Source organism: Bradyrhizobium sp. USDA 223 (assembly GCF_044909005.1).
Lineage (GTDB): Bacteria > Pseudomonadota > Alphaproteobacteria > Rhizobiales > Xanthobacteraceae > Bradyrhizobium > Bradyrhizobium yuanmingense.
In genome coordinates, this window is sequence record NZ_JBIYDR010000001.1 from 1,371,569 (window position 1) to 1,481,536 (window position 109,968).

The following is a 109,968-nucleotide window of genomic DNA, read 5'->3' on the forward strand; positions in this document are numbered from 1 at the left end:
GCGGTACAAAACCTCCAGCACTGCGCGGACTTTGGCTCGCGATGCTGTAGTATATCGTTCGGCCGTCCCGCCTCGGTTTGACCAGACTCAATGCGCGCATCATTTCCGAGATGCTGGAATAGTGCCGCCATGGTATTTGCGCCCAACGCAAGGGCGCTCTCGCTCGGGAGAGGTCATGGTCACGACGTCTTTTATGCCGATCGCGTCGCTCGTTGGCGGTGCGATGATTGGCCTCGCGGCCGTTCTGCTGATGTGGGCAACGGGGCGGATTGCCGGCGTCAGCGGCATCGCTGCGCGGCTGTTTCCGCCCTATGAGGATCGCGAATTCGCCGGGCGCCTCGCCTTCGTCGCCGGTCTCGCTGCTGCGCCCGTGCTGGTGCGGCTCGTCACCGGAGGTCTGCCGGAGCAGACGATCGCGGCGGGGCCGGCCCTCCTGATCATCGGCGGAATGCTGACGGGTTTCGGTTCGGTGTGGGGCAGCGGCTGCACCTCGGGCCACGGCGTTTGCGGCCTGTCGCGGCTGTCGGTGCGCTCCCTGGTTGCGACCATCACCTTCATGGCCGCCGGCATGGCGACCGTGTTCTTGATGCGGCACTGGAGCTGACGGCGATGGCAATCCTGGTTCAATTCGCGATCGGGCTGATCTTCGGTCTCGGCCTCATTGTCTCCGGCATGTCGGACCCAGCGAAAGTGCTGAACTTCCTGGACGTCGCCGGCATTCCGGCAGGGACATGGGATGCAAGCCTCGCCTTCGTGATGGCGGGCGCGGTGGCCGTGACCTTCGTCGGCTTCAGCCGCGTTCTCAAGCTTCCGCGTCCATTCTTCGCTGATCGCTTCTATTTGCCGACTCGGCGAGACATCGATCCCAGGATCGTCGCAGGTCCTGCGATCTTCGGTGTCGGCTGGGGCTTGGTGGGCTTTTGCCCGGGGCCGGCGCTGACCGCGCTCGGATTTGGCTCGCTCTCCGCCGTCATCTTCGTCTTGGCGATGTGCGCCGGCATGGTGCTCGCCCGCTTCATCGCTCAGCTGCCGTCATCGACGCGCTACGTCATGCCGGCCGATCCACTCGAAACCTGAAGTCACGGACCGGGCAAATAGTCTCGCCCGGTCCCCGACCATCAAGCCTTCATCGCTTACCAGCGGTCGTCCACACCGACGCCGACGCTGACGCCGGGCGCGCGAATGCCGACGCCGGCGCGCGGGCCGTCGTCGTAGTGGCGATGATAGGTCCGGCGCTCGTAATAGCGATCGCGCGGCATGTAGTTATAGGAATCGCGCACGATCACGCGCGAACCGCCGCGAGTGCGATAGCAGCGGCCGTCCTCGTCGCAGACGAGTCGCACCTGCTGCACGAGATCCGGATTGGTGTATTCGCTGCTCGTATAGATATCGGAAGCCTTGGCCCCCGAGGCGGCGGCCAAGGCACCCACGCCTGCTAACAGCGCAATAGTCAACGTCCTCATCATGTCCTCCTCGAAACTGCCCTCGGCGGTAACAAGAAGGGGAGGCGGTGATCGTTCCCGGTCGCGGTACTGGTTTTTCCCGGAACCCTGTCGTTAAGGCGGGTTCCTAGATCGGCTCGTAAGTCTCGGTGCCGCAGATGTCGTCGGCGTCGGCGCGCCGGCGGTCCACGACCTTGCCGGCGTTGATCGTCACGACGTAGGTCTGGGCGCCGAGCGACGTGCCGGTCGCCGAGGTGAGCTGCGCGCGGACGCACGCCGTCCAGCCCGGTCCTCGCAGCTCACGATGCGGCGGGGCGACGTGAACCTCACGCGGATAGGACGTTGCGAGAAAGACGACGTCGATCTGTTCGCGCAGCACGCGCTTGACGTCGGGCGGCGCTTCCGGCGGCGGCTGCTCGGCCTCCTTCATGCGCATGAACTCCGGCACCGGTGCGCGGCTGTCGGCAAAGCCGCAGGCACCGAGCGCAAGCGCGCCGACGAGCAGCGCCGCATGAGCAATGATCCGCAACATCCGTGAAGGTCCCCTGCGGGCCAACAGATAGGCACGATTGCGATCCGACGAAGTCGCGGCCGATCAAGATTTGCTGAAGTCTTGGAACCTGCGACATTGCTATTCCGCGATTGCGGGCTAGTTTCTACCCCAGAGGCGGGGGATTGCTGTGGTGAGCATATTGGTGATCGCGGGCGCCGTGTTGGTGCTGACGCCGCCGAAATGACGTGAGCGGATGGTGCGGACCTGCCTCTTGGTTTCGGCGAGGCGCCGTCGCTCCTGTCGCACACGATCTGTTGCGGTTTCATCTTCGATCGCGCGCGTGGTCGCTAGGCTCGTGATTGCGAGTCGCGGGCCGGCGCCGCCGCATCTAAGCAATCGTGATCGTGTTGTGCATGCGATGCGAACCTTCGTTCACATCGCGCCCGCTATTGCACGAAAGCGAGGCCGACGCGCTTGTCGCTGCGCCAAACTGTGCGACAATGCCGTACGAAATCGTCGCACGCGATCGAGAGCGTGACCGATGGCGGCAACATGACGGGAGTGTCGAGGTCGATCGCCGCGCCGCCCGCCGACATGTTGCGCACCGTGCAAGCAATGCCGCCGTTTTCAAAGGTGATCTTTCCACCCTTGAAAACACGGTGACGTTGCGATGTGCGCTTCTCAATCATCCGCGTTAGTCCTGCCGATGAGTAGGAAGTAGTGCAGAGAAATTACGTTGAACTAAACTCAATACTGGCGCTACTTGCACGGCGTTTCAGACTTTGTTTACGACGTTGGAGCGGCGAGCCGCTCCCACGAACCTGCCCAAAGAGCCAAGAGCCCACACAAGTGCCTTTCCTTTATGGCGCGACGCGCCGATGGAGATATTGATGAAGACTTCGCTTTCGATTTTGTTCGCCGCAGCGCTCTCGCTGGCCTCGATGCCCGCCCACGCCGTCAAGTGGGACCTCTCGACCATGACCTGCAAGCAGTTCCTCGAGAGCGGCGAGGACAACATCGGCGTCGTGCTAACCTGGATGGAGGGCTGGTACAAGGGCGACGAGGACAACGCGATCATCGACACCGACGTCTTCATCGAGAATGCCAAGAAGTTCGGCGCCTATTGCGGAAAGAATCCGACCGTCAGCGTCGTCACTGCGGCCGACGAGATCCTCGGCAAGTGACATTCCCGGCGCAATGACGGCAAGCGCGATCGCGCTTGCTGTCCCGACACGATTTCCATCGAGAGCCGGGCCAAGCCTTGCGCTTCGCGCGGCTCTCTTGTTTTCAGGGCGCGTTCACCCCGGCAGCATTGCGAACGCGCTCGACACCATCGCGGCCGGCTTGCCGTCGGCGGCCGAGAGCAGCGTGACGCGGCCAAAGCTCATTGTGCGCCCGAGCCGCACCACGCGCGCGTCCGCCAGCACGTCGGACGCGGCGATCGCGCGCATGAAATGCGTGGTCTGATCGACCGTGGTCATGGGACGGTAGCCGCGATTGGCCGCGAGGATCGCGATCACCATCGCGGTATCGGCGAGCGCCATCAGGGCCTGGCCGCAGACCACGCCGCCATTGCGGCACAGCCGCTCCGAAAACGGCATGCGCAGCAGCGCGCCGGGCTGCCAATCGGGGACGTCTGCGGGCGGCACATGCTCGATGCGCTCGACCGCAAGGTTGAGATCCTGGACCCAGGGCGCAAAGACCTCGCCGAGGATGCGACTGGCGTCGGCGGGGCCGAACTCGGCTTCTGGCTGCATTTGCATTGCTGTCGCGCTCTCCTGTGTTGCCGGATGTTTCGCCGCATTGTGCGCATCGCCGAGGCAAAGTCACCCGGTCTCGCGCCGGCCGCCTCGGCTTGAAAATGCCTGACTTGGCCCGATATGATGCCTCGCTTGGGTAGGGGTGGATGATGTTGCGTCGGTGTGTCCTCGTCTTTTGCATGGGCCTGCTCGGTCTCGCGCTGAGCGGGTGCACCAAATGCGGTCCGATCTGGGACGATTGGCTGCAGGCGCCCAAATCATGCCGATCGGATCGGCACTAGCGGCCACCGGGTCGTGACCGGGCTGACGAGGATGACACGGCGCGCAGCGATCCGCGCCTCATGGAAGACTTAAGGAGTGGATGATGAAGCTTTTCCGTTTGGCCGCGGTGCTGGCCGTGCTGGCGGGACCTGCCTACGCGCAAATGCCCAACATCAATTTGATGCAGGATGCCCCGAGCAAGTCGCCGGAGGAGAAGGCCATCGAGGCCGAGCGTGAGAAGGCCTACAAGGAAACGCTGAAGAAGATTCCGGATTCCAAGCCGTCCAGCGATCCCTGGGGCGGCATGCGCGCCGAACAGCCGAAGCAGCCGGCGGCGCCGAAGGCGTCGGCCGCAACCAGTGCGCCGAAGAAGACCAAGAGCGGGACGGCCGCCAACTGATCCGTTCCGGGGAGGCACAACGCTCCTCGGAAGGACTCCTCTTGATCCGGCCGGCGCCCTACATTGTCCGTAGCGTAGTGCGCAGAGGAAGGCAGGACATGGCCGATCGTCCGCAGGATCTCGCCGAGCGGATGGCGCGCCGGCGCAAGGCCGCCGGCAAGTCCGGCCAGTCCGCCGGCGACGGCTATCTGCGCGAGACCTTCACGCTGCCGCGGGCGGCGGCGCGGGAGCGGGCGCAGGCCTTCTTCGCCCGCTACCCCAAGGCCGGCTATATGAGCGAGGTCGAGACCTGGCGCGAATTGCCCGGCGGCGATATCGAGTTCACCATGCGTCGGCTGCCCAGCGCCGACTGACGCGCGCTATGACGCAGAAGGCGAAACGGTTCAGGCCGTCTTTCGCCCGATCGCCTTCAGCTCGCGGTCGATGCGCAGCTGCACGCGCCGGATCGCCAGCAGATCGATCCTGGTCTCGGTCTTGCCGGTCTTGATCCGGTCGCCGATGCGGAACTGCCACTGCCAGATTCCGGGAATCGCCGTCTTGGCGATGGTGAACTCGACGCCCCTGTGATTCATGGTCACCTCCCACGATTCACCCTTGTGCCTGCAAACATGTTGGTCGTCGCAATATTCCGCAGGCAAGAAAAATGTCGCCCGCGGCCTCCGTGGTTCTCCGACCATGAACAAAGTTCCTGGAGCCGGCCGGGGTGCATCCGGCGGTCCCGCAGCGCGGTTCCAATCGAAGCGCCGGATCCGCTCGACGGCATGTGCCTTGCTTGCGTGATCCCCGGGCAAGCAACCATGGGCGCTTCATGCTCGGCATTCCCCGCCGCTACTCGCATTTCGTCTTCGGCATCATCCAATCCGGGCTGACCTCGCTGATCGCGGCGGGAGTGGCCAGCTTTCCCGCAGGCAGCCCGATGCTCTTCGTGCGGCACTGGATGGTGTCCTGGTTGATCGCATGGGCCGCGATGCTGCCGGTCGTGCTGCTGGCGGCGCCCGCGATCCGCGCCTTCTCGCTGCGCCTGACCCAGGAGGAGCGGGAGCCCCGCGCCGGCCGGTAGCCGGGCGAACCATAGCCGGCTGGCTGGCGAAAGCAGGCGCGCGAGCGAAAGGCCGCACACTGGCCCCGTACCGGTCCCAATTTCGACATCCGTCCGCACCACTGCGGACACACCCGTCGGCAAGATTTTATCCGTTCGGCGCAGCCATGGGGGAAACGTGGCGCGCCGGAAACGGGGTGGCATCATATGGATAACGTAGAGCGGTCATTCGCCGCCGCGACGGCGGCTGGCTTCGTCGTGCTGGTGATAGGCCTGGTTCTGCTGGCGGTGCTGTAGCAGGCGCGCTGCTGCGGACGGAATTGACGTGCCGGGCCGTCCCATCGACGGTGCCGGCGCGCCTTGCCTCTCAAAAGTGGCAAAACAACCCCATGCACAGTAGGTCCTGGCGATTTCATCGCTTCGCCAATGGCTCGCTGGTAGTATTTAGCTACCCGGTGCATCTGCGGTCGCGGCGCCCCGACCGGCGATGCCGATCGGAGGTTCCGGCCAAGGACCGGAGCGGAGTGCCGCATCGCGGGCGGGCCAGGCCCGCTCCGGAGGGCGGTCCTGGCAGTGCTTAATGAACCTTGATCTCGTTCAGCGGCAGACGGAGCTCGGCGGCGCGCTCTTCGCGGTCCTTCTTGCGGAACTCGTTTTCCTTGCGCTCGAACTTCACCATCTCCTCGTGCGCCGCGTCCAGCAGCGGCTTTCGCCTGAGCGTATCGTGCTGCGTGTCGTTGTTCGTCATGATCAGAGGTCCCCAAAAGTTGCGGTCCCATCCCCACAGAAGGCCCGAGACCGCCAAAAGGTTCGGTGCCGTAGGATTACGGAAACATGACGGCGGCCCAGTCGCGCGTCGTTGATCCCGGTCATGTTCGCTTCGAGGAACCCGGCGCAGGCCCGGCTATTTCGGCGGCTGCAGCCCTGGCGATTTGACCCAATCGTTCAGATGATTGGCAACGTCGGCCTGGCGCGCCTTCTTGAGCAGCGCGTCCCGCTCCGGCCCCGGAGGTAGCTTGGACGCCTGCTCGCGGAGCTGCTTCACCCATGCCGACAGCCGGTCCTGAAGGGTCAGTTGCTGCTTGAAACGTCGTCGCTTCAACATGGCGCGCTCTTTCCGTGCCAGGAGGCGGGAGCGCGAGGTCAGCGGTCTCATCACCGAAGTGGCCACGGTCCGCGCGGTGATGATGCATTAGGATCCAGAAATGGATCCGCGTCTGTTCAGTTGTGCACTCAGTGCGGACGGCGTGACGATCCAGCATGGCAGGTTCGACCAGCTCCGTTGTCTCCTGGTCCAGTTAGAAAGACAAAATCCGCAAAAGAACATATTGCGAACTGAGAACAAATGAGGTACATTGCTTTTATCGCCGAGCTGCCTCGCAACTGTTTGTCCCTCACGCGAATCCTCGCCATAAGGAGCACGACCCAATGTCCGCAACTGCCCTGCGTATCGTCGAAGGATCCTCCATGGACAAGAGTAAAGCTCTGGCCGCCGCGCTCTCCCAGATCGAGCGGCAGTTCGGCAAGGGCTCGGTGATGAAGCTCGGCAAGAACGACCGCTCCATGGACATCGAGGCGGTGTCCTCCGGCTCGCTCGGGCTCGATATCGCGCTCGGCATCGGCGGTCTGCCCAAGGGACGCATCGTCGAGATCTACGGGCCGGAATCCTCCGGCAAGACCACGCTGGCGCTGCATACGGTGGCGGAAGCGCAGAAGAAGGGCGGCATCTGCGCCTTCATCGACGCCGAGCACGCGCTCGATCCGGTCTATGCCCGCAAGCTCGGCGTCAACATCGACGAGCTCCTGATCTCGCAGCCCGACACCGGCGAGCAGGCGCTGGAGATCTGCGACACCCTGGTGCGCTCGGGCGCGGTCGACGTTCTCGTGGTCGATTCGGTGGCGGCGCTGGTGCCGAAGGCCGAGCTCGAGGGTGAGATGGGCGATGCGCTGCCGGGTCTTCAGGCGCGGTTGATGAGCCAGGCGCTGCGCAAGCTGACGGCCTCCATCAACAAGTCCAACACCATGGTGATCTTCATCAACCAGATCCGCATGAAGATCGGTGTGATGTACGGCTCGCCGGAAACGACCACCGGCGGCAATGCGCTGAAATTCTACGCTTCCGTCCGCCTCGACATCCGCCGCATCGGTGCGATCAAGGAGCGCGACGAGGTGGTCGGCAACACCACGCGCGTCAAGGTGGTCAAGAACAAGCTGGCGCCGCCATTCAAGCAGGTCGAGTTCGACATCATGTACGGCGAGGGCGTCTCCAAGATGGGCGAGATCCTCGATCTCGGCGTCAAGGCCGGCATCGTCGAGAAGTCCGGCGCCTGGTTCTCCTATGACAGCCAGCGCCTCGGCCAGGGCCGCGAGAATGCCAAGGCGTTCCTGAAGGGCAACCCCGACATCACCGCCAAGATCGAGACCGCGATCCGGCAGAATTCCGGCCTGATCGCCGAGCAGATCCTCGCCGGCACGCCGGAGCGCGACGCCGACGGCGAGGAGCCGGCGGACGAGTAAGCCTTAACGCGAAGAGCTTTTCGCGAGGAGCGGGCACTGAGGACGTTGAGTTGCCGACGTCTTCGGTGCCCGTTTCGTTTGTGCGTTGCGTTGATCAGGTGGTGCGATGAAGCGGCTGATCTTGACGACAGATTCATCCGCCGCCGGCGCGATACAGCGGGCGGGCCTCGCCGACCTCGTCATGGCGATCGAGCGCCGGCTTGTTTGGGGATCGCTGCCGTCCACCGCGGAACTCGATGCATTCTGGCGCCTCGAAGGCTCGGGCTCTCACGGGCTGATCGAGCTGTTCTTAGAGTATGACACGGTCGAACTGTGGATGGAGCCAGAGCCAAATGCGCAATTGATCTTGCTCTGGCTGCTCGACCATTGCGGCAGCGATAGAGCGGCAGCCTCCAAACTCGTGATGCGTCCGCTGGACATCGCCGTGAGCGGTCTCGGTCCCGAGGGCCTCGCGAAGCTGAACCCGCCGCTGGTCAGGCTCACGCAAGATCACGTTGGCCTGGCGGGTCGCGCGTGGCGAGCTTATCGTGCGCCGACGCCACAGGCCTGGTTCGGCCTGCTCGAAACGGACTTGCGCCTGCTTCCGAAGCTCGAGCATTGCGTCGTCGCCCTGCTCGAAGAGCTTCCAAACGTGACCAGTGGCCTTGGCGCCACGGAAATGCGGATGCTGGAATCAATCGCGCCGGGTGGGGTGCAGCCCTATGACGTCTTCCCGGGATATCAGAAGCCTAACGAGCGTCGCGTCTTCGACTACTGGGAGGTGGGGGCGTTGCTCGATGGACTTGCGCGCTGCCCGGTGCCGGCCGTATCCGGCCTGGAGGAGGGACCGTTCACGCTCGACATGCATGATGATGCCCTCCGTCATGCACGATACAAGCAATCCCGCTTGTCGCTCACGGATCTCGGCAAGGCGATCCTCGCAGGAGACGAGGACTTCTGCCGCCATAATCCGCTTCGGCGCTGGTGGGGCGGCACCCTTCTCGCCAACGAACGGCTTTGGCGCTGGGATGACGAACGCCGGTTGTTGGTTGCGCCCTAGAGACACATTCACTGTTGTGGGGTAACCGAAGGCGTAATCCGCCACTGTTCATCTCGGTGAAAGCAGACGTGGTGGGTTACGCAGGCGACAGCGCTTCCCGCCGCCGCCCGCGAACCCACCCTACGAAACCTCACTCCGCAGCTTCCGCGTAATCGCTCACCGGCGGGCAGGAGCACACGAGGTTGCGGTCGCCGTAGACGTTGTCGACGCGGCCCACCGGGGACCAATATTTGTCGGTGCGCGAGACGCCGGCGGGAAAGCAACCCTCGGTGCGGGTGTAGGCGCGCTTCCAATCGTCGTCGGCGATGTCGTGCACGGTGTGCGGGGCGTGGCGCAGGGGCGAGGCCTCGATCTTGAAGCGGCCGGCCTCGACCTCTGCGATCTCCTTGCGGATCGCGATCATGGCGTCGCAGAAGCGATCGAGCTCCGCCTTGGATTCGGACTCGGTCGGCTCGATCATCAGCGTGCCCGGCACCGGGAAGCTCATGGTCGGGGCGTGGAAGCCGTAATCGATCAGGCGTTTTGCGATGTCGTCGACGGTGACGCCGCTGGTCGTCTTCAGTTGACGGGGATCGACGATGCACTCATGCGCGACGCGGCCTTTGGCGTTCTTGTAGAGTACCGGGAAGTGCGGATCGAGACGCGCTGCGATGTAATTGGCGTTGAGGATCGCGATCTCGGTGGCGCGCTTCAGGCCTTCGTCGCCCATCATCAGGATGTAGATGTAGGAGATGGTGAGGATCGAAGCCGACCCGAACGGCGCGGCCGAGGCCGGGCCGACCGGCGCTTCAGCATTCGTCATCGGATGACCCGGCAGGAACGGCGCGAGATGCGCCTTGACGCCGATCGGGCCCATGCCGGGGCCGCCGCCGCCATGCGGGATGCAGAAGGTCTTGTGCAGATTGAGATGGCTGACGTCCGCGCCGTAATCGCCGGGCCTCGAGAGGCCAACCTGCGCATTGAGGTTGGCGCCGTCCAGATACACCTGGCCGCCATGGCCGTGCACGATGTCGCAGATCTCGCGGATGTGCTCCTCGAACACGCCGTGGGTCGAGGGATAGGTGATCATGACCGCGGCGAGATTGTTCGCATGCTTCTCCGCCTTGGCGCGAAGATCATTGACGTCGACGTCGCCGTTCTTCTCGCAAGCGACCACCACGACGTCCATGCCGACCATCGCCGCCGAGGCCGGATTGGTGCCGTGGGCGGAGGAGGGGATCAGGCAGATCTTGCGATGGCTTTGTCCGCGCGCGGCATGATAGCCGCGGATCGCGAGCAGCCCGGCATATTCGCCCTGCGCGCCCGAGTTCGGCTGCAGCGAGATCGCGTCATAGCCGGTGATGTCGCACAGCCATTTTTCCAGCCGCGCGAACAGCGCGTGGTAGCCGGCCGCCTGCTCGCGCGGGACGAACGGATGCAGCGAGCCGAATTCCGGCCAGGTCAGCGGCATCATCTCGGTGGTCGCGTTCAGCTTCATGGTGCAGGATCCCAGCGGGATCATGGCGCGGTCGAGCGCGAGGTCGCGGTCGCTGAGCTTGCGCATATAGCGCAGCATCTCGGTCTCCGAGCGATGCGCGTGGAACACGGGGTGGGTCAGGAAAGCGGTGGTGCGCTTCAGATCGTCCGGCAGTGCCTCGCGCGTCTCGGCATCGATCTCGGCATAGGCGAGAGAGCCGCCGAAGGCGCGCCAGACCGCTTCGACCGTCGCAGGCGTCGTGGTCTCGTCGAGCGCGATGCGAAGCGCGGTATCACCGACACCGAGATTGATCTTCTCGCTTGCTGCCCGCGCGACGATCTCGGCGCGCTTGCCGCCGGCATCGACGCTCAGCGTGTCGAAGAAGCTGTCCGATTGCGGCGCGAAGCCGAGCTTGCGCAGGCCGCTCGCCAGTACCGCCGTGCGGCGATGCACGTTGCGCGCGATCTGCGTGAGGCCCTCGGGGCCGTGATAGACCGCATACATCGAAGCGATCACGGCGAGCAGCACCTGTGCGGTGCAGATGTTGGAGGTCGCCTTCTCGCGGCGGATGTGCTGCTCGCGGGTCTGCAGCGCAAGCCGGTAGGCCGGCGCCCCGCGGGAATCGACGGAGAGGCCGACGATGCGGCCGGGCAGCGAACGCTTCAGCGCATCGCGCACCGCCATATAGGCCGCGTGCGGCCCGCCATAGCCCATCGGCACGCCGAAGCGCTGGGCCGAGCCGATCGCGATGTCGGCGCCCAACTCGCCGGGCGAGGCCAGCAGCGTCAGCGCGAGGAGATCGGCGGCCAGAATCGCGAGCGCGCCCTTGGCCTTCAGCGCCGCGATCGCCGGCCTGAGGTCGCGCACCGCACCGGAAGAGCCGGGATATTGCAGCAGCGCGCCGAGCACGTCTGATTTGTCGAGGTCAGTGAGGGGATCGCCGACGACCAGAGTCCAGCCGAGCGGCTCGGCGCGGGTGCGCATCACCGCAAGCGTCTGCGGATGCACGTCCTTGTCGACGAAGAAGGCCTTCGCTTTCACCTGCGAGTGGCGCTCGGCCAGCGCCATGGCTTCGGCCGCGGCGGTGGCTTCATCGAGCAGCGAGGCGTTGGCGACGTCGAGCCCGGTGAGGTCGCAGATCATGGTCTGGAAGTTGAGCAGTGCCTCGAGCCGGCCCTGGCTGATCTCGGGCTGATAGGGCGTATAGGCGGTGTACCAGGCCGGGTTCTCCAGGATGTTGCGCTGGATCACTGCGGGCAGGATGGTGCCTGAATAGCCTTGGCCGATCAGCGAGGTGAAGACCTGGTTCTGGCCTGCGAGCTCGGCCATGTGCGCGATCGCCTCGGTCTCGCTGAGCGGCTTGCCGAGATCGAGCGGAGAGGCCTGCCGGATCGAGGCGGGGAGTGTCTCCGCCATCAGCGCGTCCACGCTTTTGGCGCTGACGGCCTCCAGCATCGCGGTGACGTCTCGCGCGGAGGGGCCGATGTGGCGGCGAACGAAGGAGGCGGTGTCGCCGTTGGATTTGCGGTGCGCGGTCATCATGGGTCCTCGCTAGATTTCGCTGTCATGCCCCGCGGAGGCGGGGCATCCAGTAAACGCAGGCAGTATTGCTAGAGCCGAGAAGCCGCAGCGTACTGGATCACCCGCCTTCGCGGGTGATGACACTGAGTATTGGGCGGCTACACTCGTCATCTCACGCCGTATGCGCCTTGTAGGCGGCTTCATCCATGAGGCCGCCGAGCTCGCTTCTGTCGGCCATCTTGATCTTGAAGAACCAGGCCTTGCCTTGCGCGTCCGAGTTCACCAGCGCCGGCTCGGCCACGAGCTCGGCATTGGTCTCGAGCACTTCGCCGGTCACGGGCGCGTAGACGTCGGAGGCCGCCTTGACGGATTCGACGACCGCGGCGGCTTCGGCCTTCTTCAGCGCGCGGCCGACCTTGGGCAGCTCGATGAACACGACGTCGCCGAGCTGCTGCTGGGCGTAATCGGTGATGCCGACCGTGGCGACGTCGCCGTCGATGGCGAGCCATTCATGGTCGGAAGTGTACAGCGTCGTGGTCATGTCTCGTCCTCAGCGTTTGTAGGTGTTTTTCACGAAGGGCATGGCGGCGACCGCGAGCGGCAGTCGCTGGCCACGCACCTCGGCGAAGAGTTTTGTGCCAAGCGCGCTCAGATTCGTGGGCACGTAGCCCATCGCAACCGGCGCATTCAGGCTCGGGCCGAAACCGCCCGAGGTGACTTGTCCGATCCGCTCGCCGCCCGCAGCGTCGGCAAACAGCAGCGCGCCCTCGCGCACCGGCGCGCGGCCTTCGGCGCGCAAGCCGACGCGGCGGCGTGATGCGCCGCCATCGAAATGAGCGAGGATCTTCGCAGCGCCCGGAAAGCCGCCGGCGCGTGCACCGCCGGTGCGGCGGCTTTTCTGTACCGACCATTCCAGCGCGGCCTCGACCGGCGTGGTCGTGGTGTCGATGTCGTGGCCGTACAGGCAGAGCCCGGCTTCCAGCCGCAGGCTGTCGCGGGCCCCGAGGCCGATCGGCAGCACGTCGGGATCTTCCAGCAGCATCTTTGCGAGGCGTTCGGCATCGCCTGATGGAACCGAGATCTCGAAGCCGTCCTCGCCGGTGTAGCCGGAGCGCGAGACGAAGCACTTGATGCCGGCGACCTCGTGCGGGCCGGCGTCCATGAATGTCATGGCGGGCGCCTCTGCACAGAATTTCGCCAGCACAGCTTCGGCCTTCGGGCCCTGCAGCGCGATCAGCGCGCGGTCGGCAAGCGGCTCGATCACGCAGGCGTCGGACAGGTTGGCGCGCAGGTGCGCCTCGTCCTCAGCCTTGCAGGCGGCGTTGACGACCAGGAACAGGTGATCGCCGAAATTGGCGACCATGAGGTCGTCGAGAATGCCGCCGTCGTCATTGGTGAACTGGGCGTAGCGCTGCCGCCCTGCGGCGATCGCCACGATATCCTGCGGCACCAGCCGCTCCAGCGCGCGGGCGGCGTCCTCCACATTGCCGGATTTCGGCCGGAGCGCGAGCTGGCCCATGTGGGAGACGTCGAACAGGCCCGCTTTGGTGCGGGTATGGACGTGCTCCTTCAAGACGCCCGCGGGGTACTGCACGGGCATGTCATAGCCCGCGAACGGCACCATCTTGCCCCCCAGGGACACATGGAGGTCGTAGAGGGGGGTGCGTTTCAGGGAGTCTTGGTCGTGCGCTAGCATCTTGAGGGCCCTCGGCGGTTCCCCGGAGAGGATTCCCCGATGGACACCAGTCGAAGCCCCATCTGTCGCTGTGCCTGAGAGTATTATCCCGTCGGCGGACGCTGTCCGGGTCTACACCCGTCGGCGCCTCTTTCCAGATGCTGTCAAAGCCACGCGGTCCTTTTGCCTGAGAGTTTCCGGGGCGGTTGCTCCTTCGGCGCCGGCTACCAGGTGCCGGTCTCTCCCGACGTGGCCGTACGATACAGATGGGTAGAGACCACAGCGGAGCCAAGCCTGTCAACGCGTCCGCGCGCCCTATCCAACGAGATTGCGCGCCTGCGGCAACCCTCTGATCTCCTTGCACAGTTTCTGGACAGCGAAGCTGGCCTTGTCTAAAAGCGCTTTGGCCCGCAGATATCAGCCTTAACGGTCCGGTTTGGACGGCAAAAAGCGGGCCCTAAAGCACGATGAGTCATCGCGCTTTAGCTCTTTGTTTGAGCATGATCTTTCCGGAAAACCGCTTCGCACTTTTCCGGATCATGCTCTAGCACACCCGATTGGATGAACATGAGCGGCGTCAACGAGATCAGGTCGACCTTTCTGAACTTCTTTGCCGAGAACGGCCACGAGATCGTGCCGTCCTCGCCGCTCGTGCCGCGCAACGACCCGACGTTGATGTTCACCAATGCCGGCATGGTGCAGTTCAAGAACGTCTTCACCGGCGTCGAGAAGCGGCCCTATCAGCGCGCCACCACCTCGCAGAAGTGTGTGCGCGCCGGCGGCAAGCACAACGACCTCGACAATGTCGGCTACACCGCGCGCCATCTCACCTTCTTCGAGATGCTCGGCAATTTCTCGTTCGGCGATTACTTCAAGGAGCGCGCGATCGAGCTCGCCTGGAAGCTGATCACGACCGAGTTCGGGCTGAAGAAGGACAAGCTGCTCGTCACCGTCTACCACACCGACGACGAGGCGGCAGGGCTGTGGAAGAAGATCGCCGGCTTCTCGGACGACCGCATCATCCGCATTCCGACCTCCGACAATTTCTGGGCGATGGGCGACACCGGGCCGTGCGGCCCTTGCTCGGAGATCTTCATCGACCGCGGTGAGCACATCTGGGGCGGTCCTCCCGGCTCGCCGGAAGAGGACGGCGACCGCTTCCTCGAATTCTGGAATCTCGTGTTCATGCAATACGAGCAGGTGACGAAGGAGGAGCGCGTTAATCTGCCGCGTCCCTCGATCGACACCGGCATGGGCCTGGAGCGCATGGCCTGCATCCTCCAGGGCGTCGAGACCGTGTTCGAGACCGACCTGTTCAAGAACCTGATCGATGCGGCCGCATCCGCGCTCGGCGCCGGGCCGAACCAGCGCACCGCGGCTTCGTTCCGCGTCATTGCCGACCATTTGCGCTCCTCGGCCTTCCTGGTCGCCGACGGCGTGCTGCCCTCCAACGAGGGCCGTGGCTATGTGCTGCGCCGGATCATGCGCCGCGCGATGCGCCATGCGCAGCTCCTGGGCGCCAAGGAGCCCTTGATGCATCGGCTGGTCTGGGCGTTGGTGCGCGAGATGGGCCAGGCCTATCCTGATCTGGTCCGCGCGGAAAAGCTGATCGAGGAAACGCTGCGGCTGGAAGAGACCCGCTTCCGCAAGACTCTTTCGCGCGGCTTGGCGATCCTGGACGAGAAGAGCGCCGGTCTGAAGAAAGGCGACATGTTCGACGGCGACGTCGCCTTCACGCTGTACGACACCTACGGCTTCCCGCTCGACCTGACCCAGGACGCGCTGAAGTTGCGCGGCATCGGCGTCGACCAGGCGGCGTTCACCGACGCGATGGAGCGCCAGAAGGCCAAGGCGCGCGAGTCTTGGAAGGGCTCGGGTGAGGCGGCCTCCGAGGCGATCTGGTTCCCGCTGCGCGAGAAGCTCGGCGCCACCGAATTCCTGGGCTACGAGACCGAGAGCGCCGAAGGCGTGGTCTCGGCGCTGGTCAAGGACGGCGCCGAGGTCGCGAGCCTCAAGGCCGGCGAGACGGGCGCGATCGTGCTGAACCAGACGCCGTTCTATGCGGAGTCCGGCGGCCAGGTCGGCGACACCGGCGTGTTCTCGGGCGAGGGCGGCATCAAGGTCCGCGTCACCGATACGCAGAAGAAGCTCGGCGACCTCTTCGTCCATATCGGCACGGTCGAGAGTGGCGAAGTGAAGCTCGGCACCGCGCTGCAGCTCGAGGTCGATCATTCCAGGCGCTCGACCATCCGCGCCCATCACTCGGCGACCCACATCATCCATGAGGCGCTGCGCCAGGTGCTCGGCGATCACATTGCCCAGCGCGGCTCGATGGTCGCGCCGGATCGGCTGCGCTTCGACTTCGTGCATCCGAAGCCGATCACTCCGGAAGAGCTCGCGCGGGTCGAGGACATCGCCAACGACGTGGTGCTGGAGAACGACGAGGTCACCACGCGCGTCATGGGCGTCGACGAGGCCCGCGAGGCCGGGGCGCGCGCGCTGTTCGGCGAGAAATATGGCGACGAGGTCCGCGTCGTCTCGATGGGCAGGACCGCGCGCGAGCGCGGCGCGAACGCGCTCGGCTGGTCGGTCGAGCTCTGCGGCGGCACGCATGTGAAGCGCACCGGCGATATCGGCCTGATCACGGTCACGAGCGAGAGCGCGGTCGCGTCGGGCGTGCGCCGGATCGAGGCGCTGACGGGCAACTACGCGCGAAAGCATGCCAACGACACCATGGCGCTGGCGAAGGTTGCGGCGAACGAGCTGCGCACCTCGCTCGACGACGTGCCGGCGCGCATCTCGGCGCTGATGGAGGAGCGCAAGAAGCTCGAGCGCGAGCTCTCCGATGCCCGCAAGAAGCTGGCGATGGGCGGCGGCGCTGCCGCCGGCAATAATGGCGCAGCGTCGGGCGTGCGCGAGGCCGGCGGCGTCAAGCTGATGGCGCGTGCGGTCGAAGGCATCGAGATGAAGGATCTCAAGAGTCTCGCCGACGACGGCAAGAAGCAGATTGGCTCGGGCGTCGTCGCCATCGTCGGCGTCACCGGGGACGGCAAGGCCGGAATTGTGGTCGGCGTCACACAGGACCTCACCGCGCGCTTCAATGCCGTGAATCTCGTGCGTATCGCCTCCGAGGCGCTCGGCGGCAAGGGCGGCGGCGGCCGGCCCGACATGGCCCAGGCCGGCGGCCCCGATGGCGCCAAGGCGTCCGAGGCCCTGAGCGCGATCGAAAAAGCGATGGCGGGCGCTTAAGGCGCGCGTCGCGGCTTCAATGGCAACGGCGTGGCGCCTTTCCGCGCCGTTCGGCCCGGAAAGCGGTCAGCCCTTCTTCAGGAAGACGTAGTCAGCCGAGTAGGGCACGCTCCTGAATTCGCCGGCCTTGTCGCAGACACCGTCGAGCTTGCCGCCACTTGTGTTGATGCGCTGGACCGTGGCGACTGATGTGAGCACGCCGTTGCCGCGGTGGGCCGTGACTTCCAGCTTCAGCCAGGGAATATCGGCGGCCAACGCGCCTGGCGCGTTGCCGACGGCCTTGCCGACCACGGCGCTGCCGTCGGCATGCTCCCAGTTCGGGCCGGCATAGTGGCGGCCGATCGTCTTGCCGTCTGAAAGCAGCGTTGCGATCGGCTCGCGGAAGGCCCAGGCGAGCTTGCCCTCGGTGCCCGCCTTGCACTCATAGACCTGCGCGCCCTCGGCGTGGACGCTGAGCACGACGCTCTCGCCCGGTGCGGCGATGGCGTCGGGGAGCGGGTCGGCGGCCGCAGCCGGTCCGGCGAGCAGCAACAGGCACGGCACGGCAAGCTTGATCGACATGGTCGCATCTCCGCGAAAGCTCACAAAAAGAAACGGGCCGCGCTGGTCGCGCGGCCCGTGATGATGTCTGGCCCGGTCGGGCGAAAGTGCGGCCGGTTTTACGCCGCCAGCTCTTTCGTGAGGTTCTCTGCGACCTTGTCGAGGAAGCCGGTGGTCGAGAGCCAGCGCTGGTCGGCGCCGACCAAGAGCGCGAGGTCCTTGGTCATGTAGCCAGCCTCGACGGTGTCGACGCAGACCTTCTCCAGCGTGGCCGCGAACTTGGCGAGCTCGGGGTTGTTGTCGAGCTTGGCGCGGTGCGACAGGCCTCTCGTCCAGGCGAAGATCGAGGCGATCGAGTTGGTCGAGGTCTCCTTGCCCTTCTGGTGCTCGCGGTAATGGCGGGTCACCGTGCCGTGGGCAGCTTCCGCCTCGACGGTCTTGCCGTCGGGGGTGAGCAGCACCGAGGTCATCAGGCCGAGCGAGCCGTAGCCCTGCGCGACCGTGTCGGACTGCACGTCGCCGTCGTAGTTCTTACAGGCCCAGACATAGCCGCCTGACCATTTCAGCGCCGAGGCCACCATGTCGTCGATCAGGCGGTGCTCGTAGGTCAGGCCCTTGGCGTCGAACTCCTTCTTGAACTCGCGGTCGAAGATGTCCTGGAAGATGTCCTTGAAGCGCCCGTCATAGACCTTGAGGATCGTGTTCTTGGTCGACAGGTACACCGGGTAATTGCGCAGCAGGCCGTAATTGAAGGAAGCGCGGGCGAAGTCGATGATGGAATCGTCGAGATTGTACATCTCCATCGCGACGCCGGCGCCGGGCGCCTTAAACACTTCCTTCTCGATCACGGTGCCGTCCTCGCCGACGAACTTCAGCGAGAGGGTGCCCTTGCCCGGGAACTTGATGTCGGTGGCGCGGTACTGGTCACCATAGGCGTGACGGCCGATGATGATCGGCTTGGTCCAGCCCGGAACCAGGCGCGGCACGTTCTTGCAGATGATCGGCTCGCGGAAGATCACGCCGCCGAGGATGTTGCGGATGGTGCCGTTCGGCGACTTCCACATCTGCTTGAGATTGAACTCCTTCACCCGGGCTTCATCGGGGGTGATGGTGGCGCATTTGACGCCGACGCCGACCTTCTTGATCGCCTCGGCCGCGTCGATCGTCACCTGATCGTTGGTGTGGTCGCGGTATTCCATGCCCAGGTCGAAATAGAGCAGCTCGACATCCAGGAACGGGTTGATCAGCTTGTCCTTGATGTACTGCCAGATGATCCGGGTCATCTCGTCGCCATCGAGCTCGACGACGGGATTGGATACCTTGATTTTTGCCATGGCGGATGGGGCCTTACTTTGAGGGTGTCGTAGGGAACAGCGCGTCCCGGTCAGGCCCTATAGCACCGCGGTGAAGAGGGTGGAAGGCGAATGGGCCGGAGGAATTGACTGGCCTTTATGCAAGGCAGAACCGTCGCTCCAGCCACGAACGCGTCTTGCCCTGGGGCATTGCCCGGACCACCCGGGCGGCCCCGTCAGGGCTTTTGCCCTGCTGGCGCTCGGCGACATGGAGGTACAGTCGGGCGGCACGCCAGCTCCGGTCGGGATGACAGAGTGCCAGGATCCTGGTCCAGACCGGCTTGGCCCAGTGGGCGTCGACCGCGAAACAGGCGGTCCACAGCGTCTCCAGCGCATAAGCCTGCGACGCTGCGGGAGTGACCTGGCCTGCGAGCGCCAGACATCGGGGCAACTCGCGTTCGACGAAATCGCGAAAGCCGCGCGCCATCGCCACGCTCAGCGGCCACGACATCACGGCGACCGTGCCATAGGCATCGTGACAGGCGAGAGCCTCGCGCGCCGCCTCCTCGAGAATCGACAAAGCGAGCTTCGGGTCGGCATGCTCGGCGACCGACGCCAGCGCCTGGACGCGATACCAGGCATCTGGGCAGCCGCGCGCTGCCTGGAGCGCCGCCGGAACGTTCGTGGCAGCAAGCTGGTGCGCACGGTGGCGTCCCATAACCGAGGCGCGCGAGGGTGAGGGAGAGCGAGAGCGGGACATTGGCGGCGCTGCGGACATCACGCGCTTGCGTCGCTACAAGCCGCGATCGGGTTCAAGGCAGCTCCGGAGCTGCGCGAAAAGTGGAATTTAACCTCATTATTTTGCTTGAGAATTCTGACAGGACAGGCAAACGCAAGGACACAGAAACGGGCCGGCTCACGGCCCCCTCTCAATCCATTCCTGAACAGCCGGCTCGAGAAAGTTGGTTGGCTAGGCCTTGAGAACCAGCGCGAAAGTGAAACGACATGTCGGGGACTGACAAGAGCAAGGCCGGCCTTTCCCTCGACGGTCCCATCGTGATCCTGGTCGAGCCGCAGCTCGGCGAGAACATCGGCATGGCCGCGCGCGCCATGGGCAATTTTGCCCTGAGCCGATTGCGCATCGTCAACCCGCGCGACGGCTGGCCAAACATCGCCGCCCAGCGAGCGGCCGCCGGCGCGGACCATATCCTGGAGAAGGCGCAGCTGTTCGACACGGTCGAGCAGGCGGTTGCCGATCTCGACCTCCTGTTCGCCACCACCGCACGCCCCCACGACCAAGCCAAGCCCGTGGTCGGGCCGGAGGCCGCAGCGGCCGAGATCGCGGGTCACGTCGCGACCGGCGGCAGGGCCGGCATCCTGTTCGGCCGCGAGCGCTGGGGGCTGACCAACGAGGAGGTCGGGCTCTGCAACCGCATCATCACCTTCCCGGTCAATCCGGGCTTTGCCTCGCTCAACCTCGCCCAGGCCGTGCTCTTGGTCGGCTATGAATGGTTCAAGCGTGCGACGTCGGGCGCGCTGCCGCACGCCATGCCTGAAAGATCCGAGCGCGCCTCGCAGCACCAGATGCAGGCCTTCTTCGACAACCTCGTGCGCGAGCTCGACAAGGTCGAGTTCCTGCGTCCGGCCGAGAAGCGCGACACCATGCTGGTGAACCTGCGCAACATCTTCACCCGGATGGAGCCGACCAAGCAGGACATGCACACCCTGCACGGCGTGATCATGGCAATCGCCGAGGGGCGCAAGGGGCCGGCCAAGGGCGGCGTGCTCGACGGCGAGCAGGCCACGCGCCTGCGCGCGCTGCTGGCCGAGCACGGGCAGGGCGGCGGTGTCCCCGACAGCGGCTCGACCGTGCGGGGCCTTGCTCGCCTGCTCCGCCGCAACCCGACCGACGCCGAACGCCTGCTCTGGCAGGCGCTGACGCGTGATCGCCGCTTCGCAGGTGGGTTCAAGCGCCAGACCCCGGTCGGGCGGCACATCCCGGATTTCGTCTCCTTCCCGCACCGGATCGCGATCGAGCTGGTGAACCCGGGCGAGGGCGAGGCGATCGCGGCAGATCGCGCGGCGCGGCGGACGTGGCTGGAAGCGCGCGACTATCGGGTGCTCGACATTCGGGCAGTGGATGTGGAGCGCGATCTCGAGGCGGAGCTGGTGCGGCTGCAGGGGATGGTGGAGCAGAGCGCGTAGGTGCCGTAGGGTGGGCAAAGGGAAGCGTGCCCACCACATCAATCAACGAAGCTGAGACAGAATGGTGGGCACGGCGCTTTGCGCCTTTGCCCACCCTACGAAATCTTCGTAGCCCGGATGAAGCGGAGCGTAATCCGGGACGGTGTCCCCGCATTCCGCTTCGCTGCATGCGGGCTACGAGACCGGCGCGATCACACCGCCTCCAGCTGATCCGCCGCGCGCTTCTTCTTCGCCTTGGCCTGGCCGAGCAGGGGACCTGCCGTAAGCGCCGCGGTATCCGCGACGCCCGGGTCGCGCGAGATCATCGCGGCGACGATGGCGCCGTCGATGATGAGGCCGAGCTGGTGCGCCAGCACTGCTGGCTCGGCTGAGCCGAGCTCGCCGGCGAGTTTCTCGATGTGGCCGAGCACGATCTTCTTGTGCTTCAGCGCGATGTTGCGGAATTGCTTGGCGTCCTTGTCGTGCTCGCCGACGGCGTTGATGAAGGGGCAGCCGTAGAAGCGCTCTTCGGCGAACCAGCTCTTCAGCGCAGGGAAGATGCGCGTGAGTTTCGCCTGCGCATCGCCGCCGCCTTGCTCCATGGCGCCGATGAACCATTCGCGCCATTGCTTGCCTTCGCTCTCCAGCACCGCGTTGACGAGGTTGGTCTTGGAGCCGAACAATTTGTAGAGCGTGGTCTTGGCGGTGCCGGCTTCCTCGATGATCGCATCGATGCCGGTGGCGTTGATGCCGTTCTTGCAGAACAGATGCGTCGCCGCGTTGAGAAGGCGACCGCGTGCGGATTCGTCGTCGCCAGCAGCGGCGTGGGGCGAATTCTTCTTCGATGACGTCTTTGCCATGGACTCAAACTTACCCGCAGCCGTGCCGCATCAGCAAGCCGCATCTGTTTCGCGCTGAAAAGATTCGCAAAGCCTGGCCGCTCTGCATCGCGTTTGAGCAAGGACCGGCTGTTCAATCCGCAGGCATGAAGGCTTAAGCGGCTCCAAAGCCTCGGCTTTTGTTTTTCGCGGGCTCTGGCACGCTCCATGCAAGGAAACAGACCGTTCGGTATCCTGCCGATTTCCACTTCTGCCAGGGAGAAGATTGATGACTGCCGTCGTTCAGAAGACAGTGCTGACGGGGTGCCTCGCGCCCATCGACAAGAACGGGCTCGAGCAACTGATTGCCAACGGCAAGGCAAACCCGAAGGTCATCAAGACCTTGAAGTGCAAGACGGTCGCGGAGGGCAAATTCCGCCACGCCAACTATATCCGCAACCTGCCGCCCTACATCGTCGACGAGCCGCCGGGGCTTTTGGGTGACGACACCGCGCCCAATCCGTCGGAGGCCTCGCTGGCCGCGCTCGGCTCGTGCCTTGCCGTCGGCCTGCATGCCAACGCCGTGCATCGCGGCTGGATCGTCAACAAGCTCGAGCTGGAGCTGGAAGGGGATCTCAACATCACCGCGGTCTGGGGCACCGGCGACACCTCCGACAAGCCGGTCGGCTTCACCGATGTCCGCGTCAAGGTCGACATGGAATGCGAGGGCATCTCGCCGGACGAGATCAATGCGCTGGTGGCCCATGTGAAGAAATGGTCGCCGGTCGCCAACACCTTCACCCGGCCGGTCAATCTCGAGGTCGGCATCTAGCAGGCGGCAATCAGGACAGGGGGCGGGAGACGATCATGGGTTCACTGGCTTTATCGCGGGCCGACGTTCTGGATCAGCCCGCACCGTCGATTGCGGACGAGGTGGCGCGGATCGCGCGCCAAGAACTCGCGCCGCTGGCCGCCGGCATCGACGACGGTTCGGTCTATCCGGCCGAGGTGCTGCGCAAGTTCGGCGCGGTCGGGGCGTGGGGCAGTCATGTACCGCACGAAGGCCCCGCCGATCTGCGCTGCGCGATCCAGGCGATGGCGGCGATCGGCGAGGTCTGCGGTGCGACGGCCTTCATGGCCTGGTGCCAGAACACGCTGGTCTGGTACGCGGCGAATTCCACCAATGTGAAGCTCGCAAAGCGCTTCGGCGATGCCTTCTCGACCGGTCACGTGCTCGGCGGCACCGGGCTCTCCAATCCCATGAAGAGCTTTTTCGGCATCGAGAAGCTCAAGCTGAAGGGCCGCAAGGTCGAGGGCGGCTACATCGTGCGCGGTGCGTTGCCCTGGGTCTCCAACCTCGGGCCTGATCACTACTTCGGCACCATCTTCGAACGCGAGGATGTTGCGGGCATCGCAAGTGGCGAGCACGGCACTGTCATGTTCCTGGCCGATTGCTCCGACCCCGCGATCACGCTGACGCCGTGCAAGCCGTTCCTCGCGATGGACGGCACCGGCACCTATGGCGTGCAGTTCCGCGACGCTTTCGTGCCCGATGAGCTGATCCTGGCCGATCCCGCCGCGCCCTTCGTCAAGAAGATCCGCGCCGGCTTCATCTTGCTGCAGGCCGGCATGGCGCTGGGGGTGATCAAGGATTGCATCAACATCATGGACGAGGTCGACAATCCCCTCGGCCATATCAACCGCTATTTGCCGCAGCAGCCGGTGCATTTCCGCGAGCTCGCCGCCGAGCTCGAGGCCGAGGCCATGGCGCTGGCGCGCGATCCCTACAACGAGGAGGAGACCTATTGGCGCAAGGTGATTGCGCTGCGGCTGCGCGCCGGCGAAGCCAGTGTCGCGGCGGCGCATGCGGCGATGCTGCATTGTGGTGCCCGCGGCTATCTCAAAAGCCACCGGGCGCAGCGGCGCCTGCGCGAGGCCTATTTCGTCGCGATCGTCACGCCGGCCACCAAGCAGCTGCGCAAGATGCTCGCCGATTTCTGAGTTCTACGAGTCCACCCCACCAACCTCAACGGAGAGGCTGCCATGACTGACGTTCTGATCACTGCCGTCGAACTCGCCGATCTCTTGAAGACCGAGCCGTGTGTCGTCATCGACACCCGCAACCCCGATGCTTACGCCGCCGGGCACCTGCCGGGCGCCGTGGACGTGCACGAGATCTTTACGTTCCTAGCGACCTCGACGCCGGAAGGCGTGGCCGAACTCAAGACGAAATTCGCCGATGCGTTCGGCGCTGCCGGTCTTTCCGGCAAGGAGACGGCGGTGATCTACGAACAGTCGATGAACTCCGGCTTCGGCCAATCCTGCCGCGGCTATTACCTGCTCACCATGCTCGGCTATCCCAAGGTGAAGGTGTTGCATGGCGGCTTCGACGCCTGGTCGGCCGCGGGCTTCCCGGTGACCAAGGATGTGCCCGCGCCTGAGAAGGCCTCGTTCGTGATCGTGCCCGAAGCGGGCGAGATCCTGATCGATGCGAAGACCATGCTCGCCGCGGTCGGCAAGCCCGGCATCGCGATCCTTGACGTGCGCGACGTCGACGAGTGGATCGGCGACAGCTCATCCCCTTACGGCAAGGATTTCTGCCCGCGCAAGGGCCGCATTCCGGGCGCCGTGTGGCTGGAATGGTATCGGATGATGAAGCCGACCGCCGAAGGCCCGCGCTTCAAGTCCAAGGACGAGATTCTGGCGGAATGCGCCACCGTCGGCATCTCGCAGACCACGCCGGTCTATCTTTATTGCTTCAAGGGCGCGCGCGCTTCGAACACGTTCCTGGCGCTGAAGAACGCCGGCGTGAAGGACGTGCGGATGTATTTCGGCTCCTGGAACGAATGGTCGCGTGATCCCTCGCTGCCGATCGAGCAGGGATTGCCGATCGCAACTGACGTGACGACCAAGGCGGCGTGAGCGCCTACGATCACACGGCTCGCGGACGAGGCGTAATTCCCAGCGCCTTGATCCGTGAGGCCAGCGTGGTCGGCTTGATGTCGAGGATCTCGGCGGCGCCGCCGGGGCCGAAGACCTTTCCGGCGCAGGCCTCAAGCGCGGCGAGAATATTGGCGCGCTCGTGGTCGCGCATTTCCGACGACGTCATGATTGCGGGGCGCGCGTCGGCCTTCTGGCGGGCGGCGCCGGCCAGAGCCAGCGCGCCGGAGGCGTCAGGCAGATCGATGCGCAGGCGACCGTTCTGCGACAGGATCGCGGCGCGCTCGATCACGTTCTGCAGTTCGCGGACGTTGCCGGGCCAGTCGTAGCGGGTCAGCCGCCGCGCGTCGCCCTCCGACAGACGCAGGTTCGATTTCAGCGCCTTGCTCTCGCGCGTCAGGAAATGCTGGGCAAGTAGGGGAATGTCCTCGCGCCGCTCGCGCAAGGGGACGGTCTCGATCGGAAACACGTTGAGGCGGAAATAGAGATCCTCGCGGAAACGGCCGCGCTGCACCTCCTGCTTGAGATCGCGATTGGTCGCGGCGATGACACGAACGTCGACGGCGCGGGTGCGCGCCTCGCCGACACGCTCGAAATGGCCTTCCTGCAACACGCGCAGCAGCTTGCCCTGCAGCTCGAGCGGGATCTCGCCGACCTCGTCCAGGAACAGCGTGCCGCCGTCGGCGAGCTCGAAGCGGCCGATGCGGTCGCGCGTCGCGCCGGTGAAGGCGCCGCGGACATGGCCGAAGAACTCGCTTTCGAACAATTCGCGCGGGATCGCGGCGCAGTTGACTCGGATCAGCGGCCGGTCGCTCCGGGTGGAGTCCTCGTGGATGGCACGCGCGATCAGCTCCTTGCCGGTGCCGGATTCGCCCGTGATCATCACCGCCGCGGTGGTCGGCGCCACCAGCTTGACCTGGCGCAGCGTCTTCTGGATCGCCTCGCTGCCGCCGATGATGCCGCGCGGGTTGGTCTCGATGCGGATTTCCTCCTGGAGATAGGCGTTCTCCAGCTCGAGCCGTTCGCGCAGACGGTCGACCTCGGCAAGCGCCGCGTGCAGCTTCTCGTCGGCCTCGCGGCGCTGGCTGACGTCGCGAAACACCACGACGGCGCCGACCACGACGCCGCGATCGCGGATCGGCGTCGAGGTGTATTCGACCCAGGCGGGCGAGCCGTTCTTGCGCCAAAACACCTCGCCATCGACTTGGTGCACGGCGCCGTCGCGGAACGCCGCATAGATCGGGCAGTCGTGGTTGTGATAGTGCCGGCCATCGTGGTGGGTGTGGTGGACGATCGGGTGGATCTCCTTGCCGACCAGCTCCTCGGCGGTCCAGCCCAGCATGCGCTCGGCCGCAGGGTTGACGAAGGTGGTCTTGCCTTCGGCGTTGACGCCATAGATCCCTTCGCCGGCGGCGCGCAGGATCAGCTGGTTCTCGCGCTCGATGTCCTGGAACACGCGCTCGACCCGCTGCCAGGTCGAGATGCCGCCGCGCATATGGTCTTCGGCGGCGGCATCGACATTGCGCCGGCGGCGGGCTTCGAGGTCGGTCAGCGTCAGCAGCAGCAGCGAGCGGCCGTCATGCGGCAGCAGGCAGCCAGCATATTCGAGCTTGAGATCTTGCCCGGTCGCGTGGCGTGGATTGAGCGCCGTGGTCCAGTAGGCGCCCTTGTGCAGCACGGCCTGGGTGAAGACGGTGAGGGCGGCAAGCTCGCCGGCGTGGAGCGTGCTGGCCCTGGTCTGCCGCAGCAAAGCGCGGTCGTAACCGAGCAGGGCGCAGGCGGCGGGATTGGCATCGACGATCTGGTCGCCATAGGGATCGACCAGCAGCATCGCCTCGACCGAGGATTCGAAGGCCGCGATGCGCGGGTCGATCACGGAGGCCATCTCGTCGTGGACGGGCATTGGCGTCGTTGCCATTGCGAAATCTCGTAATTGAACTACGAAATCTCGTTTATCACGAGTTTTCGTAGCGGCCAAGCGCGGGTGAAAATGCTGCGTCATCAAGGCAATGCCCGCTTCTTCGTCGGTGGCATGCTCCTTGCGTAATTGCTCCTCGCATTGACGCGCAGGAGGGCCGATGTCCACGTTCGACAATCCGTTTGATCCCGATCGCAAGCTTCGAGCCGGCTGTGTTTGCGGCCAGCATGGTTCCGACGCAGAGCATGAGCAGGCCACGGCGCTGCATTGCGAGCCGGTCGCAAGCGAAGAGAAGCGCTACGAGGGCGTGGTCGCCTCCGGATTGATGCGCGCGATGTTTCCGCAGGACGTGGCGCGGCGCGCTTTCCTGAAGTCGGTCGGCGCCTCGACCGCGCTCGCGGCGCTGTCGCAATTCTTCCCGATCAAGACGGCGACCGAGGTGTTCGCGCAAGCCGGCGCGCCCGAGAAGAAAGACCTCAAGGTCGGCTTCATCCCGATCACCTGCGCGACGCCGATCATCATGGCAGCGCCAATGGGCTTCTATGCCAAGCACGGCCTCAACGTCGAAGTGGTGAAGACCGCCGGCTGGGCCGTGATCCGCGACAAGACCATCAACAAGGAATACGACGCCGCGCACATGCTGGCGCCGATGCCGATCGCGATCTCGCTCGGCCTTGGCGCCAACGCCATTCCATTCACCGTGCCGGCCATCGAGAACATCAACGGGCAGGGCATCGTGCTGGCGAGCAAGCACAAGGACAAGCGCGATCCGAAGGACTGGAAGGGGCTGAAATTCGCTATCCCCTTCGACTATTCCATGCACAATTACCTCTTGCGCTATTACCTCGCCGAGCACGGTCTCGATCCCGATACCGACGTGCAGCTGCGCTCGGTGCCCCCGCCGGAGATGGTCGCGAATTTGCGTGCCGACAACATCGACGGCTTCCTCGCGCCCGACAACATCTGCCAGCGCGCGATCTATGACGGCGTCGGCTTCATGCATCTGCTCTCCAAGGAGATCTGGGACGGCCATCCCTGCTGCAGCTTTGCCGCCAGCCGCGAGTTCATCACGACGGCGCCGAACAGCTTCGCGGCGCTGACGCGGGCGATCGTCGATGCCACCGCCTACGCCTCGAAGGCGGAGAACCGCAAGCAGATCGCGGAAGCCATCGCGCCTGCGAACTACATCAACGCGCCTGTCACCGTGCTGGAGCAGGTCCTGACCGGCACCTATGCCGACGGCCTCGGCGGGGTGAAGACCGATCCCAAGCGGGTCGATTTCGATCCGTTCCCCTGGCAGTCCTTTGCGGTTTGGATGCTGACGCAGATGAAGCGCTGGGGCCAGATCAAGGGCGACGTCGACTACAAGGCGGTGGCCGAGCAGGTGTATCTGGCAACCGATACCAAGAAGCTGATGACCGAGATGGGCCTCACGCCGCCGGCAAGTGCCTACAAGTCGTTCGCGGTGATGGGCAAGAATTTCGATCCGGCCAAGCCCGAGGACTATCTGGCGAGCTTCAAAATCAAGAAGGCGTCGTGATGAGCTGCACTCTCGTGTCCCGGGCGCGGCGCAGCGCGAAGCGGTGCGACGCAGAACCGGGACCCATGCGGCCCAACTGGGTCCCGGCTCTGCGAAGCAGCACTACGTGCTGCATCGCGTCCGGGACACAACCGGTGAGGTTTGAATGATGACCGCCTCCCTCCGCCTTCGCGCGGGCCTCGTCTCCCTCGTGCTGCTCGCCGCCTTTCTCGGCATCTGGCATCTCGCCACGCGCTCCACCGCACAGGTGACGACGATGAGCCCGGAATACGCCAAGCTGATGGGGCTCACCGCGACGCAGGGCAAATCGGCGATGCCGGGGCCGCTCGATGTCGGCGCAAAGCTCTGGGAGCATCTGAAGCGGCCGTTCTACGACAACGGGCCGAACGACAAGGGGCTCGGCATCCAGCTCGGCTATTCCATTGCGCGCGTCGGCACCGGTTATCTGCTGGCCGTGCTGGTCGCGATCCCGCTCGGCTTTCTGATCGGCATGTCGCCGCTGCTGAGCAAGGCGCTCGATCCGTTCATCCAGGTCTTGAAGCCGATCTCGCCGCTCGCCTGGATGCCGCTCGCGCTCTACACCATCAAGGATTCCTCGGTCTCGGCCATCTTCGTCATCTTCATCTGCTCGATCTGGCCGATGCTGCTCAACACGGTGTTCGGCGTCGCGACCGTGCGCAAGGAATGGATCAACGTTGCGCGGACGCTCGAGGTCGGCACCGTCAGGCGCGCCTTCACAGTGATCCTGCCCGCGGCGGCGCCGACGATCCTGACGGGCATGCGCATCTCGATCGGCATCGCCTGGCTGGTGATCGTCGCCGCCGAGATGCTCGTCGGCGGCACCGGCATCGGTTATTTCGTCTGGAACGAGTGGAATAATTTGTCGATCACCAACGTCATCATCGCGATCCTCCTGATCGGGATCGTCGGCATGCTGCTCGACCAGATCCTCGCGCGCTTCACGCGCATGGTCACGTTTCCGGAGTAGAGGCGATGACCGACAAGTTCATCTCGATCGAAGGCATCGCCAAGCGCTATCCCGGCACGGGCGGCGCGACGACCACCATCTTCGAGAACCTCTGGCTCTCGATGGCGCGCGGCGAGTTCGCTTGCGTGATCGGCCATTCCGGCTGCGGCAAGACCACGGTGCTAAACATCCTCGCCGGGCTCGATGCGCCGAGCGTGGGCGCGGTCATCGTCGACGGTCAGGCGATCTCGGGCACCAGCCTCGACCGCGCCGTGATCTTCCAGAGCCATGCGCTGCTGCCCTGGCGCACGGTGCTCGGCAACGTCGCCTATGCCGTTAGCTCGAAATGGCGCAGCTGGGACCGCGCCAAGGTAAGGGCGCATGCGCAGAAGTTCATCGATCTGGTCGGCCTCTCCGGCGCCGAGCACAAGCGTCCCTCGGAGCTGTCGGGCGGCATGAAGCAGCGCGTTGGCATCGCACGGGCACTGTCGATCACGCCGAAGATGATGCTGATGGACGAGCCGTTCTCGGCGCTGGACGCGCTGACGCGCGGCACGCTGCAGGACGAGGTGCGGCGCATTTGCCTGGAGACCGGGCAGACCGCGTTCATGATCACCCACGACGTCGACGAGGCGATCTATCTCGCCGACAAGATCTTTCTGATGACGAACGGTCCCGGCGCGGTGCTGGCGGAGGTGGTCGAGAACCCGCTGCCGCGGGATCGCGGCCGCACCGATCTGCACCGGCATCCGCTGTACTACGCGCTGCGCAACCACATCATCGATTTCCTGGTGACGCGCAGCAAGACCTTTGCCGCCGAGACGCCCGGCCACGATCCGCGCAACGTGCCGCTGATCCAGATCGGCAAGCCCGGACTGACGATCGCCTCGAACGGCGAGGAGCAAAGACAGACCTGGATACCCGGGCCCAGTCCCGGACTCACCGCCTAACAGGAGACCCTAATGAAACGCGAAGACCTCACCGAGAAGCTGCTCGACATCAAGCGCGAGAAGGGCTGGAGCTGGAAACACATCTGCGAAAAGATCGGCGGCTATTCCGAAGTGCTGATCGTCGGGGCGATCATGGGCCAGATGAAGCTGACGAAGCCCCAGGCTGCCAATGCCGGCGAGCTGTTCGGCCTGTCGAAGGCGGAAGTTGCGATGCTCAACGAGGTGCCGATGCGCGGCACCGGCACGCCGATGCCGCCGACCGACCCGCTGATCTACCGCTTCTACGAGATGGTGATGGTGAACGGTCCGGCCTGGAAGGCGCTGATCGAGGAGGAGTTCGGCGACGGCATCATGTCGGCGATCGACTTCGACATGGGAATCGAACGCGTCGCCAACCCCAAAGGCGACCGCGTCAAGATCACCATGAGCGGCAAGTTCCTGCCGTATAAATATTACGGCGCCAGCGGCAACGTGCCGGAGTACGGCTTCAAGGAGGAGTGACCGCGGCGAAGGCGGCGCGCAGCTCGCCGACCGACGCCATCTCGCGGATGTAGGTGAAGGACCCCTTGTCCTTCATCTCGCGCGCGCAGTTCAGGAACGCTGCGAGCGCGTAGCGCGACATGGCTCCGCCGACGCTGATGCGCTTGACGCCGGCGGCGGACAATTGCTCGACGGTTAGCGTCGGGTCGGCAAAGCCCATCACGTGGTTGAACGGCTTGCCCAGCGAGGACGCCACCGTCCTGATCGTGGCGAGATCGTACAGGCCCGGCGCATAGAGGACGTCGGCGCCAGCGGCCTCGAAGGCCTGCAGGCGGCGGATCGTATCGTCGATGTCCTTGCGGCCGTGCAGGAAGTTCTCGGCCCGCGCCGTCAGCGTGAACGGAATGGGCAGCGCGCGTGCCACCTCTACCGCGGCCTGGACGCGCTCGACGGCGTGGGCGAAGTCGTAGATCGGGCGATCGCGATCGCCGCTGAAATCCTCGATCGAGCCGCCCACCGCGCCGGTGTCTGCGGCACGCCGAATAGCTTCGGCGGCGCCTCTCGGCTCATGTGCGCCGCAATTCTCGAGGTCGACGCTGACGGGCAGGTCGGTGGCTTCGACGATCGCGCGCGCGTTGGCGAGGATGAAGTCGAGGCTGACGCCGCTGCTGCCGAACATATTGGCGACCCCGAGGCTCGTCGTGGCCAGGGCTTCGAAGCCCATCGCCGCGAGCAGCTTGGCGGTGCCGGCATCCCAAGGATTAGGAATGATGAAGGCACTGGGCCGCTCGTGCAACGCGCGAAACGCTCTCGCCTTGTCCAACTGGCTCGTCATGGCTCGTCTCCATTGTCCGTCCCAACGAGCTTTAGGCGCACTTCCGTCATCCGCCAAATTTGTTATTCTGTCAGATATCATCAGCTTTTTGCATGAGGTCGCGATGGACAGTGACGCCCTCAACACCTTCCTGGCGGTTCATCGCAGAGGTGGGATTTCGCATGCCGCGAAATTCCTGCACCGCTCGCAGCCGGCGATTTCGCGCCGTATCGCTCTCTTGGAGCAGGAACTCGGCGTTCCCCTGTTCGAGCGGGTGGCAGGCCGCACGCGACTCAGCGATGCCGGGCGCGTGCTGATCCCCTATGCCGAGCGCGCAGTGGCCGCGGCGCAGGATGCCGAACAGGCGATCCGCGCACTGACCAAGCAGAATGCAGGGCCGGTTTCGCTGGCCGTGACCGGGACGCTCGCTGACAGCCGCCTCTCGACCATCATGAAGCGGTTTGCCAAGGAGCATCCCGCCGTCGTGCTGAGCTTGCGGACGGCGACCAGCGCGGAGGTCAGCGATCTCATCCGGCGCGGCGAGGCCACGATAGGCCTGCGCTACAACGCCGACGGCTCCGGCGATCTCGCCTGCGAGCAGGTCCTGCGCGAATCGTTGCAAGTGGTCTGTGCGCCAGACCATCCTCGCGCCGGACAGCGTGTGAAACGCCTCGCCGAGCTTGGTGGGGAGCGCTGGATCGCATTCCCCGAGATTCGCGGACGCCGCGAGATTGCCGCGGCTCACGTGTTCGCGCTGTTTCTGACGCGGGGACTTGGCGAGGTGGAATGGACGGCCGTGGACAGCCTCACTGCGCAGAAGCGGCTGGTGGAATCGGGCTTCGGTCTTGCACTGCTGGCAAAAAGCCATGTGGCGGAGGAGCTGCGTGCGGGCTCGATCGCGACGGTCGCCGTGGGCGACCTTGATGCGCACCAGGATATCATCCTCGTCACGCGTCGTGGCGGGTTTTTGAGCGCCGCCGCAGAGCGCCTGCTCGAAACCATCCGCCGCAACTATGCCGGGCCGAATGTCTCGACCACGCGGGAAGGCAGAAGAAGAACGCCGGCGCGCAAGGCTATTGCGCGCCGGCGGGTCGGTTGACTCGATTATTTCCCCGCCTTCACCTCGGCGGCGGCGACCGCGAGCAACTCGCTCATCTTGGCGCGAATCGTCTGCTCGGTGACGACAACGTTCTTGGCGGCGAAATCGGCCGTCAGCTTGCGTAGGACGTCGGCATCGCCGGCCTCCTCGAAATCGGCCGCGACGACCTCCTTGGCATAGGCGGTGGCGGCATCACCCGTGATTCCGAGCTTCTCGGCTGCCCACAGGCCGAGCAGCCGGTTGCGGCGGGCCTCCGCCTTGAACTTCTGCTCCTCGTCGAGGGCGTACTTCTTCTCGAAGCCTTCCTGGCGTTTGTCGAACTCGCTCATGCCTGTTCCAAATCCTCGCTGAATGGAGCGGGAGCCTTCCGTTGCGGCGACCCGGCTGCATGCCTACATAGATAGCACGAATCGGCAAAACAACGGGCCGTTAAGCCGCAGGCAAGACGGTATAAGTTGGTGCCGGACGGCCGGATCGATTGTGCTCGGACAGCCAATCGGATAGGTTGCCTAAGGCTTGGTTCCCGTTCTGTTTCCAACGGGTTATAGGTGGGTTCCTGGCCGTTCACGGCAGCTCCGCTGTGGGTCGTAATCCTAGTCAACCGGAGCACACCAAATTCATGGATTTCAACAAAACACGGTACATCCCCATGAGCCGTCGGCGTCGCATTTATGAAGGCAAGGCAAAGGTTCTTTACGAAGGCCCCGAGCCCGGTACCCTGATCCAGCACTTCAAGGACGACGCCACCGCGTTCAATGCGAAAAAGCATCAGGTGATCGAGGGCAAGGGCGTCCTCAACAACCGGATCTCGGAGTACCTGTTTCAGCACCTCAACGACATCGGGGTGCCGACCCATTTCATCCGCCGCCTCAACATGCGCGAGCAGTTGATTCGCGAGGTCGAGATCGTGCCGCTGGAGGTTGTGGTGCGAAACGTCGCCGCCGGCTCGCTGTCGCAGCGCCTCGGCATAGAGGAGGGCACGCAGCTGCCGCGCTCGATCATCGAGTTCTATTACAAGAACGACCAGCTCAACGACCCCATGGTGTCGGAAGAGCACATCACCGCCTTCGGCTGGGCGACGCCGCAGGAGATCGACGACATCATGGCGCTCGCCATCCGCGTCAACGACTTCCTCACCGGCCTCTTCCTCGGCATCGGCATCCGCCTCGTCGACTTCAAGATGGAGTGCGGGCGCCTGTTCGAGAACGAGATGATGCGCATCATCGTCGCCGACGAGATCTCGCCGGACAGCTGCCGGCTGTGGGACATCAAGTCGAACGAGAAGCTCGACAAGGATCGTTTCCGCAGGGATCTCGGCGGCCTGCTCGAGGCCTACACGGAAGTTGCAAAGCGTCTCGGCATCCTCATGGAAAACGAGCGTCCCCAGGGCACCGGCCCGGTGCTGGTGAAGAGCTGAAGAGGACTTTTGACGTGAAGGCACGTGTCACCGTTACCCTGAAGACGGGCATCCTCGATCCGCAGGGCAAGGCCATCGAAGGCGCGCTGAAGTCGCTCGGCGTCGACGGCGTCGCCAGCGTCCGCCAGGGCAAGGTGTTCGACATCGAGCTCGCCGGCGCCGACAAGGCCAAGGCGGAGGCGGCGCTGAAGGAGGCCGCCGACAAGCTCTTGGCGAACACCGTGATCGAGAATTACCGGGTCGAGCTGCTCAGCTAGACCCGCGCCTGTAGCCCGGATGGAGCGAAGCGGAATCCGGGTCTATCCGCGGTGGCACTGCCCCGGATTGCGCTTCGCTTCATCCGGGCTACAAGGCAACATACTCACAGCCATCCCGCCCGCCGAAAACGCCAGTACAGCGAGCCGCACGCGGTCAGCATCACGCCGAGCAGCATGAAGTAGCCGTACTCCCACTCCAGCTCCGGCATGTGCTTGAAGTTCATGCCGTAGATGCCGGCGAGCGCGGTCGGGACCGCGATGATGGCGAGCCAGGATGCGAGCTTCTTGGACACCGCCGTCTCCTGGGCCTGGCCGACGAGCAGGCTCGCCTCGAAAGCAAAGGCCAGCACCTCGCGCATAGAATCGATGCGCTCCTGGATGTTGCGGACGTGGTCGGTGACGTCGCGGAATAGCGGCTGCATGGCCTTGCGCACCATCGACAACTCGTCGTGCTCCAGCCGGCGGCAGACCTCCACCAGCGGTCCGATTGCGGTCCTGAGCCGCAAGAGGTCGCGTCGCAGCATGTAGAGCCGCTCGATCTGCGCCTTGCTGATCTGCTTGGAGAGCACGTCGTCCTCGATGCCTTCGATCTCGTCGTGGATGCTCTCCAGCACGGGCGAGTAATTGTCGACGATGAAATCGAGGATGGCGTAGAGGATGTAGTCCTCGCCGCGCGCGAGCGCCCGCGGGCAGCTTTCGCAGCGTTCGCGCACCGGCGTGTAGGAGGTCGAAGCGCCGTGGCGAACCGAGACCAGATAACCTTCGCCGACGAAGATGTGGGTCTCGCCGAAGGCGATGCGGCCCTCGATCAGCTGCGCGGTGCGCGCGACGATGAACAGGGCCTCGCCATATTGCTCGATCTTGGGCCGCTGATGGGCGTGGTTGGCGTCCTCGATGGCGAGATCGTGCAGGTCGAACTGCTTCTGCACCGCGCCGAGCAGCGCCATGTCGGGCTCGTGCAGTCCGATCCACACGACATGGCCGGGCTTGGCTCGCCAGCTCGAGGCCTCGCTGATGGCGATATTGGCGACTCTGCGGCCGTCGACATAAGCGCCGGCGGCGACGACGCCCTCGGCGGATACCGGTTCGGAGAGGGACGCGGGCAGCGACGGGACGTTCATGGCTTCAATCCCGGGCAAATCGAGCGGCCAAAGGCGCGTGGCTATGGCCTGTGTACAAGGGCGCTCCGCAACGCTAGCACTGGTAAAATCCCCGTCAAATGGTTATGTCTGTTCGCGAATTGGCCCGTTGGCCAGCTTCGATTCCCAGCCGCGTCGGAACCCCTGCCATGAAAGCCGCCATCCTCGTCTTTCCCGGAATCAACCGCGAGCGCGACATGGCGCGCGCGTTGAGGCTGATCTCCGGCAGCGAGCCCGCGATGGTCTGGCACGCCGAGACCTCGCTGCCATCAGGCACCGATCTCGTCGTCGTGCCCGGCGGTTTCTCCTACGGCGATTATCTGCGCTGTGGCGCGATCGCGGCGCGTGCGCCGGTGATGGATGCGGTGCGCGACTATGCGGCCAAGGGCGGCCTCGTGCTCGGCGTCTGCAATGGTTTCCAGATCCTCTGCGAGTCCGGCCTCTTGCCGGGCGTGTTGATGCGCAATGCGCGGCTGAAATTCATCTGCCGCGACGTGCATCTGCGCGTCGAGCGCTCCGACACGCCGTTCACCCGCGGCTACAATGCCGGCCAGGTGATCCGCGTGCCGGTTGCCCATGGCGAGGGCAATTACGAGGCGGACGAAGAGACCATCAAGCGGCTCGAAGGCGAGGGGCGGGTGCTCTATCGCTACTGCTCCGCTGCCGGCGAAGTCGACGATTTCAACAACATCAACGGCGCGGCGCATTCGATCGCCGGCATCGTCAACGACCGGGGCAACGTGCTCGGCATGATGCCGCATCCGGAAAACCACGTCGAAGATATCATGGGCTGCACCGACGGCCGTGGCCTGTTCGCCGGTCTCGCCCAGCATCTGGAAAAAGCCGCGTGATCTCGTTCGTGGTGAAGCGTGCGCTCGCCGCGATCGCGGCGCTGGCGTTCGCGACATTTTCGGTAGCGACTTGCGCATCCGCGCAGGATTATCCCAAGCGTCCCATCACCATGATCGTGCCGTTCGCGGCCGGCGGCACCTCGGACGTGATCGCGCGCGCGGTGGCCGAGCAGATGGGCATCGCGCTCGGCCAGACCATCGTCATCGAGAATGTTGCCGGTGCCGGCGGCTCGACCGCGCTGGCGCGGGCCTCCCGCGCCGAGCCGGATGGGTATACGATTGCGATCGGCAATGCCGGCACCAATGCCGCGACCTACACGATCTATCCAAAACTGCCGTTCACGCCTGATTCCTTCGTGCCGATCGCGATGGTGGCGAAGACGTTCGGCATCATCGCGCTGCGCAAGGACTTTCCTGCGAAGGACCTGAAAGAGTTCATTGCCTATGCCAAGGCCAATCCGGGCAAGATCAATCTCGGCCATGCCGGCGTCGGCTCCTCGAACTATCTGATCTGCAAAAGCTTCGTCACAGCAGCCGGGATCGACGCGACGCTGATCGGCTATCGCGGCGCCGCGCCGGCGCTGACCGACGCGGTCGGCGGCCAGATCGACGGCGTCTGCGACGCGGCCGCCTCGGTGTCGCAGTCGATCAACGACAAGCTGGTGAAGGGCCTCGTGGTCGGCTCGACCGTTCGGCTCGCCACGCTGCCGGATCTGCCGACCTCGGCGGAAGCCGGCCTGCCCGAGTTCGAGGCACAAGGCTGGAACGGCCTGTTCGCGCCCAAGGGCACGTCGCCGGCCGTGATCGCCAAGCTGAATGCCGCGGCGCGCACGGCCGTCGAGACCGAAGCGGTGAAGAAGCGCTTCGCGGATCTGTCGACCGTCGCGCCCGATGCCGACGAGCACGCGCCCGATGTGCTGCAAAAGCTCGTGACGCGCGACGTCGAGAAATACCGGAAGATGCTCGCGGACGACGCCAACAAGTAGCCTGCTCAACCCTGGTGGCGGCCGGCGTATGGCCGCCCGGAAGGCTTACTGGAGCACAGGAATGCGGGCGATGACCTTGATCTCGAAGTCGAAGCCGGCAAGCCAGTTCACGCCGACGGCCGTCCAGTTCGGATAGGGCGGTCCGCCGATCTCCTCGGCGCGAACGGCCATCACCGTCTCGATCTGGCTCGCCGGATCGGTGTGGAACGTGGTGACATCGACAACATCGTCCAACGTGCATCCACCAGCGGCGAGCACGGCACGCAAATTGGCGAATGCGCGCCGGACCTGGTCCTCGAATACCGGCTCGGGTGAGCCGTCCTCGCGGCTGCCGACCTGCCCCGACACGAACAGCAGGTCACCGGAGCGGATCGCTGCGGAGTAGCGATGCTGTTGATAGAGCGCGTGGCGGTTCGCGGGGAAGATTGCCTCTCGCTGGGCCATGTCAGGAACCTTTCATCGGATCGGGAGCGGGTGGAACGGGGCGTTCCACGGGTGGCGTTTCAAGCCCATTTCATATACGGTTCGTATGTGATAATTTACATACGAGGCGTATGTCAAGAGGGGCCAGGGAGCATGGCAAAGGGAAAGCGCGCAGCGGCCATGGCGGAAAATCGGGCCAGGCTCATCCGCGCCGCACGCGCGGCATTTGCCACGCAGGGCTATGCAGACGCGTCGATGGACGAACTCACTGCGGCCGTCGGTCTGACGCGGGGCGCGCTGTATCACAACTTCGAAGACAAGAAGGGGCTGCTCTGGGCCGTTGTCGAGCAGATCGACGGTGAAATGGCGGAGCGGCTCCGCATCGTCCGGGAGCAAGCGCCCAGCCCGTGGCTGGGCCTGCTCGCGGAGGGAAGCGCCTATATCGAGATGGCGCTCGAACCCGAGATTCAGCGCATCATGCTTCTGGATGGACCTGCGGTGCTCGGCGATCCCTCCAAATGGCCCGGCGAGAACGCCTGTCTCGATATCACCATGCGAACGATCCGTGCGCTGATCGAGGAGGGAATCGTGAAGCCGGTCGATGTCGAAGCGGCGGGGCGGTTGCTGAACGGGGCTGCGCTCAGCGCCGCCTTGTGGGTCGCGGCAGCCGACGATCCCAAGAATGTGCTGAGCAAGGCCGTCGACGCGTTTCGAGCGCTGGCGAGTGGATTGCTACGCGAGGCGCGTGAACCTGCATAGGTTTTGCGGCGACTGACTCCTCGTCACCATTACGGCGCGCGTCCGGGTTCGCTGATTTTTGCCGGTCGAGGCAACTCAAAGTTGTTTTATTGGTTCGATTGCGATATCAGGAGGCCGGCTGTCCGGATGTCACATGCCTGTTGCTTTGGTCGTTCTGCTGCTCGACATCACGTTGATCTATCACGCCTCGCGAACCGGACGGTTGCGGCCCTGGGCCTTCATCATCCTGCTGGTGCCGATGATGGGCGCGATCGCCTATATCGCGGTCGAGCTCATTCCCGAATGGTTTTCCAGCCCCGGTGCCCGGCAGGCGCGCCAGCGTGTCGCCAATCGCCTCGATCCCGAGAAGCGCTATCGCGAGCTGTCCGACCAACTCGCCGGCACCGACACCATCGCCAACCGCGCGGCGCTGGCGGAAGAGTGCGCGAATATCGGCCGGTTCGGCGAAGCTGAAGCGCACTATGATCACATCCTGAAGCTGCCGATGGGCCACGATCCTGCCTACGCGCTGCGCAGGGCGCAGGCGCAATTTGCCGCCAGCCGCCCAGCCGATGCGCTGGCGACGCTGGACGATCTGCAGAAGCAATGGCCCGATTTCGATTCCGCCGACGCGCATCTGCTCTATGCCCGCGCGCTCGCCGAGGTCGGACGTGTCGACGAGGCGCTGGAGGAATATCACGCGCTCGCCGGTTACTTCCCCGGCGCCGAGGCGCGGGTGCGCTACGGCATGCTGCTGCAAACGGTCGGCCGCACCGCAGAGGCGCGCATGGTCTTCAACGAGCTCCTGATCCAGATGCGGCGCGCGCCGAAATATCTACGCAAGGCGCAGGCGGAGTGGCTCAACATCGCCGAGAAGCAATTGTCGGCGTCACGCTGATCGCTACCTCAACGCCAAACTCCAGAGAAGGCGATCAGGTCAACCAGGTAGTGCACGAGCATAACCGGCCAAAGCGCGCCTGAGCGCCGGTACATCACCATGAAAAGGATGCCGATTGTTGCAGAGAGCAGGATGTTTCCGATCCCGGCCCACCAATGATAGGCGCCGAAGACGAGCGACGTGATGAGGATGGCGACGACTCCATCACCCACGTAAGGCTGCGATGCGTTCCGAAGCAATCGCCTGAAGATGATCTCTTCGCTGGCCGCGACCAGCGCGAGGCCAACGACGAGATCGAAGACATTAAGCCAGCCGGTCGGCTGCGGATACTTGCCAATGACGGTAGCCGGAAGTGCTGCATTGATGAGATGCTGCGGCCACTGACCGAAGCGGTCCAGCAGCGCAATTCCTGCGATCCAGACGCCGATCTCGAGAAAGGAAATTCGGCGTTGCTCGCGTCGATAGGCAACGGTCCGTGCTGCTGGAATCACCGCAAGAATGGCCAGAGCGGCGATCCGGCCGGCGTAGTCCCAGACAAGCCAACCCGCTGCAGTGTGCTGATGCAGTCGCATGAGCTGGGATGCAAAGTGCGGGACAAGCGCGAGTGCGAACCACCAGACGCTGGGCACGCGATCGGTTTTTGAATCACCAATGGCGGCCGGAGAACGACTTTCCATGCTGGGCCTTGAGGGAGGGATGCGTCACGACAGGCTTGCGCGCGACTACCTCACATTCGTCCAACATGTGTCAATCAGGTTGTGACTGTGCCTCCGTGCGCCTCGTTGCGTTAGCGCTCAGAGCCCGCGCACCCGCCCCGACCACCGCTTATACACCTCCGCCGGCACCGTCATCGCCGCAACACCGGCCATCACCAGCAATAACCCCAGTGCGAGGTTCGACGGCACGCTCTCGCCGAGCAGCAGCACCGAGAGGCCGACGCCGATCGGGATGCGCAAATAGCCTTGGGCGTTCGTCGTCAGCGTGCCGAGGCGGCCGAGGCAGACATAGAACAACATCAGGCCGAGCGCGCTCGAAACGATGCCCATGACGATGGTGGCGATGATCGCGGTCGGCGTGGGCTGCAGTGTCCAGGGCTGGTCGATCAGTAGTGAGGGCGGCAGCAGCACGAGGCCGCCGAACAGCAGCGAGCCGGCTGCCACCACCATCGGATCGTATTCGGACAGGCGGAGGCCGAAGATCGTCGCGCAGGCAAAGGAGATGGTGGCGAGCAGGATCGCGATCTCCGCCACGATCTCGCTACCGAAGCCGCGCAGCGCATCGAGCCCGACGATAGCGACGGTGCCGGCGAGTCCCAAAATCGCACCAGTGAGCTTGAGCAGTGTCGCTGGCTCGTGCCGCGTGATCAGCGAGGTGATCAGGAAGGCGAAGATCGGCGTGGTCGAGGCCAGCACAACCGTGTTCGAGGCCGGCACATATTGCTGCGACCAGGTGATGATCAGGAACGGGAAGGTCGAGTTGATCAGTTGCTGGGTCGCGAACAGCTTCCAGGCTTTTGCGTCGGTGGGGATCCTGGTGCCGCGCATCCACAGGATCGCGAACAGGAAGGCGGCGGCGATCAGCGAGCGCGCCGAGATGAAGGTGATGGGTGGGATCGTGGGAAGCGCCAGCTTGGTCAGCGGATAGGTGGAGCTCCAGCAGCAGGCGAGCGCCAGCAGCAGCGCATAATCGCGCCAGTTGCGTGCGCCGGTGGCGATGGACGGCAACGGCGATGATGCGGCCGGCCTCGCGCGACCCGCCTCGGATGTGCTCTGCGGCACCTTGTTCTTGCTCCCCGGCGCGAAAGCGCTTGGTGGGAAGTCTGGGCGAGGGGGCGCGAAAAGGGAAGGCGTCGAGCTATGCGTTTGGCTGAGGGAGTGCCTTCCGCTTCATCCGCTTGATCGTGCCGGAAAAGGTGAGCAGCAGGCGCTCGCCGGACATCATCTTGCCGCGCAGGAAGATCAGCGAGCCGCCGGCGCGGGTCACCTCGCCGGTGCATTCGATCAGCTCGCCCTCGCGTGCCGCATCGAGGAATTCACAGGCGAAATTGGTCGTCACCGCCCGGCTGTCCAGGACATGGGTGGCGATCGCAAACAGCGAATAGTCGGCAAAGGCCATGTAGCAGCCGCCATGGACGTTGCCGGAGCCGTTGAGGTGCTTCTTCTCGACGCGGAAGGCGCTGCGGACGCTGCCGTCCGCCTCGATCCGGTGCCAGAAGGGGCCGACATGGGACTCAAAACTGTCGCGAATCCAGGTCCGCCAGCCCACAAATTCGCCCTCGGTGGCGACATGGAGGTCGGGGCGGCGCGGCGGGGGCGCTTTGGTCAATTCGTGCAAGGAAATAGGCCTTCAATTGCGGGTCTTTAGACCTTAAATCCGATCCGACCGCGCCGCGCAATTCCCGTTCCCGCCGGCCCTGCCGGCGCAAAACGTGGGACAGCGGGAAAATGCGCCATAAAGGGCTTTTCGAAGCCGTCCGATGTTCCTAAGAACGGCCAAACCGCCGCCGAAAGCCTCGAATCCATGAAGAATGAACCCAAGATCACCCCCGAACTGGTTGCCGCCCACGGGCTCAAGCCCGACGAGTATGAGCGCATCCTGAAGCTGATCGGGCGGGAGCCGACCTTCACCGAGCTCGGCATCTTCTCGGCGATGTGGAACGAGCATTGCTCGTACAAATCCTCGCGCATCCATCTGCGCGGCCTGCCGACCAAGGCGCCCTGGGTGATCCAGGGCCCCGGCGAGAACGCCGGCGTGATCGACATCGGCGACGGCCAGGCTGTGGTCTTCAAGATGGAGAGCCACAACCATCCGAGCTATATCGAGCCGTATCAGGGCGCGACCACCGGCGTCGGCGGCATCCTGCGCGACGTCTTCACCATGGGCGCGCGCCCGATCGCCTGCCTCAATGCGCTGAGCTTCGGTGCGCCCGAGCACCCGAAGACGCGGCATCTCGTCTCCGGCGTGGTGGCGGGCGTCGGCGGCTACGGCAATTCCTTCGGCGTTCCGACGGTGGGCGGCCAGGTACGCTTCCACACCCGCTACGACGGCAACATCCTCGTCAATGCCATGGCGGTGGGCCTCGCCGATTCTGACAAGATCTTCTATGCGGCGGCCTCCGGCGTGAACATGCCGATCGTCTATCTCGGCTCCAAGACCGGCCGCGACGGCATCCACGGCGCCTCGATGGCTTCGGCCGAGTTCGACGACAAGTCCGAGGAGAAGCGCCCGACCGTGCAGGTCGGCGATCCCTTCGCCGAGAAGCTGCTGTTAGAGGCCTGCCTCGAGATCATGGAAAAGGGCTGCGTCATCGCGATCCAGGACATGGGCGCGGCGGGCCTGACCTGCTCGGCGGTGGAGATGGGCGCCAAGGGCGATCTCGGCGTCGACCTCGACCTCGATGCGGTGCCGACCCGCGAGACCGGCATGAGCGCCTACGAGATGATGCTCTCGGAGAGCCAGGAGCGCATGCTCATGGTGCTCAAGCCCGAGAAGGAGAAGGAAGCCGAGGCGATCTTCAAGAAGTGGGGCCTCGACTTCGCCGTGGTCGGCTACACCACGCCGAGCAAGCGCTTCGTGGTCAAGCATGGCGGCGATGTCATGGCCGATTTGCCGATCAAGGAGCTTGGCGACGAGGCGCCGGTCTATGACCGCCCGCACGTCCCGTCCACAGCGCTGCCGGTCGTGCATGCCCGCGACGTGCCGGCACCCATGGGCCTTGGAGCTGCGCTGGAGAAGCTGATCGGCACGCCTGATATGTGCTCGAAGCGCTGGGTCTGGGAGCAATACGACCACGTCATCCTCGGCAACACCATGCAGCGTCCCGGCGGCGATGCGGCCGTGGTGCGCGTGCAGGATGGGCCGAAGGGCCTCGCGCTCACTGTCGACGTCACGCCGCGCTATTGCGAGGCCGATCCTTATCAAGGCGGGATGCAGGCCGTCGCCGAAGCCTGGCGCAACATCACCGCCGTCGGCGGCAAGCCGCTCGCGATCACCGACAATCTCAACTTCGGCAACCCTGAGCGGCCCGAGATCATGGGCCAGTTCGTCGGCTGCCTGAAGGGCATTTCGGAAGCCTGCCGCACGCTGGACTTCCCGGTCGTGTCCGGCAACGTCTCGCTCTACAACGAGACCAACGGCCGCGCGATCCTGCCGACGCCCTCGATCGGCGGTGTCGGCCTGCTCGACGATTTCACCAAGTCGGCGTCGCTCGCCTTCAAGGCCGAGGGCGAGGCGATCCTCTTGATCGGCGAGACCCATGGCTGGCTCGGCCAGTCGGTCTATCTGCGCGACATCTGCGGCCGCGAGGAGGGGGCGCCGCCACCGGTCGATCTTGCGGCCGAGAAGCGCAACGGCGATTGCGTGCGCGGCATGATCCATGCGGGCACCGCGACTGCGGTGCATGATTTGTCGGACGGCGGCCTTCTGATCGCGCTGGCCGAGATGGCGATGGCGGGCGGCATCGGCGCCAAGCTGCTGGCGGCGCCGACTGCGCTGGTGCCGCAGGCCTATTGGTTCGGCGAGGACCAGGCGCGCTATCTCGTCACCGTGCCGGAAACCGAAGCCGGCCGCGTGCTCGCCAAGATGCGCGGCTGCGAGGTGCCTTGCGTGCGCATCGGCACCACCGGCGGCGATGCCATCGCGATCGCCGGCGAAGCGCCGGTTGCGATCGACACGCTGCGGACCTCGTTCGAGCGCTGGCTGCCGGAATATATGGGCGGGAAGGCGGCGTAAGGCGCTGCCGCAAATCAGATCTGTAGCCCGGATGGAGCGCAGCGTAATCCGGGACCCTATCACTTGTGGCAAGGTCCCGAATTGCGCTGCGCTACATCAGGGCTACGGACCGAGAGACCGCGCCTCACAACACGCGTGACGCGCCCGGGATCTGCCGCAACGCGCGCGTCAGCGCCCAGCTCGCCGCGACAGTCAGCACAAACCCGATCGTGGCCTTGACGATCGCCGGCAGGTCATAGTCGAACAGCCAGTATTGCAGCCACAATGCGATCGGATAATGCACCAGGAACATGCCGAATGCGTCGCCCTGCATTGGATCAAGCAGCCTGGCTGAGCCTGATTGCTTGAACCTCTGGAAAAGGGCCAGGATCAGAAACATGATGGCCACGCTGAAGACGGTGAAGCAGATGGCATAGAGCGCTTCATACCAGTCCGGCAGCGGCGACGGGTTGCCCAATATTTCGCGCTTGATGAAGATCAGCCCCCACAACAGGCAATACGGAACGATCGCGAGGACCATCCAGTCCCAGCTGACCTTTGCCATGCGGCCGTCGACAGAGAGCAGCCCACGATCCATTTGCGCAACGCCGATGCCGGCACCGAAAAAGAAATAGGTCGCGTACAGCATCACGCGCCCGTGCTGGACCGAGAACGGCCCGAACTCGAACCAGCTGCTGTGTCCGTAGTGAACCAGCCCAGGAATGTAGAACGCGGCGGTGACGGCCAGCATGACCGCGAAGAACACGGCGGGCCGGCGGCGACCATGCAGCGAGAGGCGATTGATCGGATCGAGCAGATTGGGTGACAGCCGGTACAAAAGGCAGGCAACCAGGTCGAAGGCGAACAAGACCCACAGGAACCAAATCGGCCCGCTCGGCCACGGACCCTTCGTGACCATATTCCACCAGAATTCCGCAAAACCGATCTCGGGATGGTGCCGCAGGGAGATCGCGTAGTAGGCGAGTGGAATGACCGTAAAGGCGCAGATCGCGAAGGGTAGGCCAAGCCGAAGCAGGCGATCTGCCAAATAGCTCCGCACTCCCTTCCGGGCGATGCCGGACCAGGCGAACAGTCCCGACAGGAAGAAGAACATCGCCATGAAGAAACTGTCGGTGGCGAGCACGATCATGTCGAAGCCGAAGAAATAACTCGGATCGGTATGACCGAAATAGGTATACGGGATCACCGCGTGATGCAGCAGCACCACCAGAGTGAGGAAGGTGCGGGCGCGATCGATCGCCAAGTTGCGCACCTTGCTCTGGGGCGCGGCATGCACCTCCGCGCCGATCGTCGCTGAATGTGACATCGTCATCGTGGCCGCCCCGATCCTAACCTCGGCTGGACTCTGCCGCCGGGAACTCGATTCAGCAAGGGCAGTTTGTTCGGTAGGTCGCCCCCGACCACCTCTAGGAACCAGTTCCTCGCAGCGATGTTAGCGTTGGCCGAAAACAGCGTAGGCCGTGAGACGCGGCAGTTCGGAGCTGGCGATGTCGATCCTGAAATGGGCGCTGATCTTCCTCCTTGTCTCGATCGTGGCCGGCGTGCTCGGCTTCACCGGCATCTCGGCCGCCTCGGCCGACATCGCCCGCTTCCTGTTCTACGTCTTCGTCGTGATCTTCCTGGTGCTGCTGATATTGGGACTCACGATCTTCAGGGCGTAGCTGATTGAGCCCTCTTCGCCGTCATGGCCGCGCTCGACCCGGCCATCCACGCCTACCGCGGACAGATGGTGGCTGCCCGGGCATGACGATTGGGGGTGCGGCGCTTATCCCACTTCCTCGATCTTCACCTTGTCCGGATAGAACGCGAGATGGCCTGAAATCTCCGTCATCGCTGGGAAGGGTGTCTCGTAGGTCCAGATCGCGTTGTCCAGCGTCTTGCCGTCGGCCTTCACGCTGTAATAGTTCGCGTCCCCCTTGTAGGGGCAATGGGTGACACGGTCGGTACGCTCCAACAGGGCCATGTTGGCGTCCTCCCGCGGTACATATTGCACTGCCGGATATCTGGCCTCCTTCAAGGTCAGCGCCTTGCTGGTCTCGGCGATCACGATGTCGCCCGCCGTGACGCGGACGCGCCGGGGATTTGGGGTGATCGTGATCGGGTGGTCGGGCCCTGGAAGCTTCATGATTTCACGCCTTTTCGATCAATCTGCCGCGCGCGGCACTTTGTCGTGCCTATGTCCTGATGGGATCAGGGATATAGTGCCGGAAAGCGTGACGTAGAAGGCCGTTCACGCTAAGTTTGACCTTGCCGGTGAGGGGACCCCCGGCAGCGATTCGATGATGAGGCTGCTTTGCAGCCGAGATAGGAGCAAGACCCGAATGCCCATGGACGCCCACGATATCGAGGCGATGATCAAGGCAGCGATCCCCGATGCCGAGGTGACCATCCGTGACCTCGCCGGCGACGGCGACCACTATGCCGCGACCGTGATCTCGGAATCCTTCCGTGGCAAATCGCGCGTCCAGCAGCACCAGATCGTCTACCAGTCCCTGCGCGGCCAGATGGGCGGCGTGCTGCACGCGCTGGCGCTGCAAACCGGCGTGCCAGGTAACTGACGAAGCTGCACCTGACCTGACCAGCGCCACGGGGGACGATGATGGCTGCGGACAATCCGCACGGCGCGATGTTCCGCGTCATCACGCCGAACCGGCACAGCCGCGTGACCTATGCCGAGCTGTTCTTCGATCTCGTCTTCGTCTTTGCCGTCACGCAAGTCTCGCACGCCCTGCTGCATCATTTCACGCTGATCGGCGCGGTGCATGTCGCGGTGCTGTTCCTGGCAGTGTGGTGGGTTTGGGTCTTCACCGCGTGGGTCACCAACTGGCTCAATCCCGAGCTGACGCCGGTCCGCCTGCTGCTGTTTTCAATGATGCTCGGCGGCCTCGTGCTGTCGACCACGATCCCGACCGCCTTCGAGGGGCGTGGCCTGTGGTTCGCTCTTGCCTACGCAGCCATGCAGGTCGGACGCACCGCATTCTGGCTGTTCGCAACGCCACCGCACCGGACCGCGGTGCGGCACAACGCGATTCGAATTCTGGTCTGGCTCTCCGTCTCCGCCGTCTTCTGGATCCTCGGTGGCCTCGCCCATCACGAAGCCCGGCTGTGGTTCTGGATCGCCGCGCTTGCGATCGAATACATCTCGCCCGCGGCCCGCTTCTGGGTGCCCGGGCTCGGCTTCTCCTCTGTCGAGGCCTGGGCCGTCGAGGGCGGCCACATGGCCGAGCGCTGCGCTCTCTTCGTCATCATTGCGCTCGGCGAGGCCGTCATCGTCAACGGCGCGACCTTCGCCGCGCTGGAATGGACCGCGGCCAACATCCTGGCCTTCGTCTCGGCCCTGGTCGGTGCCATCGCAATGTGGTGGGTCTATTTCCACAAGGGCGCGGAAGCCGGCGCCGAGTGGATCTCGAAGTCGGCCGAATCCGGGCGCCTGGCAAGGCTCGCCTACACCTATCTGCACCTGCCGATCGTTGCCGGCATCATCCTGACCGCGGTGTCGGACGAATTGGTGCTGAAGCATCCGACCGGCCATTCCGACATGCGCACGATCGTGAGCACGATCGGTGGGCCCTTGATTTTTCTGATCGGCACAATCCTGTTCAAGCTTGCGATCCGCGGCTTCCTCCAGCTCTCGCACGGCATCGGCATCTTGCTGCTGCTGGCGCTGAGCTGGTTCGCCTCGGACGTGTCGCCGCTCTGGCTCTCGGTCGCGACGACGATGATCCTGATCCTGGTGGCGGTGTGGGAATCGGTGTCGCTGGGGACCGAGCAATAGGCGGGTATGAGACACCTCCTCATCGTCGGCGCGGCCCTGGCTGCGATACTTGTCGTCGAGGAAGCGACGCAGGGCTGGGCGCTTGGCCAAATCCCGTCCACCTGCCGTGCCATGGGAGGAAAGCCTGCTCCAGCCGCCGGACGCTGCATCATGCCGGCGTGCTACTGGCAAGGCGATTGCGGGCATTGGGCCTATCCGCCGCAGTGGCTCGATCGTGTCAAGCCAGGCGACCACGTCTCAAAGGTGGTTTTCTGGCTCGGCGAGCCACTCCAGCGAGATGGTGAGAATTTCTCCTGGTCGTGCGGCAAGGCTAGCACCCACAGCTTCCGTGCCGTGATCCGGCACCAACGGCTTGTGTCGGTAGAATCGTGTCCGCTCGAATGAGACCGGCCAAACGACGGCTGCCGGTCTACTCCGCGACCTCCAGCGCGTGCACCGAGAACATCTTCGCCGCATCCGTCCAGCTCTCGCGCACGCGCCAGCCTGCGCTCTGGGCCAGCGCGGCAAAACGCGCGATGCTGTATTTGTAGCTGTTCTCGGTGTGGATGCTCTCGCCCGGGCGGAACGAGAAGCTGGTGCCGAGCAAGCGCACGGTCTGGCTCTTCCTGCTGATCAGGTGCATCTCGATGCGGTGCCGCTCGCGGTTGTAGATCGCGCGATGGGTGAAGGCGGACAGGTCGAAATTGCCGCCGAGCTCGCGGTTGATGCGCACCAGCACATTGAGGTTGAAGCGCGCGGTGACGCCTGCTGCATCGTTATAGGCGTCGAAGAGGATCCGCTCGTCCTTCTCGAGATCGGCGCCGATGATCATCTGCGCGCCCTTGCCGAGGATCTTGCGCGCGCTTTTCAGGAAGGCCTGCGCTTCCTGCGGCTCGAAATTGCCAATGGTCGAGCCGGGGAAGAAGCCGACCTTCGGCATGGAGGCGACCGCCGTCGGCAGCTCGAACGGCGTGGTGAAGTCGGCCGCGACCGGATAGATGCCGAGCGCCGGGAAATCCCGCTTCAGGCCGCTCGCCTGTGCCTTCAGGAAGTCGCCGGAGATATCGACGGGCACATAGGCCGCGAATTTGCAATGATCGAGCAGCAGGCGCACCTTCGTGGTCGCGCCGGCGCCGAACTCGACCAGCGCGGCGTGCTCCGGGATGATCTTCGCGATCTCGCTGCCGCGCTGCTTCAGGATCGATAGCTCGGTGCGCGTCGGATAATATTCCGGCAGCTTCGTGATCGCCTCGAACAGCTCCGATCCGGTCGCGTCATAGAAATATTTCGGCGACAGCTTTTTCGGGTGCTGCGAGAGGTCCTCGATGGCCTCACGGGCGAAAGCGGTGGTCTGCTCGTCGGGAAGATGGGCCTCGGCCAAAGCGCTGGCGTGCACATTCATGATACTCTCCTGAACGCGCTGTCCGGCGCGCATCTGTCGTCGGAATACTTAGTCGTAATCGGCAAGCCGCAGCCCGGTGAACTGCCAGCGGTGGTGCGGATAGAAGAAGTTGCGATAGGTGGTACGGCTGTGGCCTTGCGGAGTTGCAAGCGAGGAGCCGCGCAGCACCAGCTGGTTGACCATGAACTTGCCGTTGTACTCGCCGAGCGCGCCCTCGACGGCGCGATAGCCGGGGTAGGGCGCGTAGGAGCTGCGGGTCCATTGCCAGACGAGGCCGAAGGCGTCGTTGAGCTGGCCGGCGCGCGCCGCGACCTCCCATTCCATCTCGGTCGGCAGGTGTTTGCCGGACCAGCGCGCGAACGCATCCGCCTCGTAATAGCTGACGTGACATACCGGCGCGTCCGGATCGACCGGCTTGAGGCCGGCCAGCGTCATGACCTGCCATGCGCCGTCGACCTCGCGCCAATAGCCGGGGGCTTGCCAATCTTCCTTGCTCGCTGCGGCAAAGCCGTCCATCAGCCACAGGGTCGCGGTCCGGTAGCCGCCGTCCTGCATGAAGGCGAGCCATTCGGCATTGGTGACCAGATTGCGGGCGATCCTGACCGGACCGACCAGGGCGCGGTGCGCCGGCTTCTCGTTGTCGAAATGAAAGCCGTCGTCGACATGGCCGACGGTGTGGATGCCTTCGTTCAGTGCGAGCCAGTCATCACCGCCGCGCGTCGCGGCCGGGAAGCGCCAGGCCGGGTCATACGCCGGATAGATCGGGTTCTGCGCAAAGGCATGCAGGATGTCGGTGAACATCAGCTCCTGATGCTGCTGCTCGTGATTGAGCCCGACTTCGACCAGCGGGGCGATTGCGCGGAGCTTGTCCGCGCCGGCCTCGCGGAAGAATTTGCCGACGGCCGCATCGACGTATTTGCGATAGGCGCCAACCTCGTCGGCGCTGGGGCGGGTGATGTCGCCGCGATGATTGCGGGCATGTCGCGGGCCAGCGCTGACGTAATAGGAATTGAACAGGAATGCGAAATCGGGGTGGAAGGGCCGGTAGCCCGCAGCATGCTCGCCGAGCAGGAATTGCTCCCAGAACCAGGTCGTATGGGCCCGGTGCCATTTGGTCGGGCTGGCATCGGGCATGGACTGGATCTGCTGGTCCTCGGGCGACAGCGGTGCGGCCCGGCGTTCGGTCTCATTGCGGACAGTCGAGAACGCCGCTTCCAGCCGCTGGGCGAGGTCGTCCTCGCGGGAGGACGGTGACGAACGCAGGGAGGCCGTGGCTGAGGCTTGTTTCGTCACGTTTTTCTCCAGACAGGACAAGAGAACGTTGTTCGCACGACCCGGTTCCATGAACAGGGTTCGTCCTAGATAGGGGCTCCGTTACGGTATGAAAGTCCTCTGCGGCGATGATATTGATGTCATCAGCCTATGGACCCGGCTGGGGTCAATCCGGCCGCCGGAGACCCGTCGCCGCCATTTTACTTTGGATGCACAACGGTTTGGGCTACATATATGGGCAGGTATCGGGTTAAATCGGCTGAGCCGGCCCGAAGCAATTGGTGAGGGCTCTGCCCCAGAAGGACACGGAAATGAGCATCGCGGAATTCATCGACAATGAAGTGAAGTCGAACGACGTGGTTCTGTTCATGAAGGGGACGCCGCAATTTCCGCAGTGCGGTTTCTCCGGCCAGGTGGTCCAGATCCTCGACCATATCGGTGTCGGCTATAAGGGCCTCAACGTTCTCGAATCCGCCGAGCTGCGCAACGGCATCAAGGAATATTCGAACTGGCCGACCATCCCCCAGCTCTACGTGAAGGGCGAATTCATCGGCGGCTGCGACATCGTCCGTGAGATGTTCCAGGCCGGCGAATTGCAGCAGCTCTTCTCCGAGAAGGGCGTCGTCGTCGCGGCCTGACACGTGACCCTGCTGACGCGCCGGATTGGCGGCGCGGAGCTCGATGTCATCGTCGCCGATATCACCACGCTCGGCGTTGACGCCATCGTCAACGCCGCGAACACGTCGCTCCTTGGTGGGGGCGGCGTGGATGGCGCGATCCACCGGGCAGCCGGGCCCGAGCTCGTCGCCGAATGCCGCATGCTCCACGGTTGCAAGACGGGCGACGCGAAGATCACCAGGGGCTATCGCCTCAAGGCCACGCATGTCATCCACACCGTCGGTCCGGTCTGGAATGGCGGCACGCTCGGCGAGGACGATCTGCTCGCCTCCTGCTATCGGCGGTGCATGGAGCTTTGCGGGAAGCACAAGCTGACCTCGGTGGCATTTCCCGCGATTTCGACCGGCATCTACCATTTTCCTGCCGACCGGGCGGCCGATATCGCCGTGCGCACGACGATCGAAGGGCTGGCTTTGGCGCCTACCGTCGCTCGCGTCGTGTTCTGCTGCTTCTCTGAACCGGGCGCAAAGCTCCATGCCGAGGCGCTTGCGCGACAGGGCGGCCCTTGTGCCGATTGAGCTGGTCGGTACACTCCGAGGCGCCATGTTCCGGGGAGGGGATATGATTTCACAATTTGGACTGCGTGCGCTCGCCTGCGGCGCGTTGGTGTCGCTTGCCGCGATGTCGCCGGCGCACGCGGAGGGCACTTACGAGATTCCGGCCGGCGCGCATTTCAATCAGGAGAAGCTCGGCAGGATCACCGACTTCTTCAAGAACGAGGTCGCGACCGGCAAGATCGCCGGTGCAAACGTGCTGATCCAGCAGCATGGCAAGCCGGTCTATCACGAAGTCTTCGGCGTGCAGGACGTGGTCAGCAAGGCTCCGATCACGGACAAGACCATCTTCCGCCTATTCTCGATGACCAAGGCGATCACTGCGGTGGTCGCGATGCAATTGGTCGAGGAAGGCAAGATCAAGCTGGACGATCCCGTCTCGAAATACATTCCCTCCTTCGCCAATGTGAAGGTCGGTGTCGAGAAGAAGGCCGAGGACGGCACGAAGGCGCTCGAGCTGGTGCCGCCGAAGCGGGCAATGACCGTGCACGATCTGATGACGCACACCTCGGGCATCACCTACGGCTTCTATGGCGACAGCCTGGTCCGCAAAGCCTATCGCGAGGCCAACATCTATGCCGGCGATTTCGATCTGGCCGAGTTCGCCGAACGCATCGCCAAGCTGCCGTTGCACAACCAGCCGGGCGCGCTCTGGCAATACGGCCACTCGACCGACGTGCTGGCGCGTGTGATGGAGATCGCCGCCGGCAAGCCGCTGATCGACATCATGCGCGAGAAGCTGCTCGATCCTCTCGGCATGGTCGATACCGGCTTCTTGGTCACGGACCCCGCGAAGCAGAAGCTCCTGGCCCAGCCCGTGCCGAACGATGCCGATTTCCGCGTCGGCCGCATCAATGATCCGACGGTCGTCAAGAAGATCCAGTTCGCCAGCGGCGGCATGGTCACGACCATGGCGGATTACAGGCGCTTTTCGCAGATGCTGCTCAATGGCGGCAGTCTCGACGGCAAGACCATCCTCAAGCCCGAGACGTTCAAGCTGATGACCACTGATCAGGTCGGCCCCGGCTCCGGGGTCGAGCGCGACTATTTCTATTTCCCCGGCGACGGCTTTGGCTTCGGCCTTGGGCTTGCGGTCCGTACCGAGCCCGGCAACGCCAAGCCGCCGCCGCCCGGCAACCTCGGCGAACTCAAGTGGGATGGCGCCTCCGGCTGCTATTTCGTGATCGACCCCAAGCAGGACATGTTCTTCGTGCTGCTGGAGCAGACCCCGAGCGAGCGCCAGCGCGTGCAGCGGACGTTGAAGCAGCTGGTCTATGAAGCTATGGAGAAGTGACATGAACGGGCGCCGCGCGCTGTTCGCGGCGCTCGTTCTTTTGTTTGGCGCGGTAAGTGCGCGGGCGAGCTCAGAGGGCCGTGCGCACGGCTTCACGCCCGAAGGCCTGGCAAAGGTCTCCGACTACATCAGGAACGAAATCGCGACCGGAAAATTTCCGGGGGCGATTCTGCTGCTCCAGCAACACGGTAAGCCGGTCTATTACGAGAGTTTCGGCGTCCGCGACGTCGCGACACAACTTTCGATGAGCGCGGATACGATCTTCCGCCTTTATTCGATGACCAAGCCGATCACCTCGGTCCTGGCGATGATGCTGGTCGAGGAGGGTAAGCTTGCGCTCGGCGATCCCGTCTCGAAATACATTCCGGCCTTCGCCGGCATGCAGGTCGGAGTCGAGAAGAAGGCCGAGGACAACAAGGTCTCGCTGGAGCTGGAGCCGCTCAAACGCCCGGTGACGATCGAGGATTTGATGCGGCATACCGCCGGGATCCCTTACGGCTATTATGGCGGGGACCTGGTGAACAAGCTCTACGCCGACGCCGGTCTGTTCGACAGGAATTCGACCAATGCCGAATTCGTCGCGAAGATCACCGCGCTGCCGCTCGCCGAACAGCCCGGCACGATCTGGGATTACGGCCACTCCACCGACGTGCTGGGGCGCATCATCGAGGTGATCTCGGGGACATCGCTGCTCGAGTTCGCGAAGACGCGGCTGCTCGACCCGCTCGGGATGAAGGACACGGCGTTTTACGTCGCCGATCCCGCCAAATGGCCGCGCATCGCCGAGCCGATGCCGCACGATCGGGCGATCAGCCCGATCACGCAGGTTCGCGATATCAGGAAACCGCTGCGATGGGAGTCGGGCGGCGGCGGCCTCGTCGGCACGGTCGGCGATTATGCCCGCTTCTCGCAAATGCTGCTCAACGGCGGCACGCTTGAAGGTCGACGTTACCTGAAGCGGGAAACCATCGCCTTGATGGCGAGGGATCATATCGGTCCCGAAACCCGCGTCGCGCGCGACAAGCACTACTATCCGGGTGAGACCAGCGGCTACGGCCTCGGCTTCGCCGTACGTACCGCGGTGCGGCCGGGCACGAACTGGCCGCTTGGCGAATATCGTTGGGACGGCGTTGGCGGCACCTTCTTCTTCATCGATCCCGAAGACGACCTGTTCGGAATCTTCATGGTGCAGACCCCCTCGCAGCGCGGCCGGATCCAGCTCGAGCTGAAGACGCTGATCTATCAGGCGATGGGGCGGTGAGACCTCTCCCCCTTTGCGTAGCCGGATGGAGCAAAGCGCAATCCGGGACGTCCTCACCGCGTGGATAGATCCCGGATTTCGCTGCGCTCCATCCGGGCTACGGGGCTGAGCTTTACGCCCCGCGCACGATCTCGCGCACGTACCCGATCGTCTCCTCGATCTGGCTCGCATTGACATCCAGATGGGTGCAGGCGCGGATGCGGCCGTCCATCATCGCGAGTGTCACGCCGCGCTGACGGAGGGCCGGGACCATCTTGTCGCCGGGAATGCCGGCGCCGTCGGGCTTGAAGAACACGAGATTAGTCTCGGGCTCCTGCACCTCGATGCCCGAGATCTGCGACAGTCCGCGGGCGAGCGCGCGCGCGTTGGCGTGGTCGTCGGCCAGGCGCTCGACGTGGTGGTCGAGCGCGTAGATGCAGGCTGCCGCGCAGATGCCGGCCTGCCGCATCGAGCCGCCGAGCCGCTGCTTCCACTGCCAGACCGCGTCGATGAAGGCGCGCGAGCCTGCGAGCACGCCGCCGATCGGTGCGCCCAGGCCCTTGGAGAAGTCGATCCAGGCCGAGTCCCAGCCCGCGGTCATGTCGCGTGGCGAGATGCCGCTCGCGACCGTGGCGTTGAGCAGGCGCGCGCCGTCCATATGGGTGACGAGGCCGTGCTGTCTGGCGATCGCGACGATCTCGTCGAGCACCGCCTTCTTCCAGATCGTGCCGCCGCCGATATTGGCGGTCTGCTCGACGCTGACGACGGTCTGCGGCGGCTGGTAGCGCGTGCGCGGATGCAGCGCCTTGCGAAGAGTCTCCGGCGTGAACTGGCCATCGGGGCCCTTGAGCTGGGTGACCTGGAAACCGCCGATCGCGGCATGCGCGCCGCCTTCGCGCGCGATGATATGCGCGGTCTCATGGGCGAGGATCTCGTCGCCGGGGCGGCAATGCACCAGCGTCGCGGTGACGTTGCACATCGTGCCGGAGGGCATGTAGACCGCCGCTTCCTTGCCGAGCAGGTCGGCAACGCGTTCGCACAGCGCGTTCACGGTCGGATCATCGCCGACCTGCTCGTCACCGACCTCCGCCCGCGCCATCGCCTCGCGCATGCCTGCCGTCGGCTTGGTCTGCGTGTCCGAGAGCAGATTGATGCGCACCGGCGGCGCCTTGGGATCGACGGGGGGAGGGGTGTAGAGCATGCGACGGCTCCTAAGCAGTGCGGCCACTGAAGTGTGGCTCTTAAGCAAAAAGGCCCCGGCGAACCGGGGCCTTTCGATATTCAGATCTTAGCGCGAATAGAATTCGACGACCAGGTGCGGCTCCATCTGTACCGGGAACGGCACGTCGGAGAGGCCGGGGATGCGGGCGTATTTCGCGGTCATCTTGCCGTGGTCGACTTCGAGATAGTCGGGGACCTCGCGCTCGGGAAGCTGGCTGGCTTCGAGCACGTGGGCGAGCTGCTTGGAGGCTTCCTTGACCTCGACCACGTCGCCGACCTTGAGCTGATAGCTCGAAATGTTGACCTTGCGACCGTTCACCTTGATGTGGCCGTGGTTGATGAACTGGCGTGCGGCGAAGATCGTGGAGACGAACTTGGCGCGGTACACGACCGCGTCGAGACGACGCTCCAGCAGGCCGATCAGGTTCTCGCCGGTGTCACCCTTGAGGCGGCTGGCCTCGACATAGATGCCGTGGAACTGACGCTCGGAGATGTTGGCGTAATAGCCCTTCAGCTTCTGCTTGGCGCGCAGCTGCACGCCGAAGTCGGAGAGCTTTCCCTTGCGGCGCTGGCCATGCTGGCCGGGGCCGTATTCACGGCGGTTGACGGGGCTCTTCGGGCGGCCCCAGATGTTCTGGCCCATACGGCGATCGATCTTGTACTTCGCCTCACTGCGCTTAGTCATCGCGTCCTCTTCAGGTCATGGTTTGAGGAAACGCGCCCTCCTGTGTGACGGGATGGTCCCGGCACCGACAGGTCCGATCCCCAAAGCTTAAGGGAAGAGGACCACGGGTCGCGAAACGCTTCGCGGGCCGAAACCGGCCCGCGAGCAGGCGGCTTTTAGGGGACTTTGGGGTTGGCTGTCAATTCTTTAGCCTGTCATTCCGGGACCTGCGACGACGGTATTCTTATGTCCTGACCGCCCGGACCGGCTTTGACCCCGCCGCCCGCAATTCGGCAGCAATTTCAGTGTTCAGGACCTGTTCCAGCCGGGTCAGGACTCTCGCGATCGGGGCGGCGTCAGTGACGCGGTGGTCCCAGCGGATCACGACATGGATGGTCTGATCCGGCTCGACCAGCCCATAGCTCAAGACGTAGGGGCCCGGCGTGATCGGGTGGAGCTCGCCGCCGCCATAGGCAGCCACCGAGCTTACCCCGAAGCTGCCGAACCAATTGCCGCGCTGACGGCCGAAATTCAGGCCGGCGGCCCAGGACAGGCGCCGCAATGGCAGCGGCAGGCGCGTCGCCCGCATGATCTTTCGGAACATCGGGACGTCCTCGATCGGGGCCATCTTGCCGCGTCGGATCTCCGCATCGACGGCTGCCAGCGAAAGGTCCTCGGGACCTGCGATCCGCTGCGGCAGAACGCATTCTTCGCCATCATCGACGCGCGCGATCGCGACCGTCGCCACGCTCCTCGGCAGCTCATAGAGGGCCGGCCAAGGCCATTTGGTGTAAACCGTGCGCAGAATCGGCTCGTCCTTTGCAACCAGGGCGAAAGCCTTGACGAACATCGCGGCCCAGCCAGCGGGTGCGGCTGCGTCCGCACGGGCCTCCAGCAGGGGGCGGATATTGAGCGAACGGGCCAGCGAAACGAAAGGTACGCCCATCGAGGCGTGCATGAGGTCGCAGATCAGACGGCGCCGCAGCGAAATGGTCTTGGGCGTCCCGCGCATAGGCCTCCGGTTCCAAATCAAAAGATCAAAATATGTGCAGCGAGCGGGGCCCGCCCGCTCGCTCTAGCACGAACCAACCCGCTTGGGACCAGTCGGTTCGCCGCAGAAGGGATCGCCAATGAGGAGCCTCCTTTAGACCAAAAAATACTCTATTTTCAATTATTTACATCTTGAGCGGGCGGTCCTGGCGGCGCCGGTCGTCACGCGTCAATCGGCTTGTTCAGCGCCTGACTCCCTCGCAGGCCGCCATGATGCCGCGCTGGAACAGCGACCAGTCGAAGCCCAGCGCGATCGCACGGTAGCCACGGTCGATCAACGCGTTGGCCTGGTCGGCGGTGCGCGCCACGCCGCCGATCGGCACGCCGCTTTTGAGGATGCCGGCCTCGGCGCGCGCGATCAGGTCCAGCAATTGCGGATCATCCATCTGGCCGCGCTTGTTGATGGAGGTGGCGAGATCGCCGGGACCGATCACCGCGACGTCGATACCGGGTGTTGCCATGATCTCGTCGATGCGATCGACCGCGTCGACGTGCTCGATCGTGATCATGCAGATCATCTCGTCGTCGGCAGAGGCCATGTAATCAGGCATCGACTGGCCCCAGCGGAACGGCGCGTGGAAGGGGCCCCAGAGCCGATCGCCGCGCGGCGGGTAGCGCACGCTGCGCACCGCTTTCTCGGCATCCGCGCGGCTCGTGATCATCGGGAAGTTGATGCCGAAGGCACCGATGTCCATCGGCGCTTTCGCCAGCCACGGCTCGTTGGCGGCGATCCGCACCAGAGGCGTGCACGGCGTGCCCGTGGTCGCGGCGATCATCGCGTGGGCTTCGGTCAATCCGATCGGGCCGTGCTCGAGATCGACGATGATCCAGTCGAGCGAGCGCGCCATGATCTGCACCATCTGCACGCTCGGGATGGTCGCGATCGCACCGAAGGCGGGGCGACCCTCGCGCCAGAGCTGACGGAGACGGTTGAGCGGCGGAGTCGGGACCGACATGGAAAACCTGCGGGACGATGGCGACGGCAAAGCCTAGCAGCGCGCCGCCAGTGCGCAAGCTCAGGCCACCGCGCGTCCGCCGAAGAACGGCGTCAGCGTGGCGCTGAGACCATGCACGCGGTTCGATGTAAAAAACATCTCGGCGCCGGACTGCGCGATGCCGCCGGTCGGCGGGCCGAGCAGGTCGGAGACGCGGCGGGCGATCGCGGGCGCCGGATCGATCCAGTCGACCGGCCAGGGCGCGAGCTTCTTCATCCGGTCGAGCAGAAGCGGGTAGTGCGTGCAGGCGAGCACCACAGTGTCGGTGCGCGCGCTCGCATCCGAGGCGTCGCCCACGAAGCAAGGAGCGAGCTCGGCGAGGATGGCTTCGTCGCTGATCGGGATGCCGCCGAGCGCGGCTTCGGCCAGCGAAGCGAGCTCGGGCGAGCCGACCAGCGTCACCTCGCATCCTTGCGCGAAATCGCGGATCAGCGCCTTGGTGTACTCGCGCTTCACCGTGCCCTTGGTGCCGAGCACCGAAACGCGGCGGGTCCTGGACTGCGCACAGGCCGGCTTGATCGCCGGCACCGTGCCGACGAAGGCTACGGAATAGGCGGCGCGCAAGCGAGACAGGACCAGGGTGGACGCCGTGTTGCAGGCGATGACGACGAGGTCTGGACTATGCCGGCCGATCAGCTCCCCCATCAGCGGCACGACTCGGGCGATGATCTCGTCCTCGCTGTGGTGGCCATAGGGGAAGAAGGCGTCGTCGGCGACGTAGACGTAATGCGCGTCGGGCCGCCCCGCCACGACCTCGCGGAGCACCGTGAGCCCGCCAAGGCCGGAATCGAACACCAGGATCGTCGGAGAATTGGTCACGTCGCCACCCTAGCCCGGCATGGTTACCATTCGGTTTTTAGGGCGATTTTGCGGCGATCCCGCAAAGACCCGGGGGGCGTCTCGTGTCACGGACGCGCTGCGTCGTCATCCCCGGCGTCACATCGGCCGCGCGGCGCTCACGCGATCCTGTTGGTGGTGGTCCCGCGCTCGGTTGCCAGCTGCTTCTGCAGGCGGTCGATGTTTTGCAACAGGCGCTGGCTGGTCAGCACCAGGAAGTAATAGCCGAATTGCGGATCCTGGAAGTAGATCTCGAGCAGCCGGTCATAGGTGATGGTCAGCACCTGGCCGTCCTCGATGCATTCGACCGTCCCCGTGCGCCGGTTGTCCGGCGTGAGGAAGCCGAGTTCGCCCATCAGCGCTCCGGGCCCGATCTCGACGTTGATCTCCTTGACCAGGAACTTGCCGGTGACGGTGAGGAACATTTCGTTGGCTGGGTCACGCATCTTGAAGAGGATGTCGCCGCGCCGGTATCTGCGCTCGGTCATGAATGGCTTGAGCCATTCGATCGACATGTCGCCTTCGGTCGCATGCCGCGCCTTCTTGACCAGCTTGAGCATCTGCCGCAGGCGCAGGGCGTTGATCGGAAGCATCAGGAGATAGAGCAGGAACGTCGCGACGTTGGCGGAGAGCGCGCCGAAGAGAGCAAAGAACGCGCAGCCGATCATGTTGGCCACGCGCAGAGGGACCATCGTCCGCATCAGGAGTGTGGCGACGAAGAAGACCGCCCCGACCACGGCGAACAGATTGGCGAGTGTGATGTTGTGGACGAAGATCTCCAGGAGCCGGTTGAAGATCGCCTCGTAGGTGACGCTGTCGGGATCGAGGCCCATCTGGACCAGGATTTTCGCGATCCTGAGGTTGTCCGTGGCCGCTTCGAGGATGCGGTCGAGGATCGACGAAACGTCTGCGCTGCCGGACGGCATGGTACTAACCCCACGTAAGGCATTCAGTCCTGGTCGGCACCCGTATAGCCGAATTCGAATGACGACCGCTTGAATGACGCTTCCGGCCATCGTGCCGCAAGGGGCAAATTTTAGCCTGATCGGGCGTTTCGGCAATTGCCCGTTGGTTGCGCGTCCGGCCGCGGGCAGCCGTGATTCGGGCCATCCCTGCGGGCTTGAGCGTCGCGGACGGGCCGAAGCGACCTTCGCTTACGGCTTGGTGGCGGGCTGCACGACCTGCTGTTCGACCAGGCCGAGCCGCCCCGGCAGCGAGCCGGCGCGCAGCAGCATGGCGACGCTGTTGGCCTCTTCCAGGGTGAAATTGCCGGAAATCTGGCCGGAGCCGCCGGTGATCGGCTCGCGGATCACGGGCGCTGAGATCACCTTGTCGTCGAGCACGATGGCAAAGGGCTTTCCGACGTTCTCTGCCGTGATATGGGCAAAGCGCCGCGTGCCGCGGCCGTTGAAGCGGAACGATGCGATCGGCTCCTTGCTCTCGCCGGTCAATCCCGGCCCGGCATAGCTGATATCGCCGCCCTCGAGCGCGCTGTCCTTGGCGACGAGATAAGGAAGCTTGTCCTTGAAGCCGAGCAGGACTTCCGTGCCCGCCGGTGGCGTGCCCGATTGCGCCTGCTGCGCGGACATCGAGAGGTCGATCAGGCGAAAGCCGACCTTGACCTTCCGGGCGAAGATCGCGGTGATTTGCTCGGGCTCCATCACGCCGGGCAGGAAGATGCGGATACGGTCTATCCCCTCGGGCTGGACGCTGGCGAGCTTGACGCCGGCGTCCTTGAGGCGCTGCTCGATCATGGCGATGGAATCTTCGACGAGATCGCGCAGCCGCGCGGCTGATGCGGCATCGGTCGGCGCGAGCTTGAGCAGCCCGTCGCCGGCGTCGGTGACGTTGAGCGCTTGTGTGGGCAGCCCCTCCGCCGCCGCGACGAGCTTGCGCGTGAGCTGTTCGCGGCCTTTGCCGTCAGCGATCTTCACGTCGACGCCGCCGTCGCGGATCGCAAGTCCGGAGAACGCGATGCGGCCCTCGCGCAGGATCTTGTAGACGTCGTCGCGCAAATCCGTGACGACCGCCTCCCGCAAGGCATCGGTGTCCACCCTGTAGACGATCCGCGATCCGCCCAGCTTCTCCATCTTGTCGGCGATGAAGGCCGCGACCTTGACCCGCACCTTGTCGAGCTGGCCGTCGGCAAGCGAGGCACCGGGCAGGGCGATCGCGGATACCATTGTGAACGCAGCGACCAGCCGTGTGATCCGGTTCCGCAGGGGCGTCGTCATGATGACCTCAAGTCTTGCGGCAGGGCGCTGGCGAGCGAATTCAGTGCCAGTACTTGGTCCCCCGATCAGCCGCACAGGTTCAAGCGGCGCAGCCGGTAAGCAATGGACGAACGGCAAATCATCCATCATTCTGGTCCGGCTCGGCCGAACACGGCCGAGGCCTCGCCGAACCAAACTGTCAAAAGATACGGCGGCGGGGACATGCATCTGAGGGAGGACGGAATTCATGGCGGGCATCCACGCGCTCGATCGGTTGATCGGCAACGACTATCCGGAACTGTTGACGGACGAGGAGGTCCGGGCATTCGAGCAGGTCCCCTACGCCGACCGCGTCGCGGCCAAGAGCACCTATGACGCCATCAGGCTTGGTGCCGAGCGCAATCCCGACGGGGCGGCGATCCAGTTCCTGCAAAATGCCGATCCTGCCGACACGCCGCTGGTGGTCACGCACCGCGATTTCATCGCGCGCGTCACCCAGGCCGCCAACATGTTTCACGCGCTCGGCGCCGAGAAGGGCGACGTTATCAGCTTCATGCTGCCCTTGGTGCCGGATGCGTTCGTCACTCTGTTCGGCGCCGAGGCCGCCGGCATCGCCAATCCCCTCAATCCGCTGCTCGAGCCGCACCAGCTCGCCGAAATCTTGGAAGCCGCGAACACCAAGATCCTGGTGGCGCTCGGGCCGATGCCGGGCACCGACATCTGGCAGAAGGTCGAGCAGATCCGCCCGCAGCTGAAGCATCTGAAAGCCATCGTGCAGGTGTTCGGCGGCGGCGATCCGGCCAATGGCATCTTCGCCTTCAACGACCTGATCAAGCAGCAGCCGTCGGATCGGCTGGTCAGCGGGCGCAAGATTGGCGGCAGCGACATCGCCGCCTATTTCCACACCGGCGGCACCACGGGTACGCCCAAGCTGGTGCGGCATACCCATGCCAATCAGGTCTATCAGGCCTGGGCACTCAATCTGCTGCTGAAGGGCAAGCCCGGCGCCAACCTGCTGTTCGGCATGCCGCTGTTTCACGTCGGCGGATCGCTGACACAGGTGCTGACGACTTTGTCGGGCGGGGGCTCGTTGGTCGTGCTGTCGCCGAGCGGCTGGCGCAACCCGAACGCGGTGAAGAACATCTGGCAGCTCGTCGCGCGCTTCAAGCCTGAAGCTCTGTCGAGCGTGCCGACCGTGCTCGCCGCGACGCTCGCGGTGCCGCCGGGGAATGCGGATATCTCGAGCCTGAAATATGCGGCCGGCGGCGGATCGGCGATTCCGGTCGCGGTCGGTTCGGCGATTCAGGAGAAGCTAAAGCTGCCGGTGGTCGAGGTCTACGGCATGACCGAGACCTCGAGCGTGCACACGCTCGCTTATCCGGGCCGGCCGATCCGGCTCGGCTCGGTAGGCCTTCCCATGCCCTATGCGCGGGTGCGCATCGTGCAGCTCGACGCCGATGGCCGCCTGATCCGCGACTGCAAGCCGGACGAGATCGGCGTCGTCATCATGGCCGGACCCGGCGTGTTCGGCGGCTATCTCAACGACGAGCACAACAAGAATGCCTTCATCGACGGGGTCTGGGTCAATTCCGGCGATCTCGGCCGGCTCGATGCCGACGGCTATCTGTGGATCACCGGCCGGGCCAAAGATCTCGTGATCCGCGGCGGCCACAACATCGATCCGGCGCCGATCGAGGAGATCATGTTCCGCCATCCCGCCGTCGGCTTCGCCGCGGTGGTCGGCCAGCCCGACGCTTACGCCGGCGAACTGCCGGTGGGCTACGTGCAGTTGAAGCCCGGCGCAAAGGTCGAGCCGGGTGAGCTGGAAGCCTGGGTGCGCGAGCGCACGCCGGAGCGCGCCGCCGTCCCGGTGCAGGTCATCCCGATCGACCCGATGCCGGTGACGGGCGTCGGCAAGGTGTTCAAGCCGCAGCTGCGCTGGGACGCGGCCGAGCGGGTGTTCACAAAGGTGCTGGCGCCGCTGGTCGAGCGCGGCATTGATTGCAAGGTGAAGGTCGGTCCGCACGGCAGCCACGGCTCGATCGCGACCGTAACGCTGACGGGCCTGCCGGCAGGCCAGCGCGAAGCGGTGAAGGGGGAGGTGCACGCACTGCTCGCACCCTTCGTGATGCGCCACGAGGTGGTGCAGGGATAGGTATGATGGCACGTCGGATCGACCAGGCTCGCGCCGCGCGTGCACGGCGAGGGTCGACTGCATTAGCTATAAGTCGCGATCGAGGAGCTTGTGTGATAGACCTCACATAGAAAAATTTGGCTTTCGTCGACGCTCCGAATAGTCTCAGGAAATTGCATCCGAGGGGGCTGCAGTGATTCCGTTGCGGCTGTTTGGTTTATTGATTTTTGCGACCTTACTGGCCTGCGGATCGGCACACGCCGATCGGCGGGTTGCGCTCGTCATCGGCAATTCAGCCTACAAGAGCGCGCCCAAGCTCACCAATCCCGCGAACGACGCCACGCTGATTGGCGGCATGTTCAAGAAGGCGGGCTTCGATTCCGTCGACGTCAGGCTGGATCTCAGTGCGAGCGAGATGCGGCGCATGTTGCGCGAGTTCGCCGGCAGGTCACGCGATGCGGACATGGCGGTGATCTACTATGCCGGCCACGGCATCGAGCTCGACGGCAACAACTATCTCATTCCGACTGACGCGACGTTGGAGACGGATGGCGACGTCCTCGACGAGACCATCCCTGTCGAGCGCGCATTGTTCGCAGTCGAGCCCGCCAAGCAGCTGCGCCTGATCATTCTCGATGCCTGCCGCGATAACCCGTTTGCGAAGACGATGAAGCGCACGCTGGCCTCGCGAGCGATCGGACGGGGCCTCGCCAAGGTCGAGCCAACCAGCCCGAATACGATGATTGCCTTCGCTGCGAAGGCCGGTTCGACCGCATCCGACGGCGATTCTCGCAACAGTCCGTTCGCTGCCGCGCTGGTCGAGCACCTGCCGAAGCCGGGCCTCGATCTGCGCAAGGCGTTCGGCTTCGTCCGCGACGACGTGCTCAAAACAACCGGCTACAAGCAGGAGCCTTACGTCTACGGCTCGCTCGGCGGCGACGACGTGCCGCTCGTGGTGAAGCCGGCCGCAACCGGACCGCAGGCCAACCCGCAGGACGCGGTTCGCAGGGACTACGAGCTCGCGCTCCAGCTTGCGACGCGCGATGCCTGGGAGGCGTTTCTGGCGGCCTATCCGGACGGCTTCTATGCCAACCTCGCCAAGGGACAGTTGAACAAGATCGGCGCCGAAGAGACACGCGTGGCTGCCGAGCAAAAGGCCAAGGCGGCCGAGCAGGAAAAGGCAAGGCTTATCGCCGAGCGCGCTCAGAAAGCCGAGCAGGAGAAGGCGGCTGCTGCAGCCAAGGCCGCCGAAGAGGCGCGCATCGCCGCGGAGAAGCAAAAGCAGATCGAACAGGCCAGGGCGGAAGCGGCCGAGCAGCAGCGCAAGGCCGCCGAGGCGGCGGCCGCGAAAGCGCTGGCCGAGAAACAGGCGGCAGAGAAGGCCAAGGCCGAGCTGGCCGCCAAGCAGGCCGCCGAGAAAGCGGAGCAGGCCGCCAAACCGGCCGCCGATCGGCAGATGCCCGAAGTCGAGAACCAGAAAGTGGCTGCGCTCGCGCCCGGACCCACATCCACATTATCGGCAGCCGAGCTTTCCAAATCGGTACAAAGCGAATTGCGCCGCGTCGGCTGCCTGACCTCGTTTGCGGAGAGCGAGTGGAGTTCGGCCGCTCAGCGTTCGCTGACGCTGTTCAACAAATATGCCGGCACCAAGTTCGACGTGAAGCTGGCCAGCGTCGACGCACTCGACGCGCTGAAGGCCAAGCCGGGACGGGTCTGTCCGCTGGTGTGCAATTTCGGATTCAAGGCCGACGGCGATCAATGCGTCAAGATCACCTGCCGGGCCGGTTATCGTGTCAATGACGATAACGAATGCGAAAAGGTGCAGGAGAAGAAGCCTGTTGCGACGCGCGAGAACTCCAGACCGCGAGACGATGAGCGGAAGGCAAGCGAGTCCGCGCCGTCAAAGCCGCAGGCGACCGGTCAGGTCTTTTGCAACAGTGCAGGGTGCCGGCCGGTCCGGCAAGGTTGTCGGCTCGAGACGTGGGGCGCCAACAGGGCTGCTGGCTTGATGGCCGGCGGCGGCACCAGCATGATCGAAGTCTGCAACTGAACCGGCGAGTGCCCGCCCGCTAGCCCGCCGGCATTCGTGTTTCCACCAGGCGCGCCCAGAACGAGGCGCCGTGACCCAGAATGTTGTCGTTGAAGACGTAGGCTGGGTGGTGGCACTCGTTGCCGTCGCCCATGCCGACCAGCACCATCGCGCCGGGGCGTGCTTCCAGCATGAACGAAAAGTCCTCGGCGCCCATCATCGGGACGAACTTGTCGTTGACCCGATCGGCGCCGACGATGTCGCGGGCGACGTCGGCGGCAAGGCCGGCCTCGCGGGCATGGTTCATCGTCACCGGATACATCCGCGTGTACTTCGTCTCGGCCGAGCCGCCATAGGCGCGGGCGATGCTGTCGGCGACTTCGCCGATGCGGCGTTCGACGAGATCGCGCACTTCGGGGTCGAGCGTGCGCACCGTGCCGGCGAGCTCGGCGACCTCCGGGATGATGTTGAAGGCGGTGCCGGAGTGGAATTGCGTGATCGAGATCACCGCCGATTTCAGCGGATCGACGTTGCGCGCCACGATCGATTGCAGCGCGTTGACGATCTGCGAGCCGATCAGCACGCTGTCGACCGACTTATGCGGGCCGGCGCCGGCGTGGCCACCCTTGCCGCGGACGGTGATCTGGATGTTGTCGGAGGAGGCGAGCATCGCACCCGACGTGGTGGCGAAATGGCCCTCGGGCAGGTTCGGCATGTTGTGCATGCCGTAAACCTCCTGGATATTCCAGCGCGTCATCAGCCCGTCCTCGACCATGGCCTTGCCGCCGCCACCGCCTTCCTCGGCCGGCTGGAAGATCATCACGGCCGTGCCGTCGAAATTGCGCGTCTCGGCGAGATATTTGGCCGCGCCCAGCAGCATCGCGGTGTGGCCGTCATGGCCGCAGGCGTGCATCTTGCCCGGGACCTTCGAGGCATAAGGCACGCCCGACGTCTCCATGATCGGCAGCGCGTCCATGTCGGCGCGCAGGCCGATTGTCTTGCCGGAGGCCGACTTGCGGCCGCGGATCACGCCGACCACGCCGGTGCGGCCGATGCCCGTCACCACCTCGTCGCAGCCGAATTCGCGCAAGCGATCGGCGACGATGCCGGCGGTGCGGTGGACTTCGTAGAGCAGCTCGGGATTCTCGTGGAAGTCATGGCGCCAGGCGGCCATTTCGTCGGAGAGGGCGGCGACGCGATTGACGATGGGCATGAGGGAATCCGTTTTCTGGTTGTAGTTTGTAGGGTGGGTTAGCCCCGTGGATGCGCAAGCGCATCCACGGGCGTAACCCACCACGGTTTCCGTGGGAGCGAAAGAGGTTGGTTACGCCCAGCGGACTGCGCTTCGCGCAGGCCGCAAGGCTAACCCACCCTACGATCCTACGCTTCCCCGAACACGCGCCTGAAGATCGTGTCGACGTGCTTGAGGTGATAGCCGAGGTCGAACTGCTCCTCGATCTCGGCGTCGGTGAGATATGTCTTCACCTCACGGTCCTTCTTCAGCAGCTGAAGGAAGTCGCCTTCGCCGCGCCAGACCGGCATGGCGTTGCGCTGCACGAGCTTGTAGGCGTCCTCGCGGCTTGCGCCCTTCTGGGTCAGTGCCAGCAGCACGCGCTGCGAGTGCACGAGGCCGCCGAGGCGGTCGAGGTTCTTCTGCATGTTGGCGGGATAGACCAGCAGCTTGTCGATCAGGCCGGCGAGGCGCACCAGCGCGAAGTCGAGCGTCACGGTGGCGTCCGGGCCCATCATGCGTTCGGCCGAGGAGTGCGAGATGTCGCGCTCGTGCCAGAGCACGACGTTCTCCAGCGCCGGCGTCACATAGGCGCGCACCATGCGGGAGAGGCCGGAGAGGTTCTCCGACAGCACCGGATTGCGCTTGTGCGGCATGGCGGAGGAGCCCTTTTGTCCCTCAGAGAAGAACTCTTCGGCCTCGAGCACCTCGGTGCGCTGCATGTGGCGGATCTCCACGGCAATGCGCTCGATCGAGGAGGCGATCACGCCGAGGGTCGAGAAATACATCGCGTGACGGTCGCGCGGGATCACCTGGGTCGAGATCGGCTCCGGCACGAGTCCCATGGCCTTGGCGACGTGCTCTTCGACGCGCGGATCGATCTGCGCGAAGGTGCCGACGGCGCCGGAGATCGCGCAGGTCGCGACCTCCTTGCGCGCCGCGATCAGACGTTCCTTGGCACGCGTGAATTCGGCATAGGCATAAGCGAGCTTGAGGCCGAAGGTCACGGGCTCGGCATGGATGCCGTGGCTGCGGCCGATAGTCGGCGTCATCTTGTGCTCGAAGGCGCGCTTCTTGAGCGCGGCCAGCACCTTGTCGAGGTCTGCGAGCAGGAGGTCGGCGGCGCGGGTGAGCTGGACGTTGAGGCAGGTATCGAGCACGTCGGAGGAGGTCATGCCCTGGTGCACGAAGCGCGCCTCGGGACCGACGATCTCGGCGAGGTGGGTGAGGAAGGCGATGACATCGTGCTTGGTCTCGCGCTCGATCTCGTCGATGCGGGCGACGTCGAAGATGGCGTCCTTGGCCTTGGCCCAGACCGTCCGGGCGGCCTCCTTGGGGATGGTCCCGAGCTCGGCGAGGGCGTCCGCCGCATGCGCCTCGATCTCGAACCAGATCTTGAACCGGGTCTGCGGCTCCCAGATCGAGGCCATTTCCGGGCGGGTGTAGCGGGGGATCATTGGGCGCTCCAGGAAGGTGGGCGGGCGGTCCCGAGAACGGCGGCGCCGGCCAAAATGCTTTTTACGCCGTGATGTAACAGAGCAGGCAGGGCGAAACAAACGGTCTGGGCCCCGGAAGAAGGGCATCGCCGACCTTTCCACCGGACCGGCCGGCCGGGATGGCGGCGCCTGGCCGCAGATATTAACTGTCAATCACGGATCATTGACTGACAGATATTGAAATCTGTCAGCGAGACGTGTATATCCGTTCTCGGACGCTCCGATTGGGCGTCCCGCGACAAGCCCCGGGGAGCCCGACATCCGAGCCACGCTCGGATCGGAGGGCGGATTGAAGAGCGGGGACCGCGGACGAATGGAGACTTAGACAATGACGACCGAAATCCTCAATTTCACCGGCGTGATTGGGCATTGGCTCAATTTGCTGGTGGCGCGCCAGATCGCGGCGCAGGCTGCAAAACTGCCGCATTAAGGCATAGGCTTTCCGAACAGACCGGCCAGGGCGCTTCGGAAGCAGCCCTAGTGCCGGAGTAAACTGAGCCCTGAATGGGAACATGGTGCTGGCATGAATGAAGCCGTTGTCTTGACGCCGGAGCGGATCCTCGAAGTCACCGAGGACGTGCTCAGGCGTTACGGGCTTGCCAAGGCCACCGTGGTCGACGTTGCCCGTGCGCTCGACGTGAGCCACGGCAGCGTCTACCGCCATTTTCCCAGCAAGGCTTCGCTACGCGAGGCCGTTGCCAAGCGCTGGCTGGACCGCATCGACGCCCCGCTGCTGGCGATCGCCAGGGAGCAGGGGTCGGCGCCCGACAGGCTCGACCGCTGGCTGCGCACGCTGTTCGCGGCCAAGCGTTCGCGTGTGCTCGATGATCCTGAAATGTTCGAGACTTATCTGACTCTGGCGCGTGAGGCCTGCGCGGCCGTCAAGTGCCACAAGGACGCGATGATCGACCAGATCGCCGCGATCCTGACCGACGGCGTGAAGCGGGGCGAGTTTGCCGTGGGCGACGTCAAGGTGACCGCGCGCGCGATCTTCGATGCGACCGTCCGCTTCCACCATCCGGCCCATGCCGAGGAATGGAAGGACGCCGATCTCCCCGCACGCCTCGATGCGACGCTGGCGCTGCTGCTGCGTGGGCTGAAGGCGGCCTAAGGCTGCAGAACCCGTTCAGCCCTGGGTGCTGTCAATCAACCTCGCGTTTTCTGGAGAGCGGCGCCGTCGCGGGGCAAGGGTGCGGATGCCGAATGTCTTCGCGTGTGGAAGGCAGGATCTGACGATGGCACGACCGGCGGACTATCCGGATAAGCGTTGACCGCGATTTCGACGGCGTCCTTCGACCGCCTTCGAAGCCGGTAGAATGTCAGCTCCTGATCGAACATCGGACAGCGAAAGTGGACGATGGCGGTGTCCGGCAGGCGGCAAAGTTCGTCGATGAGCTCGCCTACTGTGATGATGGGGGGATGGTCGACTGCTTTGGGGTGACCCTTACTCATGACCCTTTACTCCTTGTCTGCCGTACTAACCGGAGCCGGGTCGGAACCGTTCCAATTTCGTTCAGCAGATTGAGGATTGCGAGGGATGAGGCTGTGCGGCAGCTTTGCTGCTAGATCCTCGTCAGCCCGCAGGTCGCGGCGAGCCGCACCAGCTGCGCATCGGTGCGCGCGCCGGTCTTCGACTTGATCAGGTAGTGATAATTCTGCACGGTCTTGACGCTGAGATTGAGATGCGCCGCGATCTCTTCGGTGGTGGCGCCGCCGGCAAACTGACGCAAAATCTCGATCTCGCGCTCGCCCAGCTGGTCCAGCACCGAGCCGGTCGGAGACAGGCTGTCCTCCGCCAGCACATGTGCGATGTCGTCGCTCATGGCGCGCTCGCCGCGCGCGACGCTGCGGATGGCGTTCACGACCGCGGACGGCTCGCTGCTCTTGGTGACGAAGCCGGAGGCGCCAGCGCCGAAGGCCGATTTCACCAGCACGGCCTCGTTGTGCATGGTGAAGACGAGAATCCGCGCCCGTGGGCTGCGGGCGCGGATGTTGCGGATCGCCTCCAGCCCGCTCGCGCCGGGCATCGAAATGTCGAGCACCACCACGTCGGGGTCATGCGCCTTGAACGCGCCGTACGCGTCGGCGGCGTTGTCGGCTTCCGCCACGACATGCAGATCGCCCTGGCTCTCCAGCACGCGCCGATAGCCTTGCCGCACGATCGGATGGTCGTCGACCAGCAGCACGGTGATGCCTGTTGCCGCCACCTCGTTCATCCCGGCCTCACGCAGCGAGCGGGATGGTCGCGGCAACGCTGAGGCCGCCGCGGGCGGGCAGGATCGACAGCGATCCGCCGGCCGCCGTGACGCGCTCGCGGATTCCGGTGAGGCCGAAGCCGGCCGATTGCGCGACGCGCTCCGCATCGCCGCCGCCGTCGTCCTCGACGCGGATCAGCAGCGCATCGTCCTCGCCTGCGCGCCGCTCGACGCGGAGCGAGATCTCGCGCGCCGCACTGTGGCGCAGCGCGTTGGTCAGGCATTCCTGTGCGACCCGATAGGCCGTGGTGGCGGCCGGGCCGCTGATATCGGTGAGGTCGCCCCTGAGATCGAGTTGGATCGCCGGCCGCGCCGCGCTGTGCGAGCGCCAGCTGTCGACGAGATTGACGAGGCTCGCCTCGAGCCCGAGCTCCTCCGGCAGCGGATTGCGCAGCCGGTTCAGCGCGTCGCGCAGCGAGGCCATCAGATGGTGCGTCGCCTGCGAGATCATGCGCGCGTCCTGCGCGATCCCATCATCCTTGTGCTGCTTCGTACTCGCCGTCTCGATCGTGTTGGCGAAGGCGAGAATGGCGGACAGATTCTGCCCGAACTCGTCGTGCAGCTCGCGGGCGAGCGCGCGGCGCTCGTCGTCGCGGATCTCGATCAGGCGGCGCGTCAGCGCGGCGCGCTGCTCGGTCGCTTCCTCCAGCCGGCCGCCGAGCTCGTCGACGGCACTGCCGATCATCGCCAGCTCCATCGAGCGGAACCGCGGCAGCCTGGTGCGGTATTGACCGCGCGCCATGCGCTGAAGCGCGGTGACGATCGCGCGCGCCGGCGCCAGCGCATGCGCGATGGCGAGCGAAGCAAGCAGGGCGATCGCCGCCGCCATCAGCAGCGCGACGTCGATGACGTTGAGGACATAGTCCCAGGCGAGCGCGATCGCGGCGGCCGCATGGGGCGTCGCAACGACGGTGCCGGCGGCTGCGGCGCGGGGACTGACGGGCCGCACCACCTCGGCGTGGCTGCCGAGGAAGGTCGGCACGATGGCGGCGAACCAGCGCGGCGGCGTCTTGCCCAGCCCCTCGCTCTGGCCGCAGAGCGGCTTCTCGAAGGCCGCAGCGGGCTGGAACTCGACGCAGACGCCGGGCGAGATCAGCTTCATCGTCTCCAGCGTGCGCCAGTCCGGAACCGGCAGGAGATGCTCGCGGGCCCTGCTGCTGCGCAACAACAGCTCGCGCCAATACAGCGCCTGAAGCGCCTGCGCGACCCGCTGCGCCGACGCCGCCGTCGCCCGATCGACGCTGCGGTAGGCATCGAACGTGGCCCATACGGTCGCGGCTCCTAGGCACAGCGCTACGATCAGAAGCAGGCGGGCTACAAGCTGAAGCACGAGGCGCATGCGATCACCCCCGACGTTTGCTAAGGTCAGCCTAACAACGCCGCCGTGCCTTGCCAATCGCAGGGAACGCTAGGGATTGCAGCTCGGGCAAATTTCCCAAGCCGGATTGGGCATGGGTCTTTGGACCTGAAACGGCGGCTTTGATCTAATCGGTGAGGACACGTTGCAGGCCGGCGCCTGCAAGCCAGGAGCGGTGCAGCATGAGTTCGATGACGATTGGACCAATCGCAAGCCAGGCTGCCGATCCATCCGAGCGCAGCGCGCTGCTGTTCTGGATGATCTTCACCGGGCTGTCGATCTTCGCTGTCGTGCTGCTGTGGCGCTTCGGCCTGATTCATCTGATGCTGACCTCGGACCGCACCTACATTTCAGCGGTGATCGCGGCGCTCTACGTCCTCACCTGCGGCCACTGCTTCCTGCGGACCCGGGCCATCGCGCGGGAAGGGGCCGCGGCGCGGCGCTGCCGCGCCGTGCTGGCGGCACCGGACGGCAGCAAGGCGCTGGATGCGAGCGCGGCGGTGCTGCCGCGCGGATTGGTGCGCGACCATATCCAGAGCCTGGTGACGAAAGCCGCGGCGCAGGACTACCGGCCGGTCGACCAGACGCTGCTGCTACGTAATCTCGCCGATCGCTTGCGCGGCTCCAACGGGTTCGGCGCCTTCGTCTCCGATACGCTGATGAAGCTCGGTCTGCTCGGCACCATCATCGGCTTCATCATCATGCTGGCGCCGATCGCGGGGCTGGACGCCGCCGACAAGGTCGCGATGCGCTCCTCGATGGGCTTGATGAGCGACGGCATGGCGATCGCGATGTACACGACGCTGGCCGGCCTTGTCGGCTCGATCCTGATCCGCATCCAGTACTACATGCTCGACGCCGCGACCCAGCGGGTGTTCTCGGACGCGGTGGTGCTGACCGAGACCTATGTGACGCCGGTGCTGGAGCGCAAGGGTTTTGGAACGCCGTCATGATGGATGATTTCGGTCTCTATCCGCGCGAGGAGCCGTTCGACCCGCTGGGCGTGATGCTGTTCAAGGCGCTCCAGGTGATCGCCTTCCTGTTCTTCCTGGCGCTGCTGGCGGTCTCCCCCGACGCCAAGGACGGCAAGATCGATTCCAAGGCGGAGTTCATGATCACGCTGGACTGGCCGGACAACCACCCCGACGACCTCGACCTGTTCGTGCAGGATCCCGCCGGCAACATCGCCTGGTATCGCCACCGCGAGGCCGGCTTCCTCACGCTCGACCGCGACGACCGCGGTGGCGCCAACAATTTCATCATCGTCAACGGCAAGAAGATCGCCTCGCCGATCCGCGAGGAGATCGTCACGGTGCGTGGCATCCTCGCCGGCGAGTACGTCGTGAACGTCTCGCATTTCGTCGCCACCACCGGAGAGCCTGTGACGGCCAGTGTGAAGGTGCAGAAGCTTAATCCGACCGCGCAGGTGATCTTCGACAACAAGTTCACGCTCGACCACACTGGCGACGAGAAGACCGCGGTCCGATTCCGGATCGATGCGGAAGGCAAGGTCGTCGATGTCGATCAGCGGCCGAAATCGCTGTTGGAGACGTTCCGCAGCAGCTGGCGCAACGGCGGCGATCTCGATGCCAGGACCGGCGTGAGCAGGAACGCTACGAGGGTACGCCGTGAGTAACCTGCAAACGGTCATCCTGACGCTGTCGGTCGCGTATGCCGTCATCGGCGCGCTGCTGCTGGTCGTTCTGGTCTATGCGCGGCTGCACTGGTCGCTGAAGGCGGTCGCCGTGGTCGTGACCAGCACCTTCTACATCGTCAGCTTCACGGAAATGCGCGGCCTGCTCGGTTGGGCCAGCACGGACCGGCTGCCGACCACGTTCAAGCTCCTGAAGGCCCGCATCGTCGAGCCGCATTCGCTTGATGGCGATCCCGGCTCGATCTATCTCTGGGTCGAGGCGCTGGACGAGGACAATCGCCCGAGCGGCATCCCGCGCGCTTTTCGTGTGCCGTACAATGACCGCCTGGCCGACAAGACCCACGCCGCCGAGAACGAGATCGCGGCCGGACATCCGCAAGGAGGGCGCGCGGCGGATTTCGGCGGCGGCGACGGCAGCCTGATCGACCTGGTTCGAGAATATGTGACGCCGAAGACCATCCTGGAGACCAGCGGCGGCGATTCCTCGACCGGCGAGTTCACTGCGCCGCCGGCCGGTGCCCAGGACGCGGTGTTCACGCCGATTCCGCCGCCCCGGATGCCGCCCAAGGACGAGCAATAGGCCCATCGCCATCATCGTAGAGCAGTGCTGGCAAACGGCCCAGTGCTGGCGCATCTTGTTGACCTCCCTCAATTTGGCCTTATCGGCTTCCAATAAGAATCTGAGGGTGGAGGGTGCGTGCTTCTCGCTGTCTTCTCGGATATCCATGGCAACAGGCAGGCATTCGAGGCCTGCCTGAAGATCGCGCGTGCGAAGGGCGCGGAGGGCTTCGTCCTGCTCGGCGACTTCGTCGGCTATGGCGCCGATCCGGAATGGGTGGTGGACACCGCGATGGAGCTGGTCGCGCAGGGCGCCGTCGCGGTGCGCGGCAATCATGACCAGGCGATCAATTCCACGGCCGAGACGATGAACGCCGAGGCGCAGATCGCGATCGAATGGACCCGCGGCCGCCTCGACACGGCGCAGCGGCGGTTTCTGGCCGAATTGCCGATGCAGGTGGAGGACGATGGCCGCCTGTTCGTGCATGCGGAAGCCTCGCATCCCCAGCGCTGGCACTATGTCCGCTCGACCGTGGACGCCGCCAAGAGCCTGATTGCGACACGGGCCCACGTCACCTTTTGCGGCCACATCCACAGGCCGGCGCTCTATTCGATGTCGGTGACGGCGAAGATGACGAGCTTCGTGCCGAAGTCCGACGTCCCCGTGCAGCTGCTGCGCGGACGGCAATGGCTCGCCGTGCTCGGCTCGGTCGGCCAGCCCCGCGACGGCGATCCGTCAGCGGCCTTCGCACTGTTCGACACCGAATCGTGCCAGATCACCTATTGCCGCGCGCCCTATGACGTCGAGACCGCAGCGAGCAGGATCCGCGACAACGGCCTGCCGCCTTGGCTTGCCGACCGCTTGTTGCAAGGGCGCTGACGGATGCCCAAACCCCTGGTCAAGTCAGGCGCGGAGATCGACGGTTTTACGATCGGCGAATGCGTTCATGCCGGCGGCATGGCGACGCTGTGGACCGTCACCCATCCCGGCATCGACGTGCCCTTGCTGATGAAGATCCCGCGGGTGTCGGAGGGCGAGGACGCCGCCGCGATCGTCTCCTTCGAGATGGAGATGATGATCCTGCCGCGGCTCGCAGGGCCGCACGTGCCGGCCTGCTTCGGCACCGGCGATTTCGCCCGCCAAGCCTATGTCGTGATCGAGCGCATTCCCGGTTCCACGCTGTACAAGCGGCTCCCCGACCTGCCGCTGCCTTATGACGAGGCGCGCCAGCTCGTCGCCAGGATCGCGACAGCGCTTGCGGATCTGCACCGGCAGAACGTGATCCACCACGACATCAAGCCGAGCAGCATCATGGTCCGCGAGAGCGGCGAGGCGGTGCTGATCGACTGCGGCCTGTCGCATCACAACCATTTGCCGGACCTATTGCAGGAGGAATTCCGCCTGCCTTACGGCACCGCGCCCTATATGGCACCCGAGCGGCTGCTCGGGGTGCGTGACGATCCGCGCAGCGATCTGTTTTCGCTCGGCGTGCTGCTTTACTTCTTCACCACCGGCGAGCGGCCGTTCGGCGAGGGTGAGACGCTGCGGGCGATGCGGCGCCGGCTGTGGCGCGATCCGCATCCGCCGCGGAAGCTTCGTGCGGATTGTCCGCCCTGGCTTCAGGAGGTGGTGTTGCGCTGTCTGGAGATCGAGCCGGTGTGGCGCTATCCGACCGCGTCCCAGCTTGCCTTCGATCTCGCTTATCCGGACCAGGTCAAGCTCACCGCGCGCTCGGAGCGGGTGAAACGCGATTCCCTCGGCACAGTCTGGCGCCGGCGTTTCAACCAGGGCGCCATGGCGCCGCGCGCGAAATCCGATGTCGCAGCCCAGATCGCATCGAGCCCGATCCTTGCTGTTGCGCTCGACACGGCGGAGGGCGCTCCGGAGCTGAACGAGGCGCTGCGCGTGACCACCGAGCGCATCCTCGCCACCTTGCCCTCGGCGCGGCTTGCCTGCGTCAACGTGCTGAAGCTGAACCGGATTGCGATCGATCGGACGTTGGACGAGCAGGGCTCCAACAAGCATATCGATCGCCTGGTCGCGCTCAGGCATTGGGCAACGCCGCTCAAGCTGGATGAGAGCCGGCTGTCGGCTCATGTGCTGGAGGCGGTCGATCCCGCCGCCGCGATCCTGGAGTTTGCCAAGGCCAACCAGGTCGACCATGTCATCATCGGCGCGCGACAGAGCTCGTTCCGGCGCATGCTGCTCGGCAGCGTATCGGCCAAGGTGGCCTCGGAGGCGAGCTGCACCGTCACCGTGGTGCGGCCGCCGCGATTGGCGGGGGACGTCGGCGGGCCGGAGGCCGGCGAAGGTTAGGCCGGCCGGGGCGATTTTACAGGCCGGATCAGGCCGCGTGGACGGCAAATGCGCGCTTGCGGCGGATCGGCCAGGCGAATTGCGGTCCCGGCTCGCCGTGATCCGCGCTGCCGCCGAAATACTGGATGATCTCGCGGCAGGGTTCGCAATTGAACAGGTTACGCGACGCGGACGCCTTGGTCATTTCCTTCAGGCAGTTCGGGCAATGCGGTTTCATGGGCGGTCCGGAAAAGAGTTCTTAGTGTCGGCGCGGCGAGCCAAGCGAACGGTCGAGGTCCGAAGTGTCGAGCCCGGCATCGTCGTCCAGCGTGCCATCGGCGCGCTCGAGGCGGCCGAAGAAATAATCGAGGCTCGGATGCGGGCGCCGTGGAATCCGGCACCGGCGCTTCGGCTGACGCCTCACGAGTGCGATCTGCATGACGTCAGCCCCTGGTGCGGTCGCGACGGATGTTGCGGGCCGGACGTGCCGGGGCCTCGACCGGTCCGGCCGAGGGACCGAACACCACGAACGCACTGAAACCAATCCACAACGCCACGCCAGTCCAAACCAGGGTCGTCGTCATGATGTGCTCCCGCGAAAACAGGCAGGAATCACTAGCAATGATTTGCGCGAATCAGTGAAGTCCGGATGAGTACGGACCAAGGCTACAATTTTAAGGTTTGCGCCTTGCAGAACCCGTGGAAGCCGCAGTTCTTCCCGCGTGCGGCCGACGCACTTTGCCGGTGCGCGCATCGTCGAGGATATCCCGGATGCGCCTTGCGTCTCGAACACAGCGAAATCCATAGCGCCCGGTGTAGTCGGCATCGGGCGAACGGGTCGAGCGCCCTGACGCAAAGTTGAGGTGGCCGACGCCGCCGCCGATGTCGAGGATTTCGAATACTTCATCCATGGCGTCGAACGAAGTAGCACTCACGCTGCGTCTGCTCCAGGCCGTGCGCACGATCAGCGCGCGGCGGTCGGTGATCACATAAAGCGTCTGCAGGTCTTGCAGCAGCATCACGAACGGAGCTGCAATCATCCCAACTCCAATCATTGCCAGAGGTTGGGTCGCTTGGTCGATCCAATCGTTGCTGACGGCGATGACGGTCAGCAACAACCAGGGAAATCCGATCCACCAGAGAAATCGCCACATTGTCGCGTTGGCGATGGCGTCGGGCTGCCCCTGCCAGACCACTTGCTCTCCATCCTGAAGGGACTCGGCGAGAAGACGAAGCAGGCCGGCAGTAAACGGAGTGGCGCGGAGTTTATCCATTCCACTTGGTCGTAGCGGCCGCGGCTCCGGTTCGGATCGCGATGGTCTCAGATCGCCTCGCCGCGTGCCCCAAGTGCCGCGTTGCGGATCGCGGCGATGTTGGTCTTGTAGGCCTCCTGCGTGCCGCCTTTGAACACCGAGGTGCCCGCGACGAAAGCGTTGGCGCCGGCCGCGGCGAGCGCACCCGCAACATCGGGGCCGACGCCGCCGTCGACCTCGATGTCGATCGGGCGGCCCGCAACCATCGCGCGGATGTCCCGGATCTTGCCGATCGCGGAGGAGATGAAGGCCTGGCCGCCGAAGCCGGGATTGACCGACATCACCAGCACGAGGTCGACGAGGTCGAGAACGTATTCGAGCGCGCTGATCGGCGTCGCCGGATTGAGCGAGACGCCGGCCTTCTTGCCGAGCGCGCGGATGGCTTGGAGCGAGCGGTGCAAATGGGGACCTGCCTCCGCGTGCACGGTGATGTGGTCGCAGCCGGCTTTCGCGAAGGCCTCGAGATAGGGATCGCAGGGCGAGATCATCAGATGCGCGTCGAAGATCTTCTTGGTGTGCGGGCGCATCGCCCTGATGACGTCAGGACCGTAGGAGATGTTCGGAACGAAGTGCCCGTCCATCACGTCGAGATGGATCCAGTCGGCGCCGGCGGCGTCGACGCTGCGCACCTCCTCGCCGAGCTTCGAGAAGTCCGAGGCCAGGATCGAGGGCGCGATGGCCAGGGGGCGGGGGGCGAAAGCTTGGGTCATGGCGCGTTTTCCCGGGACGGACGGACGACGAATGGCCTCGCCTAACATGGGCCCTTGTGGCGGGCAATGCAGGAGGGGCGCGCTTCCTGTGGGCGGAAATTTCTGCCGCCGGCGGCATGAATTGCCGATGTTTCCGCGGCTGCACGACCCGACGGATGCGGATATCGTTGAGCTTTTCGCGATGGCACGGCGCTTGCTGAGTTCAGCCGCAGAACATTGGTCGCGGCATGCCGCATCCTGTTGGAGTTGTGCAATGTTGTTCGCCCTTGGTGCGGTATCGAGCGCGCTCGACGCGATCCAGTCGCTGACAAACGCGAAATCGTCGTCGGCGGCGCACAAGACGGGCTCCTCGCAGAGCGCGCCGACCAATCCGTTCGCAATCGACAGCGGCAGCAGCAGCACGACCGGCGCGACCTCGTCGGTCAATGCAGGTAAATATCCGCAGATCTCGGCGGAGACGATGAATGCGCTGTTCGCGGCGCAGAGCCAGTCGGCCGACGGCACATCCTCGACGTCGAAGGGCCGGGAGGCTGCGCTGAAGGATCTCTTCTCGCGGATCGACGTGGATGGCGACGGCAAGATCACCAAGTCCGAGTTCGAGGAAGCGCTTGGCGCGGGCGGCACCAATCTGGCCCAGGCCGACGACGTGTTTTCGAAGATGGACGCGAATGCGGACGGCAGCGTCAATCTCGGCGAGATGACGAAGGCGCTGAGGGGCGGTCACGGCCGTGATCACGCGGAAGGCGCGGGCGATGGCTCGGATTCCTCGTCGCAACCCAGCCGCGGTTCGACGTCGACCACGACGACCAACGCCGACGGCTCGACCACCACCACCGTCACCTATGCCGACGGCTTCAAGATGTCGACCACGGTGCCGGGCGCCGCCAGCTCGTCGAATGCGAAAGGAGGCGGCAATTCGCCTTATGATTGGTTCGGGCAGATGATGCAGCGCCAGGCGCAGGCCAGCGCGGGATCAGCAGCTTCATCGATGTCGATCAGCGTGTGAGCCCATCCCGAAGCTAACCGGCAGGTTCGTGCGTGATGTCACGACAGGCATAGCGGTCGCGGATCTCGCGATTGAAGAACGTTCCTTTTGCGCGCGCATCCCTGAACGCGGCAGCGATCTCGGGCGGAACATCCTCATAGACATAGAGGCGCCCGCTGACGAACGTCACCTTCAGCTCGCGTCTATCTGGCGCATAGCAAAAGAAGCGGATCACGGAAGAGGGCATGGCCGCACACCTTGTCCGCCGGGTAACGCTTGGGTGACGGTTTCGTTTCTAGCCGAACCGGTCCTTCCAAGCCGCCTGCGCGCCCGGAAACGGTAGGGCCGTCGCGCTGTAGACGCCGCGGGCGATCGCGCGGGCGACCACGTTGGCGGCGATCGTGCCGAGCTCGGTGAGACCAACCAGCGGCTCGATCGGCTTTTCGCAGGTGGCGGCGGCGAACAGCACGTCGCCGTCGGTCGGCGCATGCACCGGATAGATCGCGCGGGCGAAGCCGGTATGCGCGATCATCGCCAGCCGCTTGGCCTGCGGCTTGGTCAGCACCGCGTTGGTCACGACGGCGCCGATGGTGGTGTTCTCGCGCGCGCTCGCGGCAGGACCGCCCTTGATGCGCATGCGGAGCATGTCCTCGGTGAACTTGTCCGGCAGGCCGCGTCCACCGAATTCGCCGTCCACCTCGAACGGCGCCGCCCAGAACCACGGGCCAACGCCGACGGTGACGCTGCCCACGGCATTGACGGCGACGATCGCCGCGACCTTGATTCCGCTCGGCGTCACGGCCGATGCCGAGCCGAGCCCGCCCTTGAACGTCGCGGTGGTGGCGCCGAAGCCGGCGCCGGCGCTGCCAAGCGCGAAATCCGCGTTGGTGGCGGCAGTCGCTGCGGCATAGCCGAGGTCGCGATAGGGCGAGAAGCGCCCCCAGGCCTTGTCGCCGCCATTGAGCAGGTCGAATAGGATCGCCCCCGGCACGATCGGGATCAGCGCTTCGCGAACGCGGTGGCCGCGGCCCTGCTCGGCGAGCCAGGCCTGCACGCCGCCGCCGGTGTCGAGGCCGAAGGCCGAGCCGCCCGACAGCGCGATGGCGTCGACGCGCTCGACCGTGTTGGCGAGATCGAGCAGTGCATCCTCGCGCGTGCCGGGGCCGCCGCCACGCACGTCGATCGCGGCGATCGCAGGAGAATCGAAGATGATCGCGGTCGCGCCGGAACCGACTTTCGAATCTTCGGCGTGGCCGACCCGGACGCCGGCGATATCGGTGAGAAGGTTCTTCAAGGCGGCCTCGTGTTTGAGAATTCGCGATATGCGATAGCGCAGCAATGCCGCAGGCTCAACCGGCGAGCGCGGTCCTCAGCATCTTGGCGAGCTCGGACTTGCGGTAGGGCTTGGCCAGCAGCAGCACGCCGGAATCGAGCCGGCCGTGATGGACGATGGCGTTCTCGGTGTAGCCCGAGGTGAACAGCGTCTTCAGGTCGGGGCGGCGCTTGTGCGCTTCGTCCGCCAGCTGGCGGCCGTTCATGTTGCCGGGCATGATGATGTCGGTGAACAGCAGGTCGATGGTCTCGTCGCTGTCGATGATATTGAGCGCCTCTGCGCCGTTGGCGGCCTCGAGCGCGGTATAGCCGAGGCTCTTGACCTGCGTCACGACATACTGCCGCACCAAGGCATCGTCCTCGACGATCAGGATCTTCTCGTTACCGCCGGTGATTGGCGCATTCTGGAGCGATTCGAACTCGGTCTCCTGCACACCTGTCGAGCGCGGCAGGTAGATCTTCACGCTCGTGCCGTGGCCTTCCTCGCTGTAGATCTTGATGTGCCCGCCCGATTGCTTGACGAAGCCGAACACCATGCTGAGGCCGAGGCCAGTGCCCTTGCCGACCTCCTTGGTCGTGAAGAAGGGATCGAACACCCGGTCGATCAGCTCGGCAGGAATTCCGCTGCCGGTGTCGCTGACTGCGATCATCACGTAATTGCCGGCAACGACGTCGGGGTTCATGCTGGCATAGCCGTCGTCGAGGAAGATGTTGCGGGTCTCCAGCACCAGGGTGCCGCCCTCGGGCATGGCGTCGCGCGCGTTCAGCGCGAGATTGAGGATCGCGGTGGAGAGCTGGCCCGGGTCGACCAGCGTTGGCCAGGCATCCTCGGTGAGCTGCGGCATGATGGTGATCTGCTCGCCGAGCGTCGGATGCAAGAGCTTGGCGGCTTCGAGCACCAGTGCGTTGACGTCGATCTCCCGCGGCTGGAGCGGCTGCTTGCGGGCGAAGGCGAGCAGATGCTTGGTCAGCTGCGCGCCGCGCTCGGCGGCGTCGTCGATCAGCTTGGTGATCGCGGCAAGCTCGGGCCGGTCGGCGACCGCGTCGCTGAGAATGCCGATCGTGCCCGTGATCACCGTCAGCACGTTGTTGAAGTCGTGCGCGACGCCGCCAGTCAACTGGCCGATCGAGTCCATTTTCTGGACCTGCCGGAGCTGGGCTTCGGCGGCCTGCTTGTCGGTGAGGTCGCGGCCGATGAAGAAGTGGCGTTTCACCGGCTCCGACCACGTGCCCATCCAGTTCAGCGTGACGTCGTGACCGTCGTAATGGTAGTAGCGCGCCTCGAAGCTGCGCTTGACCGCGCCGCGACGGGCTGCACGCATCTCGTTCCGCGTCTTCTCGAGATCGTCGGGATGGATGAATTCGGTCGCGCTGTGCCCGACCATGTCCTCGGGAGCGTAGCCGAGAATGTTCCGCACGCTCGGGCTGACCTGGATGAAATTGCCATAGCCGTCAGTGACCAGGATCAGGTCCTGCGATGTCTCGAAGATGCGCTGGCGTTCCTCGGTCTCGCGGCGCAGCTTCTCTCTGGCCTGCTTTTCTTCGGTGATGTCGTGGGCGATCTTGGAAGCGCCGATGATCTCTCCATCGTCGGTCCGCAGCGGTGAGACGTTTAGGACGACGTTGAGCGGGCGGCCGTCTTTCCGGATTCGGACCGTCTCGTGCTGGGCGATCGACTCGTTGCTGGCGATCTGGTTGAGGATGCTTCTGATTTCGCCCTTGCGATCCGGCGGCACGATGATGTCGATCGGCTTGCCGACGGCCTCGGCGGCGGCGTAGCCGAACAGATTTTCGGCGGCCTTGTTCCAGCCGGTGATGATGCCGTCGAGCGACTTGGTGATGATCGCGTCATTGGAGGATTCGACCACGGCGCCGTACAGCGCGAGGCGTTTGCCGAAATAGTCGCGTTCCGAGGCCGATTGCTGGCGCAGCTTTCCGACGAGGCCCACTGTACGCGCCTGGAGGCGGACATTCTCGACCAGGAGCACCGCCAGCACGAAGGTCGCCGCGGCGAGGCCGTAGAGCCGGCCGGCATAGAATCCGAGATCGAAGCGCGCGACGTTGACGATCGCCGACAGGGCGATGTCGAACAGCCAGGCGCACATGACCACCATGAGCCAGATGTCGATCACCGTATGCGGCTTGCGGAACCAGAGCGAGATCAGCGCGGCAAAGCTCAGCGACCACACGAAGGACACGACGCCGATCATGGTTGCCGTGTAGCGGCCCTCGCTCAACAGCACCGGCAACAGATCGTGCTGCGCGGTGACGATCCAGGCGAAGACCGCCATCGCGGCGACCACGCTGAGCCCGCAGGCATAAATCGCCTTGCTTACCGCGCCGCGGATCCGGGGCCCACCGTCCTGTTCCTTCAGCCAGGCATATGCCATCACGCAGAGCGGAAAGCCGGCGTGCCAGATCATGTAGAGCCACACCGTGGTCTGCCGGCCCGCGCCCAGGAGTCCCGTCGGGGCGAACAGCCCTGGGAAGGTGAGGGCATGAACCAGCGCCGCCGCCGCGGTGAAGAGATAGCCGCCCGCGAGCCACAGCAGCGCGCGGGTCCGCAGAATCGCAAATTGTGACAGCAGCAGCACGGCCGTGACGATGTCGCTCACGGCCAGCGCGGATTGATAGCTGGCGACAAAGGCGGGGACCGGCAGGAGCGGGGTACCAGCGAAGGGCACGGCTGCGGCGAACAGGAGCGAGGATACACCGACGATCGTCAATGCTGCGGTGCGGTCGGCCCCGGTGGCCGGCAGGGTCGACAGAAATGTGCTTCGGTCGATCGCCGCCGGCACGTCCATCTCGCGCGAGTCGGTGGGCTTAAGCATCTCCGCTAGTCTCATTGGCCGGCTGTCCGTTCATCGTAGCGGGTTCTGGGCGCGGGTGGTCAACGGAACCGGTTTACGACTCAACCGAGGGTTACAGCTTACCTAATTTCGGTGAGCGCACGGAACAGTGATCGGTAAGGGGCGCTTTACGGGGCGGTGTCATAATGCCCTGCCGCCGCGGCCGGTTCCAGGTTTGAAACAGGCGATTTTGATGTCGAGATCGGGAGTTTGCCCTATGCCCCGCGTTCTCATCATCGACGACCAGAAGGACGTCCGTGCGATGTGGCGATCGTGCTTCGGGTCAACCATTTCGAGGTCGTGGAGGCCGAAAGCGGCGCGGCGGGGCTGAAGGCCTTTGCGGAAGGCCGCTTTGACGCGGCGAATGTGGACATCTTCCTCGGTGATACCAGCGGCGTCGACGTCATCACCGCCTTGCGCGAACGCGCGCCGGCGCTGCCGGTGATTGCGGTATCCGGGATGACGGCACTCGATTTCATGGACCAATCGCCCCACCTCGCCAACGTGGTCGGCCTGCAAAAGTCGTTTCGGCCGAACGATCTGCTGCAGGCCCTGCGGAAGGCCCAGGCCGCGGCCGGCGGCGAGATTTCGGCCGCGGTCTGACCGGCAAAAGAACGCCCCGGCAAGCCGGGGCGTGGTCGCGATGGCGGGAGCCTTCGGGGGATCGCTGATCGGGATCCCCGAAGAGCATTCTGGATCAAGAGCCCTTGATCAGGAGCCCTTGGCGCCGAGCTCGGCGTAATTGCCCTTTGCGTCCCACTTGTAGACGACATAGTCGATCTGCTTGAGGTCGCCCTTGGCGTCAATCTCGATCGGGCCGAGCACCGTGTCCCACTTGCCGGCCTTGATGGTCTCCATGACCTTCTTGGCGTCGGTGGTACCGGCCTTCTTGACCGCCTGCGTCCAGACCTGCAGCGCAGCGTAGGTATAGAGCGTATAGCCTTCCGGATCGATGCCCTTGGCCTTGAACGCCTCGACGATCTTCTTCGCGGTCGGCTTGTTGCGCGGGTCGGGACCGAAGGTGAACAGCGTGCCTTCGCCGGCGGGACCGGTGATGGAGGCGTACTCCTTGTCGGCGAGCGCGTCGCCCGACATCAGCACCGTCTTCAGGCCCTGATCGCGCATCTGGCGCAGGATGAGGCCGGCTTCCTGATGGTAACCGCCGACATAGACGAGTTCGACATTATCCTTCTTCAGGCGCGAGACGATCGCATTGAAGTCCTTGTCGCCCTTGTTGTAGGATTCGTACATCTTCTCGGTAATGCCGGCCTTGTTGAGCGCCTTCTTGGTCTCGTCGGCAAGACCCTTGCCGTAGGTGGTCTTGTCGTTGAGGATCGCGATGTTCTTGCCCTTGTAGTTCTTGGCGATGTACTGCGCGGCGATCAGGCCCTGCTGGTCGTCGCGGCCGCACACCCGGGCCACGTTCCACAGCTTGCGCTCGGTGAAGAGCGGGTTGGTCGAAGCCGGGGTGATTTGCAGGACGTTACCGTCCGCATAGGCTTCAGAGGCAGGGATCGAAGACGACGAGCAGAAATGGCCGGCGACGAACGGGATCTTGGCGCCGGCGATCTTTTCCGCGATCGAGCGGGCCTGTTTCGGATCGCAGGCGTCGTCCTCGGCGTTGAGCGCGAGCTTCTTGCCGTTGACGCCACCGGCGGCATTGATGTCGGCCACGGCCATCTCGGCGCCGTTCTTCATCTGGCGGCCGAAGGCGGACTCGCCGCCGGTCATCGGGCCTGCGACTGCGACGGTGACATCCTGCGCGAATGCCGCGCTCGACAGCGCGAGCGATGCGCCGAATGCCAGACCGATGAGCTTCAGTGATTTCATGAGATACCTCGCGGGTGGTCGCCTGTGGAAGTTGCCGGGCATGCCCGGTTCAAACCGGCGCCATTCTTGAATGAATTCGAGGAGAAGTCACCGGCAAAATACGGGCATACGCCAAGATATCTAGCCGCATCCTCGCGCAGGGCGGGGCCCGGGTTAGTGCCGTCCGCCTTCCAGATAAGCGGCCCGGATTTCGGGGCGCTGCAGCAATTCGGCGCCGCTGCCGGCCAGCGTGATCAGGCCATTGACCATGACATAGCCGCGGTGGGCGAGCTTGAGGGCATGGTTGGCGTTTTGCTCGACGATCAGCACGGTCAGGCCGTCCTGCCGGTTCAGTGTGCGGATGGCGTCGAAAATCTGCCGCGCGATGAGCGGGGCGAGCCCCAGCGAGGGTTCATCGAGCAGGAGCAGGCGAGGGCGGCTCATCAAGGCGCGGCCGATCGCGAGCATCTGCTGCTCGCCGCCGGACAGGGTTCCGCCGCGCTGGGCGAAACGCTCCTTCAGGCGGGGAAACAGGGCGAACACGCGCTCGAGCGTGCTCTCCCGTTCCGCCGGCGTGCTCTCGGTGACGTCGGCCCCCATCTGGAGGTTCTCGGCGACGCTCATGCGCGGGAAGATGCGGCGGCCTTCGGGCGACTGCGCGATGCGCAAATGGGCGATCTCGTGGGTCGGGACGGCCGTGATGTCCTTGCCCTCGTACAGGATCTGCCCGGCGCGGGCGCGCGGCTTGCCGAAGATCGTCATCATCAGCGTCGACTTGCCGGCGCCGTTGGCGCCGATCAGCGCCACGATCTCGCCCGCATTGATGTCGACGTCGACGCCCTTCAGAGCCTCGATCTTGCCGTAGGCCGCGCGCAGGCCCCGGATCGCGAGCAGGGGGGGCGCCGCCGTCACGATCCGCTCTCCATGACGGCCGCGGCTTCTTCCTCGTCGGTGCCGAGATAGGCGGCGATCACCTTGGGATCGTCGCGCACCTCGCGCGGCGTGCCTTGTGCGATCTTCACGCCGTGATCCATCACCACGATGTGGTCGGAGATCTCCATCACCACCGACATGTCATGTTCGATCAGGAGGATCGACGTTCCCAGGTCGTTGCGGATCGAAAGCAGGAGCTCGTTCAGCGCCGCGCTCTCTCGCGCGTTGAGGCCGGCGGCGGGTTCGTCCAGGCACAGCAGCGCGGGCTCGGTGCACATCGCGCGCGCGATTTCCAGCCGGCGCTGGTCGCCATAGGCGAAATTGCCGGCGGCATCGTCGGCGCGGTCGAGCAGGTTGACCCGCTTCAGCCAGTCGGTGGCAAGATCGATCGCGCGCTTTTCGGCCTCGCGGTAGGCGGGCGCGCCGACGAGGCCGAGCAAGGTGAAGCCCGAGGCGTGCATCAACGCGTTGTGCTGCGCCACCATCAGGTTCTCCAGCGCCGTCATGCCGGGAAACAGGCGGATGTTCTGGAACGTGCGGGCGACCTTGGCCTGCTTGGCGATGCGGAAATCGTTGAGCCGCTCCAGCGCGATTTCCCTGCCGTCGTCATGGGTCAGGCGAATCGACCCGCCGGTCGGCTTGTAGAAGCCGGTGATGCAGTTGAACACGGTGGTTTTGCCGGCACCGTTCGGCCCGATCAGCGCGGTGATCTTCTTCCGCTCGGCGGCGAACGAGAGATCTTGCACGGCGACGATGCCGCCGAAGCGCATGGTCAGCCGGTCGACGCTGAGGATCGTGCTGCGGCTCATCCGTGGCCTTCCTTGACGAGGTCGGAGGAGATGGCCTGCGACTTCTTCAGGTAGACGGTCGGCGCGCGATGGCCGACCAGGCCGCGTGGCCGCCAGATCATGATCAGCACCATCGCCCAGCCGAACACCAGCATGCGATAGTTTTCGAGGCCGCGGAACAGCTCGAACCCGCCGATCATGGTCAGCGCCGCCAGCGCGACGCCCAGCTGCGAGCCCATGCCGCCGAGCACGACGATGGCGAGCACCAGCGCCGATTCGTGGAAGGTGAACGATTCCGGGCTGATGAAGCCCTGCCGGGTGGCGAAGAAGGCGCCGGCGAAGCCACCGAACATGGCGCCGGTCGCGAACGCCGTGAGCTTGGTCGTCGTGGTGTTGATGCCAAGCGCGCGGCAGGCGACCTCGTCCTCGCGCAAGGCTTCCCAGGCGCGCCCGATCGGCAGCCGGCGCAGGCGGATCGTCACCCAATTGGTGAGCAGCGCCAGCGCCAGGATCAGATAGAACAGGAAGACGATGCGGTGGGTCGGCGAATACTCGATGCGGAGCAGGGCGGCCAACCCATCGTCGCTCCTGTCGAGCGGAATGCCGAACAGGGTCGGACGCGGAATACCGGATACGCCGTTCGGTCCGCCGGTCAGATCCTGCCAGTTGATCAGGACGAGGCGGATGATCTCGCCGAAGGCGAGCGTCACGATGGCGAGATAGTCGCCGCGCAGGCGCAGCACGGGGAAGCCGAGCAGCACGCCCCAGAATGCGGCGAGGATGCCGGCGAGCGGCAGGCAGATCCAGAACGACCAGCCGAAATTGGTGGCGAGCAGCGCATAGGAATAGGCGCCGACCGCATAGAACGCGACGTAGCCGAGATCGAGCAGGCCGGCGAGCCCGACCACGACGTTGAGGCCCCAGCCCAGCATCACATAGGTGAGCACGAGAATGGCGAGGTCGAGGATATAGCGCTGGTTATAGAAGATCACGGGCACCAGCAGCGTGAAGATCAGCAGCGCGGGCGCAAGATAGCGGCCGACCAGCGACATGCCCTTCTGCACCGCCGGCGGCACGAGCGTCTCGGTGCCGGCAGGGCCGATCCATTGCCTGAGCAGCTCGATCGCGATCGAGCCGCCGAACACCGCGGCGACGAGGGAGGCGAGCTCGCCGAATCGCGTCCAGTAGGTGAGCTGGCCCTCGGGCCCCGCCTCGGTGCGGATGCCGACCATCAGCGAGAACAGCACCAGCGCAATGAGGGCGTTGATGAAGGCGGTCTTGAGGAGGGCGGCGGTGCCCGTTGCAGGTTTGGTCGTGTGGGTCGAGGGTGCTGTCACGCGGCCGATCCGTTAGACTTTTTCGACTTCGGGACGGCCGAGCAGGCCGGTCGGCATGAAGATCAGCACGACGATCAGGATCGAGAACGCCGCAACGTCCTTGTACTCGACCGAGAAATAGGCCGACCAGAACGTCTCGATCAGGCCGATCAAAAGCCCGCCGAGCATGGCGCCGGGCAGGGAGCCGATGCCGCCGAGCACCGCGGCCGTGAAGGCCTTGATCCCGGCGACGAAGCCCATGAAGAAGTCGACCAGGCCGTAATAGAGCAGGTACATCAGGCCCGCGACGGCGGCGAGCGCCGCGCCGATCACGAAGGTCATGGAGATGGTGCGGTCGACGTTGACGCCGAGCAGCGCCGCCATGGTCTGATCCTGCTCGCAGGCGCGCATGTCGCGCCCGAGCCGGGTGTTCGACACCAGCCAGGTGAAGATGGCCAGCAGCACGATGGTGGTGATGACGACGATGATCTGGATGTTGGAGAGCTGGATGACGAAGCCGTCCGCGCTTTCATGCAGCGTATAGCCGCCGGTGATGACGGGCGGGATCGGCTTGACCCGGGCGCCTTGCGCCACTTGCGAATAATTCGTCAGCACGAACGACATGCCGATGGCCGACAGCATCGGGGCGAGGCGGAAGGAATGGCGCAGCGGCCGGTAGGCGATGCGCTCGATAGTCCAGCCATAGAGCGCCGTGATCGCCATCGAGACAAGCAGCACCAAGAGCAGGATCACGGGAACGGCCGTGAGGCCGAGCGAGATCAGGATCAGGAAGGTGATGAGGGCGATGAAGCCGCCGATCATGAAGACGTCGCCATGGGCGAAGTTGATCATGCCGACGATGCCGTAAACCATCGTGTAGCCGATCGCGATCAGGCCGTAGATTGAGCCGAGCACGAGGCCGTTGATGAGCTGCTGGGCGAAATAATCCATAAGCTGCCGTACCCAAACTTGACGCGGCTCAAAGGGAGCTCTTGCAGAGAGTTCTTGGGCCCCGGCAGCCCTTGAGCGTTCACCAGGTTTTGTAACAGGAGGGAACTGGCGGCTGCAACTGGCCCGGTCTCCGCCTTAAGGCTTGTACAGAGATCATTTCAGTGCCGGGTTCCCTCGGTCCTGCGAGGAACCTGGTCCCCAAGGCAACCAAAGTGGATGCAGGCCGTTGTCTTGCCTCTGACGTCCAACAAGGGAGTTTCCCCGAATGACGAAGCAGCAGAACCAGAATCCGGGTCAGCAGAACCAGAACCCCGGCCAGCAGCGCCCCGGGCAGCAGCAGGGTGGGGGTCAGAAACCCGGACAGCAGCAGCAGGATCCGCGCCAGGGCGATCGCCCGGGCCAGCAGCAGGGCGGCCAGCGCGACCAGGAATAGCGAGTTTGGGAACCCAGGAGTGAGGAGAGGCCCCGCCGGAAGGCGGGGCCTTTTTTCTTGGGGCCATCGTTTGCCCGTCATTCCGGGAGGTGCGTCAGCACCAGACCTCAGGTGCGCAACTGCGCACCGGGGAATCTCGAGATTCTCGGCTGTGCAATTGTGCACCATAGTTCGGCTCTGCGAGCCGCCCCGGAATGACGAAAGCGGGCGGGCAGTTAAGGTAAACAAAGGGTTTAAATTGCCGCCACAGTCTGATGCGAGTTAGCTCCGGCATGGCCGCCGCCTTCCATCGAAGGCTCGGCAAACCAGGCGGGAAGCGGCATGTTCAGGAACTGGCGGATCGGCTCGGTCAACGGCGCGCTGCTGGCGGCCTATTTCATTCCCGTCTGGAGCCTCATAGCCTTCAGCATCATCGTGGCGCCCGTGCGCGGCCTCTACGAGCGGCCGAGCGTCGCGGTGGCGCTGTACCTGAGCGACCATCTGCAGATGGCGGGCATGGACACGGTACGTGCCGCCTGGCTGCTGGCGCTCGGACGGCTGACCGTGGTGGCGTTCTTTGCGATCTACCTCGTGCTGCTCTGCATTCCCCGCACCCGCAAGGGCGGCGGCAGCGACGAGGCGCTCGGTATTGCGCTGGCAATCGGCAGCCTGATCTCCTTTGCCAGCATGGTGATGGCCTCGAAGGTCGGCGAGCTGGCTGCGCTTCGGCTGCACGCCACCGAGCTCCTGATGCTGCTCGGTGCCGCGGTCGTGCTCGTGATCGAGAAGCCGGCAGCTGCGCCGAAGGTGGCCGAGGTCGCCGCACCGCCGAATCTTCAGCCTCTAGGTCTTGAGCAGGCCGAGCTCCTGCACAATCGCTGAGGCTTCCTTGACGGCGTGGTTGGCGGCCGGCACGCCGCAATAGATCGCCTGCTGCAGCAGGATCTCCTTGATGTCCTCGGGCGTGAAGCCGCCCTCAGCGAGCGCCGCACGCACGTGCAGGCGGAATTCGTCCCATTGCCCGAGCGCGACCATGGTGCCGATCACCAGCACGCGGCGCGTGCGCTCGTCGAAATGCGGCCGCGTCCAGATCTCGCCCCAGGCGTAACGGGTGATCAGGTCCTGGAAGTCGGTGTTGAAGGCGTTGCGGTTCGCGATCGACTTGTCGACCCAGGCATCGCCCAGCACCTTGCGGCGCACGTTCATGCCGCCATCGCGGCGCTTCTGGTCGTCCATGGTGTTTCTCCTCTTTCGTCATTGCGAGCGCAGCGAAGCAATCCAGAAATGTGCCCGCGGAGACGGACTGGATTGCTTCGTCGCTACGCTCCTCGCAATGACGGGTTGTTGCTAGCGCTGCGTCAGGAACCCCACCACCGCATCCGTGAACGCATGCGGCTGCTCGACGTTCGAAATGTGCGCGGCGTCGATGATGGTCATGCTGGCGCCGGGAATGCTGGAGCGGATCAATTCGGCCGCCGAGATCGGCGTCGCCACGTCGTGGCGGCCGGCGATCACCAGCGTCGGGCTTTTGATTTTCGGCAGCAGCGCGCGCTGGTCGAGCGCCGACAGCGCCTCGCAGCAGGCGAGATAACCCTCGACAGGCGAGGCGAGCAGCATCGCTTTCATCTTCGCGGTGATCGCAGGTTCGCGCTCGCGAAAATCCTGGGTGAGCCAGCCCGCGATCACGGCGTCCGCGACCGCGGCGATGCCACCCTCTTTTACCGCCTTGATGCGGTTGTGCCAGTTTGTTGGATCGGGGTAGTAGCAGGACGTATTGGCGAGGATGAGCTTGCCGAACCGTTCGGGCGCATTGGCGCCGAGCCATTGCCCGACCATGCCGCCCATCGACAAGCCGCACCAATGCACCTTCTCGATGTTGAGATCGTCGAGGATCGCAAGCACGTCGCGGCCGAAGCGCTCCATCGTGTAGGGGCCGGGCGGGACGTTGGACTTGCCGTGGCCGCGGCGGTCGTAGCGGATGACGCGGAACACCTGCGTCAGCGCCTTCATCTGCGGCTCCCACATCTGCAGCGTGCAGCCGAGCGAGTTCGACAGCATCAAGGTCGGCCCGCCGTCGCGGCCTTCCACGGAGACGTTGAGGAGGCATCCGTCGGCATCGATCATGGGCATGCGGCGTCTCCGTCGTATCTTGCGGTTCTTATTCGCGGTCGAGGTTGTCGAGCAGGCGGTCGATCAGCGCCTGTGACGCCCCTTGATAGGCCATCGGCTCGAACAATGCCGCAATTTTTTCCGCCGTAAGGTGCGCGGTGACTTGCGAATCGGCCGACAGCACCTCGCGCAGATGCTTCTTCTCGGCGACGGCACGCTTGCTCGCGGCCTCGACGAGATGATGTGCATCGCTCTTGCCGATGGCTTCGGCGAGCGCGAAGGTGACGGCCTCGGCCATGATCAACCCATGCGTCGCATCGAGATTGCTGCGCATGCGCGCCGCATCGACCTCGAGACCCTCGGCGATGTCGACGACGGCAGCCAGCGCGCCTGACGTGACCAGCATCAATTGCGGCAGCGTCGGCCATTCCGCGTGCCAGGGGCCTGCGCTGCGTTCGTGATCCTGCACTTGGGCGGCGAAGATTGTCGCGGCGAGCTGCGGGGCCATGGTGGAAGCGCCCAGCGCGCTCGCGGCTGCGACCGGGTTGCGCTTGTGCGGCATAGTCGAGGAGCCGCCGCGGCCTTCGCCGGCCGGCTCGAACGCTTCGGCGACGTCGGTCTGCATCAGCAGCGAGACGTCGCGCGCGATCTTGCCGCAGCTGCCGGCGAGAATGGCGAAGCAGGATGCGGCCTCGGCGATGCGGTCGCGATGGGTATGCCAGGGCGCCTCGGGCAGCGGCAGATCGAGCTCCTGCGCCAGGCGTTCGGCCACCGCGAGCCCCTTGTCGCCGAGCGCCGCGAGCGTGCCGGCGGCGCCGCCGAATTGCAGCGCGAGGCCCTCGCGGGAGAGCCGCCGCAGGCGGCAGCGGGCGCGGGCAAGGCTCGAGGCGTATTCGGCGGCCTTCAGCCCGAATGGCATCGGCAGCGCGTGCTGGAGCCAGGTCCGCGCCACCATCGCGGTGTTGCGATGGCTGCGCGCCAGTGCGGCAAAGCCCTTGATGGCGCGGCTGAGGTCGGCATCCAGCGCCGCGATGCCGGCGCGGAGCATCAGCATGGTCGCGGTGTCGATGACGTCCTGGCTGGTCGCGCCCCAATGCACGTAGCGCGCGGCCTCCGCGTCTTTCTTGCCGACACTGGCGGTCAGCATCTTGACCAGGGGAATCGCGAGATTGCCCGACCGCGTCGCGGCCTCGGCCAGTGCGGCCATGTCGAAGCCATCGGCCTTGCACGCCGCCTCGATCGGTCCGACGGCGGATGCGGGAATCACCGCACTGGCGGCTTCGGCGCGTGCCAAGGCTGCCTCGAAATCGAGCATGTTCTGCAAGGTCGACCGATCGTCGCAGACCGCGCGCATGGCGGCGCTCGACAGCATCGGTGCGAGCAGGGGGGAGATGGATGTGCTCATGTTGCGCGCGACCTAATCATCATGGCCCGGTCCTGCCAATCCCCCACCGCCCGCACACGTCATTTTGCAGTTGCGAATATGCATTGCACGTGACCGGGCGCCGGTCTTTCCTTTGCCGCTTCGCTGCGTTACTTGATCAGCATTATAGTTACGCGATCCGGGAGGCACCCTCATGGCCATGACAATGAACGGCGAAGTCCAGCTTGCGGCGCCGCGCGAGGCCGTGTGGGCCAAGCTCAACGATCCCGAGGTGCTGAAGGCCTGCATCCCCGGCTGCGAGGAGCTGGAGAAGACCGACGACGGCGGCTTCCGCGCGACGGCGAAGATGAAGGTCGGGCCGGTGTCGGCGCGCTTCAAGGGCAAGGTCACGCTGTCCGATCTCGACCCGCCGAACGGCTACAAGATTTCCGGTGAGGGCGAGGGCGGGGTGGCCGGATTCGCCAAGGGCGGCGCGGCGGTCAAGCTCGCCGAGAAGGACGGCGGCACGCTGCTCTCCTACGACGTCGAGGCGCAGATCGGCGGCAAGTTGGCGCAGCTCGGCCAGCGCCTCATCAACGGTGCCGCCAAGAAGCTGGCCGACGAGTTTTTCGCGAACTTCGCCAAGGCCGTACAGAGCTGAAGGTCCAATACCCTTAGCATAGCGCCTTCGGCATGGCGCCTTGCGCCCGGGGTGATGTTGCCCCGGGGCATAATGGCCCATATGATGGGTTGGAATAATTATAAGAACCGCTTCGACGGGACCCGTCGGGGCGCTGACAGAGAGTGCTTATGGCAAAAATCTCCCTCATCGTGAACGGCAATCCTGTGACGGCCAACGTCGACCCCCGAACGCTTCTGGTGCAATTCCTGCGCGAGAATCTGCGGCTGACGGGCACCCATGTCGGCTGCGACACCTCGCAGTGCGGCGCCTGCGTCGTGCATCTCGACGGCAAGGCCGTGAAGTCCTGCACCACGCTTGCGGTGATGGCCGACGGCCACGAGGTCAAGACGATCGAGGGGCTGGCTGCCGACGGCGCGCCGCTGCATCCGATGCAGGAGGCCTTCCGCGAGCACCACGGCCTGCAGTGCGGCTTCTGCACGCCCGGCATGATCATGACCGCGATCGATATCGTGCACCGCAAGGGCCATGAGCTCGACGACCACACCATTCGCGAGGAGCTCGAAGGCAATCTCTGCCGCTGCACGGGCTACCAGAACATCGTCGCCTCGATCTCCGCCGGCGCCAAGGCGATGGCCAAATCCGACCTCGCGTAACGCGCCTCCCGCGATCAGGACATACAGATGTACGAATTCAAATATCATCGCCCTGGGACCGTTCGCCAGGCGGCCAACCTCCTGGTGAAGAACGAGGACGCCAAGGTGATCGCCGGCGGCCACACACTGATTCCGGTCATGAAGCAGCGCCTCGCGAGCCCGCCGCACCTGGTCGACCTCTCCCATATCGAGGGGCTCAATGCGATCGAGATGAAGGGCCGCTCGCTGGTGATCGGCGCCACCGCCAAGCATGCCGAGGTCGCCAGCTCCGCCATCGTCGGTGAGGCCATTCCGGCGCTGGCGAATCTCGCCAGCCAGATCGGCGATCCCGCCGTGCGTCACAAGGGCACGATCGGCGGCTCGCTCGCCAACAACGATCCGACCGCCGATTATCCGGCCGCAGTGCTCGCGCTCGGGGCCACCATCGTCACCAACAAGCGCCGCCTCAAGGCGGAAGAGTTCTTCCAGGGCCTGTTCACGACCGCGCTCGAAGCGGATGAGATCATCACCAAGGTGATGTTCCCACTGCCGAAGAAGGCCGCTTACGTCAAGTTCCGCAACCAGGCTTCGCGCTATGCGCTGGTCGGGGTGTTCGTGGCGCGGCGTCCTTCGGACGTGCGCGTTGCCGTCACCGGTGCGGGCTCCGAAGGCGTGTTTCGCATCACCGCATTCGAGGAAGCCTTGAAGAAGCGCTTCGCCTCGAAGGCGCTGGAGGGCATCGCCGTACCGGCAGAAGGCCTCAACAGCGACATCCACGGCAGCGCCGAATACCGCGCGCATCTCATCGGCGTGCTGACGCGGCGCGCCGTCGATGCCGCCAATGCCAAGGAATGAGCTGACCTCATTCCTCGGTCCAGACCTGTCCCCGGTGAGGGCGTAGCGAGACTGGCTTTTTCATGACTTCAGCGGCCACTTCTTCCGGTGCTTTGCCGGCATCGGTCGATGCGATGCTCGAACTCCTGACGTCGCGCGGCTATCTCGCTGAGCGCTCGCTGGCGACAGTGACGTATCTGTCGCTGCGTATGGGCCGACCGCTGTTCCTGGAAGGCGAGGCCGGCGTCGGCAAGACCGAGATCGCGAAGGTGCTCTCGGCGGCGCTGGGGCGGAAGCTGATCCGCCTGCAGTGCTATGAAGGCCTCGACGTCTCCTCCGCGGTGTATGAGTGGAACAGCGCGTCGCAGATGATCGCGATCCGGATGGCGGAAGCCGCGGGCGACACTGATCGCGATCAGCTTTCGAGCGATATCTTCGCCGACCGCTACATGATCAAGCGGCCGCTGCTCCAGGCGCTGGAGCCTGACGTCGCCGGTCCGCCGGTGCTGCTGATCGACGAGCTCGACCGTGCCGACGAAGCGTTCGAGGCCTACCTGCTCGAGATCCTCAGTGACTTCCAGGTGACCATCCCCGAATTCGGCACCGTGAAGGCGCCGCATCCGCCGATCGTCATCATCACCTCCAACCGTACCCGCGAGATCCACGACGCGCTGAAGCGGCGCTGCCTCTATCACTGGGTCGATTATCCCGCCGCCGAGCGCGAGCTCGCGATCGTCAAGACACGCGTGCCCGGCATCTCCGCCAAGCTTTCGCAGCAGGTCGTGCGCTTCGTGCAGGCGCTGCGCAACCAGGACTTCTACAAGTCGCCGGGCGTTGCCGAGACCATCGACTGGGCCACGGCGCTGTCGGAGCTCGATGCCCGCTCGCTGACCCCGCAAGTGGTCGGCGACACGCTGGGCGCGCTGCTCAAGTACCAGGACGACATCACCCGCATGCAGGGCGACACGCTGCAGAAGGTGCTGAAGGACGCGACGAGCGAGAACTGATCTCGCGTCAAATTGAGTTCGTCATTCCGGGGCGCGACGAAGTCGCGAGCCCGGAATCCATCGGGCAGCGGCGACGGTGGATGAATGGATTCCGGGCTCGCGCCAAGTGGCGCGCCCCGGAATGACGAGGGGATGGATACGAGACCAATGGCCATCAACCACCTTGCCCCCGAAAAGACCGAGCAATTTGCCGACAACATCGTCGGCTTCGCCCGCGCGCTGCGTGCGGCCGGCCTGCCGGTCGGGCCGGGCGCGGTCATCGATGCCATGAGCGCGCTGCAGGTGATCGAGATCGGCAGCCGCGCCGACGTCTTCACCACGCTCGAGGCGATCTTCGTCAAGCGCCATGAGCATGCGTTGATCTTCAGCCAAGCCTTCAACCTGTTCTTCCGCGCTTCGGAAGAATGGAAGCACATGCTGGATTCGGTGCCGCTGCCGGACGAGGCCAAGAAGAAGCCGAAAGCCGGCGCCCGCCGCGTCCAGGAGGCGATGGCGCAGCCGCGCATGACCGAGACGCCGCAGCACCAGGAGCAGGATTTGCGCCTGTCGGTCTCCGACAAGGAGATCCTGCAGAAGAAGGATTTTGCGCAGATGAGCGCGGCGGAGATCGCCGAGGCGCTCCGTGCCATCGAGCGCATGCACCTGCCGCAGGCCGAGCTGCTGACGCGCCGGCAACGGCCCGATGCTCGCGGTCTGCGCCTCGACCTCCGCCGCACGCTTCGCGCATCGCTCCGCACCGGCGGCGACATCATCGACATCCATCGCCTCGGACGGATCGAGAAGCCGGCGCCGATCGTGGCGCTGCTCGACATCTCGGGCTCGATGAGCGAGTACACCCGCCTGTTCCTGCATTTCTTGCATGCCATCACGGATGCGCGCAAGCGCGTCTCGGTATTCCTGTTCGGCACACGCCTCACCAATGTGAGCCGCGCGCTGCGCCAGCGCGACCCGGACGAGGCGCTGGCGAGCTGCTCGGCCTCGGTCGAGGACTGGGCCGGCGGCACCCGCATCTCGGCCTCGTTGCACAACTTCAACAAATTGTGGGCACGGCGGGTGCTGAGCCAGGGCGCCATCGTGCTCCTGATCTCCGACGGGCTGGAACGGGAGGCCGATTCCAAGCTCGCCTTCGAGATGGACCGGCTGCACCGGTCCTGCCGGCGGCTGATCTGGCTGAACCCGCTGCTGCGGTTTGGCGGCTTCGAGGCCAAGGCGCAGGGCATCAAAATGATGCTCCCCCACGTTGACGAATTCCGCCCGGTACATAATTTGAGTTCGATCCAGGAGCTGATCACGACGCTCTCCCAGCCGCTGCCGCCGCATCACCGCAGCCTGATCCGCTCCGCAGCTTGAGAGGCCAGCCATGCTTGATCGCGACGAGGACATCCTGAAGGCGGCGGAGGACTGGCAGAAGGCCGGCCGTGGCGTCGCGCTGGCGACGGTGGTCGAAACCTGGGGCTCGGCGCCGCGCCCCGCGGGCTCCAGCCTCGTCATCAACGACGAAGGCACATTTCTTGGGTCCGTCTCGGGCGGCTGCGTCGAGGGCGCCGTGGTCACGGAGGCCATGGACGTGATCGAGAGCGGCAAGCCAAAGATGCTGGAGTTCGGCGTCGCCGACGAGACCGCCTGGAACGTTGGGCTGTCCTGCGGCGGCACCATCCGCGTCTTCGTCGAGAAGGTCGGCTAGCCGTGAAGCTCCAGATCCTGCACGAACTCAATGCCGAGCGCGCCGCGCGCCGGCCGGTCATTCTGGTGACCGACACCGAGAGCGGCGAGCAGCGGCTGGTGAAGGCGAAGGATTTCGCCGGGGATCCGCTGCGCTCCGAGCTGGAGAAGCAGCTTCGCATGGGCAAGAGCGCCAGCGTCGAGGCAGGCGGCAAGAAGCTGTTCCTCAACGTCTACGCGCCGACGGCAAAGCTCGTCATCATCGGCGCGGTCCATATCAGCCAGGCCCTGGCGCCGCTGGCGCGCTCGCTCGGCTACGACGTGACCGTGGTCGATCCGCGCACGGCCTTTGCGAGCCCCGAGCGCTTTCCCGACATTCCGCTGATCGCCGAATGGCCCGACACGGCGCTGCCGCCGCTCAATGTCGATGCCTATACCGCGTTCGTTGCGGTGACTCACGATCCCAAGATCGACGATCCCGCGCTGCTGCACGCCTTCGAGCGCAATTGCTTCTACATCGGCGCGCTCGGCTCGCGGAAGACGCATGCCAAGCGTGGCGACCGGTTGCGGGCGCAGGGCGCCAGGGAAAGCGACATCGCGCGCATCCACGCGCCCATTGGGCTAGCGATCGGCGCGGTCTCGCCGTCCGAGATCGCGGTGGCGATCATGGCCGAGATCACGGCCGTGCTTCGGCTGCCTCCCAAGGAAAAAGAAGAAGCGGCATGAAGTTTGGCCCGGCGAGCCCGAGGGACGCGATTGGCGGGGTGACCGTCCACACCCTGCGCCAGAGATCGCTGGTGCTGAAGAAGGGCACGACGATCGGACCTGCCGAGGTCGAGTCGCTGGAGCGCGCCGGCATCAAGGACATCGTCGTGGTGCGCATGGAGGAGGGCGACGTCTCCGAGGACGTTGCGGCCGCCAGCATCGCGCTCGCCATCGGCGGCGAGGGCATCCATGTCGAGCGCGCGTTCACCGGGCGTGCCAATCTGTTCGCCGCGCGAGGGGGCGTGCTGGTGATCGACCGCGCCGCGGTCGACCGCATCAACAACATCGACGAAGCCATCACCTTTGCCACGCTCGCCGCCTACAAGCCGGTGGTCGAGGGCGAGATGGTCGGCACCGTCAAGATCATCCCGTTCGGCGTCGAGGCGCGTTTGCGCGATGCCGCGGTGAGGGCCGCGGGCAAGGACGTATTGAAGATCGCGCCTTACGTGATCAAGCGCGTCGGCGTGGTCTCGACGCTGCTGCCGGGCCTGTCCACCAAGGTGATCGACAAGACCCTGCGCGTTACCGCCGAACGGCTGGCGCCGGCCGGCGCCAGCATCATTGCCGAGCGCCGGGTCCCACATGAAGAGCAGGCGCTGTCGGCCGCGATCAAGGAATTGCTCGGCCTCGGCGCCGAGCTCGTGATCGTGTTCGGCGCATCCGCGATTGCCGACCGCCGCGACGTGATTCCGGCGGCTGTCACCGGCATCGGCGGCGAGATCGAGCATTTCGGCATGCCGGTCGACCCCGGCAATCTCCTGCTAATCGCCCGCGCCGGCGAGGTGCCGGTGCTGGGCGCGCCGGGCTGCGCGCGCTCGCCGGTCGAGAACGGTTTTGACTGGGTCTTGATGCGGCTTCTCGCCGGCATCAAGGTGACGCGGTCCGAGCTGATGGGCATGGGCGTCGGCGGCCTCTTGATGGAGATCGTGACGCGGCCGCAGCCGCGCGCCAAGCCGGAGACCGAGGGCAACAGCCAGGTCGCGGCCATCGTGCTCGCGGCGGGACGCTCGACCCGGATGGGCGGGCCGAACAAGCTGCTCGCCGAGCTCGACGGCAAGAAGCTGGTGCGCCTCGCGACCGAGCAGGCGCTGGCCTCCAGGGCATCCGAGGTGATCGTCGTCACCGGTCACCAGGCCGAGCTCGTCGAGCAGGCGCTGCAAGGCCTGAAGGTGACATTCGTCCGCAATCCGGAGTTCGCCGGCGGCATCGCCAGCTCGGTGAAGGCCGGGATCGCGGCCGTGCCCGAGAGCTGCGACGGCGCGGTTGTGTGTCTCGGCGACATGCCGCTGATCGATTCCGGCCTGATCGACAGGCTCATCGACAGTTTCGCGCCCGACCGCGGCAATCTGATCGTCGTGCCCGTCAGCGAGGGCCGCCGCGGCAACCCCGTGCTGTGGTCGCGCCGCTTCTTCAGGGAGCTGATGACGCTCGACGGCGACATCGGCGCGCGGCATCTGATCGCCAAGCACACCGAAGCGGTCGCCGAAGTGCCCGTCGACGGCGAGAGCGCCTTCCTGGACATCGACACGCCGCAGGCGCTGGAGGCGGCACGGCGGGGCTGATTCCCACCCTGCAAGGTTGCTAAAGGCCGCCCACCGTCTTGAGGACCAGCTTTGGAGCTGATCCCGAAAGGTCGTGCACCAGCGTTGCCGACATGGCATCGCTTTCGCAGATGAAAGCGTTGCTGAGCGCATAGGTTCGGCCGGATAGCGTCAAGGCCAGCTTGATGCTGCCGCAAATGCGGTCTGTGTCGTTTTGCTGCGAGGGGCGGACTTCCCTGAAGAGGTCGTAGAGGTTTGTTCCGACCACCAGCGGTACTTTCTGGCAGACCTCGCAACCGCTTGGAAGTTGCTTGGTCAGTTCGGCCACCTCGTTGGGGGCGCTGAGAAACGTCTCTGAGAGCAGGATCGTCGGTGAAAGTCTGAGCAGGCGTGTCTGCAGCAGGCGGATGTCCGGTGCGAGCTTGAGCTCCTTGGTTCTCTTGATGTGCTCGCCAATTCGTTGGACCAGAGCCCGGTCCTGAATTTCCTCGAGCCTAATTTCGTTGACGGCGTCCGCCGGAGCCAGGACGGCGATCATCGACGCGCCCTTCGGCGGCTGGGTCGCGACCTGCAGCCGTGTACTCGTCGCTATGCCGTTCTGGAATTCCTCGTTCTTGTTCGAGAACCTTTCCTTCGGCTGGGCCGTGCTCTTCCAGCCCTTGGCGATCACCGTGACCTGCGCGTCCTTCGGGATCGTCCCGTAGACGCAGACGGAAGAACGTCCCCGACTCGGACAGGCGTAGGCGTCGCGAAACAGGCTGCTTTGTTGGTCGGCGAAACAGGTATCTGCCGCCGACAGGATGGCGAGTATGACAAGTGACAAGAACCTCATGCGATCAGGCTTCTCCCGGGCCACGGCGGTGAGCCTATCTGGGCGGCCGCAATGATGCCAGAGGGGCGGGCATGCGATGTCTTCGACAGGTCGCATCCCGTAATCGAGAGCATCGCCGCAGCGGGATAGGCCGGCCGGCCATCGTCCACCGCAGCTCTACGACGTCGGCGGACAAGTCGCCACCCTCCCGAAGCGACGGCTTGTTCGATCACGCGGCTTTTCAAGTACCCGTTCACCATCTGGAAACGACCCCCGCTTAGAGTTGCCGCCACCTGCCTTGGGGGTGAGGGGTTTTTCCATGGCTTCGAACGTCGTCGCGCGCCGTTGCGCGATGTTTTTCTTTGCGCTGTCCGTCTGTGTTTCCGGCGCCCGCTATATGACAGAAGCCCAGGCCGCCGGCGCCTTTGCGGTCGGCAAGTGCGGCGCTTATGGCCAGGCCTATGATTATGGCCACGAGCACGAGGCCCGCGCCGCCGCGCAGAAACAGTGCAAAGGCGATTGCACCACCGTGACGATGAAGCGCGCCTGTGCCGCGATGTCGGTCGATATGACCAATCCCTGCGGCGCCTATGGCTACGCCGTCAAGCCGAAGATCTCGGCCTCGCTCAACGCCGCCACGCGCGAATGCTACAAATACGGCGGCAAGGAATGCGTGATCCGCGCCTGGGCCTGCGATGCCAAGGGGTGATTTTCTCTTGCTGTCGTGATGGGGCGTTGCGTAGCATCGTCCCGGGAAGACAGTCGAGGGAATACATGCAGTTCGACACCAAGATCGCGGTCGTGATCCGTACCGATCTTCAGGCCTGGCAGAAGCTGAACGTAGCCTCCTTCCTCACCAGCGGCATCGCCGCGGCCTTTCCGGAATGCATCGGCGATCCTTATGAGGACGCCTCAGGCACAAAATATCATGCGATGATCGGCCAACCGATCCTGATCTACGGGGCCGATGGTCCTGCATTGTCGCGCGCGCTGGACCGCGCGCTCACCCGCAACGTCAAGGCGGCGGTCTACACCGAGGACATGTTCAAGACGACGCATGATGCCGCCAACCGCGAGGTGGTGAGGGCGGTTGCGCGCAGCGACCTCAATCTCGTCGGCATTGCGATGCGCGCCGAGCGGAAGGTGATCGACAAGATCGTCGACGGTCTCAAGTTCCATAGCTGAGCGAGTCGGCAACTGCCTTACGCCGTCATCGTGATGTCACGCTTGCGCAAACTTTGTGCTGTTTGACTCCCGTCAAAGGTGCGCCGGGCGGCGGCGCTATTCTGCTTCGCAACGCACAGAGGAGCAGACCGATGCCGACCATGAAAGCTGCAATCGTCAAGCAGTTCGGCAAGCCGCTGGTGATCGAGGACGTGCCGGTGCCGCAGCCCGGTCCGGGCGAGGTTCTGGTCAAGGTCAAGGCCTGCGGCGTCTGTCACACCGATCTGCATGCCGCCTCCGGTGACTGGCCGGTGAAGCCGGTGCCGCTTTTCATCCCCGGCCACGAAGCCGCCGGCATCGTCGCCGCACTCGGGCCCGGCGTGAAGAATCTGAAAGTCGGCGATGCCGTCGGGGTCCCCTGGCTGCACGACGCCTGCATGTCGTGCGAATATTGCGAGACCGGCTGGGAGACGTTGTGCGAGCACCAGCACAACACCGGCTACAGCGTCAACGGCGGCTTTGCCGAATATGTGATCGCCTCGGCCGCCTTCGCCGCCAAGCTGCCGGCGACGATCGATTTCGCGGCCATCGCGCCGATCCTCTGCGCCGGGGTCACCACCTACAAGGGATTGAAGGAAACCGAGGCCAAGCCCGGCGAGTGGGTCGTGATTTCCGGCATCGGCGGGCTCGGCCATGTCGCGATCCAATACGCCAAGGCGATGGGGCTGAAGGTTGTCGGCATCGACATCGCCGAGGACAAGCTCGAGCTCGCTCGAGAGACCGGCGCCGATCTCGCCGTGAACGCGCTTGCGGCCGGCGTGGTGGACAAGGTGCTGGCGGCGACGGGAGGCGGCGCCCACGGCGTGCTGGTGACCGCGGTCTCGACGCCGGCCTTTGCGCAGGCGCTCAAGATGGTGCGCCGCAAGGGCACCGTCAGCCTGGTCGGCTTGCCGCCGGGCGAATTCCCGACGCCGATCTTCGACGTCGTGCTCAAGCGCATCACCGTGCGCGGCTCCATCGTCGGCACGAGGCGTGACCTCGACGAAGCCATCGCATTCGCTGCAGACGGCAAGGTCAAGGCCGAGGTGACCAAGGTGCCGCTCGCGCAAATCAACGACGTCTTCGACCGTATGAAGGCCGGCAAGATCGACGGCCGCATGGTGCTGGATTTTGGTTAGTGTCGCGAGCGAAGGTCACGCACTGCTCACCCCGGCGGCATGCCGTTGAATTTCACCAGGCCAGGGTCGATAGGGTCCCACTCATGGCCGCGCGCGGCGAAAGTCACCGCTTGCGGCCTGAAGCGGGCGGGCTCGTCGAGGCTCGCCGCGCGGATCGTGAACACGTCAGGCTGCGCCGCGAAGGTCATGTAGACGGCTACGCCGCACTGCGGACAGAAGCCGCGCGTCTTCACCTTGCCGCTGTTGGCAACCATGTCCCAGTGCCTGGCATCGCCCGTCAGCGTGACACCGGCGCGCGCGAAGGTCGCGTACGAGCCATGGCCGCTGCCGCTTTCCCGCTGGCAGTCCCGGCACTGGCAGTGATTGCTGAAGAGGGGTTCCCCTTCGATCGAATAGCGGATCGCGCCACAGGCGCAGCCGCCGGTATAGGGTTTCTCCACCGCGATATCTCCCGCTCAATCTTCGCCGCTGATCTCATCGAGCTTGCGAACCACTTGCTTCCAGCCGCCGCTCATCACCGTGTAGGCCGACTCGTTCCTGGGCAGGACGAAGCCCGCATGGACGAGGCGGATCCGCGTGCCGGCTTCGACCGGGGTGAGGGACCAGGTCACGACGGTGTCGAGCGGCGCGCCATAGCCGGTGTTGCGCTCGTCGCCGCCCTTCCAGGCGTAGACGAGGCGGCTGAAAGCCACGACCTCCAGAACCCGGCAATGGATCACGCCGTCCCAGTTGCCCCCCGGTTTGGTCTGGAAGGTGAATTCCTTGCCTTCGACGGCTTCAAAGCCGGTCGGCTGCATCAGCCAGCGCCCGATCAGCTGTGCGCTGGTCAACGCCTTCCAGATCGTCTGGGCTGGGTGGGGGAAGACCTCGTCGATGACGATGTCTCTGGTGTCGGCTTTCAAGGCGGCAGCACTCACGGGTCGATCTCCTTCAAAAGGTCACGCAGGTTCTGGAAACGCTCGCGCCAGAAGACGCCGTAATGGTCCATCCAGGTGACCAGCGGCTCCAGTCCTTGCGGCGCGGCGCGGTAATAGACGTTGCGGCCCTCGGCGCGCTCGGCGACCAGGCCCGCCTGTTTCAACGATTTCAGGTGCTGCGAGACGGCGCCTTGGGTGACGCCGCTGCCGCGCGTCAGCTCGGCGACGCTGATCTCTTTGCTCTCGAACACACGCTCGAACACGGCGCGGCGGGTCGGATCGGCAAGGGCGCGCATCACGGTGGTGACGGGGTTTGGAGCGACTTCAATCATGAATTCAAATTAGCGGGCGCTAATGCATTAGTCAATACTAATTCATCTGACGATAGTGTCACGGCTCTTGACTATGACTGACTAGTCAGTCATATATATCGAATGACGAAGAAGCCGACCAAAGCCGCCTCGCCCTCTGCGCCTCCCACCCGCGCGAACGACCCTGTGACTGCGGGGTCCGATGCAGCGCCTGCCTCGAACCGCGCCACGCGCGCGGCGGAGCGGCGTGCGGCGATCGTGGAGGCGGCGATGGAGGAGTTCATCGCGCGCGGCTTTGCCGCCACCAGGCTCGACGATATCGCCAAGCGCGCCGGCGTCGCCAAGGGCACGATCTACCTGCACTTCAAGGACAAGGAATCGATGTTCGAGGAGCTGGTGCGCATCGTCATCGTTCCCGTGGTCGCGCGGCTGACCACGCTGCCCCCTCCCGCGGGCTCGGTGCGCGACCTCATCGAGACGTTCGCCGGCAACTTCCTGAAGGAGGTGATCGGCACGCGGCGCGGCGATCTGGTGCGTCTGATCGTGGCGGAGGGGCCGCGCTTTCCGTCCGTCGCCGACTTCTACTACCGCGAGGTGGTCTCGCGCGGGATCACTGCCATGCGCGCGCTGATCGAGCTCGGCATCGCCCGCGGCGAGATCCGGCAGAAGGACCTCGCGCGCTATCCGCAGATCCTGGTCGCGCCCGCGATGATCGCCGTGATCTGGCAGAGCCTGTTTGCGCGGCATGCGCCGCTCGACGCGCAGGAGATGCTGCGCGTTCATCTCGATTTGATTTTTGGCGAACGGAGGACGACATGAGGTCGTCGCAGGCAATTTGTGTCGTGGCATTGCTCGCGGTGCTCGCAACCGGGCTTGCCGGCTGCAAGGAGAAGCGCGATCCCGGCTTCCAGGGCTGGGTCGAGGCCGACATGATCTTCGTTAGTCCGGACGAAGCCGGGCGCGTCACCAAGCTCAATGTCCGCGAAGGCGACGAGGTCAAGGTCGGCGATCACCTCTATTCCGTCGATGACGATCTCCAGCTTGCCGACCTCAACCAGCAGAAGGCGACGCTTGCGAATGCGCAGCAGACCTATGACCGTGCGGCCTCGCTGAACAAGACCGGTTCGGGCACGCAGGCCAATCTCGATTCCGCCGTGTCCGCCTTGCGCGTCGCGGAGGCGCGGGTGGCGACCTCGGAGACGCGGATGGCGCGGCGCAAGGGCTTTGCTCCGGTCGCCGGCACCATCCAGCAGATCTATTTCCGCGAAGGCGAGATGGTGGCGGCGCAGCGGCCGGTGCTCTCGATCATGCCGCCCGGCAACATGAAGCTGCGCTTCTTCGTGCCGGAGACCGAGTTGCCGAAGCTCGCGATCGGCGACACGGTGCGGGTCTCCTGTGACAATTGCGCGGCCGACCTCACCGCGAAGATCTATTTCATCGCGACCTCCGCCGAATACACGCCGCCCGTCATCTACAGCCTCGAAGAGCGCAACAAGCTGGTCTATCTGATCCAGGCGCGCCCCTCGCGGCCCGATGCCTTGCGGGTCGGACAGCCGATCGACATCCACCTCAATCCGAAAATCTCTGAGACCAAGACACCGGTGGCGGACAAGCGATGAGCAACGGCAACGGCATCGCAATCGACGTCAAGGGCCTGACCAAGTCATTCGGCGGCCGCGAGGTCGTGCACGATCTGTCGATGCAGGTGAAGCGCGGCTCGATCTACGGCTTTCTCGGCCCCAACGGCTCGGGCAAGACCACCACCATCCGTATCCTCTGCGGCCTGCTCACGCCAGATAGCGGCGAGGGCACCTGCCTCGGCTACGACATCCGCCGCGATGCCGAGAAGATCAAGCGCCAGGTCGGCTACATGACCCAGCGCTTCAGTCTGTATCAGGATCTCTCCGTGCGCGAGAATCTCGAATTCGTGGCGCGGCTCTATGGCCTCACGGATGCGCGCGGCGCCGCGCGCGACATGATCAAGCGGCTCGGGCTCTCGGGGCGCGAGGAGCAGCTCGCCGGCGAGCTCTCGGGCGGTTGGAAGCAGCGGCTGGCGCTCGGGGCCTGCACGTTGCCCAATCCACAATTGTTGCTGCTGGACGAGCCGACCGCCGGCGTCGATCCCAAGGCGCGGCGCGATTTCTGGAACGAGATCCATGCGCTGGCGGCCGAGGGCCTCACGGTGCTGGTCTCGACCCATTACATGGACGAGGCCGAGCGCTGCCACGAGATCGCCTACATCGCCTACGGCTATCTGCTGGCGCACGGCACGGTGGAGGAGGTGATCGCGAAATCCGCGCTCACGACCTATACCGTCACGGGCGACGCCCTGAACGAGCTTGGCGCCGCGCTTACGGGCAAGCCCGGCATCGACATGGTGGCGCCGTTCGGCACCTCGCTGCATGTTTCCGGCCGCGACGTCCCGGCGCTCGAAGCCAGCATCGCGCCCTGGCGCGAGAAAGGCGGCCTGCACTGGCAGAAGTCCAAGCCCTCGCTCGAAGACGTGTTCATCGAGCTGATGGGACGCTCCAAGGACAATTTCCAATGAGCGCGGTAGAACATCCCGAACCACGGCGCGAAATCCGCGAGCGTTTCGGCTTCCTGCGGCGTTCCTACGCGATGCTGGTCAAGGAGTTCATCCAGCTGAGGCGCGACCGCGTCTCGTTCGCGATGATCGTGATGCTGCCGGTGATGCAGCTGATGCTGTTCGGCTATGCCATCAACACCACGCCGCGCCATCTGCCGAGCGCGGTGCTGCTCCAGGAGGATTCCGATCTCGCCCGCTCGGTGCTGAAGGCGCTGGAGAACACCAAATATTTCCGCTTCCTCTACGAGGTTCACGACGTCGACGATTTCGACAACCTCCTGAAGTCCGGCAAGGTGCTGTTCGGGGTCGAGATCCCGCGCGGCTTCGAGCGGGCGGTGCGGCGCGGCGACAGGCCGGCGCTGCTGGTCGCGGCCGACGCCGCCGATCCAGTCGCCGCAAGCGCTGCGCTCGGCTCGCTCGGCATGATCGTGCAGACCGCGCTTGCGCACGATCTCTATATCGGCGAGCCCCCGGAGATGCCGTTCGAGATCCGCGCCCACGCCCGCTACAATCCGGCCGCGAATTCCAGCCTCAATATCGTGCCAGGCCTCGTCGGCACCATCCTCACCATGACCATGCTGATCTTCACCGCGCTCTCGGTCACGCGCGAGGTCGAACGCGGCACCATGGAGAGCCTGTTGTCGATGCCGATCAAGCCGGTCGAGGTGATGTTCGGCAAGATCGTGCCCTACGTGCTGGTCGGCTTCGTCCAGGCCTTCCTGATCATCAGCATCGGTGTCGGCCTGTTCGGCGTGCCCGTGCTCGGCAATCTCGTCCTGCTGGCGTTGCTGTCGACGCTGTTCATCACCACCAATCTGGCGGTCGGCTACACCATCTCGACGCTGGTTCAGAACCAGCTCCAGGCCATGCAGATGTCGATGATGTTCTTCCTGCCGAGCATTCTGCTCTCCGGCTTCATGTTCCCGTTCGCAGGCATGCCGGCCTGGGCGCAATATCTCGGCGAATGCCTGCCGCTGACCCATTATTTGCGGATCGTCCGCGCCATCATGCTAAAGGGCGCGACCATGGAGAATTTGCGCTTCGATACGCTGGCGCTGGCGGCCCTGATGCTGCTCGCCATGACCGTCGCGGTGACGCGCTTCCGCCGCACGCTGGATTGAGGCACAATACCCCGGAATCCCGGAATCGAGGGGTGGAATGGCCAAGTTTGCGAGCAGGAAAGCGCGGCAGCATGCCGTCTTGTCGGAGGACTTCGAGCGCGAGCTGACGCGGGAGGTGCTGCGCACCGAGCTGCTGCGGGTGCGAGCGCTGATCGCGACCGGCTGCTGCATGATGTTTTTACTGACGGCCATTTACCTGATCGATCCCGCAGTGGTGAACCGGGTCTGGCGCGGAACGGAGGGGATCATGGAGGTCTACGGCCTTCTGGCCGGCTTCATCCTGTTCGAGGCCTGGGTCCACACCCAGATCAGGAAGAACCTCCGCCTCGATCGCGACCTGCCGGTGATCAGGCGCTATATCGGCACGCTGATCGAGACGTCGCTGCCGACGCTGATTCTCATTCTGCAAATCCGGACCATGGGCGCGCCCCAGGCCCTCGGCTTCGCCGTGCCGCTGATGTATTTCATCTTCGTGATCCTCTCGACGCTGCGGCTCGACTTCTGGCTCTCTGCATTCACTGGTTTCGTCGCCGCGGCCGGGCTCCTGGCAGTCGCACTATATTACAACTCGACCGGCGAGACGGATGAGCCCTTGGTCTATCTCCACGCCGTGCGCAGCATCGTCATCCTGATCTGCGGCGTACTCGCTGGCGCCGTCGGCGCTCAGCTCCGCCGCCAGTTCGCCGCGAGCATCGCGGCCGCGACCGCACGCGACCGGGTCACCAATCTGTTCGGCCAGCACGTCTCGCCGCAGGTGGTGGAGCGGCTGATGACGGCGGGAACGGGCGCTAGCGGCGACGTCCGCCGCGTTGCGGTGATGTTCGTCGATTTCCGCGGCTTCACGGCCGGCGCGCAGTCGCGCAGTCCGCAGGAGGTGGTCGACCGGCTCGACGGCGCCTTTGCCGTGCTGGTGGATATCCTCGACCGACATGGCGGCATCGTCAACAAGTTCCTGGGCGATGGGTTTCTCGCCCTGTTCGGCGCACCGCTGGAGGCCTCCGACGCAGCGCACCGTGCGGTTGCCGCAGGGCGTGAGATGCTGACCGCAATGGACCGCATCAACGCGCAGACGAGCTGGCCGCTGCGGATCGGCATCGGCATCCATTTCGGCGAGGTCGTCGCCGGCAATATCGGCTCGCCCCGGCGCAAGGAATACACGGTCATCGGCGATACCGTGAACTTCGCCTCGCGACTCGAGGCGCTGAACAAGGATTTCGGCTCGCAGCTCCTGATCTCCGCATCCGTGCGCGAGGCGCTGGGCGATGACGGGAGCGATGCCGTCGCGCTCGGCGAGGTCGAGGTGCGCGGCTACGAGCGGAAAGTACCGGTGTTTCAGCTGGGGTAACTGCATCACACATCGGCGCGCGCAGTTCACTTTCATGCAAGCGATTGCTCCGATTGCACTCAATTTTGGGGCATGACGGGCGATGTTTTCGGCTTGTAGAGTGCTGCGCGATGCGGCCGGTCGCGGCCGCGACTTGCATGAGGAAGTGACGATGCAGCGCCGCTACATCACCGTCGACGTGTTCACCGACCGCGCCTTCGGCGGCAACCAGCTCGCCGTGGTGCTCGATGCCGGCGGGCTGACGACGCAGCAGATGCAAGCGATCGCGACCGAGTTCAATTATTCCGAGACCACTTTCGTGCTGCCGCCGCGCGACAGGGCCAACGACGCCGAGGTGCGCATCTTCACGCCGGTGCAGGAGATCGCCTTTGCAGGCCATCCCAATGTCGGCACCGCCTTCGTGCTGGCCTCGATGGCGAAGGAGCCGAAGCCACGCCTGCTGTTCGAGGAAAAGGCCGGGTTGGTCCCGGTCGAGATCGTGCGAGAGCAGGGCAGGGTGATCAGAACCGAGCTCACCGCGCCGCAGCCGCTGCAGCGGCTCTCAACGCTGTCAACAGCGGAA

The 109,968-nt window shown here is 64.9% G+C and carries 117 protein-coding genes, 1 pseudogene and 1 riboswitch (1 of these 119 running past the window's edge); of the genes and pseudogenes, 61 read left to right on the plus strand and 57 right to left on the minus strand.

Annotated features, from left to right (window positions below; translation table 11 throughout):
• Positions 1–175: 175 nt before the first annotated feature.
• Both ABIA40_RS05965 and ABIA40_RS05970 read left to right on the plus strand, forming a co-directional pair.
• Positions 176–604 (plus strand): YeeE/YedE family protein, encoded by a 429-nt coding sequence (locus tag ABIA40_RS05965; protein WP_271545028.1) that lies wholly within the window; start codon positions 176–178, stop codon positions 602–604.
• Positions 605–609: 5 nt separating this feature from the next.
• Positions 610–1,077 (plus strand): DUF6691 family protein, encoded by a 468-nt coding sequence (locus ABIA40_RS05970; protein ID WP_271545026.1) that lies wholly within the window; start codon positions 610–612, stop codon positions 1,075–1,077.
• A gap of 56 nt (positions 1,078–1,133) precedes the next feature.
• Here ABIA40_RS05970 and ABIA40_RS05975 read toward each other — a convergent pair whose 3' ends face one another.
• The 3 genes from ABIA40_RS05975 to ABIA40_RS05985 form a co-directional block, all read right to left on the minus strand.
• Complete coding sequence (locus ABIA40_RS05975) at positions 1,134–1,466, minus strand: hypothetical protein (protein WP_042336798.1); 333 nt, start codon at positions 1,464–1,466, stop codon at positions 1,134–1,136.
• A gap of 103 nt (positions 1,467–1,569) precedes the next feature.
• Positions 1,570–1,974 carry a hypothetical protein gene (locus tag ABIA40_RS05980; protein ID WP_157280773.1) on the minus strand — a complete coding sequence of 135 codons (405 nt, stop codon included), beginning with the start codon at positions 1,972–1,974 and terminating at the stop codon, positions 1,570–1,572.
• Between the two features lie 407 nt (positions 1,975–2,381).
• On the minus strand, positions 2,382–2,624 hold the full coding sequence (locus tag ABIA40_RS05985) for a PilZ domain-containing protein (protein ID WP_404539828.1): 243 nt from the start codon (positions 2,622–2,624) through the stop codon (positions 2,382–2,384).
• A 201-nt stretch (positions 2,625–2,825) separates the two neighbouring features.
• Between ABIA40_RS05985 and ABIA40_RS05990 the strand changes: the two genes are divergently transcribed.
• Positions 2,826–3,119, plus strand: coding sequence for an HdeA family protein (locus tag ABIA40_RS05990; protein ID WP_404539831.1), 294 nt, complete (start codon positions 2,826–2,828; stop codon positions 3,117–3,119).
• Positions 3,120–3,233: 114 nt separating this feature from the next.
• On the opposite strand, the gene ABIA40_RS05995 is transcribed toward ABIA40_RS05990, so the two are convergent.
• Complete coding sequence (locus tag ABIA40_RS05995; RefSeq protein WP_271545016.1) at positions 3,234–3,698, minus strand: PaaI family thioesterase; 465 nt, start codon at positions 3,696–3,698, stop codon at positions 3,234–3,236.
• Between the two features lie 361 nt (positions 3,699–4,059).
• Here ABIA40_RS05995 and ABIA40_RS06000 point away from each other — a divergent pair, with 361 nt between their 5' ends.
• The gene (locus ABIA40_RS06000; RefSeq protein WP_109145724.1) at positions 4,060–4,356 is read left to right on the plus strand and encodes a hypothetical protein; all 297 of its coding nucleotides are present in this window, start codon (positions 4,060–4,062) and stop codon (positions 4,354–4,356) included.
• Positions 4,357–4,454: 98 nt separating this feature from the next.
• Positions 4,455–4,709, plus strand: a complete 255-nt coding sequence (locus ABIA40_RS06005) for a hypothetical protein (protein WP_271545014.1) — start codon at positions 4,455–4,457, stop codon at positions 4,707–4,709.
• A 30-nt stretch (positions 4,710–4,739) separates the two neighbouring features.
• On the opposite strand, the gene ABIA40_RS06010 is transcribed toward ABIA40_RS06005, so the two are convergent.
• A complete protein-coding gene (locus ABIA40_RS06010; protein ID WP_109143203.1) occupies positions 4,740–4,928 on the minus strand; it encodes a hypothetical protein in 189 nt (62 codons plus the stop codon).
• Between the two features lie 236 nt (positions 4,929–5,164).
• Here ABIA40_RS06010 and ABIA40_RS06015 point away from each other — a divergent pair, with 236 nt between their 5' ends.
• Positions 5,165–5,416: a DUF2798 domain-containing protein gene (locus tag ABIA40_RS06015; protein ID WP_271545012.1), complete on the plus strand. Its 252-nt coding sequence runs from the start codon at positions 5,165–5,167 to the stop codon at positions 5,414–5,416.
• Between the two features lie 556 nt (positions 5,417–5,972).
• On the opposite strand, the gene ABIA40_RS06020 is transcribed toward ABIA40_RS06015, so the two are convergent.
• Both ABIA40_RS06020 and ABIA40_RS06025 read right to left on the minus strand, forming a co-directional pair.
• Positions 5,973–6,143: a hypothetical protein gene (locus ABIA40_RS06020; RefSeq protein WP_225114240.1), complete on the minus strand. Its 171-nt coding sequence runs from the start codon at positions 6,141–6,143 to the stop codon at positions 5,973–5,975.
• A gap of 156 nt (positions 6,144–6,299) precedes the next feature.
• Positions 6,300–6,500, minus strand: coding sequence for a hypothetical protein (locus ABIA40_RS06025; protein WP_404539836.1), 201 nt, complete (start codon positions 6,498–6,500; stop codon positions 6,300–6,302).
• 323 nt (positions 6,501–6,823) lie between these two features.
• Here ABIA40_RS06025 and recA point away from each other — a divergent pair, with 323 nt between their 5' ends.
• Entirely contained in the window at positions 6,824–7,912 is a 1,089-nt protein-coding gene (gene recA / locus ABIA40_RS06030) for a recombinase RecA (protein WP_027577058.1), read from the plus strand.
• A gap of 106 nt (positions 7,913–8,018) precedes the next feature.
• Positions 8,019–8,951 carry a hypothetical protein gene (locus ABIA40_RS06035; RefSeq protein ID WP_404539839.1) on the plus strand — a complete coding sequence of 311 codons (933 nt, stop codon included), beginning with the start codon at positions 8,019–8,021 and terminating at the stop codon, positions 8,949–8,951.
• Positions 8,952–9,081: 130 nt separating this feature from the next.
• Here ABIA40_RS06035 and gcvP read toward each other — a convergent pair whose 3' ends face one another.
• The 3 genes from gcvP to gcvT form a co-directional block, all read right to left on the minus strand.
• The gene (gene gcvP / locus ABIA40_RS06040) at positions 9,082–11,946 is read right to left on the minus strand and encodes an aminomethyl-transferring glycine dehydrogenase (protein ID WP_404546175.1); all 2,865 of its coding nucleotides are present in this window, start codon (positions 11,944–11,946) and stop codon (positions 9,082–9,084) included.
• 154 nt (positions 11,947–12,100) lie between these two features.
• Positions 12,101–12,469 carry a glycine cleavage system protein GcvH gene (gene gcvH, locus ABIA40_RS06045; protein ID WP_404539842.1) on the minus strand — a complete coding sequence of 123 codons (369 nt, stop codon included), beginning with the start codon at positions 12,467–12,469 and terminating at the stop codon, positions 12,101–12,103.
• Between the two features lie 9 nt (positions 12,470–12,478).
• A complete protein-coding gene (gene gcvT, locus ABIA40_RS06050; RefSeq protein ID WP_404539845.1) occupies positions 12,479–13,624 on the minus strand; it encodes a glycine cleavage system aminomethyltransferase GcvT in 1,146 nt (381 codons plus the stop codon).
• A gap of 145 nt (positions 13,625–13,769) precedes the next feature.
• Positions 13,770–13,860, minus strand: a riboswitch (glycine riboswitch).
• 310 nt (positions 13,861–14,170) lie between these two features.
• Here gcvT and alaS point away from each other — a divergent pair.
• Positions 14,171–16,852: an alanine--tRNA ligase gene (gene alaS / locus ABIA40_RS06055; RefSeq protein ID WP_404539848.1), complete on the plus strand. Its 2,682-nt coding sequence runs from the start codon at positions 14,171–14,173 to the stop codon at positions 16,850–16,852.
• A gap of 66 nt (positions 16,853–16,918) precedes the next feature.
• Here alaS and ABIA40_RS06060 read toward each other — a convergent pair whose 3' ends face one another.
• The 3 genes from ABIA40_RS06060 to ABIA40_RS06070 form a co-directional block, all read right to left on the minus strand.
• Positions 16,919–17,413: a DUF3455 domain-containing protein gene (locus tag ABIA40_RS06060; RefSeq protein ID WP_404539851.1), complete on the minus strand. Its 495-nt coding sequence runs from the start codon at positions 17,411–17,413 to the stop codon at positions 16,919–16,921.
• Positions 17,414–17,511: 98 nt separating this feature from the next.
• On the minus strand, positions 17,512–18,726 hold the full coding sequence (locus ABIA40_RS06065) for an NADP-dependent isocitrate dehydrogenase (RefSeq protein ID WP_036043844.1): 1,215 nt from the start codon (positions 18,724–18,726) through the stop codon (positions 17,512–17,514).
• Positions 18,727–18,841: 115 nt separating this feature from the next.
• On the minus strand, positions 18,842–19,402 hold the full coding sequence (locus ABIA40_RS06070) for a hypothetical protein (protein ID WP_271544996.1): 561 nt from the start codon (positions 19,400–19,402) through the stop codon (positions 18,842–18,844).
• Between the two features lie 287 nt (positions 19,403–19,689).
• On the opposite strand from ABIA40_RS06070, the gene ABIA40_RS06075 reads away from it, so the two are divergent.
• A complete protein-coding gene (locus tag ABIA40_RS06075; protein ID WP_404539855.1) occupies positions 19,690–20,889 on the plus strand; it encodes a TrmJ/YjtD family RNA methyltransferase in 1,200 nt (399 codons plus the stop codon).
• A 191-nt stretch (positions 20,890–21,080) separates the two neighbouring features.
• Here ABIA40_RS06075 and ABIA40_RS06080 read toward each other — a convergent pair whose 3' ends face one another.
• Positions 21,081–21,728: a TetR/AcrR family transcriptional regulator gene (locus ABIA40_RS06080; RefSeq protein WP_271544983.1), complete on the minus strand. Its 648-nt coding sequence runs from the start codon at positions 21,726–21,728 to the stop codon at positions 21,081–21,083.
• A 247-nt stretch (positions 21,729–21,975) separates the two neighbouring features.
• On the opposite strand from ABIA40_RS06080, the gene ABIA40_RS06085 reads away from it, so the two are divergent.
• From ABIA40_RS06085 to ABIA40_RS06095, 3 genes are read left to right on the plus strand one after another with little or no spacing between them, the layout of a single operon-like run.
• Complete coding sequence (locus ABIA40_RS06085; protein ID WP_027576569.1) at positions 21,976–22,518, plus strand: OsmC family protein; 543 nt, start codon at positions 21,976–21,978, stop codon at positions 22,516–22,518.
• Positions 22,519–22,553: 35 nt separating this feature from the next.
• On the plus strand, positions 22,554–23,687 hold the full coding sequence (locus ABIA40_RS06090) for an acyl-CoA dehydrogenase family protein (protein WP_404539859.1): 1,134 nt from the start codon (positions 22,554–22,556) through the stop codon (positions 23,685–23,687).
• A gap of 42 nt (positions 23,688–23,729) precedes the next feature.
• Complete coding sequence (locus ABIA40_RS06095; RefSeq protein WP_404539862.1) at positions 23,730–24,608, plus strand: sulfurtransferase; 879 nt, start codon at positions 23,730–23,732, stop codon at positions 24,606–24,608.
• Positions 24,609–24,618: 10 nt separating this feature from the next.
• Here the strand turns inward: ABIA40_RS06095 and ABIA40_RS06100 are convergent, their stop codons facing one another.
• Positions 24,619–26,544, minus strand: a complete 1,926-nt coding sequence (locus ABIA40_RS06100; protein WP_404539865.1) for a sigma 54-interacting transcriptional regulator — start codon at positions 26,542–26,544, stop codon at positions 24,619–24,621.
• 160 nt (positions 26,545–26,704) lie between these two features.
• Between ABIA40_RS06100 and ABIA40_RS06105 the strand changes: the two genes are divergently transcribed.
• The 4 genes from ABIA40_RS06105 (at position 26,705) to cynS (ending at position 30,502) form a co-directional block, all read left to right on the plus strand.
• Complete coding sequence (locus ABIA40_RS06105; protein WP_404539868.1) at positions 26,705–28,084, plus strand: CmpA/NrtA family ABC transporter substrate-binding protein; 1,380 nt, start codon at positions 26,705–26,707, stop codon at positions 28,082–28,084.
• A gap of 148 nt (positions 28,085–28,232) precedes the next feature.
• Positions 28,233–29,072: a nitrate ABC transporter permease gene (ntrB, locus tag ABIA40_RS06110; RefSeq protein ID WP_404546177.1), complete on the plus strand. Its 840-nt coding sequence runs from the start codon at positions 28,233–28,235 to the stop codon at positions 29,070–29,072.
• A 5-nt stretch (positions 29,073–29,077) separates the two neighbouring features.
• Positions 29,078–30,001 carry an ABC transporter ATP-binding protein gene (locus ABIA40_RS06115; RefSeq protein WP_404539871.1) on the plus strand — a complete coding sequence of 308 codons (924 nt, stop codon included), beginning with the start codon at positions 29,078–29,080 and terminating at the stop codon, positions 29,999–30,001.
• Between the two features lie 12 nt (positions 30,002–30,013).
• Positions 30,014–30,502 carry a cyanase gene (cynS, locus tag ABIA40_RS06120; protein ID WP_025037304.1) on the plus strand — a complete coding sequence of 163 codons (489 nt, stop codon included), beginning with the start codon at positions 30,014–30,016 and terminating at the stop codon, positions 30,500–30,502.
• Here cynS and ABIA40_RS06125 read toward each other — a convergent pair.
• Positions 30,489–31,316, minus strand: a complete 828-nt coding sequence (locus tag ABIA40_RS06125) for an oxaloacetate decarboxylase (protein ID WP_271544970.1) — start codon at positions 31,314–31,316, stop codon at positions 30,489–30,491. The genes cynS and ABIA40_RS06125 overlap by 14 nt on opposite strands.
• Between ABIA40_RS06125 and ABIA40_RS06130 the strand changes: the two genes are divergently transcribed.
• Entirely contained in the window at positions 31,297–32,394 is a 1,098-nt protein-coding gene (locus tag ABIA40_RS06130) for a LysR family transcriptional regulator (RefSeq protein WP_271544968.1), read from the plus strand. The genes ABIA40_RS06125 and ABIA40_RS06130 overlap by 20 nt on opposite strands.
• A gap of 5 nt (positions 32,395–32,399) precedes the next feature.
• On the opposite strand, the gene ABIA40_RS06135 is transcribed toward ABIA40_RS06130, so the two are convergent.
• Entirely contained in the window at positions 32,400–32,723 is a 324-nt protein-coding gene (locus tag ABIA40_RS06135) for a DUF1476 domain-containing protein (protein ID WP_157280749.1), read from the minus strand.
• Between the two features lie 320 nt (positions 32,724–33,043).
• Between ABIA40_RS06135 and purC the strand changes: the two genes are divergently transcribed.
• Together purC and purS are read left to right on the plus strand one after the other, a co-directional pair.
• Complete coding sequence (gene purC / locus ABIA40_RS06140) at positions 33,044–33,811, plus strand: phosphoribosylaminoimidazolesuccinocarboxamide synthase (RefSeq protein ID WP_172782948.1); 768 nt, start codon at positions 33,044–33,046, stop codon at positions 33,809–33,811.
• Between the two features lie 14 nt (positions 33,812–33,825).
• Positions 33,826–34,068, plus strand: coding sequence for a phosphoribosylformylglycinamidine synthase subunit PurS (purS, locus tag ABIA40_RS06145; protein ID WP_028137374.1), 243 nt, complete (start codon positions 33,826–33,828; stop codon positions 34,066–34,068).
• Between the two features lie 104 nt (positions 34,069–34,172).
• Here purS and ABIA40_RS06150 read toward each other — a convergent pair whose 3' ends face one another.
• Positions 34,173–35,189, minus strand: a complete 1,017-nt coding sequence (locus tag ABIA40_RS06150; protein ID WP_271544965.1) for a magnesium and cobalt transport protein CorA — start codon at positions 35,187–35,189, stop codon at positions 34,173–34,175.
• A gap of 167 nt (positions 35,190–35,356) precedes the next feature.
• On the opposite strand from ABIA40_RS06150, the gene purQ reads away from it, so the two are divergent.
• Together purQ and ABIA40_RS06160 are read left to right on the plus strand one after the other, a co-directional pair.
• The gene (gene purQ / locus ABIA40_RS06155) at positions 35,357–36,058 is read left to right on the plus strand and encodes a phosphoribosylformylglycinamidine synthase subunit PurQ (RefSeq protein ID WP_109143222.1); all 702 of its coding nucleotides are present in this window, start codon (positions 35,357–35,359) and stop codon (positions 36,056–36,058) included.
• On the plus strand, positions 36,055–37,044 hold the full coding sequence (locus ABIA40_RS06160; RefSeq protein WP_404539878.1) for a tripartite tricarboxylate transporter substrate binding protein BugD: 990 nt from the start codon (positions 36,055–36,057) through the stop codon (positions 37,042–37,044). The genes purQ and ABIA40_RS06160 overlap by 4 nt, the downstream gene beginning before the upstream one ends.
• A gap of 45 nt (positions 37,045–37,089) precedes the next feature.
• Here ABIA40_RS06160 and ABIA40_RS06165 read toward each other — a convergent pair whose 3' ends face one another.
• Complete coding sequence (locus tag ABIA40_RS06165; protein WP_404539881.1) at positions 37,090–37,488, minus strand: RidA family protein; 399 nt, start codon at positions 37,486–37,488, stop codon at positions 37,090–37,092.
• A 132-nt stretch (positions 37,489–37,620) separates the two neighbouring features.
• Between ABIA40_RS06165 and ABIA40_RS06170 the strand changes: the two genes are divergently transcribed.
• Both ABIA40_RS06170 and ABIA40_RS06175 read left to right on the plus strand, forming a co-directional pair.
• A complete protein-coding gene (locus ABIA40_RS06170) occupies positions 37,621–38,226 on the plus strand; it encodes a TetR/AcrR family transcriptional regulator (RefSeq protein WP_128264536.1) in 606 nt (201 codons plus the stop codon).
• A gap of 133 nt (positions 38,227–38,359) precedes the next feature.
• Positions 38,360–39,103: a tetratricopeptide repeat protein gene (locus ABIA40_RS06175; RefSeq protein WP_404539884.1), complete on the plus strand. Its 744-nt coding sequence runs from the start codon at positions 38,360–38,362 to the stop codon at positions 39,101–39,103.
• 8 nt (positions 39,104–39,111) lie between these two features.
• On the opposite strand, the gene ABIA40_RS06180 is transcribed toward ABIA40_RS06175, so the two are convergent.
• The 3 genes from ABIA40_RS06180 to ABIA40_RS06190 form a co-directional block, all read right to left on the minus strand.
• Entirely contained in the window at positions 39,112–39,780 is a 669-nt protein-coding gene (locus tag ABIA40_RS06180) for a CPBP family intramembrane glutamic endopeptidase (RefSeq protein WP_404539887.1), read from the minus strand.
• Positions 39,781–39,897: 117 nt separating this feature from the next.
• The gene (locus ABIA40_RS06185; protein WP_271544956.1) at positions 39,898–40,881 is read right to left on the minus strand and encodes a DMT family transporter; all 984 of its coding nucleotides are present in this window, start codon (positions 40,879–40,881) and stop codon (positions 39,898–39,900) included.
• A 76-nt stretch (positions 40,882–40,957) separates the two neighbouring features.
• Positions 40,958–41,437, minus strand: a complete 480-nt coding sequence (locus ABIA40_RS06190) for a PaaI family thioesterase (RefSeq protein WP_025037294.1) — start codon at positions 41,435–41,437, stop codon at positions 40,958–40,960.
• A 186-nt stretch (positions 41,438–41,623) separates the two neighbouring features.
• On the opposite strand from ABIA40_RS06190, the gene purL reads away from it, so the two are divergent.
• On the plus strand, positions 41,624–43,834 hold the full coding sequence (gene purL, locus ABIA40_RS06195; protein ID WP_271544953.1) for a phosphoribosylformylglycinamidine synthase subunit PurL: 2,211 nt from the start codon (positions 41,624–41,626) through the stop codon (positions 43,832–43,834).
• 124 nt (positions 43,835–43,958) lie between these two features.
• On the opposite strand, the gene ABIA40_RS06200 is transcribed toward purL, so the two are convergent.
• Positions 43,959–45,146 carry an acyltransferase gene (locus ABIA40_RS06200; protein ID WP_157280742.1) on the minus strand — a complete coding sequence of 396 codons (1,188 nt, stop codon included), beginning with the start codon at positions 45,144–45,146 and terminating at the stop codon, positions 43,959–43,961.
• A gap of 175 nt (positions 45,147–45,321) precedes the next feature.
• On the opposite strand from ABIA40_RS06200, the gene ABIA40_RS06205 reads away from it, so the two are divergent.
• Positions 45,322–45,495: a DUF1328 domain-containing protein gene (locus tag ABIA40_RS06205; RefSeq protein WP_157280741.1), complete on the plus strand. Its 174-nt coding sequence runs from the start codon at positions 45,322–45,324 to the stop codon at positions 45,493–45,495.
• 104 nt (positions 45,496–45,599) lie between these two features.
• Here the strand turns inward: ABIA40_RS06205 and ABIA40_RS06210 are convergent, their stop codons facing one another.
• Entirely contained in the window at positions 45,600–45,959 is a 360-nt protein-coding gene (locus ABIA40_RS06210; RefSeq protein ID WP_036043505.1) for a DUF427 domain-containing protein, read from the minus strand.
• Between the two features lie 196 nt (positions 45,960–46,155).
• Here ABIA40_RS06210 and ABIA40_RS06215 point away from each other — a divergent pair, with 196 nt between their 5' ends.
• Positions 46,156–46,392 carry a BolA family protein gene (locus ABIA40_RS06215; RefSeq protein WP_036012929.1) on the plus strand — a complete coding sequence of 79 codons (237 nt, stop codon included), beginning with the start codon at positions 46,156–46,158 and terminating at the stop codon, positions 46,390–46,392.
• Positions 46,393–46,433: 41 nt separating this feature from the next.
• Positions 46,434–47,609 carry a low temperature requirement protein A gene (locus tag ABIA40_RS06220; protein WP_275502208.1) on the plus strand — a complete coding sequence of 392 codons (1,176 nt, stop codon included), beginning with the start codon at positions 46,434–46,436 and terminating at the stop codon, positions 47,607–47,609.
• Between the two features lie 409 nt (positions 47,610–48,018).
• Here ABIA40_RS06220 and egtD read toward each other — a convergent pair whose 3' ends face one another.
• Together egtD and egtB are read right to left on the minus strand one after the other, a co-directional pair.
• The gene (gene egtD, locus ABIA40_RS06225; RefSeq protein ID WP_275502209.1) at positions 48,019–48,990 is read right to left on the minus strand and encodes an L-histidine N(alpha)-methyltransferase; all 972 of its coding nucleotides are present in this window, start codon (positions 48,988–48,990) and stop codon (positions 48,019–48,021) included.
• A 48-nt stretch (positions 48,991–49,038) separates the two neighbouring features.
• Positions 49,039–50,334 (minus strand): ergothioneine biosynthesis protein EgtB, encoded by a 1,296-nt coding sequence (egtB, locus tag ABIA40_RS06230; protein WP_404539893.1) that lies wholly within the window; start codon positions 50,332–50,334, stop codon positions 49,039–49,041.
• Positions 50,335–50,573: 239 nt separating this feature from the next.
• Here egtB and grxD point away from each other — a divergent pair, with 239 nt between their 5' ends.
• The 4 genes from grxD to ABIA40_RS06250 are packed head-to-tail and all read left to right on the plus strand — an operon-like array spanning position 50,574 to position 54,049.
• Positions 50,574–50,900: a Grx4 family monothiol glutaredoxin gene (gene grxD / locus ABIA40_RS06235; protein ID WP_018647423.1), complete on the plus strand. Its 327-nt coding sequence runs from the start codon at positions 50,574–50,576 to the stop codon at positions 50,898–50,900.
• Positions 50,901–50,903: 3 nt separating this feature from the next.
• A complete protein-coding gene (locus tag ABIA40_RS06240; protein ID WP_404539895.1) occupies positions 50,904–51,458 on the plus strand; it encodes an O-acetyl-ADP-ribose deacetylase in 555 nt (184 codons plus the stop codon).
• Between the two features lie 43 nt (positions 51,459–51,501).
• A complete protein-coding gene (locus tag ABIA40_RS06245) occupies positions 51,502–52,788 on the plus strand; it encodes a serine hydrolase domain-containing protein (RefSeq protein ID WP_404539897.1) in 1,287 nt (428 codons plus the stop codon).
• A 1-nt stretch (position 52,789) separates the two neighbouring features.
• Positions 52,790–54,049: a serine hydrolase domain-containing protein gene (locus ABIA40_RS06250; protein WP_404539900.1), complete on the plus strand. Its 1,260-nt coding sequence runs from the start codon at positions 52,790–52,792 to the stop codon at positions 54,047–54,049.
• 112 nt (positions 54,050–54,161) lie between these two features.
• On the opposite strand, the gene ABIA40_RS06255 is transcribed toward ABIA40_RS06250, so the two are convergent.
• The 7 genes from ABIA40_RS06255 to ABIA40_RS06285 all read right to left on the minus strand — a co-directional run bounded on the left by ABIA40_RS06255 (position 54,162) and on the right by ABIA40_RS06285 (position 61,029).
• A complete protein-coding gene (locus tag ABIA40_RS06255; RefSeq protein WP_271544936.1) occupies positions 54,162–55,229 on the minus strand; it encodes a low specificity L-threonine aldolase in 1,068 nt (355 codons plus the stop codon).
• Positions 55,230–55,316: 87 nt separating this feature from the next.
• On the minus strand, positions 55,317–55,934 hold the full coding sequence (gene rpsD, locus ABIA40_RS06260; RefSeq protein ID WP_036012915.1) for a 30S ribosomal protein S4: 618 nt from the start codon (positions 55,932–55,934) through the stop codon (positions 55,317–55,319).
• Between the two features lie 223 nt (positions 55,935–56,157).
• Complete coding sequence (locus ABIA40_RS06265) at positions 56,158–56,925, minus strand: acyltransferase (protein ID WP_404539903.1); 768 nt, start codon at positions 56,923–56,925, stop codon at positions 56,158–56,160.
• 220 nt (positions 56,926–57,145) lie between these two features.
• Positions 57,146–57,919: an HpcH/HpaI aldolase/citrate lyase family protein gene (locus ABIA40_RS06270; RefSeq protein ID WP_157280734.1), complete on the minus strand. Its 774-nt coding sequence runs from the start codon at positions 57,917–57,919 to the stop codon at positions 57,146–57,148.
• 60 nt (positions 57,920–57,979) lie between these two features.
• Complete coding sequence (murI, locus tag ABIA40_RS06275) at positions 57,980–58,777, minus strand: glutamate racemase (RefSeq protein WP_271544911.1); 798 nt, start codon at positions 58,775–58,777, stop codon at positions 57,980–57,982.
• Positions 58,778–58,914: 137 nt separating this feature from the next.
• Positions 58,915–59,721: a Crp/Fnr family transcriptional regulator gene (locus ABIA40_RS06280; RefSeq protein WP_404539907.1), complete on the minus strand. Its 807-nt coding sequence runs from the start codon at positions 59,719–59,721 to the stop codon at positions 58,915–58,917.
• A 228-nt stretch (positions 59,722–59,949) separates the two neighbouring features.
• Entirely contained in the window at positions 59,950–61,029 is a 1,080-nt protein-coding gene (locus ABIA40_RS06285; protein ID WP_404539910.1) for a SecDF P1 head subdomain-containing protein, read from the minus strand.
• Positions 61,030–61,255: 226 nt separating this feature from the next.
• Between ABIA40_RS06285 and ABIA40_RS06290 the strand changes: the two genes are divergently transcribed.
• Both ABIA40_RS06290 and ABIA40_RS06295 read left to right on the plus strand, forming a co-directional pair.
• A complete protein-coding gene (locus ABIA40_RS06290) occupies positions 61,256–63,163 on the plus strand; it encodes an acyl-CoA synthetase (RefSeq protein WP_404539913.1) in 1,908 nt (635 codons plus the stop codon).
• A gap of 199 nt (positions 63,164–63,362) precedes the next feature.
• Positions 63,363–65,192 carry a caspase domain-containing protein gene (locus ABIA40_RS06295; protein ID WP_404539916.1) on the plus strand — a complete coding sequence of 610 codons (1,830 nt, stop codon included), beginning with the start codon at positions 63,363–63,365 and terminating at the stop codon, positions 65,190–65,192.
• A gap of 19 nt (positions 65,193–65,211) precedes the next feature.
• On the opposite strand, the gene ABIA40_RS06300 is transcribed toward ABIA40_RS06295, so the two are convergent.
• Positions 65,212–66,384 (minus strand): M20 aminoacylase family protein, encoded by a 1,173-nt coding sequence (locus tag ABIA40_RS06300; protein ID WP_271544902.1) that lies wholly within the window; start codon positions 66,382–66,384, stop codon positions 65,212–65,214.
• 167 nt (positions 66,385–66,551) lie between these two features.
• Entirely contained in the window at positions 66,552–67,859 is a 1,308-nt protein-coding gene (purB, locus tag ABIA40_RS06305; RefSeq protein WP_404539923.1) for an adenylosuccinate lyase, read from the minus strand.
• A 562-nt stretch (positions 67,860–68,421) separates the two neighbouring features.
• On the opposite strand from purB, the gene ABIA40_RS06310 reads away from it, so the two are divergent.
• Entirely contained in the window at positions 68,422–69,009 is a 588-nt protein-coding gene (locus ABIA40_RS06310; RefSeq protein WP_404539926.1) for a TetR family transcriptional regulator, read from the plus strand.
• 451 nt (positions 69,010–69,460) lie between these two features.
• Here the strand turns inward: ABIA40_RS06310 and ABIA40_RS06315 are convergent, their stop codons facing one another.
• On the minus strand, positions 69,461–70,114 hold the full coding sequence (locus ABIA40_RS06315) for a response regulator (protein ID WP_404539928.1): 654 nt from the start codon (positions 70,112–70,114) through the stop codon (positions 69,461–69,463).
• Between the two features lie 7 nt (positions 70,115–70,121).
• Positions 70,122–71,492 (minus strand): sensor histidine kinase, encoded by a 1,371-nt coding sequence (locus ABIA40_RS06320; RefSeq protein ID WP_404539931.1) that lies wholly within the window; start codon positions 71,490–71,492, stop codon positions 70,122–70,124.
• A gap of 200 nt (positions 71,493–71,692) precedes the next feature.
• Between ABIA40_RS06320 and ABIA40_RS06325 the strand changes: the two genes are divergently transcribed.
• The 5 genes from ABIA40_RS06325 to ABIA40_RS06345 all read left to right on the plus strand — a co-directional run bounded on the left by ABIA40_RS06325 (position 71,693) and on the right by ABIA40_RS06345 (position 76,039).
• Positions 71,693–72,463 carry a MotA/TolQ/ExbB proton channel family protein gene (locus tag ABIA40_RS06325; protein ID WP_404539934.1) on the plus strand — a complete coding sequence of 257 codons (771 nt, stop codon included), beginning with the start codon at positions 71,693–71,695 and terminating at the stop codon, positions 72,461–72,463.
• On the plus strand, positions 72,460–73,146 hold the full coding sequence (locus ABIA40_RS06330) for a hypothetical protein (protein ID WP_036043556.1): 687 nt from the start codon (positions 72,460–72,462) through the stop codon (positions 73,144–73,146). The genes ABIA40_RS06325 and ABIA40_RS06330 overlap by 4 nt, the downstream gene beginning before the upstream one ends.
• Complete coding sequence (locus ABIA40_RS06335) at positions 73,139–73,744, plus strand: hypothetical protein (RefSeq protein WP_404539937.1); 606 nt, start codon at positions 73,139–73,141, stop codon at positions 73,742–73,744. The genes ABIA40_RS06330 and ABIA40_RS06335 overlap by 8 nt, the downstream gene beginning before the upstream one ends.
• A gap of 117 nt (positions 73,745–73,861) precedes the next feature.
• Positions 73,862–74,602 carry a metallophosphoesterase family protein gene (locus ABIA40_RS06340; protein ID WP_338122542.1) on the plus strand — a complete coding sequence of 247 codons (741 nt, stop codon included), beginning with the start codon at positions 73,862–73,864 and terminating at the stop codon, positions 74,600–74,602.
• Positions 74,603–74,605: 3 nt separating this feature from the next.
• Complete coding sequence (locus ABIA40_RS06345; RefSeq protein WP_404539940.1) at positions 74,606–76,039, plus strand: protein kinase; 1,434 nt, start codon at positions 74,606–74,608, stop codon at positions 76,037–76,039.
• Positions 76,040–76,067: 28 nt separating this feature from the next.
• Here the strand turns inward: ABIA40_RS06345 and ABIA40_RS06350 are convergent, their stop codons facing one another.
• From ABIA40_RS06350 to rpe, 5 genes are all read right to left on the minus strand, one after another.
• Positions 76,068–76,256 carry a hypothetical protein gene (locus ABIA40_RS06350; protein WP_109143246.1) on the minus strand — a complete coding sequence of 63 codons (189 nt, stop codon included), beginning with the start codon at positions 76,254–76,256 and terminating at the stop codon, positions 76,068–76,070.
• A 21-nt stretch (positions 76,257–76,277) separates the two neighbouring features.
• Entirely contained in the window at positions 76,278–76,457 is a 180-nt protein-coding gene (locus ABIA40_RS06355; protein WP_157280726.1) for a hypothetical protein, read from the minus strand.
• A 4-nt stretch (positions 76,458–76,461) separates the two neighbouring features.
• A complete protein-coding gene (locus ABIA40_RS06360; RefSeq protein ID WP_167361692.1) occupies positions 76,462–76,602 on the minus strand; it encodes a hypothetical protein in 141 nt (46 codons plus the stop codon).
• 90 nt (positions 76,603–76,692) lie between these two features.
• A complete protein-coding gene (locus ABIA40_RS06365; protein WP_404539944.1) occupies positions 76,693–77,292 on the minus strand; it encodes a hypothetical protein in 600 nt (199 codons plus the stop codon).
• A 47-nt stretch (positions 77,293–77,339) separates the two neighbouring features.
• Entirely contained in the window at positions 77,340–78,041 is a 702-nt protein-coding gene (rpe, locus tag ABIA40_RS06370; protein WP_404539947.1) for a ribulose-phosphate 3-epimerase, read from the minus strand.
• Between the two features lie 253 nt (positions 78,042–78,294).
• On the opposite strand from rpe, the gene ABIA40_RS06375 reads away from it, so the two are divergent.
• A complete protein-coding gene (locus ABIA40_RS06375; protein ID WP_404539950.1) occupies positions 78,295–79,047 on the plus strand; it encodes an EF-hand domain-containing protein in 753 nt (250 codons plus the stop codon).
• Positions 79,048–79,060: 13 nt separating this feature from the next.
• Here ABIA40_RS06375 and ABIA40_RS06380 read toward each other — a convergent pair whose 3' ends face one another.
• From ABIA40_RS06380 to ABIA40_RS06390, 3 genes are read right to left on the minus strand one after another with little or no spacing between them, the layout of a single operon-like run.
• Positions 79,061–79,273, minus strand: coding sequence for a KTSC domain-containing protein (locus ABIA40_RS06380; RefSeq protein ID WP_404539953.1), 213 nt, complete (start codon positions 79,271–79,273; stop codon positions 79,061–79,063).
• Between the two features lie 48 nt (positions 79,274–79,321).
• A complete protein-coding gene (locus tag ABIA40_RS06385; RefSeq protein WP_404539956.1) occupies positions 79,322–80,320 on the minus strand; it encodes a P1 family peptidase in 999 nt (332 codons plus the stop codon).
• A 55-nt stretch (positions 80,321–80,375) separates the two neighbouring features.
• Positions 80,376–83,189: a PAS domain S-box protein gene (locus ABIA40_RS06390; protein WP_404539959.1), complete on the minus strand. Its 2,814-nt coding sequence runs from the start codon at positions 83,187–83,189 to the stop codon at positions 80,376–80,378.
• Between the two features lie 235 nt (positions 83,190–83,424).
• Between ABIA40_RS06390 and ABIA40_RS06395 the strand changes: the two are divergent.
• Positions 83,425–83,810: pseudogene (locus tag ABIA40_RS06395) on the plus strand (response regulator).
• Between the two features lie 108 nt (positions 83,811–83,918).
• Here the strand turns inward: ABIA40_RS06395 and ABIA40_RS06400 are convergent.
• The 5 genes from ABIA40_RS06400 to ABIA40_RS06420 all read right to left on the minus strand — a co-directional run bounded on the left by ABIA40_RS06400 (position 83,919) and on the right by ABIA40_RS06420 (position 89,004).
• The gene (locus ABIA40_RS06400) at positions 83,919–85,037 is read right to left on the minus strand and encodes a branched-chain amino acid ABC transporter substrate-binding protein (protein ID WP_271544874.1); all 1,119 of its coding nucleotides are present in this window, start codon (positions 85,035–85,037) and stop codon (positions 83,919–83,921) included.
• A gap of 153 nt (positions 85,038–85,190) precedes the next feature.
• Positions 85,191–85,928, minus strand: a complete 738-nt coding sequence (locus ABIA40_RS06405; protein ID WP_271544872.1) for an ABC transporter ATP-binding protein — start codon at positions 85,926–85,928, stop codon at positions 85,191–85,193.
• Complete coding sequence (locus ABIA40_RS06410; RefSeq protein ID WP_271544870.1) at positions 85,925–86,758, minus strand: ABC transporter ATP-binding protein; 834 nt, start codon at positions 86,756–86,758, stop codon at positions 85,925–85,927. Before ABIA40_RS06410 ends, ABIA40_RS06405 begins: the two co-directional genes overlap by 4 nt.
• Positions 86,755–88,074 (minus strand): high-affinity branched-chain amino acid ABC transporter permease LivM, encoded by a 1,320-nt coding sequence (gene livM, locus ABIA40_RS06415; protein WP_271544868.1) that lies wholly within the window; start codon positions 88,072–88,074, stop codon positions 86,755–86,757. The genes ABIA40_RS06410 and livM overlap by 4 nt, the downstream gene beginning before the upstream one ends.
• Before the next feature lie 12 nt (positions 88,075–88,086).
• A complete protein-coding gene (locus tag ABIA40_RS06420) occupies positions 88,087–89,004 on the minus strand; it encodes an ABC transporter permease subunit (protein ID WP_271544866.1) in 918 nt (305 codons plus the stop codon).
• Between the two features lie 265 nt (positions 89,005–89,269).
• On the opposite strand from ABIA40_RS06420, the gene ABIA40_RS06425 reads away from it, so the two are divergent.
• Together ABIA40_RS06425 and ABIA40_RS06430 are read left to right on the plus strand one after the other, a co-directional pair.
• Entirely contained in the window at positions 89,270–89,437 is a 168-nt protein-coding gene (locus ABIA40_RS06425) for a hypothetical protein (RefSeq protein ID WP_271544864.1), read from the plus strand.
• A 321-nt stretch (positions 89,438–89,758) separates the two neighbouring features.
• Positions 89,759–90,298 carry a hypothetical protein gene (locus tag ABIA40_RS06430; RefSeq protein WP_404539964.1) on the plus strand — a complete coding sequence of 180 codons (540 nt, stop codon included), beginning with the start codon at positions 89,759–89,761 and terminating at the stop codon, positions 90,296–90,298.
• Here the strand turns inward: ABIA40_RS06430 and ABIA40_RS06435 are convergent.
• The 3 genes from ABIA40_RS06435 to ABIA40_RS06445 form a co-directional block, all read right to left on the minus strand.
• Positions 90,260–90,652 (minus strand): carboxymuconolactone decarboxylase family protein, encoded by a 393-nt coding sequence (locus ABIA40_RS06435; protein ID WP_404539967.1) that lies wholly within the window; start codon positions 90,650–90,652, stop codon positions 90,260–90,262. The genes ABIA40_RS06430 and ABIA40_RS06435 overlap by 39 nt on opposite strands.
• Before the next feature lie 111 nt (positions 90,653–90,763).
• Positions 90,764–91,546 carry a 3-oxoadipate enol-lactonase gene (pcaD, locus tag ABIA40_RS06440; protein WP_404539970.1) on the minus strand — a complete coding sequence of 261 codons (783 nt, stop codon included), beginning with the start codon at positions 91,544–91,546 and terminating at the stop codon, positions 90,764–90,766.
• Between the two features lie 28 nt (positions 91,547–91,574).
• Positions 91,575–92,930, minus strand: a complete 1,356-nt coding sequence (locus ABIA40_RS06445) for a 3-carboxy-cis,cis-muconate cycloisomerase (protein ID WP_404539973.1) — start codon at positions 92,928–92,930, stop codon at positions 91,575–91,577.
• 172 nt (positions 92,931–93,102) lie between these two features.
• Here ABIA40_RS06445 and ABIA40_RS06450 point away from each other — a divergent pair, with 172 nt between their 5' ends.
• The 8 genes from ABIA40_RS06450 (at position 93,103) to ABIA40_RS06485 (ending at position 99,993) form a co-directional block, all read left to right on the plus strand.
• Complete coding sequence (locus ABIA40_RS06450; protein ID WP_126260910.1) at positions 93,103–93,549, plus strand: carbon monoxide dehydrogenase subunit G; 447 nt, start codon at positions 93,103–93,105, stop codon at positions 93,547–93,549.
• A 149-nt stretch (positions 93,550–93,698) separates the two neighbouring features.
• Positions 93,699–94,184 carry a (2Fe-2S)-binding protein gene (locus ABIA40_RS06455; protein WP_014494194.1) on the plus strand — a complete coding sequence of 162 codons (486 nt, stop codon included), beginning with the start codon at positions 93,699–93,701 and terminating at the stop codon, positions 94,182–94,184.
• A gap of 27 nt (positions 94,185–94,211) precedes the next feature.
• Positions 94,212–95,018 (plus strand): FAD binding domain-containing protein, encoded by an 807-nt coding sequence (locus tag ABIA40_RS06460; protein ID WP_404539976.1) that lies wholly within the window; start codon positions 94,212–94,214, stop codon positions 95,016–95,018.
• Positions 95,019–95,080: 62 nt separating this feature from the next.
• Complete coding sequence (locus ABIA40_RS06465; RefSeq protein WP_036027789.1) at positions 95,081–96,004, plus strand: MoxR family ATPase; 924 nt, start codon at positions 95,081–95,083, stop codon at positions 96,002–96,004.
• 147 nt (positions 96,005–96,151) lie between these two features.
• Positions 96,152–97,354, plus strand: a complete 1,203-nt coding sequence (locus tag ABIA40_RS06470; protein WP_404539978.1) for a VWA domain-containing protein — start codon at positions 96,152–96,154, stop codon at positions 97,352–97,354.
• Between the two features lie 10 nt (positions 97,355–97,364).
• The gene (locus ABIA40_RS06475) at positions 97,365–97,688 is read left to right on the plus strand and encodes an XdhC family protein (RefSeq protein WP_008564652.1); all 324 of its coding nucleotides are present in this window, start codon (positions 97,365–97,367) and stop codon (positions 97,686–97,688) included.
• A 2-nt stretch (positions 97,689–97,690) separates the two neighbouring features.
• Entirely contained in the window at positions 97,691–98,392 is a 702-nt protein-coding gene (locus ABIA40_RS06480) for an XdhC family protein (RefSeq protein ID WP_404539981.1), read from the plus strand.
• Positions 98,389–99,993 (plus strand): NTP transferase domain-containing protein, encoded by a 1,605-nt coding sequence (locus ABIA40_RS06485; RefSeq protein ID WP_404539983.1) that lies wholly within the window; start codon positions 98,389–98,391, stop codon positions 99,991–99,993. Before ABIA40_RS06480 ends, ABIA40_RS06485 begins: the two co-directional genes overlap by 4 nt.
• Before the next feature lie 19 nt (positions 99,994–100,012).
• Here the strand turns inward: ABIA40_RS06485 and ABIA40_RS06490 are convergent, their stop codons facing one another.
• Entirely contained in the window at positions 100,013–100,804 is a 792-nt protein-coding gene (locus ABIA40_RS06490; protein WP_404539986.1) for a hypothetical protein, read from the minus strand.
• 298 nt (positions 100,805–101,102) lie between these two features.
• Between ABIA40_RS06490 and ABIA40_RS06495 the strand changes: the two genes are divergently transcribed.
• The 3 genes from ABIA40_RS06495 to adhP all read left to right on the plus strand — a co-directional run bounded on the left by ABIA40_RS06495 (position 101,103) and on the right by adhP (position 103,125).
• Positions 101,103–101,492, plus strand: a complete 390-nt coding sequence (locus tag ABIA40_RS06495) for a DUF4189 domain-containing protein (RefSeq protein WP_404539989.1) — start codon at positions 101,103–101,105, stop codon at positions 101,490–101,492.
• Positions 101,493–101,557: 65 nt separating this feature from the next.
• Complete coding sequence (locus ABIA40_RS06500) at positions 101,558–101,968, plus strand: DUF2000 family protein (RefSeq protein ID WP_404539992.1); 411 nt, start codon at positions 101,558–101,560, stop codon at positions 101,966–101,968.
• A 131-nt stretch (positions 101,969–102,099) separates the two neighbouring features.
• Positions 102,100–103,125, plus strand: a complete 1,026-nt coding sequence (gene adhP, locus ABIA40_RS06505; RefSeq protein WP_404539995.1) for an alcohol dehydrogenase AdhP — start codon at positions 102,100–102,102, stop codon at positions 103,123–103,125.
• Between the two features lie 26 nt (positions 103,126–103,151).
• Here adhP and ABIA40_RS06510 read toward each other — a convergent pair whose 3' ends face one another.
• Genes ABIA40_RS06510 through ABIA40_RS06520 form a run of 3 tightly spaced genes read right to left on the minus strand, consistent with a single transcriptional unit; the run spans position 103,152 to position 104,374 of the window.
• Entirely contained in the window at positions 103,152–103,565 is a 414-nt protein-coding gene (locus tag ABIA40_RS06510; protein WP_404539998.1) for a GFA family protein, read from the minus strand.
• Positions 103,566–103,580: 15 nt separating this feature from the next.
• On the minus strand, positions 103,581–104,042 hold the full coding sequence (locus tag ABIA40_RS06515; RefSeq protein WP_404540001.1) for an SRPBCC domain-containing protein: 462 nt from the start codon (positions 104,040–104,042) through the stop codon (positions 103,581–103,583).
• Positions 104,039–104,374: an ArsR/SmtB family transcription factor gene (locus ABIA40_RS06520; RefSeq protein WP_404540004.1), complete on the minus strand. Its 336-nt coding sequence runs from the start codon at positions 104,372–104,374 to the stop codon at positions 104,039–104,041. Before ABIA40_RS06520 ends, ABIA40_RS06515 begins: the two co-directional genes overlap by 4 nt.
• Positions 104,375–104,476: 102 nt before the next feature.
• Here ABIA40_RS06520 and ABIA40_RS06525 point away from each other — a divergent pair, with 102 nt between their 5' ends.
• From ABIA40_RS06525 to ABIA40_RS06550, 6 genes are all read left to right on the plus strand, one after another.
• Positions 104,477–105,172 carry a TetR/AcrR family transcriptional regulator gene (locus ABIA40_RS06525; RefSeq protein ID WP_404540007.1) on the plus strand — a complete coding sequence of 232 codons (696 nt, stop codon included), beginning with the start codon at positions 104,477–104,479 and terminating at the stop codon, positions 105,170–105,172.
• Positions 105,169–105,972: an HlyD family secretion protein gene (locus tag ABIA40_RS06530; protein WP_404540010.1), complete on the plus strand. Its 804-nt coding sequence runs from the start codon at positions 105,169–105,171 to the stop codon at positions 105,970–105,972. The genes ABIA40_RS06525 and ABIA40_RS06530 overlap by 4 nt, the downstream gene beginning before the upstream one ends.
• Complete coding sequence (locus tag ABIA40_RS06535) at positions 105,969–106,901, plus strand: ABC transporter ATP-binding protein (protein WP_404540013.1); 933 nt, start codon at positions 105,969–105,971, stop codon at positions 106,899–106,901. The genes ABIA40_RS06530 and ABIA40_RS06535 overlap by 4 nt, the downstream gene beginning before the upstream one ends.
• Positions 106,898–108,061, plus strand: a complete 1,164-nt coding sequence (locus tag ABIA40_RS06540; RefSeq protein ID WP_404540016.1) for an ABC transporter permease — start codon at positions 106,898–106,900, stop codon at positions 108,059–108,061. The genes ABIA40_RS06535 and ABIA40_RS06540 overlap by 4 nt, the downstream gene beginning before the upstream one ends.
• A gap of 37 nt (positions 108,062–108,098) precedes the next feature.
• On the plus strand, positions 108,099–109,406 hold the full coding sequence (locus tag ABIA40_RS06545; RefSeq protein ID WP_404540018.1) for an adenylate/guanylate cyclase domain-containing protein: 1,308 nt from the start codon (positions 108,099–108,101) through the stop codon (positions 109,404–109,406).
• Between the two features lie 151 nt (positions 109,407–109,557).
• Positions 109,558–109,968: the start of a PhzF family phenazine biosynthesis protein gene (locus ABIA40_RS06550; RefSeq protein WP_404540021.1), read on the plus strand. 504 nt of this gene lie beyond the right edge of the window; the window shows 411 of its 915 coding nt (coding positions 1–411); the start codon lies at positions 109,558–109,560; its stop codon lies off the right edge, out of view.

Coding starts and splice junctions, on each gene's coding strand:
- ABIA40_RS06520 (WP_404540004.1), bottom strand. CDS start 104,374: ATGATTGAAGTCGCTCCAAACCCCGTCACCACCGTGATGCGCGCCCTT.
- ABIA40_RS06210 (WP_036043505.1), bottom strand. CDS start 45,959: ATGAAGCTTCCAGGGCCCGACCACCCGATCACGATCACCCCAAATCCC.
- ABIA40_RS06010 (WP_109143203.1), bottom strand. CDS start 4,928: ATGAATCACAGGGGCGTCGAGTTCACCATCGCCAAGACGGCGATTCCC.
- ABIA40_RS06065 (WP_036043844.1), bottom strand. CDS start 18,726: ATGGCAAAAATCAAGGTATCCAATCCCGTCGTCGAGCTCGATGGCGAC.
- adhP (WP_404539995.1), top strand. CDS start 102,100: ATGCCGACCATGAAAGCTGCAATCGTCAAGCAGTTCGGCAAGCCGCTG.
- ABIA40_RS06500 (WP_404539992.1), top strand. CDS start 101,558: ATGCAGTTCGACACCAAGATCGCGGTCGTGATCCGTACCGATCTTCAG.
- ABIA40_RS06285 (WP_404539910.1), bottom strand. CDS start 61,029: ATGACGACGCCCCTGCGGAACCGGATCACACGGCTGGTCGCTGCGTTC.
- ABIA40_RS06375 (WP_404539950.1), top strand. CDS start 78,295: ATGTTGTTCGCCCTTGGTGCGGTATCGAGCGCGCTCGACGCGATCCAG.
- ABIA40_RS06470 (WP_404539978.1), top strand. CDS start 96,152: ATGGCCATCAACCACCTTGCCCCCGAAAAGACCGAGCAATTTGCCGAC.
- ABIA40_RS06115 (WP_404539871.1), top strand. CDS start 29,078: ATGACCGACAAGTTCATCTCGATCGAAGGCATCGCCAAGCGCTATCCC.
- ABIA40_RS06310 (WP_404539926.1), top strand. CDS start 68,422: ATGAATGAAGCCGTTGTCTTGACGCCGGAGCGGATCCTCGAAGTCACC.
- ABIA40_RS05975 (WP_042336798.1), bottom strand. CDS start 1,466: ATGATGAGGACGTTGACTATTGCGCTGTTAGCAGGCGTGGGTGCCTTG.
- ABIA40_RS06475 (WP_008564652.1), top strand. CDS start 97,365: ATGCTTGATCGCGACGAGGACATCCTGAAGGCGGCGGAGGACTGGCAG.
- gcvH (WP_404539842.1), bottom strand. CDS start 12,469: ATGACCACGACGCTGTACACTTCCGACCATGAATGGCTCGCCATCGAC.
- ABIA40_RS06330 (WP_036043556.1), top strand. CDS start 72,460: ATGATGGATGATTTCGGTCTCTATCCGCGCGAGGAGCCGTTCGACCCG.
- ABIA40_RS06135 (WP_157280749.1), bottom strand. CDS start 32,723: ATGAGCGAGTTCGACAAACGCCAGGAAGGCTTCGAGAAGAAGTACGCC.
- ABIA40_RS06445 (WP_404539973.1), bottom strand. CDS start 92,930: ATGAGCACATCCATCTCCCCCCTGCTCGCACCGATGCTGTCGAGCGCC.
- ABIA40_RS06485 (WP_404539983.1), top strand. CDS start 98,389: ATGAAGTTTGGCCCGGCGAGCCCGAGGGACGCGATTGGCGGGGTGACC.
- ABIA40_RS06450 (WP_126260910.1), top strand. CDS start 93,103: ATGGCCATGACAATGAACGGCGAAGTCCAGCTTGCGGCGCCGCGCGAG.
- ABIA40_RS06085 (WP_027576569.1), top strand. CDS start 21,976: ATGACTGCCGTCGTTCAGAAGACAGTGCTGACGGGGTGCCTCGCGCCC.
- ABIA40_RS06390 (WP_404539959.1), bottom strand. CDS start 83,189: ATGCTTAAGCCCACCGACTCGCGCGAGATGGACGTGCCGGCGGCGATC.
- ABIA40_RS06170 (WP_128264536.1), top strand. CDS start 37,621: ATGGCAAAGGGAAAGCGCGCAGCGGCCATGGCGGAAAATCGGGCCAGG.
- cynS (WP_025037304.1), top strand. CDS start 30,014: ATGAAACGCGAAGACCTCACCGAGAAGCTGCTCGACATCAAGCGCGAG.
- ABIA40_RS06420 (WP_271544866.1), bottom strand. CDS start 89,004: ATGGATTATTTCGCCCAGCAGCTCATCAACGGCCTCGTGCTCGGCTCA.
- gcvT (WP_404539845.1), bottom strand. CDS start 13,624: ATGCTAGCGCACGACCAAGACTCCCTGAAACGCACCCCCCTCTACGAC.
- egtD (WP_275502209.1), bottom strand. CDS start 48,990: ATGAATGTGCACGCCAGCGCTTTGGCCGAGGCCCATCTTCCCGACGAG.
- ABIA40_RS06495 (WP_404539989.1), top strand. CDS start 101,103: ATGGCTTCGAACGTCGTCGCGCGCCGTTGCGCGATGTTTTTCTTTGCG.
- ABIA40_RS06400 (WP_271544874.1), bottom strand. CDS start 85,037: ATGAAATCACTGAAGCTCATCGGTCTGGCATTCGGCGCATCGCTCGCG.
- ABIA40_RS06150 (WP_271544965.1), bottom strand. CDS start 35,189: ATGAACGTCCCGTCGCTGCCCGCGTCCCTCTCCGAACCGGTATCCGCC.
- ABIA40_RS06025 (WP_404539836.1), bottom strand. CDS start 6,500: ATGTTGAAGCGACGACGTTTCAAGCAGCAACTGACCCTTCAGGACCGG.
- ABIA40_RS06175 (WP_404539884.1), top strand. CDS start 38,360: ATGCCTGTTGCTTTGGTCGTTCTGCTGCTCGACATCACGTTGATCTAT.
- ABIA40_RS06530 (WP_404540010.1), top strand. CDS start 105,169: ATGAGGTCGTCGCAGGCAATTTGTGTCGTGGCATTGCTCGCGGTGCTC.
- ABIA40_RS06540 (WP_404540016.1), top strand. CDS start 106,898: ATGAGCGCGGTAGAACATCCCGAACCACGGCGCGAAATCCGCGAGCGT.
- recA (WP_027577058.1), top strand. CDS start 6,824: ATGTCCGCAACTGCCCTGCGTATCGTCGAAGGATCCTCCATGGACAAG.
- ABIA40_RS06060 (WP_404539851.1), bottom strand. CDS start 17,413: ATGTCGATCAAGCTTGCCGTGCCGTGCCTGTTGCTGCTCGCCGGACCG.
- ABIA40_RS05985 (WP_404539828.1), bottom strand. CDS start 2,624: ATGATTGAGAAGCGCACATCGCAACGTCACCGTGTTTTCAAGGGTGGA.
- ABIA40_RS06255 (WP_271544936.1), bottom strand. CDS start 55,229: ATGCTCTACACCCCTCCCCCCGTCGATCCCAAGGCGCCGCCGGTGCGC.
- ABIA40_RS06165 (WP_404539881.1), bottom strand. CDS start 37,488: ATGGCCCAGCGAGAGGCAATCTTCCCCGCGAACCGCCACGCGCTCTAT.
- pcaD (WP_404539970.1), bottom strand. CDS start 91,546: ATGCCCATGATCGATGCCGACGGATGCCTCCTCAACGTCTCCGTGGAA.
- ABIA40_RS06430 (WP_404539964.1), top strand. CDS start 89,759: ATGTTCAGGAACTGGCGGATCGGCTCGGTCAACGGCGCGCTGCTGGCG.
- ABIA40_RS06005 (WP_271545014.1), top strand. CDS start 4,455: ATGGCCGATCGTCCGCAGGATCTCGCCGAGCGGATGGCGCGCCGGCGC.
- ABIA40_RS06315 (WP_404539928.1), bottom strand. CDS start 70,114: ATGAACGAGGTGGCGGCAACAGGCATCACCGTGCTGCTGGTCGACGAC.
- ABIA40_RS05970 (WP_271545026.1), top strand. CDS start 610: ATGGCAATCCTGGTTCAATTCGCGATCGGGCTGATCTTCGGTCTCGGC.
- ABIA40_RS05965 (WP_271545028.1), top strand. CDS start 176: ATGGTCACGACGTCTTTTATGCCGATCGCGTCGCTCGTTGGCGGTGCG.
- ABIA40_RS06075 (WP_404539855.1), top strand. CDS start 19,690: ATGTCGGGGACTGACAAGAGCAAGGCCGGCCTTTCCCTCGACGGTCCC.
- ABIA40_RS06435 (WP_404539967.1), bottom strand. CDS start 90,652: ATGGACGACCAGAAGCGCCGCGATGGCGGCATGAACGTGCGCCGCAAG.
- ABIA40_RS06090 (WP_404539859.1), top strand. CDS start 22,554: ATGGGTTCACTGGCTTTATCGCGGGCCGACGTTCTGGATCAGCCCGCA.
- ABIA40_RS06455 (WP_014494194.1), top strand. CDS start 93,699: ATGGCAAAAATCTCCCTCATCGTGAACGGCAATCCTGTGACGGCCAAC.
- ABIA40_RS05980 (WP_157280773.1), bottom strand. CDS start 1,974: ATGTTGCGGATCATTGCTCATGCGGCGCTGCTCGTCGGCGCGCTTGCG.
- gcvP (WP_404546175.1), bottom strand. CDS start 11,946: ATGACCGCGCACCGCAAATCCAACGGCGACACCGCCTCCTTCGTTCGC.
- ABIA40_RS06365 (WP_404539944.1), bottom strand. CDS start 77,292: ATGGATAAACTCCGCGCCACTCCGTTTACTGCCGGCCTGCTTCGTCTT.
- ABIA40_RS06490 (WP_404539986.1), bottom strand. CDS start 100,804: ATGAGGTTCTTGTCACTTGTCATACTCGCCATCCTGTCGGCGGCAGAT.
- ABIA40_RS06325 (WP_404539934.1), top strand. CDS start 71,693: ATGAGTTCGATGACGATTGGACCAATCGCAAGCCAGGCTGCCGATCCA.
- ABIA40_RS06220 (WP_275502208.1), top strand. CDS start 46,434: ATGGCTGCGGACAATCCGCACGGCGCGATGTTCCGCGTCATCACGCCG.
- ABIA40_RS06245 (WP_404539897.1), top strand. CDS start 51,502: ATGATTTCACAATTTGGACTGCGTGCGCTCGCCTGCGGCGCGTTGGTG.
- purC (WP_172782948.1), top strand. CDS start 33,044: ATGAGCCGTCGGCGTCGCATTTATGAAGGCAAGGCAAAGGTTCTTTAC.
- ABIA40_RS06350 (WP_109143246.1), bottom strand. CDS start 76,256: ATGAAACCGCATTGCCCGAACTGCCTGAAGGAAATGACCAAGGCGTCC.
- ABIA40_RS06425 (WP_271544864.1), top strand. CDS start 89,270: ATGACGAAGCAGCAGAACCAGAATCCGGGTCAGCAGAACCAGAACCCC.
- ABIA40_RS06270 (WP_157280734.1), bottom strand. CDS start 57,919: ATGTCGGTCCCGACTCCGCCGCTCAACCGTCTCCGTCAGCTCTGGCGC.
- ABIA40_RS06300 (WP_271544902.1), bottom strand. CDS start 66,384: ATGCCCATCGTCAATCGCGTCGCCGCCCTCTCCGACGAAATGGCCGCC.
- ABIA40_RS05990 (WP_404539831.1), top strand. CDS start 2,826: ATGAAGACTTCGCTTTCGATTTTGTTCGCCGCAGCGCTCTCGCTGGCC.
- ABIA40_RS06200 (WP_157280742.1), bottom strand. CDS start 45,146: ATGACGATGTCACATTCAGCGACGATCGGCGCGGAGGTGCATGCCGCG.
- ABIA40_RS06460 (WP_404539976.1), top strand. CDS start 94,212: ATGTACGAATTCAAATATCATCGCCCTGGGACCGTTCGCCAGGCGGCC.
- ABIA40_RS06100 (WP_404539865.1), bottom strand. CDS start 26,544: ATGGCAACGACGCCAATGCCCGTCCACGACGAGATGGCCTCCGTGATC.
- ABIA40_RS06380 (WP_404539953.1), bottom strand. CDS start 79,273: ATGCCCTCTTCCGTGATCCGCTTCTTTTGCTATGCGCCAGATAGACGC.
- ABIA40_RS06035 (WP_404539839.1), top strand. CDS start 8,019: ATGAAGCGGCTGATCTTGACGACAGATTCATCCGCCGCCGGCGCGATA.
- rpe (WP_404539947.1), bottom strand. CDS start 78,041: ATGACCCAAGCTTTCGCCCCCCGCCCCCTGGCCATCGCGCCCTCGATC.
- ABIA40_RS06205 (WP_157280741.1), top strand. CDS start 45,322: ATGTCGATCCTGAAATGGGCGCTGATCTTCCTCCTTGTCTCGATCGTG.
- ABIA40_RS06545 (WP_404540018.1), top strand. CDS start 108,099: ATGGCCAAGTTTGCGAGCAGGAAAGCGCGGCAGCATGCCGTCTTGTCG.
- ABIA40_RS06525 (WP_404540007.1), top strand. CDS start 104,477: ATGACGAAGAAGCCGACCAAAGCCGCCTCGCCCTCTGCGCCTCCCACC.
- ABIA40_RS06535 (WP_404540013.1), top strand. CDS start 105,969: ATGAGCAACGGCAACGGCATCGCAATCGACGTCAAGGGCCTGACCAAG.
- egtB (WP_404539893.1), bottom strand. CDS start 50,334: ATGGAACCGGGTCGTGCGAACAACGTTCTCTTGTCCTGTCTGGAGAAA.
- ntrB (WP_404546177.1), top strand. CDS start 28,233: ATGACCGCCTCCCTCCGCCTTCGCGCGGGCCTCGTCTCCCTCGTGCTG.
- ABIA40_RS06105 (WP_404539868.1), top strand. CDS start 26,705: ATGTCCACGTTCGACAATCCGTTTGATCCCGATCGCAAGCTTCGAGCC.
- ABIA40_RS06345 (WP_404539940.1), top strand. CDS start 74,606: ATGCCCAAACCCCTGGTCAAGTCAGGCGCGGAGATCGACGGTTTTACG.
- ABIA40_RS06000 (WP_109145724.1), top strand. CDS start 4,060: ATGAAGCTTTTCCGTTTGGCCGCGGTGCTGGCCGTGCTGGCGGGACCT.
- ABIA40_RS06125 (WP_271544970.1), bottom strand. CDS start 31,316: ATGACGAGCCAGTTGGACAAGGCGAGAGCGTTTCGCGCGTTGCACGAG.
- ABIA40_RS06265 (WP_404539903.1), bottom strand. CDS start 56,925: ATGCGCGGGACGCCCAAGACCATTTCGCTGCGGCGCCGTCTGATCTGC.
- ABIA40_RS06290 (WP_404539913.1), top strand. CDS start 61,256: ATGGCGGGCATCCACGCGCTCGATCGGTTGATCGGCAACGACTATCCG.
- ABIA40_RS06410 (WP_271544870.1), bottom strand. CDS start 86,758: ATGAGCCGCAGCACGATCCTCAGCGTCGACCGGCTGACCATGCGCTTC.
- rpsD (WP_036012915.1), bottom strand. CDS start 55,934: ATGACTAAGCGCAGTGAGGCGAAGTACAAGATCGATCGCCGTATGGGC.
- ABIA40_RS06355 (WP_157280726.1), bottom strand. CDS start 76,457: ATGCAGATCGCACTCGTGAGGCGTCAGCCGAAGCGCCGGTGCCGGATT.
- ABIA40_RS06215 (WP_036012929.1), top strand. CDS start 46,156: ATGCCCATGGACGCCCACGATATCGAGGCGATGATCAAGGCAGCGATC.
- alaS (WP_404539848.1), top strand. CDS start 14,171: ATGAGCGGCGTCAACGAGATCAGGTCGACCTTTCTGAACTTCTTTGCC.
- ABIA40_RS06020 (WP_225114240.1), bottom strand. CDS start 6,143: ATGACGAACAACGACACGCAGCACGATACGCTCAGGCGAAAGCCGCTG.
- ABIA40_RS06250 (WP_404539900.1), top strand. CDS start 52,790: ATGAACGGGCGCCGCGCGCTGTTCGCGGCGCTCGTTCTTTTGTTTGGC.
- ABIA40_RS06360 (WP_167361692.1), bottom strand. CDS start 76,602: ATGACGACGACCCTGGTTTGGACTGGCGTGGCGTTGTGGATTGGTTTC.
- ABIA40_RS06080 (WP_271544983.1), bottom strand. CDS start 21,728: ATGGCAAAGACGTCATCGAAGAAGAATTCGCCCCACGCCGCTGCTGGC.
- purL (WP_271544953.1), top strand. CDS start 41,624: ATGAAGAATGAACCCAAGATCACCCCCGAACTGGTTGCCGCCCACGGG.
- ABIA40_RS06320 (WP_404539931.1), bottom strand. CDS start 71,492: ATGCGCCTCGTGCTTCAGCTTGTAGCCCGCCTGCTTCTGATCGTAGCG.
- ABIA40_RS06095 (WP_404539862.1), top strand. CDS start 23,730: ATGACTGACGTTCTGATCACTGCCGTCGAACTCGCCGATCTCTTGAAG.
- ABIA40_RS05995 (WP_271545016.1), bottom strand. CDS start 3,698: ATGCAAATGCAGCCAGAAGCCGAGTTCGGCCCCGCCGACGCCAGTCGC.
- purQ (WP_109143222.1), top strand. CDS start 35,357: ATGAAAGCCGCCATCCTCGTCTTTCCCGGAATCAACCGCGAGCGCGAC.
- ABIA40_RS06070 (WP_271544996.1), bottom strand. CDS start 19,402: ATGGGACGCCACCGTGCGCACCAGCTTGCTGCCACGAACGTTCCGGCG.
- purB (WP_404539923.1), bottom strand. CDS start 67,859: ATGATCCCCCGCTACACCCGCCCGGAAATGGCCTCGATCTGGGAGCCG.
- ABIA40_RS06015 (WP_271545012.1), top strand. CDS start 5,165: ATGCTCGGCATTCCCCGCCGCTACTCGCATTTCGTCTTCGGCATCATC.
- ABIA40_RS06465 (WP_036027789.1), top strand. CDS start 95,081: ATGACTTCAGCGGCCACTTCTTCCGGTGCTTTGCCGGCATCGGTCGAT.
- grxD (WP_018647423.1), top strand. CDS start 50,574: ATGAGCATCGCGGAATTCATCGACAATGAAGTGAAGTCGAACGACGTG.
- ABIA40_RS06280 (WP_404539907.1), bottom strand. CDS start 59,721: ATGCCGTCCGGCAGCGCAGACGTTTCGTCGATCCTCGACCGCATCCTC.
- ABIA40_RS06180 (WP_404539887.1), bottom strand. CDS start 39,780: ATGGAAAGTCGTTCTCCGGCCGCCATTGGTGATTCAAAAACCGATCGC.